Source organism: Rhizobium sp. 01L419 (assembly GCF_056400025.1).
On record NZ_JBFTSM010000012.1, the window covers coordinates 54254 to 163170 of the forward strand.

The 108917-nt window shown below is 61.3% G+C and carries 121 protein-coding genes, 5 pseudogenes, 1 riboswitch and 1 other annotated feature (2 of these 128 running past the window's edge); of the genes and pseudogenes, 59 read left to right on the forward strand and 67 right to left on the reverse strand.

The features are described 5' to 3' along the window. Nucleotides 1-1321: the 3' portion of an FAD-dependent oxidoreductase gene (locus AC1DUP_RS22645; RefSeq protein ID WP_113311051.1), read on the forward strand. Its footprint begins 374 nt before the window's first position; the window shows 1321 of its 1695 coding nt (coding positions 375-1695); its start codon lies off the left edge, out of view; it ends in the stop codon at nt 1319-1321. On the opposite strand, the gene AC1DUP_RS22650 is transcribed toward AC1DUP_RS22645, so the two are convergent. Beyond that, the gene (locus AC1DUP_RS22650; RefSeq protein WP_113311050.1) at nt 1311-2249 is read right to left on the reverse strand and encodes a LysR family transcriptional regulator; all 939 of its coding nucleotides are present in this window, start codon (nt 2247-2249) and stop codon (nt 1311-1313) included. The two genes, AC1DUP_RS22645 and AC1DUP_RS22650, sit on opposite strands and share 11 nt — an antisense overlap. A gap of 219 nt (nt 2250-2468) precedes the next feature. Here AC1DUP_RS22650 and AC1DUP_RS22655 point away from each other — a divergent pair, with 219 nt between their 5' ends. Next, nucleotides 2469-3632, forward strand: coding sequence for a mandelate racemase/muconate lactonizing enzyme family protein (locus tag AC1DUP_RS22655; RefSeq protein ID WP_477834590.1), 1164 nt, complete (start codon nt 2469-2471; stop codon nt 3630-3632). Nucleotides 3633-3734: 102 nt separating this feature from the next. On the opposite strand, the gene AC1DUP_RS22660 is transcribed toward AC1DUP_RS22655, so the two are convergent. Next, nucleotides 3735-4199: a hypothetical protein gene (locus tag AC1DUP_RS22660; RefSeq protein ID WP_477834592.1), complete on the reverse strand. Its 465-nt coding sequence runs from the start codon at nt 4197-4199 to the stop codon at nt 3735-3737. Between the two features lie 137 nt (nt 4200-4336). Continuing rightward, nucleotides 4337-4969: a TetR/AcrR family transcriptional regulator gene (locus AC1DUP_RS22665; RefSeq protein ID WP_477834594.1), complete on the reverse strand. Its 633-nt coding sequence runs from the start codon at nt 4967-4969 to the stop codon at nt 4337-4339. A gap of 136 nt (nt 4970-5105) precedes the next feature. Between AC1DUP_RS22665 and AC1DUP_RS22670 the strand changes: the two genes are divergently transcribed. Together AC1DUP_RS22670 and AC1DUP_RS22675 are read left to right on the forward strand one after the other, a co-directional pair. Continuing rightward, complete coding sequence (locus tag AC1DUP_RS22670; protein ID WP_477834596.1) at nt 5106-5840, forward strand: SDR family oxidoreductase; 735 nt, start codon at nt 5106-5108, stop codon at nt 5838-5840. A gap of 180 nt (nt 5841-6020) precedes the next feature. After that, nucleotides 6021-6566, forward strand: a complete 546-nt coding sequence (locus tag AC1DUP_RS22675) for an ATP-binding protein (RefSeq protein ID WP_113311046.1) — start codon at nt 6021-6023, stop codon at nt 6564-6566. A 51-nt stretch (nt 6567-6617) separates the two neighbouring features. Here AC1DUP_RS22675 and AC1DUP_RS22680 read toward each other — a convergent pair. Further along, nucleotides 6618-7417, reverse strand: a pseudogene (locus AC1DUP_RS22680) (alpha/beta fold hydrolase). A gap of 553 nt (nt 7418-7970) precedes the next feature. Here AC1DUP_RS22680 and AC1DUP_RS22685 point away from each other — a divergent pair. From AC1DUP_RS22685 to AC1DUP_RS22700, 4 genes are all read left to right on the forward strand, one after another. Then, nucleotides 7971-8231 (forward strand): hypothetical protein, encoded by a 261-nt coding sequence (locus AC1DUP_RS22685; protein WP_477834598.1) that lies wholly within the window; start codon nt 7971-7973, stop codon nt 8229-8231. A gap of 76 nt (nt 8232-8307) precedes the next feature. After that, entirely contained in the window at nt 8308-8898 is a 591-nt protein-coding gene (locus AC1DUP_RS22690) for a DUF1003 domain-containing protein (RefSeq protein ID WP_477834600.1), read from the forward strand. A 16-nt stretch (nt 8899-8914) separates the two neighbouring features. Beyond that, a complete protein-coding gene (locus AC1DUP_RS22695; protein WP_113311044.1) occupies nt 8915-9358 on the forward strand; it encodes a pyridoxamine 5'-phosphate oxidase family protein in 444 nt (147 codons plus the stop codon). Between the two features lie 322 nt (nt 9359-9680). After that, nucleotides 9681-11495, forward strand: a complete 1815-nt coding sequence (locus AC1DUP_RS22700; protein ID WP_477834603.1) for an acetolactate synthase 3 large subunit — start codon at nt 9681-9683, stop codon at nt 11493-11495. A 37-nt stretch (nt 11496-11532) separates the two neighbouring features. Here the strand turns inward: AC1DUP_RS22700 and AC1DUP_RS22705 are convergent, their stop codons facing one another. Both AC1DUP_RS22705 and AC1DUP_RS22710 read right to left on the reverse strand, forming a co-directional pair. Further along, complete coding sequence (locus AC1DUP_RS22705) at nt 11533-12189, reverse strand: glutathione S-transferase family protein (RefSeq protein ID WP_113311042.1); 657 nt, start codon at nt 12187-12189, stop codon at nt 11533-11535. A gap of 7 nt (nt 12190-12196) precedes the next feature. Next, on the reverse strand, nt 12197-12838 hold the full coding sequence (locus AC1DUP_RS22710; RefSeq protein WP_113311041.1) for a dihydrofolate reductase family protein: 642 nt from the start codon (nt 12836-12838) through the stop codon (nt 12197-12199). Nucleotides 12839-12928: 90 nt separating this feature from the next. On the opposite strand from AC1DUP_RS22710, the gene AC1DUP_RS22715 reads away from it, so the two are divergent. After that, a complete protein-coding gene (locus AC1DUP_RS22715) occupies nt 12929-13447 on the forward strand; it encodes a winged helix-turn-helix transcriptional regulator (RefSeq protein WP_113311169.1) in 519 nt (172 codons plus the stop codon). An 18-nt stretch (nt 13448-13465) separates the two neighbouring features. On the opposite strand, the gene AC1DUP_RS22720 is transcribed toward AC1DUP_RS22715, so the two are convergent. Next, complete coding sequence (locus tag AC1DUP_RS22720; protein WP_113299238.1) at nt 13466-14056, reverse strand: TetR/AcrR family transcriptional regulator; 591 nt, start codon at nt 14054-14056, stop codon at nt 13466-13468. 160 nt (nt 14057-14216) lie between these two features. On the opposite strand from AC1DUP_RS22720, the gene AC1DUP_RS22725 reads away from it, so the two are divergent. Continuing rightward, nucleotides 14217-14975, forward strand: a complete 759-nt coding sequence (locus AC1DUP_RS22725) for an SDR family oxidoreductase (protein ID WP_113311040.1) — start codon at nt 14217-14219, stop codon at nt 14973-14975. 50 nt (nt 14976-15025) lie between these two features. After that, nucleotides 15026-15994, forward strand: a complete 969-nt coding sequence (locus tag AC1DUP_RS22730) for an SDR family NAD(P)-dependent oxidoreductase (RefSeq protein WP_113311039.1) — start codon at nt 15026-15028, stop codon at nt 15992-15994. Nucleotides 15995-15997: 3 nt separating this feature from the next. On the opposite strand, the gene AC1DUP_RS22735 is transcribed toward AC1DUP_RS22730, so the two are convergent. Next, a complete protein-coding gene (locus tag AC1DUP_RS22735) occupies nt 15998-16897 on the reverse strand; it encodes an SDR family oxidoreductase (RefSeq protein WP_113311038.1) in 900 nt (299 codons plus the stop codon). Between the two features lie 180 nt (nt 16898-17077). Here AC1DUP_RS22735 and AC1DUP_RS22740 point away from each other — a divergent pair, with 180 nt between their 5' ends. Continuing rightward, entirely contained in the window at nt 17078-17896 is an 819-nt protein-coding gene (locus tag AC1DUP_RS22740) for a helix-turn-helix transcriptional regulator (protein WP_162748601.1), read from the forward strand. An 11-nt stretch (nt 17897-17907) separates the two neighbouring features. Here AC1DUP_RS22740 and AC1DUP_RS22745 read toward each other — a convergent pair whose 3' ends face one another. Together AC1DUP_RS22745 and gcvA are read right to left on the reverse strand one after the other, a co-directional pair. Further along, nucleotides 17908-19026 carry a metallophosphoesterase gene (locus AC1DUP_RS22745; RefSeq protein ID WP_113311036.1) on the reverse strand — a complete coding sequence of 373 codons (1119 nt, stop codon included), beginning with the start codon at nt 19024-19026 and terminating at the stop codon, nt 17908-17910. Between the two features lie 132 nt (nt 19027-19158). Beyond that, a complete protein-coding gene (gene gcvA / locus AC1DUP_RS22750) occupies nt 19159-20052 on the reverse strand; it encodes a transcriptional regulator GcvA (RefSeq protein WP_113299232.1) in 894 nt (297 codons plus the stop codon). A 117-nt stretch (nt 20053-20169) separates the two neighbouring features. Between gcvA and AC1DUP_RS22755 the strand changes: the two genes are divergently transcribed. Together AC1DUP_RS22755 and AC1DUP_RS22760 are read left to right on the forward strand one after the other, a co-directional pair. Further along, complete coding sequence (locus tag AC1DUP_RS22755) at nt 20170-20874, forward strand: SDR family oxidoreductase (protein WP_037099010.1); 705 nt, start codon at nt 20170-20172, stop codon at nt 20872-20874. Nucleotides 20875-21013: 139 nt separating this feature from the next. Then, nucleotides 21014-21229: a hypothetical protein gene (locus tag AC1DUP_RS22760; protein ID WP_113299231.1), complete on the forward strand. Its 216-nt coding sequence runs from the start codon at nt 21014-21016 to the stop codon at nt 21227-21229. A gap of 16 nt (nt 21230-21245) precedes the next feature. Here AC1DUP_RS22760 and AC1DUP_RS22765 read toward each other — a convergent pair whose 3' ends face one another. From AC1DUP_RS22765 to AC1DUP_RS22795, 7 genes are all read right to left on the reverse strand, one after another. Next, nucleotides 21246-22379: a transporter substrate-binding domain-containing protein gene (locus tag AC1DUP_RS22765; protein WP_477834609.1), complete on the reverse strand. Its 1134-nt coding sequence runs from the start codon at nt 22377-22379 to the stop codon at nt 21246-21248. Nucleotides 22380-22572: 193 nt separating this feature from the next. After that, nucleotides 22573-23346: a class I SAM-dependent methyltransferase gene (locus AC1DUP_RS22770; protein WP_477834611.1), complete on the reverse strand. Its 774-nt coding sequence runs from the start codon at nt 23344-23346 to the stop codon at nt 22573-22575. Between the two features lie 3 nt (nt 23347-23349). Then, on the reverse strand, nt 23350-24114 hold the full coding sequence (locus AC1DUP_RS22775; RefSeq protein ID WP_113311033.1) for an ABC transporter ATP-binding protein: 765 nt from the start codon (nt 24112-24114) through the stop codon (nt 23350-23352). Beyond that, nucleotides 24111-25151: a FecCD family ABC transporter permease gene (locus AC1DUP_RS22780; protein WP_477834614.1), complete on the reverse strand. Its 1041-nt coding sequence runs from the start codon at nt 25149-25151 to the stop codon at nt 24111-24113. Before AC1DUP_RS22780 ends, AC1DUP_RS22775 begins: the two co-directional genes overlap by 4 nt. After that, nucleotides 25148-26179 (reverse strand): ABC transporter substrate-binding protein, encoded by a 1032-nt coding sequence (locus AC1DUP_RS22785; protein WP_477834616.1) that lies wholly within the window; start codon nt 26177-26179, stop codon nt 25148-25150. The genes AC1DUP_RS22780 and AC1DUP_RS22785 overlap by 4 nt, the downstream gene beginning before the upstream one ends. A 180-nt stretch (nt 26180-26359) precedes the next feature. Continuing rightward, nucleotides 26360-26642, reverse strand: a riboswitch (cobalamin riboswitch). A gap of 55 nt (nt 26643-26697) precedes the next feature. Further along, complete coding sequence (locus tag AC1DUP_RS22790) at nt 26698-27930, reverse strand: hypothetical protein (RefSeq protein ID WP_477834618.1); 1233 nt, start codon at nt 27928-27930, stop codon at nt 26698-26700. A 241-nt stretch (nt 27931-28171) separates the two neighbouring features. Further along, nucleotides 28172-29788: an arylsulfatase gene (locus AC1DUP_RS22795; RefSeq protein ID WP_113311029.1), complete on the reverse strand. Its 1617-nt coding sequence runs from the start codon at nt 29786-29788 to the stop codon at nt 28172-28174. Between the two features lie 279 nt (nt 29789-30067). Between AC1DUP_RS22795 and AC1DUP_RS22800 the strand changes: the two genes are divergently transcribed. Then, a complete protein-coding gene (locus AC1DUP_RS22800; protein ID WP_477834620.1) occupies nt 30068-31126 on the forward strand; it encodes an NAD(P)-dependent alcohol dehydrogenase in 1059 nt (352 codons plus the stop codon). Here the strand turns inward: AC1DUP_RS22800 and AC1DUP_RS22805 are convergent. Beyond that, nucleotides 31114-32031, reverse strand: a complete 918-nt coding sequence (locus AC1DUP_RS22805; RefSeq protein WP_477834622.1) for a LysR family transcriptional regulator — start codon at nt 32029-32031, stop codon at nt 31114-31116. The genes AC1DUP_RS22800 and AC1DUP_RS22805 overlap by 13 nt on opposite strands. A gap of 181 nt (nt 32032-32212) precedes the next feature. Here AC1DUP_RS22805 and AC1DUP_RS22810 point away from each other — a divergent pair, with 181 nt between their 5' ends. Together AC1DUP_RS22810 and AC1DUP_RS22815 are read left to right on the forward strand one after the other, a co-directional pair. Then, complete coding sequence (locus AC1DUP_RS22810; protein WP_113299221.1) at nt 32213-32557, forward strand: YidB family protein; 345 nt, start codon at nt 32213-32215, stop codon at nt 32555-32557. A gap of 49 nt (nt 32558-32606) precedes the next feature. Further along, the gene (locus tag AC1DUP_RS22815) at nt 32607-33080 is read left to right on the forward strand and encodes a hypothetical protein (RefSeq protein ID WP_477834624.1); all 474 of its coding nucleotides are present in this window, start codon (nt 32607-32609) and stop codon (nt 33078-33080) included. A 30-nt stretch (nt 33081-33110) separates the two neighbouring features. On the opposite strand, the gene AC1DUP_RS22820 is transcribed toward AC1DUP_RS22815, so the two are convergent. The 4 genes from AC1DUP_RS22820 to AC1DUP_RS22835 are packed head-to-tail and all read right to left on the reverse strand — an operon-like array spanning nt 33111 to nt 35075. After that, nucleotides 33111-33731: an ATP-dependent Clp protease proteolytic subunit gene (locus AC1DUP_RS22820; RefSeq protein WP_113507836.1), complete on the reverse strand. Its 621-nt coding sequence runs from the start codon at nt 33729-33731 to the stop codon at nt 33111-33113. A gap of 46 nt (nt 33732-33777) precedes the next feature. Then, a complete protein-coding gene (locus AC1DUP_RS22825) occupies nt 33778-34149 on the reverse strand; it encodes an SRPBCC family protein (protein ID WP_477834627.1) in 372 nt (123 codons plus the stop codon). Further along, entirely contained in the window at nt 34146-34460 is a 315-nt protein-coding gene (locus AC1DUP_RS22830) for an ArsR/SmtB family transcription factor (protein ID WP_477834629.1), read from the reverse strand. The genes AC1DUP_RS22825 and AC1DUP_RS22830 overlap by 4 nt, the downstream gene beginning before the upstream one ends. 54 nt (nt 34461-34514) lie before the next feature. Beyond that, the gene (locus tag AC1DUP_RS22835) at nt 34515-35075 is read right to left on the reverse strand and encodes a TetR/AcrR family transcriptional regulator (protein ID WP_477834631.1); all 561 of its coding nucleotides are present in this window, start codon (nt 35073-35075) and stop codon (nt 34515-34517) included. Between the two features lie 155 nt (nt 35076-35230). On the opposite strand from AC1DUP_RS22835, the gene AC1DUP_RS22840 reads away from it, so the two are divergent. The 7 genes from AC1DUP_RS22840 (at nt 35231) to copD (ending at nt 41223) form a co-directional block, all read left to right on the forward strand. Continuing rightward, the gene (locus AC1DUP_RS22840; protein ID WP_477834633.1) at nt 35231-36112 is read left to right on the forward strand and encodes an NmrA family NAD(P)-binding protein; all 882 of its coding nucleotides are present in this window, start codon (nt 35231-35233) and stop codon (nt 36110-36112) included. A gap of 239 nt (nt 36113-36351) precedes the next feature. Then, the gene (locus tag AC1DUP_RS22845) at nt 36352-36759 is read left to right on the forward strand and encodes a hypothetical protein (RefSeq protein WP_113299214.1); all 408 of its coding nucleotides are present in this window, start codon (nt 36352-36354) and stop codon (nt 36757-36759) included. A gap of 88 nt (nt 36760-36847) precedes the next feature. After that, nucleotides 36848-38221: a PepSY-associated TM helix domain-containing protein gene (locus AC1DUP_RS22850; RefSeq protein ID WP_477834635.1), complete on the forward strand. Its 1374-nt coding sequence runs from the start codon at nt 36848-36850 to the stop codon at nt 38219-38221. A gap of 10 nt (nt 38222-38231) precedes the next feature. After that, the gene (locus AC1DUP_RS22855; protein ID WP_477834637.1) at nt 38232-39176 is read left to right on the forward strand and encodes a copper uptake system-associated protein; all 945 of its coding nucleotides are present in this window, start codon (nt 38232-38234) and stop codon (nt 39174-39176) included. Further along, nucleotides 39173-39772, forward strand: coding sequence for an SCO family protein (locus AC1DUP_RS22860; RefSeq protein WP_477834639.1), 600 nt, complete (start codon nt 39173-39175; stop codon nt 39770-39772). The genes AC1DUP_RS22855 and AC1DUP_RS22860 overlap by 4 nt, the downstream gene beginning before the upstream one ends. Nucleotides 39773-39970: 198 nt before the next feature. Next, nucleotides 39971-40336, forward strand: coding sequence for a copper homeostasis periplasmic binding protein CopC (copC, locus tag AC1DUP_RS22865; RefSeq protein ID WP_113507829.1), 366 nt, complete (start codon nt 39971-39973; stop codon nt 40334-40336). Continuing rightward, the gene (gene copD / locus AC1DUP_RS22870) at nt 40336-41223 is read left to right on the forward strand and encodes a copper homeostasis membrane protein CopD (RefSeq protein WP_477834641.1); all 888 of its coding nucleotides are present in this window, start codon (nt 40336-40338) and stop codon (nt 41221-41223) included. Before copC ends, copD begins: the two co-directional genes overlap by 1 nt. Before the next feature lie 94 nt (nt 41224-41317). On the opposite strand, the gene AC1DUP_RS22875 is transcribed toward copD, so the two are convergent. After that, complete coding sequence (locus tag AC1DUP_RS22875; protein ID WP_113311016.1) at nt 41318-42205, reverse strand: LysR family transcriptional regulator; 888 nt, start codon at nt 42203-42205, stop codon at nt 41318-41320. A gap of 140 nt (nt 42206-42345) precedes the next feature. Between AC1DUP_RS22875 and AC1DUP_RS22880 the strand changes: the two genes are divergently transcribed. From AC1DUP_RS22880 to AC1DUP_RS22890, 3 genes are read left to right on the forward strand one after another with little or no spacing between them, the layout of a single operon-like run. Then, the gene (locus tag AC1DUP_RS22880) at nt 42346-43545 is read left to right on the forward strand and encodes an MFS transporter (protein WP_477834841.1); all 1200 of its coding nucleotides are present in this window, start codon (nt 42346-42348) and stop codon (nt 43543-43545) included. A gap of 49 nt (nt 43546-43594) precedes the next feature. Continuing rightward, nucleotides 43595-44020, forward strand: coding sequence for a cyclophilin-like fold protein (locus tag AC1DUP_RS22885; RefSeq protein WP_477834843.1), 426 nt, complete (start codon nt 43595-43597; stop codon nt 44018-44020). A 53-nt stretch (nt 44021-44073) separates the two neighbouring features. Beyond that, nucleotides 44074-45189: an alpha/beta hydrolase gene (locus AC1DUP_RS22890; protein WP_477834644.1), complete on the forward strand. Its 1116-nt coding sequence runs from the start codon at nt 44074-44076 to the stop codon at nt 45187-45189. Nucleotides 45190-45298: 109 nt separating this feature from the next. Here the strand turns inward: AC1DUP_RS22890 and AC1DUP_RS22895 are convergent, their stop codons facing one another. Further along, the gene (locus AC1DUP_RS22895; RefSeq protein ID WP_477834646.1) at nt 45299-46525 is read right to left on the reverse strand and encodes a TCR/Tet family MFS transporter; all 1227 of its coding nucleotides are present in this window, start codon (nt 46523-46525) and stop codon (nt 45299-45301) included. 8 nt (nt 46526-46533) lie between these two features. Next, complete coding sequence (locus AC1DUP_RS22900) at nt 46534-47439, reverse strand: NADP-dependent oxidoreductase (protein WP_477834648.1); 906 nt, start codon at nt 47437-47439, stop codon at nt 46534-46536. A gap of 187 nt (nt 47440-47626) precedes the next feature. Between AC1DUP_RS22900 and AC1DUP_RS22905 the strand changes: the two genes are divergently transcribed. Beyond that, nucleotides 47627-48280, forward strand: coding sequence for a TetR/AcrR family transcriptional regulator (locus AC1DUP_RS22905; RefSeq protein WP_477834650.1), 654 nt, complete (start codon nt 47627-47629; stop codon nt 48278-48280). On the opposite strand, the gene AC1DUP_RS22910 is transcribed toward AC1DUP_RS22905, so the two are convergent. Together AC1DUP_RS22910 and AC1DUP_RS22915 are read right to left on the reverse strand one after the other, a co-directional pair. Then, complete coding sequence (locus AC1DUP_RS22910) at nt 48239-48586, reverse strand: pyridoxine 5'-phosphate oxidase C-terminal domain-containing protein (RefSeq protein WP_477834652.1); 348 nt, start codon at nt 48584-48586, stop codon at nt 48239-48241. The two genes, AC1DUP_RS22905 and AC1DUP_RS22910, sit on opposite strands and share 42 nt — an antisense overlap. A gap of 173 nt (nt 48587-48759) precedes the next feature. Continuing rightward, a complete protein-coding gene (locus AC1DUP_RS22915) occupies nt 48760-49278 on the reverse strand; it encodes a DUF6428 family protein (RefSeq protein WP_477834654.1) in 519 nt (172 codons plus the stop codon). Nucleotides 49279-49320: 42 nt separating this feature from the next. Between AC1DUP_RS22915 and AC1DUP_RS22920 the strand changes: the two genes are divergently transcribed. The 8 genes from AC1DUP_RS22920 to AC1DUP_RS22955 all read left to right on the forward strand — a co-directional run bounded on the left by AC1DUP_RS22920 (nt 49321) and on the right by AC1DUP_RS22955 (nt 55558). After that, a complete protein-coding gene (locus tag AC1DUP_RS22920) occupies nt 49321-49677 on the forward strand; it encodes an ArsR/SmtB family transcription factor (protein WP_477834656.1) in 357 nt (118 codons plus the stop codon). Further along, on the forward strand, nt 49674-50204 hold the full coding sequence (locus tag AC1DUP_RS22925) for an arsenate reductase ArsC (protein WP_477834658.1): 531 nt from the start codon (nt 49674-49676) through the stop codon (nt 50202-50204). The genes AC1DUP_RS22920 and AC1DUP_RS22925 overlap by 4 nt, the downstream gene beginning before the upstream one ends. Beyond that, on the forward strand, nt 50204-50647 hold the full coding sequence (arsN2, locus tag AC1DUP_RS22930) for an arsenic resistance N-acetyltransferase ArsN2 (protein WP_477834660.1): 444 nt from the start codon (nt 50204-50206) through the stop codon (nt 50645-50647). Before AC1DUP_RS22925 ends, arsN2 begins: the two co-directional genes overlap by 1 nt. Continuing rightward, nucleotides 50644-51348 (forward strand): aquaporin, encoded by a 705-nt coding sequence (locus tag AC1DUP_RS22935; RefSeq protein WP_477834662.1) that lies wholly within the window; start codon nt 50644-50646, stop codon nt 51346-51348. The genes arsN2 and AC1DUP_RS22935 overlap by 4 nt, the downstream gene beginning before the upstream one ends. Next, the gene (gene arsC, locus AC1DUP_RS22940; protein WP_477834664.1) at nt 51345-51773 is read left to right on the forward strand and encodes an arsenate reductase (glutaredoxin); all 429 of its coding nucleotides are present in this window, start codon (nt 51345-51347) and stop codon (nt 51771-51773) included. Before AC1DUP_RS22935 ends, arsC begins: the two co-directional genes overlap by 4 nt. Beyond that, entirely contained in the window at nt 51748-52473 is a 726-nt protein-coding gene (arsH, locus tag AC1DUP_RS22945) for an arsenical resistance protein ArsH (protein ID WP_477834666.1), read from the forward strand. The genes arsC and arsH overlap by 26 nt, the downstream gene beginning before the upstream one ends. Next, a complete protein-coding gene (arsK, locus tag AC1DUP_RS22950; protein WP_477834668.1) occupies nt 52470-53705 on the forward strand; it encodes an arsenite efflux MFS transporter ArsK in 1236 nt (411 codons plus the stop codon). Before arsH ends, arsK begins: the two co-directional genes overlap by 4 nt. A 308-nt stretch (nt 53706-54013) precedes the next feature. Next, a complete protein-coding gene (locus AC1DUP_RS22955) occupies nt 54014-55558 on the forward strand; it encodes a DHA2 family efflux MFS transporter permease subunit (RefSeq protein ID WP_477834670.1) in 1545 nt (514 codons plus the stop codon). Between the two features lie 23 nt (nt 55559-55581). Here AC1DUP_RS22955 and AC1DUP_RS22960 read toward each other — a convergent pair whose 3' ends face one another. Beyond that, nucleotides 55582-56043, reverse strand: a complete 462-nt coding sequence (locus tag AC1DUP_RS22960; protein WP_477834672.1) for a MarR family winged helix-turn-helix transcriptional regulator — start codon at nt 56041-56043, stop codon at nt 55582-55584. Between the two features lie 115 nt (nt 56044-56158). Between AC1DUP_RS22960 and AC1DUP_RS22965 the strand changes: the two genes are divergently transcribed. After that, on the forward strand, nt 56159-56536 hold the full coding sequence (locus AC1DUP_RS22965) for a nuclear transport factor 2 family protein (protein WP_477834674.1): 378 nt from the start codon (nt 56159-56161) through the stop codon (nt 56534-56536). Nucleotides 56537-56613: 77 nt separating this feature from the next. On the opposite strand, the gene AC1DUP_RS22970 is transcribed toward AC1DUP_RS22965, so the two are convergent. Beyond that, nucleotides 56614-57288 (reverse strand): TetR/AcrR family transcriptional regulator, encoded by a 675-nt coding sequence (locus AC1DUP_RS22970; RefSeq protein WP_477834676.1) that lies wholly within the window; start codon nt 57286-57288, stop codon nt 56614-56616. A 136-nt stretch (nt 57289-57424) separates the two neighbouring features. Here AC1DUP_RS22970 and AC1DUP_RS22975 point away from each other — a divergent pair, with 136 nt between their 5' ends. The 3 genes and pseudogenes from AC1DUP_RS22975 (at nt 57425) to AC1DUP_RS22985 (ending at nt 58971) form a co-directional block, all read left to right on the forward strand. Then, a complete protein-coding gene (locus AC1DUP_RS22975) occupies nt 57425-58165 on the forward strand; it encodes an SDR family oxidoreductase (RefSeq protein WP_113299194.1) in 741 nt (246 codons plus the stop codon). Nucleotides 58166-58325: 160 nt separating this feature from the next. Continuing rightward, a pseudogene (locus AC1DUP_RS22980) lies at nt 58326-58481 on the forward strand (nuclear transport factor 2 family protein); the annotation flags it as partial. Nucleotides 58482-58491: 10 nt separating this feature from the next. Then, nucleotides 58492-58971, forward strand: a complete 480-nt coding sequence (locus AC1DUP_RS22985; protein ID WP_477834678.1) for a hypothetical protein — start codon at nt 58492-58494, stop codon at nt 58969-58971. Nucleotides 58972-59063: 92 nt separating this feature from the next. Here the strand turns inward: AC1DUP_RS22985 and AC1DUP_RS22990 are convergent, their stop codons facing one another. The 5 genes and pseudogenes from AC1DUP_RS22990 to AC1DUP_RS23010 form a co-directional block, all read right to left on the reverse strand. Then, nucleotides 59064-59834, reverse strand: coding sequence for a glucose 1-dehydrogenase (locus AC1DUP_RS22990; protein ID WP_113507862.1), 771 nt, complete (start codon nt 59832-59834; stop codon nt 59064-59066). Nucleotides 59835-60029: 195 nt separating this feature from the next. Beyond that, a pseudogene (locus AC1DUP_RS22995) lies at nt 60030-60194 on the reverse strand (gamma carbonic anhydrase family protein); the annotation flags it as partial. Nucleotides 60195-60269: 75 nt separating this feature from the next. Further along, a complete protein-coding gene (locus AC1DUP_RS23000) occupies nt 60270-60539 on the reverse strand; it encodes a hypothetical protein (RefSeq protein WP_113507821.1) in 270 nt (89 codons plus the stop codon). A gap of 162 nt (nt 60540-60701) precedes the next feature. Then, nucleotides 60702-61478 (reverse strand): molybdopterin-binding protein, encoded by a 777-nt coding sequence (locus tag AC1DUP_RS23005; RefSeq protein ID WP_477834680.1) that lies wholly within the window; start codon nt 61476-61478, stop codon nt 60702-60704. Further along, complete coding sequence (locus AC1DUP_RS23010) at nt 61475-62335, reverse strand: cytochrome b/b6 domain-containing protein (RefSeq protein ID WP_477834682.1); 861 nt, start codon at nt 62333-62335, stop codon at nt 61475-61477. Before AC1DUP_RS23010 ends, AC1DUP_RS23005 begins: the two co-directional genes overlap by 4 nt. Nucleotides 62336-62569: 234 nt before the next feature. Between AC1DUP_RS23010 and AC1DUP_RS23015 the strand changes: the two genes are divergently transcribed. The 3 genes from AC1DUP_RS23015 (at nt 62570) to AC1DUP_RS23025 (ending at nt 65502) form a co-directional block, all read left to right on the forward strand. Continuing rightward, nucleotides 62570-63268: a DUF1223 domain-containing protein gene (locus AC1DUP_RS23015; RefSeq protein WP_477834684.1), complete on the forward strand. Its 699-nt coding sequence runs from the start codon at nt 62570-62572 to the stop codon at nt 63266-63268. A 454-nt stretch (nt 63269-63722) separates the two neighbouring features. Continuing rightward, entirely contained in the window at nt 63723-64574 is an 852-nt protein-coding gene (locus AC1DUP_RS23020; protein ID WP_477834686.1) for a hypothetical protein, read from the forward strand. A 1-nt stretch (nt 64575) separates the two neighbouring features. Further along, entirely contained in the window at nt 64576-65502 is a 927-nt protein-coding gene (locus tag AC1DUP_RS23025; RefSeq protein ID WP_477834688.1) for a pentapeptide repeat-containing protein, read from the forward strand. A gap of 106 nt (nt 65503-65608) precedes the next feature. Here AC1DUP_RS23025 and AC1DUP_RS23030 read toward each other — a convergent pair whose 3' ends face one another. From AC1DUP_RS23030 to AC1DUP_RS23045, 4 genes are all read right to left on the reverse strand, one after another. Further along, nucleotides 65609-66139, reverse strand: coding sequence for a gamma carbonic anhydrase family protein (locus AC1DUP_RS23030; RefSeq protein WP_477834690.1), 531 nt, complete (start codon nt 66137-66139; stop codon nt 65609-65611). Between the two features lie 10 nt (nt 66140-66149). Further along, a complete protein-coding gene (locus AC1DUP_RS23035) occupies nt 66150-66842 on the reverse strand; it encodes a fumarylacetoacetate hydrolase family protein (protein ID WP_115034591.1) in 693 nt (230 codons plus the stop codon). 164 nt (nt 66843-67006) lie between these two features. Beyond that, on the reverse strand, nt 67007-69031 hold the full coding sequence (locus AC1DUP_RS23040; RefSeq protein WP_477834692.1) for a CHASE2 domain-containing protein: 2025 nt from the start codon (nt 69029-69031) through the stop codon (nt 67007-67009). Continuing rightward, nucleotides 69031-72810 carry a FecR domain-containing protein gene (locus AC1DUP_RS23045; protein ID WP_477834694.1) on the reverse strand — a complete coding sequence of 1260 codons (3780 nt, stop codon included), beginning with the start codon at nt 72808-72810 and terminating at the stop codon, nt 69031-69033. Before AC1DUP_RS23045 ends, AC1DUP_RS23040 begins: the two co-directional genes overlap by 1 nt. A gap of 130 nt (nt 72811-72940) precedes the next feature. Between AC1DUP_RS23045 and AC1DUP_RS23050 the strand changes: the two genes are divergently transcribed. Then, nucleotides 72941-73480, forward strand: coding sequence for a Pycsar system effector family protein (locus AC1DUP_RS23050; RefSeq protein ID WP_477834846.1), 540 nt, complete (start codon nt 72941-72943; stop codon nt 73478-73480). A gap of 71 nt (nt 73481-73551) precedes the next feature. Here the strand turns inward: AC1DUP_RS23050 and AC1DUP_RS23055 are convergent, their stop codons facing one another. The 3 genes from AC1DUP_RS23055 to dusA all read right to left on the reverse strand — a co-directional run bounded on the left by AC1DUP_RS23055 (nt 73552) and on the right by dusA (nt 76409). Further along, nucleotides 73552-74391 (reverse strand): SDR family NAD(P)-dependent oxidoreductase, encoded by an 840-nt coding sequence (locus tag AC1DUP_RS23055; protein WP_477834696.1) that lies wholly within the window; start codon nt 74389-74391, stop codon nt 73552-73554. 312 nt (nt 74392-74703) lie between these two features. Next, nucleotides 74704-75222: a DUF992 domain-containing protein gene (locus AC1DUP_RS23060; RefSeq protein WP_477834698.1), complete on the reverse strand. Its 519-nt coding sequence runs from the start codon at nt 75220-75222 to the stop codon at nt 74704-74706. Between the two features lie 149 nt (nt 75223-75371). Then, nucleotides 75372-76409 (reverse strand): tRNA dihydrouridine(20/20a) synthase DusA, encoded by a 1038-nt coding sequence (gene dusA / locus AC1DUP_RS23065; protein ID WP_477834700.1) that lies wholly within the window; start codon nt 76407-76409, stop codon nt 75372-75374. 485 nt (nt 76410-76894) lie between these two features. Between dusA and AC1DUP_RS23070 the strand changes: the two genes are divergently transcribed. Beyond that, nucleotides 76895-77089 (forward strand): hypothetical protein, encoded by a 195-nt coding sequence (locus tag AC1DUP_RS23070; RefSeq protein WP_113507809.1) that lies wholly within the window; start codon nt 76895-76897, stop codon nt 77087-77089. A gap of 212 nt (nt 77090-77301) precedes the next feature. Next, entirely contained in the window at nt 77302-78642 is a 1341-nt protein-coding gene (locus tag AC1DUP_RS23075; protein WP_477834702.1) for a hypothetical protein, read from the forward strand. A gap of 196 nt (nt 78643-78838) precedes the next feature. On the opposite strand, the gene AC1DUP_RS23080 is transcribed toward AC1DUP_RS23075, so the two are convergent. Both AC1DUP_RS23080 and AC1DUP_RS23085 read right to left on the reverse strand, forming a co-directional pair. Then, on the reverse strand, nt 78839-79180 hold the full coding sequence (locus AC1DUP_RS23080; RefSeq protein WP_113297099.1) for a hypothetical protein: 342 nt from the start codon (nt 79178-79180) through the stop codon (nt 78839-78841). A gap of 245 nt (nt 79181-79425) precedes the next feature. Next, nucleotides 79426-80412, reverse strand: coding sequence for an MBL fold metallo-hydrolase (locus AC1DUP_RS23085; RefSeq protein ID WP_477834704.1), 987 nt, complete (start codon nt 80410-80412; stop codon nt 79426-79428). A gap of 182 nt (nt 80413-80594) precedes the next feature. On the opposite strand from AC1DUP_RS23085, the gene AC1DUP_RS23090 reads away from it, so the two are divergent. Beyond that, nucleotides 80595-81518, forward strand: a complete 924-nt coding sequence (locus AC1DUP_RS23090) for a LysR family transcriptional regulator (RefSeq protein WP_477834706.1) — start codon at nt 80595-80597, stop codon at nt 81516-81518. Nucleotides 81519-81561: 43 nt separating this feature from the next. Here the strand turns inward: AC1DUP_RS23090 and AC1DUP_RS23095 are convergent, their stop codons facing one another. From AC1DUP_RS23095 to AC1DUP_RS23130, 8 genes are all read right to left on the reverse strand, one after another. After that, entirely contained in the window at nt 81562-82359 is a 798-nt protein-coding gene (locus tag AC1DUP_RS23095; protein ID WP_477834708.1) for a glycosyl hydrolase 108 family protein, read from the reverse strand. A gap of 304 nt (nt 82360-82663) precedes the next feature. Next, entirely contained in the window at nt 82664-82834 is a 171-nt protein-coding gene (locus AC1DUP_RS23100; protein ID WP_477834710.1) for a hypothetical protein, read from the reverse strand. A gap of 287 nt (nt 82835-83121) precedes the next feature. Next, entirely contained in the window at nt 83122-83346 is a 225-nt protein-coding gene (locus AC1DUP_RS23105; protein WP_113310987.1) for a hypothetical protein, read from the reverse strand. 106 nt (nt 83347-83452) lie between these two features. Next, nucleotides 83453-83668, reverse strand: coding sequence for a hypothetical protein (locus tag AC1DUP_RS23110; protein WP_113297094.1), 216 nt, complete (start codon nt 83666-83668; stop codon nt 83453-83455). A gap of 99 nt (nt 83669-83767) precedes the next feature. After that, entirely contained in the window at nt 83768-86305 is a 2538-nt protein-coding gene (locus AC1DUP_RS23115) for a CHC2 zinc finger domain-containing protein (protein WP_477834713.1), read from the reverse strand. A gap of 91 nt (nt 86306-86396) precedes the next feature. Then, nucleotides 86397-86825, reverse strand: a complete 429-nt coding sequence (locus AC1DUP_RS23120) for a hypothetical protein (protein WP_477834715.1) — start codon at nt 86823-86825, stop codon at nt 86397-86399. Nucleotides 86826-86904: 79 nt separating this feature from the next. Next, nucleotides 86905-87117: a hypothetical protein gene (locus tag AC1DUP_RS23125; RefSeq protein ID WP_113310985.1), complete on the reverse strand. Its 213-nt coding sequence runs from the start codon at nt 87115-87117 to the stop codon at nt 86905-86907. Then, on the reverse strand, nt 87110-87232 hold the full coding sequence (locus AC1DUP_RS23130; RefSeq protein WP_477834717.1) for a hypothetical protein: 123 nt from the start codon (nt 87230-87232) through the stop codon (nt 87110-87112). The genes AC1DUP_RS23125 and AC1DUP_RS23130 overlap by 8 nt, the downstream gene beginning before the upstream one ends. A 268-nt stretch (nt 87233-87500) precedes the next feature. Between AC1DUP_RS23130 and AC1DUP_RS23135 the strand changes: the two genes are divergently transcribed. The 3 genes from AC1DUP_RS23135 to AC1DUP_RS23145 all read left to right on the forward strand — a co-directional run bounded on the left by AC1DUP_RS23135 (nt 87501) and on the right by AC1DUP_RS23145 (nt 90216). Then, nucleotides 87501-88115, forward strand: a complete 615-nt coding sequence (locus tag AC1DUP_RS23135; RefSeq protein WP_477834719.1) for a helix-turn-helix domain-containing protein — start codon at nt 87501-87503, stop codon at nt 88113-88115. A 6-nt stretch (nt 88116-88121) separates the two neighbouring features. Beyond that, nucleotides 88122-88253, forward strand: a complete 132-nt coding sequence (locus AC1DUP_RS23140) for a hypothetical protein (protein ID WP_477834721.1) — start codon at nt 88122-88124, stop codon at nt 88251-88253. A gap of 184 nt (nt 88254-88437) precedes the next feature. Further along, nucleotides 88438-90216 (forward strand): PAS domain-containing protein, encoded by a 1779-nt coding sequence (locus AC1DUP_RS23145; RefSeq protein WP_477834723.1) that lies wholly within the window; start codon nt 88438-88440, stop codon nt 90214-90216. A 51-nt stretch (nt 90217-90267) separates the two neighbouring features. Here AC1DUP_RS23145 and AC1DUP_RS23150 read toward each other — a convergent pair whose 3' ends face one another. After that, nucleotides 90268-90543, reverse strand: a complete 276-nt coding sequence (locus tag AC1DUP_RS23150; RefSeq protein WP_477834725.1) for a hypothetical protein — start codon at nt 90541-90543, stop codon at nt 90268-90270. Continuing rightward, nucleotides 90477-90532: a sequence feature (sul1 is cis-regulatory element that is thought to sense ions involved in sulfur or methionine metabolism; They are found in Alphaproteobacteria), on the forward strand. (Overlaps the previous gene by 56 nt.) 58 nt (nt 90544-90601) lie before the next feature. Here AC1DUP_RS23150 and AC1DUP_RS23155 point away from each other — a divergent pair. Further along, nucleotides 90602-92089 carry a SulP family inorganic anion transporter gene (locus AC1DUP_RS23155; RefSeq protein WP_477834727.1) on the forward strand — a complete coding sequence of 496 codons (1488 nt, stop codon included), beginning with the start codon at nt 90602-90604 and terminating at the stop codon, nt 92087-92089. Between the two features lie 156 nt (nt 92090-92245). On the opposite strand, the gene AC1DUP_RS23160 is transcribed toward AC1DUP_RS23155, so the two are convergent. After that, on the reverse strand, nt 92246-92776 hold the full coding sequence (locus tag AC1DUP_RS23160) for a DUF1269 domain-containing protein (RefSeq protein WP_113310981.1): 531 nt from the start codon (nt 92774-92776) through the stop codon (nt 92246-92248). Between the two features lie 233 nt (nt 92777-93009). On the opposite strand from AC1DUP_RS23160, the pseudogene AC1DUP_RS23165 reads away from it, so the two are divergent. After that, a pseudogene (locus AC1DUP_RS23165) lies at nt 93010-93793 on the forward strand (ATP-grasp domain-containing protein). Nucleotides 93794-93832: 39 nt separating this feature from the next. Here the strand turns inward: AC1DUP_RS23165 and AC1DUP_RS23170 are convergent. Further along, nucleotides 93833-94171 (reverse strand): YciI family protein, encoded by a 339-nt coding sequence (locus AC1DUP_RS23170; protein WP_477834729.1) that lies wholly within the window; start codon nt 94169-94171, stop codon nt 93833-93835. A gap of 167 nt (nt 94172-94338) precedes the next feature. Between AC1DUP_RS23170 and AC1DUP_RS23175 the strand changes: the two genes are divergently transcribed. The 5 genes from AC1DUP_RS23175 to AC1DUP_RS23195 all read left to right on the forward strand — a co-directional run bounded on the left by AC1DUP_RS23175 (nt 94339) and on the right by AC1DUP_RS23195 (nt 99434). Next, nucleotides 94339-94971: a CatB-related O-acetyltransferase gene (locus tag AC1DUP_RS23175; protein ID WP_113297083.1), complete on the forward strand. Its 633-nt coding sequence runs from the start codon at nt 94339-94341 to the stop codon at nt 94969-94971. 210 nt (nt 94972-95181) lie between these two features. Further along, nucleotides 95182-98079, forward strand: coding sequence for a PAS domain-containing protein (locus tag AC1DUP_RS23180; protein WP_477834731.1), 2898 nt, complete (start codon nt 95182-95184; stop codon nt 98077-98079). Between the two features lie 123 nt (nt 98080-98202). Next, complete coding sequence (locus AC1DUP_RS23185) at nt 98203-98445, forward strand: DUF1902 domain-containing protein (RefSeq protein WP_113507796.1); 243 nt, start codon at nt 98203-98205, stop codon at nt 98443-98445. A gap of 4 nt (nt 98446-98449) precedes the next feature. Further along, nucleotides 98450-98644: a type II toxin-antitoxin system HicA family toxin gene (locus tag AC1DUP_RS23190; protein ID WP_113507795.1), complete on the forward strand. Its 195-nt coding sequence runs from the start codon at nt 98450-98452 to the stop codon at nt 98642-98644. 139 nt (nt 98645-98783) lie between these two features. Further along, entirely contained in the window at nt 98784-99434 is a 651-nt protein-coding gene (locus AC1DUP_RS23195) for an HD domain-containing protein (RefSeq protein WP_477834734.1), read from the forward strand. 35 nt (nt 99435-99469) lie between these two features. On the opposite strand, the gene AC1DUP_RS23200 is transcribed toward AC1DUP_RS23195, so the two are convergent. The 7 genes from AC1DUP_RS23200 to AC1DUP_RS23230 form a co-directional block, all read right to left on the reverse strand. Continuing rightward, complete coding sequence (locus AC1DUP_RS23200; RefSeq protein ID WP_477834736.1) at nt 99470-100873, reverse strand: ATP-binding protein; 1404 nt, start codon at nt 100871-100873, stop codon at nt 99470-99472. Between the two features lie 175 nt (nt 100874-101048). Beyond that, nucleotides 101049-101858, reverse strand: a complete 810-nt coding sequence (locus AC1DUP_RS23205; RefSeq protein WP_113297079.1) for a transglutaminase-like domain-containing protein — start codon at nt 101856-101858, stop codon at nt 101049-101051. A 66-nt stretch (nt 101859-101924) separates the two neighbouring features. Next, nucleotides 101925-102824, reverse strand: a complete 900-nt coding sequence (locus AC1DUP_RS23210; RefSeq protein WP_113507793.1) for a transglutaminase-like domain-containing protein — start codon at nt 102822-102824, stop codon at nt 101925-101927. Between the two features lie 102 nt (nt 102825-102926). Next, nucleotides 102927-103172: a hypothetical protein gene (locus AC1DUP_RS23215; protein WP_113297077.1), complete on the reverse strand. Its 246-nt coding sequence runs from the start codon at nt 103170-103172 to the stop codon at nt 102927-102929. Between the two features lie 83 nt (nt 103173-103255). Continuing rightward, the gene (locus tag AC1DUP_RS23220; protein ID WP_162748596.1) at nt 103256-103432 is read right to left on the reverse strand and encodes a hypothetical protein; all 177 of its coding nucleotides are present in this window, start codon (nt 103430-103432) and stop codon (nt 103256-103258) included. Between the two features lie 62 nt (nt 103433-103494). Beyond that, entirely contained in the window at nt 103495-103638 is a 144-nt protein-coding gene (locus tag AC1DUP_RS23225) for a hypothetical protein (RefSeq protein WP_477834739.1), read from the reverse strand. A 79-nt stretch (nt 103639-103717) separates the two neighbouring features. Next, nucleotides 103718-104017 (reverse strand): hypothetical protein, encoded by a 300-nt coding sequence (locus AC1DUP_RS23230; RefSeq protein ID WP_113297076.1) that lies wholly within the window; start codon nt 104015-104017, stop codon nt 103718-103720. A gap of 220 nt (nt 104018-104237) precedes the next feature. Here AC1DUP_RS23230 and AC1DUP_RS23235 point away from each other — a divergent pair. After that, nucleotides 104238-104860, forward strand: a pseudogene (locus AC1DUP_RS23235) (LysE family translocator). A gap of 347 nt (nt 104861-105207) precedes the next feature. Here the strand turns inward: AC1DUP_RS23235 and AC1DUP_RS23240 are convergent. Further along, the gene (locus tag AC1DUP_RS23240; RefSeq protein ID WP_477834741.1) at nt 105208-105591 is read right to left on the reverse strand and encodes a limonene-1,2-epoxide hydrolase family protein; all 384 of its coding nucleotides are present in this window, start codon (nt 105589-105591) and stop codon (nt 105208-105210) included. 12 nt (nt 105592-105603) lie between these two features. Further along, entirely contained in the window at nt 105604-106203 is a 600-nt protein-coding gene (locus tag AC1DUP_RS23245) for an NAD(P)-binding domain-containing protein (protein ID WP_113297073.1), read from the reverse strand. 116 nt (nt 106204-106319) lie between these two features. Here AC1DUP_RS23245 and AC1DUP_RS23250 point away from each other — a divergent pair, with 116 nt between their 5' ends. Then, on the forward strand, nt 106320-107249 hold the full coding sequence (locus tag AC1DUP_RS23250) for a LysR family transcriptional regulator (protein WP_477834743.1): 930 nt from the start codon (nt 106320-106322) through the stop codon (nt 107247-107249). On the opposite strand, the gene AC1DUP_RS23255 is transcribed toward AC1DUP_RS23250, so the two are convergent. From AC1DUP_RS23255 to AC1DUP_RS23270, 4 genes are all read right to left on the reverse strand, one after another. Next, nucleotides 107210-107524: a hypothetical protein gene (locus AC1DUP_RS23255; protein WP_477834745.1), complete on the reverse strand. Its 315-nt coding sequence runs from the start codon at nt 107522-107524 to the stop codon at nt 107210-107212. The genes AC1DUP_RS23250 and AC1DUP_RS23255 overlap by 40 nt on opposite strands. A gap of 131 nt (nt 107525-107655) precedes the next feature. Beyond that, on the reverse strand, nt 107656-108384 hold the full coding sequence (locus tag AC1DUP_RS23260) for a nucleotidyl transferase AbiEii/AbiGii toxin family protein (RefSeq protein WP_477834747.1): 729 nt from the start codon (nt 108382-108384) through the stop codon (nt 107656-107658). 59 nt (nt 108385-108443) lie between these two features. Then, nucleotides 108444-108668: a hypothetical protein gene (locus tag AC1DUP_RS23265; RefSeq protein WP_477834749.1), complete on the reverse strand. Its 225-nt coding sequence runs from the start codon at nt 108666-108668 to the stop codon at nt 108444-108446. A 60-nt stretch (nt 108669-108728) separates the two neighbouring features. Beyond that, nucleotides 108729-108917, reverse strand: the end of a protein-coding gene (locus tag AC1DUP_RS23270) for an HlyD family secretion protein (protein WP_477834751.1). 1038 nt of this gene lie beyond the right edge of the window; only the last 189 of its 1227 coding nucleotides appear in the window; its start codon lies beyond the right edge, outside the window; it ends in the stop codon at nt 108729-108731.

Genomic DNA, 108917 nt, shown 5'->3' on the forward strand with positions numbered 1-108917 from the left:
CGGTGAGATCATCATGCGCGCCTACATCCTGCGGCGCGTGGAACTCATCAGCTTCGGGGGCTCCGGCTCTATCCTGATCGGTCATCCAGGAGCGCGCGATCTCGTTCGCCTTCAGGGCTTTCTGTCCCGCAGCGGCTATCCGCATATCGTTCTCGACGCGGCGTCGGATCACGAAGGCCAGGCCCTGGTGGAGAGGCTCGGAATTCTGCCTGACGATCTGCCGCTCATGGTCTGCCCCAATGGCACGGTGCTCAAACATCCGACGGATGCCGAGGCCGCCTGCTGCCTTGGCATCATGCCGGAACTCGATCCGGCCACCCTCTATGACGTGGCGATCGTCGGAGCGGGGCCTTCAGGGTTGGCTGCAGCCGTCTATGCCGCTTCCGAAGGGCTCAGCGTCATCGTGATCGATGCGCGGGAGATCGGCGGGCAGGCCGGGAGTTCTTCCCGCATCGAAAACTATCTCGGCTTCCCGACCGGAATTTCTGGTCAGGCGCTTGCGGGCCGCGCCTTCAATCAGGCGCTCAAGTTCGGCGCGGAGATCGCCCTGCCGCTTGATGTCAATGAACTGGTGCCGGCCCCGGCAGGCAAACGCGGAACCGACCCGATGGTGTTGCGGGTCGGGGGAGACAGGCAGGTCAAGGCGCGAACCGTCGTCATCGCCTCAGGCGCGCGATACCGCAGGCCCGACATTCCCGACATCTCACGCTTCGAGGGTGCCGGCATTTCCTATTGGGCGTCGGCGATTGAAGCGAAGCTCTGCGAAAACGACGATATCGCCCTGGTGGGCGGCGGCAACTCGGCTGGCCAGGCGGTCGCCTTCCTGGCGCCGCGGGTGCGGCGTCTGCATCTGGTGATACGCCGAAGCCTGCGGGAGACGATGTCCGCATATCTCATCGACCGCATAGCCGCGCTGTCGAACGTGGAGATGCATGTGGGATGCGAGTTGACGTCGCTGGCCGAAGATCCGCATGGCCGTCTGGCGGCGACGCTTACGAATTTCGAAAAACAGTCCCGCAAGAACTACGATCTTCGCCGCGTCTTCATGTTCATCGGCGCCGATCCGAATACCGACTGGATCAAGTGCCGCATCAAGACCGATGACAAGGGCTTCATCCGGACCGGCACGGCATTCGGTCCCGATGTCGAAGAGGAGCTGGGAAGGCGATCCCTGCAACTGGAAACCAGCCTGCCGAACGTCTTTGCGATCGGCGATGTCCGGGCCGGTTCGACGAAGCGCGTTGCCGCGGCGGTCGGCGAAGGAGCCGCTGTCGTCAGCGACATTCACGCCGCGCTGAGGCAGGCTTCGCTCATGAAATAACGCCGCCCTTCGCAGTCGGCATTGCAGCCGCGGCGCTTTGGACGAGGCTCCAGAAGCTCTCGGCAATCTCGGTCATGCGCGCTCGCGGTCTTATCAGGACGATCTTGACGTCGACGGCCCAATCGGACGATCCGGCTGATATGAGCCTTCCGGCCGGCCCCATCTCGTCCGCCGCCAGGCTCTCCGGTATCCAGGCGACGCCCTTTCCCTCGACGGCAAGCGCTTTCAGCGCCATTGCGAGATGTGAGGTGAAGACTGTCGAGAGATGCGGCTGACCTGTGCCGGCCGAGAGGGCCGATGACAGGATCCGGCCCATGCCTGATGTCTCTTCGAAGGCGAGATGCGGGAGCGGGCGATCCGTTGGCTGCGAAATGGCGTGGAGCGCGTGACCATGCCTGTCCCGGCCGCTGACGGGGATCAGGCGATCCGTTGCAAGCTCCACATGCCTGTAGGCGTTCCTGTCGAGACGGATCCTGCTGTTCTGGTGGTCGTGGCAGAGCAGGAACTGCGCGCGGCCTTCCGTCATGATCCGCTCGCACTCGTTCATATTGTCCGAGAGCAGGCGGATGGGCATCGTCGATGCTTCGTGGCCCAATCCTTGAATCCAGCCGGGGAAGAAGATGAAGGACAGGGCATGGGTCGCGGCGAAGGTCACCGTCGATGTCGCCGCACGCATCTGCTCGAGATCACGGCTGACGCGCTCCAGCCGCGCCACGATGTCGTTTGCCGCCTCGAGCACAGCCTCGCCGGCAGGGGTCAGCTTCAACCTGTGCGTCGAGCGATCGACAAGTTCGGAGCCACACCAGTCCTCGAGGGATTTGATGCGGCGCCCGAAAGCCGGCTGCGTGATGTGGCGCTTTTCTGCCGCTCTCGAAAAGTTCAGCGTTTCGGCGAGAGCCCGGAGGTCGGCGAGCCAGGCAGTTTCCACGATGCTTCATCCGTTTCTGCGATGCTTGCGGAGCATTGACAGAACGAGATAGCTGCGGGGATTTCAAGTCAATTCATAGTTATTTGCGCAGAACGGAAAATTTACGGTGCCGATCCGGCATTGAAAGAGCCCGGATCGGCACTGGACGCGGAGGGCGGATTCTTCATACGACATGAACATGTGAGGGCAATAACCCTTCGATCCGGAATGGAGATTGCAATGCGTATCATCGATGTCTGCGAAGTGACGAAGCCGATCGCTTCGCCGATCCGCAACGCCTATATCGACTTCAGCAAGATGACGGCGAGCCTGGTGGCCGTCGTTACCGATGTTGTCAGGGATGGTCGCCGCGTGGTCGGCTACGGTTTCAATTCCAATGGCCGATACGGGCAGGGCGGTCTCATCCGCGAGCGCTTCAAGGATCGTATTCTCGAGGCCGCGCCTGATAGCCTCGTGAATGATGCCGGCACCAATCTCGACCCGCACCGGATCTGGGCAGCGATGATGAAGAACGAGAAGCCCGGCGGTCATGGCGAGCGCTCGGTCGCGGTCGGCACGATCGACATGGCGGTCTGGGATGCCGTTGCCAAGATCGAGGGCAAGCCGCTTTTCCGGCTGCTGGCGGAGATGAAGGGCAGGGATGCCGATCCGAAAGTCTTCGTCTATGCCGCCGGCGGCTATTACTATCCCGGCAAGGACAACAGCGCCTTGCGCAGGGAGATGCGCGGTTATCTCGACCGCGGCTATACCGTGGTCAAGATGAAGATCGGCGGTGCTTCGATCGATGAAGATCGCGGCCGCATCGAATCCGTGCTGGAGGAGATCGGCTCGCAGGCACGGCTTGCCGTCGATGCGAACGGCCGCTTCGATCTGGAGACCGGTATCGCCTATGCCAAGATGCTGCGCGACTATCCACTCTTCTGGTATGAGGAAATCGGCGATCCCTTGGATTATGCGCTGCAGGCGGCGATCTCCGAATTCTACGATGCGCCGATGGCGACCGGCGAGAACCTGTTCTCGCATCAGGATGCCCGCAACCTGCTGCGTTATGGCGGCATGCGCGCCGACCGCGATTACCTGCAATTCGACTGCGCACTGTCCTACGGTCTTGTCGAATATCTTCGCACGCTCGAGGTGCTGCGCCAGTTCGGCTGGTCGCCATCGCGCTGTATTCCGCATGGCGGCCACCAGATGTCGCTCAACATCGCGGCCGGCCTCGGCCTTGGCGGCAATGAGAGCTATCCGGATCTCTTCCAGCCCTATGGCGGATTCCCTGATGGGGTAAGGGTTGTCGACGGGCACATCACCATGCCGGAACTGCCCGGCATCGGCTTCGAGGGCAAGTCGGATCTTATAAAAGTCATGCGGGAACTGGCGGAGTAAAAGGGCGAAGAGCTTGCGATCGCGTGATCGGCTCCATGCAATGGATCAATATCTCTTCACTACTATCATAGCCTAAGCAGCCTTCTGGAAGGCGGCCTCGCATCATACTTCAGTCGATTTCGGAACTGCGGATGGCAGGGGATTCATCGATCGAACTTTCTGGAGCGGATGAAAAGCGGTTTTTCCGCCCCATGAGATGAAGACGCCCGACGCCCCCCGATAAGCCAATGCGTTATCATAGTAGCAGTCGTCGGTCAGGATGTCGTAGCGGGACGAAGCGTACTGAAAGGCGAGCGCGGTACTTCCGTACCCGACACCCATCGCCAAAACTATGCCGAGCGGCAAAATGAGCAGCGGCAGCCGGCGCTTCTGGACATCAGCCAGCCATAAGCCTCCCGCCGCCACAAGACCCAGGGTAGCCGAAGCAGCAATAAATATCGGGTCCGTCGAACCCAAGGCTCCATAATAATAATCGACGTAAAATGACTGTCCAAACGTCATCACTGCAGTCAGAAAGATGGCAAATGCAACTGACAAAATCAGCACGCAGATGATGCGAACACGCACGGGCTTTCCTTCGTCAAAACTGACTTTTGATCGTTAGACCGATAATACGATCTACTGAACCGCGCTACCAATTACACGCTTTGCGTGATTTTGAGGTTAAAAATACATCACTGATGGTTGGAGCAAGAGCCGTAGGTTCAATCGCGCATGGGCTGATTTATGACCCTGCCTGTCGATGGCACCGAAGCTTCAGGCAGCGGAATCTTCGCGGCATCCAGATAGGTGCAGAACATCAGCGTCAGTTGCGTCCGCAATCCGCCGTCGATCAGCAGTTCCGACATGTCCCGCTCGAAGACGTTGCGGACGGTGCCGCAGAGCACGTTCAGCATCATCACGTTGACGGTGGAGAGATTGGCGAACTTCGCGTCCGAGGCGGTGGCGAACATGGCTTCACTTGATCTTTCGATGCGTTGCGACATGGCCTCGACGATCTCAGCGACATCCACCTCGGCGGCGGCGCGATAAAGGGCGATCGTCACGTCGCGGCGCTCGATCTTCACCTCGATATAGGTGCTGACGAGCGCAGCGGCCATCTGCGCATAGGGCGCGCCGCGATGGGCCTGGCAGGCCGCTTCCACGCGGTCGGCCAGCATCGTCAGATAGCGCTCGTTGACGGCGTGGAAGAGAGCCTGCTTGTTCGGAAAATACTGGTAGAGGGAGCCGACGGAGACACCGGCTCTTTCCGCGACACGGGTCGTCGTCAGCTCACCCGGCCCGTCCGACATCAAAACCTGAATCGTCGCTTCGAAAATTGCCTCGACGGTGTTCACCGACCGCGCCTGACGCGGTGATTTGCGGGCATTTGCAGCTGATGTCTGGGCGGAAACCATATGCGAATTCAAAACCTGAAGAATCCTTCTTATTTTCAATCTGCTCGCAACGAACGGGATTTTCAAGGATCTTTAGATGACAGACAGCTCCAGCCGCATCGCGCTCGTGACCGGCGCGAACAAGGGTATCGGATATGAAATCGCCAGACAGCTCGCCCAGGCCGGCGTGACTGTTCTGCTCGGCGCGCGTGACGCGGAGCGTGGGCGATCGGCGGCAGACGAACTGGCTTCGCAGGGACTTAATGTGTGGTTCATCCGGATCGATGTCTGCGACACCGGGAGCATCGCTGCCGCCGCTGCCGAGATCGATGCCGGGCATGGCCGCCTCGATATTCTCGTCAACAATGCCGGCATTGCCGACTACACCGACGGCGCTCCCGGCAAGGCTTCGCTGGAGGCTGTGCGCCGCGAGCTGGAGACCAATTTCATCGGCGCGCTCGCGGTGACGCAGGCGATGCTGCCGCTCTTGCGCAGGGCCGGGGCAGGGCGCATCGTCAACATGACCAGCAGCCTCGGCTCCCTGACGCTGAACGGCGATCCAAGCTGGCCGTTCTATGGCGTTCGCCTTATCGGCTACAATGCCTCGAAGGCGGCGCTGAACATGCTGACGGTCCAGCTCAATGCCGAGCTCAGCGATACCGGGATCACCGCCGTATCGGCTTGCCCCGGCCTCGTGGCTACTGACCTCAGCGGCCATCGCGGCGATCGCACGCCATCGGAGGCTGCGGCTTTTCCGGTGCGAATGGCGTTGCTTCAAGGGCACGACCTCAAAGGCATTTGCCAGAGCGAGCAGGGCGCTATCCCCTGGTGATGGCCTTCTCATTGGCAATTGACGGAAAACGTGTCCGCCACTGACGCATTGTGTGAGCAAGTTCAGAGGGATAGAAATGCGTACATAGGCGATGGCCGGCTCTCGTCAGTCGAGGCGTGAGGCACAAGATCAAACGCGGAGGTTCCGTCGCCGATCAGGATCGCAGGAGGCGAGTTTCGGATGGTGATGTCTTATCGGCAGGCAGTGGCTGCCGCCGAAGATCTGGTACGAACCGAGCCGCGGATCGTGTTCATGATGTGCGGGTTGGCAGGTTCCGGCAAGACGACCTTTGCACAGAGGCTGGAGGCGCTCGGATGTGAGCGTTTCTCGATCGACGAAGAGGTCTGGCGGCATGACGGGCGTTTTGGCGTCGATTATCCGGAGGCCGCCTATGCCGATCTGCAGGCCGCCGCGGAGACGCGGCTGAAGCTCCGACTTGAAGACCAGCTCATGCGCGGCACGAAGGCAGTGATCGATTTTGCCTTCTGGAATGCGGCGGCTCGCACCCGCTACCGTGGGCTTGTCGAAGCCCGTGATCACCGGTGCTGCATCATTTATCTTCTGGTGGAGGAAGCGATTTTGCGCGGCCGTTTGAGAGAACGCTCAGCACGACGTGATGCAAATGCCGCGTTTCCGATAACGGACGACCTGCTCGCGAAATATGTTCAAGGCTTCGATATTCCGAGCGAAGAAGAGGCATGGATCGTGCAGGCGACATTCGATTGAGAAAGTTTCCCTGCGAGGGCGCGACCAAAGTCGCGCCCTCGCAGGGAAATGTCAGGCGTCGATCGCGGCCGCGGCACTGGCGATAAAGTCTGCGACCGCTTCGGGCTGCGACAGCATGGGGACGTGGCCGCTTTGCAGGACAAGCGTCTCGCCCTTCATGTGCGCGGCGGAAACGCGTTCTACGGCCGGCGGGATGGTTTCGTCTTTGGCCGCAACGAGGTACCAGGAGGGCTTGGAAGCCATGCGGCCCGGCTGATCTTGGCGCCAAAGCAGGCGACGGCGAGCGGGCTCGGGGTGGCATAAACGATATCGGCTTCGGTTACCGGCAGGTCCTGAACGAAGTGCTTGCGCACGCCATCATGCGTCAGCGCCACATAGCCTTCGCCATAAGGTTTGATCTCGGCGGCGCCGGGTGCGGGTTCATAGTCCTTCCACCAGTCATTGAAGGACTGACCGGTATCGGGTGCGCCGGCTGCGATATAGACGAGACCCTTGACCTGCTGATGATTRCCCGCCTCGGTAATGACGGCGCCGCCCCAGGAGTGGCCGACGAGCAGAACGGGACCCTCCTGCATTTCAATTACGCGATGGGCTGCCTTCACGTCATCCGCAAGCGAGCTGAGCGGATTTTGAACTGCGATTGCCTTCAGCCCGCGCGCTGCAAGCAAAGGGATGACCTTCACCCAGCAAGAGCCGTCGGCGAAAGCACCATGCACGAGAACGACTGTCTTTATGGTCATGACATTCTTCCTTCCTGTGATTTTCTGGCCTGTGAGTTTCTGGGGGCAATGTTCCGGTTCAGTTTTCTGGTTCAGTCTGGGGAATGGATAGACGCGCCGTGCGATATGCATGAGACGAATGCAGGCAGCGGATGATCTTGTCGCCAACGTTTGCACGGCGTGCCGGTAGCGACAGCAACGGATATTGCTCAGCCGATGCCATAAGCAATAGGGATGCAGAGACGCGATTGGCGGCCTGCCTGTCTGCGATAGCTCTAGCGGCCATGAAAGTCCAACACACGTCAACCCAATTCCAGGTGGCGGGCTTCATTGTGTTTTTCGTCGAAGATAACAGGCGCTGTAACGTAGAATTGTTGCGCGGTCTCCGGAGCGTGCAGAGACAAAAGGAAGATTGTTCGTATAATGTGACGCGATTTTCTTCGCTATTTTATTTTCTGATTTTAGAAAAGTCTCTAATTTCGATATATAATATTTATTTTGTGAGAATAATCGAAAAACGTGCTATGATTTGTTTTTTCTATGTATGAATTTGACTTTCGGCCGGCACCCATCGAACAGGCGGGAAACCTGCTGCATAAGCGCGGATCATAACGTTCGTGCCGTCGAGCTCCCAGGGGGCAATGGCCGCAAAGAACAGCGTCTCGGCCAGGCGCGGATAACGAAAATGATTGGCGAGATAGATATGCAATCGGCAGGATATGGAAAAAAGGATCTGAGGTTCGCAAGGCTCCACGCCGTGAAGGCGGAGCAGCGCATCACCGGCCAGGAAATCGTCGTTAAAAGGCTGCGGCTGACGGGGAGGCCGCTGGATGTCGAAAATGCGCTGTTGGGCAGGCTCTACGATCGCAAGAGACGCGTTATCTACCACTTGAAGCGTATCGAAGATTTCCTCGATGTGACATCGCAATCCGAAGTGACACCGTAATCTGGGATCAATGCCGGCGGCTGACGGCCATATGTCGTGGTCCGGTGCCGGCCGGTGCATTTGACGGGAGAATATCATGTCGGCCGGCACTGTTGCTGAAATCTCCGACGAGGCAATCGGTTCCGGCGCGAACAGGTACCTCGGGAAGCCTTTCGAGCTCTTAACCGAGCGCGAACGGGCAGTCTTCCGGCGACTGATCTCCCGGCACGCGATTGCCCATGATTCCAATCAGTCCTTCGATGCAAAGCTGACACCGTCGCAGCGGCTGGCCGACAAGGTGGCGGAATTCGGCGGTTCGTGGACCTTCATCATCCTCTTCGGGATCGCCCTTGCAGTATGGGTCGCCGGTAACCTGCTGGCCGCAACGCGCTCTTTCGATCCCTATCCCTTCATATTCCTCAATCTCATCCTTTCCATGCTGGCAGCCGTGCAGGCGCCGGTCATCATGATGAGCCAGAATAGGCATGCCGCCAAAGACCGGGTCGATGCCGCGCACGACTACGAGGTCAATTTGAAGGCTGAGATCGAAATCATGGCGCTGCATGACAAGCTCGACGAGCTTAGAAATACCGATTTGAAATCGCTCGTCGCCCAGCAGCAGGAGCAGATCGCGCTTCTGGCGAAATTGATGCTCGGCCCGCCGGGTCAGCAACGGCAAGACCTTTAAAGTACCGGAGGCTAGCATGCAGCTGCGAGAAATGACCGATAATGCCTGCATCGAGTTTCTGGCGAGCCACATGTTTGGCCATCTCGGGTGCAGCGGTGAGCAATATCCCTATATCGTTCCCATTCACTACGCCTATGAAGGACGCCAGCTGTTCATGTTTTCCATGCCCGGCCTGAAGATCGACCGTCTCAGGGCAAACCCCCTGGCCAGTTTCCACGCCGAAGAGCTCGGCCAGGACAGAAAGTGGAAAAGCGTCCTCGTTCACGGTCGTTTCGAGGAGCTGACGGATACGCCCGCGCGCCGAGATGAACGCATCCATGCATGGTCGCTTCTGGAAAAGCATGCCTTCTGGTGGGAGCCCGGATCTTTCAATTTCGGCGCCGATAAGGATGAGCCGCTGGACGCGCCGATCTTCTTCAGCCTTTCGATCGAGGTGCTTTCGGGACGGGAGACGATCTGACGGTCCTGTGGGCATGTTTCGCCTGCGGGCCGGGACGCCCCGGCAGCCAAGCCGGATCGATAACTCATCAGCCATCAACATCTGATAGGACGAACAGCGGGTGGGGGCGAACGCACAGATGCGATTGACGGGCCGCAAAATTGCGGTTAGCTCTACCGCCCATGAAAATCGCAATGGTTCTCGTCGTGGTGATATCGCGCATGGGCAGGACGGTGTAACCGTCCGGCATTAGCCACCCATGCGCCGAACACAAGGTCCCTGACGGGGCCTTTTTTTATGCCCCGTCGCACCCTAATCACCTCATCAACGACGGAAAATTGCTATGACCGGCGATAAGGCTAGCTTTACCCAAAATTCTTCCAACACTTCTTCTGGCCGTCTCATGAACGGCGGCGAAATCGTTCTGCAGGCGCTGCGCGACAATGGTGTCGAGCACATCTTCGGCTATCCGGGCGCTGCCGTGCTGCCGATCTATGACGAGATCTTTCAGCAGGACAAGATCAGGCATCTGCTCGTGCGCCATGAGCAGGGGGCGGGTCATGCCGCCGAAGGCTATGCGCGCTCGACCGGCAAGGTCGGCGTCATGCTGGTCACATCGGGACCGGGTGTCACCAATGCGGTGACGGCGCTGCAGGATGCGCTGATGGATTCCATTCCGATCGTCTGCCTGACGGGGCAGGTGCCGACCAACCTGATCGGCACGGATGCCTTTCAGGAATGCGATACTGTTGGTATCACGCGGCCCTGCACCAAGCATAATTTCCTCGTCAGCCATATCGACGATCTGGCGAAGACTATCCATCTCGCCTTCAGGATCGCCACGTCAGGCAGGCCGGGGCCGGTTCTGGTCGATATGCCCAAGGATGTGCTCTTCGCAAGCGGGCTTTATGCCGGGCCGGAGGAGATTGCCGTGCCAGCGCGCTACCGGCCGCAGGTGGATGGCAATCGGGAGGCGATTGCGGCTGCGGTCGCACTGATGGCGCAAGCGCAGCGGCCGGTTCTCTATACGGGTGGCGGCGTCATCAATTCCGGGCCGGAGGCTTCGCGGCTGCTGCGCGAGCTGGTGGAGCTGACGGGCTTTCCCGTCACCTCGACCCTGATGGGGCTCGGCGCCTATCCCGCCTCAGGGCCGAACTGGCTGAAGATGCCGGGCATGCACGGCTCCTATGAGGCGAATATGGCGATGCATGATTGTGACCTGATGATTGCTGTCGGCGCCCGTTTCGACGACCGCGTCACCTCGCGCACCGACAAGTTCTCGCCGGGCTCGCGGAAGATCCATATCGATATCGATCCCTCCTCGATCAACAAGAATGTCCCGGTCGATATCGGCATATCAGGCGATGCTGCCGCGGTGCTTGCCGGGATGATCGAAGCGTGGCGGGCGCTTCCCGTTGCACCCGAGCGGAGGCGGCTCGATGCCTGGTGGGGCGAGATCGCGGGCTGGCGGGCGAAAAGCTCCTTTGCCTATGAGATGCGCCATGACGAGATCATGCCGCAATATGCGCTGGAGAGGCTGCATGCGCTGACCTCGGGCCTCGATCCCATCGTCACGACCGATGTCGGCCAGCATCAGATGTGGGCGGCACAGCTTTTCGGCGTCGAGGGGCCGAACCGCTGGCTCACTTCGGGCGGGCTTGGCACGATGGGATACGGATTGCCGGCAGCGATCGGGGCGCAGATCGCCCATCCCGGCCGGCTGGTTCTCGGCATTGTCGGCGATGGCTCGGTGCAGATGACGCTGAAGGAGCTTTCGGCGGCGATGCAGCATCAGGCACCGGTGAAGATCTTCATCCTCAACAATGCGCAGCTCGGCATGATCCGGCAATGGCAGCAGATCCTGCACGGCAACCGCCGGGACCGATCCTACTCCGCCTCGCTGCCGGATTTCGTCAAGCTGGCGGAAGCCTATGGTGCGGTTGGTCTCAGGTGCGAAAGACCGGATGAACTGGATGACAGGATCAGGGAGATGATCGCCGTTAACAGGCCTGTTCTCTTCGACTGCCGGGTCGCCGCACTTGAGAACGTCTATCCGATGGTGCGCAGCGGCCGGCCGCATAATGACATGCTGTTTGCCGAGGATGTGCACGAGGATGAGGCCGACGCGAGCTTCGGCTTCAGCCAGGGGCTTGTCTGATCATCGGGAGCGGCCGGTGCCATCAGGTGCCGGCCGATCAATCCCGCCCGACCGGTGCTCCCAACGGATAGAGATGGCGGTAGGGGCGGGCCTCATCGAGGGCGCGGGCATAGCTCGGGCGCTGGAGAAGGCGGGCGCGATAGTCGCGGACATTTTCGAAATGGTTCGGGATCGGGTGCGCCCAATCGGCATAGAGCATGGCGGGGGCGGCGGAGCAGTCTGCAAGGCTGAAGTCTTCGCTCGCCACCCATCGGCGGCCTTTCATATGTACGTCGAGAATCCCATAGGCGGTTTCGAGCGCCTGCCTCCAGCGGACAAAGCCGTCGTCGGGCTCCATCTCGCGCCCGAGCGAGGCGTTGACCATGCGCTGCTGCGGATACTGCATGTAATTGTCGAAGAAGCGGTCCCACATGCGTACCCTGTTTGCCGCCATGGCGTCTGCGGGCAGCAAGGGGTGGTCGGTCGGGTGCAGCAGGTCGATATATTCGATGATGCTTGTCGCTTCGAAGATGAAGTCGCCGCCTTGCTCAAGGATGGGGAAGCGCTTGATCGGCCATTTTTCGAAAAATTCCGATGTAACAGGCTCGCTTCCATCGAGAAGCCTGGTCTCGAAGTCCAGGTTCTTCTCGTAGAAGGCGGTCTTGGCCTTCTGGGAATAGGAGGAGAGCGGATGAAGGTAGATCACGAAAGGCATTACGGCCTCACTTCGAAAGGACGATATGGGCGGCCAGTTCCGTCATCTCGTGGGATTTGACGGAAAAGCCCAGCGCCGGCAGGTCGATGCCTTCGAACATGGCTTCACCCTTACCGAGAACGACCGGGGAGATGGCGAAATGTATGTCGTCGATCAGGCCGGCCTGCAGATACTGGCGCACCGTGCTGACGCCGCCGCCGATCTTGACGTCCTTGTCGCCGGCTGCGGCCTTGGCCTTTTCCAGCGCTTCCTCGATGCCMCCGGTGATGAAATGGAAGGTCGTGCCGCCTTCCATGACGATCGGCTCGCGGGCATGGTGGGTGAGGATGAAAGTCGGCGCGTGATAGGGTGGGTTCGGACCCCACCAGCCCTTCCACTCCTCGTCCGGCCATTCGCCTCTGACAGGGCCGAACATATTGCGGCCGAGGATGAAGGCGCCGAAGCCGGCCATGCCCAAGGCGCCGTATTTCTCATCGACGCCGGTCGAGCCATCGTCCTTGCCGATCATCGTGCGGAAGGTGCGGGTGCCGAGGAACCACCGGTGTACGCCCATTCCGTTCTTGCCCATGGGATCGTTGATGCTTTGGTCAGGACCTGCGCCGAAACCATCGACCGAAAGGGAAAATGCAGCTACGCGTACACGCGCCATGTCAGCCTCCATCTGATTGCATTTTGAAACTAGTTGAGTTCTTACATAACCGATCCTATAATGCAACTGGTTTTTCTCATGGAGTCGGATATGGATATCGAGATACGGTCGGGCTGCCCGATCAACCTGACGATGGAAGTGCTGGGCGATCGGTGGAGCCTTGTTATCATCAGGGATATCATGTTCGGCAATCGCCGTCATTTTCGCGAGCTGCTGACGCAATCGGATGAGGGGATCGCGTCAAACATCCTGGCGGCTCGGCTGAAGCGGCTTATGTCTTATGGGCTGATCACCAAGCTCGATGACCCCTCCCATAGCCAGAAGTCGATCTACAGTCTGACGGAAGCCTCGATCCAGCTGGTGCCGATGTTTGCGATGATCGGCGCCTGGGGGCGCAGGCATCTGCCCGTCAGCGAGGATCTCAGCATCCGCGCCGAGCTCTTGGAAGGGGGCAGGCAGCCGCTCTGGGACGAGTTCATGGAGGATCTGAGAAAGATCCACGTCGAGGACCCGATCGGCGGGGCGAATGGATCAGTCAAATCGCCGGTTCTGGCGCGGCTGACGGCGGCGTTTCTGGAAGTGCGGGCGAAGATGGATGCGGCGGGGTAGCTTGCCGGCCGCTGAAGTTCAGGATGTTTTTGCAGGCCAGGTGGACAGCGCCTGATCGGCAACGGCGTTCAGCATGTCGCGGCTGAAACCGGCCTTGGCCTGTACCGCCATGCCGTGGGTCATGGCCATGACGAATGCCGCCAGGGCTTGCGTATTGGCCGTCTCCGGCAGGTCGCCTTCCGCCTTTGCCCGCTCGAAGCGCTCCTGAAGCTCTGCCTGGCCGGCAGCGCGGAAGTCGATCAGCGCCTGTCGCACAGGCTCGGCCTCATCCGATCCCGCCACGGCGCCATTGATGCCGAGACAGCCCGTATGGTTGGGAAAACGCGTATTGAGGTCGACCGCATTATAGAGGATATGCGCGGCCACCTGGCGCGATGTGGGGAGTTTGAGCGCTTCCGGGATATAATCCAGATATCGCTCGGAATAGCGATCCAGTGCTTTCCGGAAGAGCGCTTCCTTGTTGCCGAAGGCGGAATAGAGCGCCGGCCTCTCGATGCCGGCAGCTTCCGTCAGGTCAGCATAGGACGCGCCCTCGTAGCCCTTGCGCCAGAAAACGCATAGCGCCGCATCGAGCACCTTTTCGACATCAAATTCGCGATGGCGTCCCATCAGATCAGCTCAGCCAATTTCATAATGGTCGTTATTAAACCACTTGACAGGCTTTGTCCACATTTCATACCAATCATTATGGTAACGGTCGTTACGAAAAAGTGGCGCTGCCGCTCGCTGAGGGCAGGCAGTGCCCTGATGGTGTGTAGAAAGGATTCCCATGTCGAATATTCTGAAGGGCAAGGTTGCGCTCGTGACCGGCGGCTCGCGCGGGCTTGGTGCTGCCGCGGCGGAGGCGCTTGCCGATCAAGGCGCAGACGTTGCGATCAGCTATGTCGCTTCCGCAGAAAAGGCGGAGGCTGTGGTCGAGAAGCTGCGGGCGAAGGGTGTGCGGGCTCTGGCGATCAAGAGCGACCAGGCCGATATGGCGGCGGCCAAGCCGCTGGTCGATAAGGCGATCGCCTATTTCGGCAAGCTCGACATTCTCGTCAACAATGCGGCGATCGCGGTGCAGGGCAAGACGGTCGACGATCCCGATCTGGACACGGTCAATCTCGATCGCCAATGGCAGATCAATGTGATGGGCGCAGTGGCGACCACGCGCGCGGCTGCACCCGTGCTGTCGGATGGCGGCCGGATCATCTTCATCGGCTCCCTCCTTGGCACCCATGTGCCGTTCGGCGGTGCTGCCGACTACGCGGGAACGAAGGCGGCCGTCGTCGGCTATGCGAAGGGCGTCGCCCGCGATCTCGGCGGACGCAACATCACCGTCAACGTCATCCAGCCCGGTGTGATGCCGACCGACATGTCTGCCGAAGTGCTGGGTGATGGCGTGCCCGACGCCCTCATGAACCTGCACACCATTCGCCGCATCGCGACGCTTGAGGAAGTCTCGGCGCTCATCTGCCATCTGGCCGGACCTCACGGAGGCTACATGACGGGCAGCGTGATCGACGTGGCCGGTGGTCTCGCGATCTGACTGCCGGGATCAGGACGGAATTCTCACTCACGCAATTGAAGGAAAAGAAGATGACCAAGAGCTTTGGTGCAAAATCGACCGCCGACGAAGTGCTTTCCGGTGTCGATCTCAAGGGAAAGCGATTTCTCGTCACGGGTGTATCGTCGGGTATCGGGCTCGAAACAGCCAGCTCACTCGTCTCTCACGGTGCCAGCGTCGTCGGAACGGTCAGGGATCTCGCCAAGGGCGAGCCGGCCACTGCGCCGGTTCGTGACGCCGCTTCGCAAGGCGGCGGCAGTCTGGAATTGATCGCGCTCGATCTGGCATCGCTGCAGAGCGTTCGGGCCGGCGCGGACAGGCTGCTGGCTGACATCAGGCGGTTCGATGCCGTCATCGCCAATGCCGGGGTGATGGCAACGCCGTTCGGGCGGACGGTCGACGGCTTCGAAATCCAGTTCGGGACCAACCATCTCGGGCATTTCGCTTTGATTGACCGGATCGCGCCGCTCATTGCCGACAATGGGCGGTTGGTGGTGCTGTCTTCGCAGGCGCATCGCGTCGCCGATGTCGATCTCGACGATCCGAATTTCGAGCATCAGGAGTATCAGCCGTTTGTCGCCTATGGCCGGTCGAAGACGGCGAACGCGCTCTTCGCAGTGGAATTCGACCGGCGGCATCGTGATCGCGGCATCCGGGCTGCTTCGGTAATGCCCGGCAACAGCATCACCGATCTTCCCCGGCATTTTTCGCCGGAGGAGTTGCAGGGTCTTTTGGAAACCGTCGGCAAGGCGCGCGCCGAAGCGGGTCTTGCGCCTGCGGAACTGAAGGAGATCCCGCAGGCGGCGGCAACCTCGGTCTGGGCCGCGGTCGTTGCCGACAAGGATGCGATCGGCGGCCGTTATCTCGAGGATTGTGCGGTCGCGCCGATCAACGATACGCCCAGTCCTTTTGCCGACGGGGTCAGGTCGTATGCGCTCGATGCCGGCAAGGCCAAACAACTCTGGACGAGAAGCGAGGAGTTGATAGGCGCTGCCTCTTAAGGATCAGGCCGCCACGCTGCCGTAATCCATCGCGTCGAGATCGGCGATCAGGCCGGGACCTGTCGGATTCCATCCAAGGACCCGGCGGGTCTTTTCGCTGGAGGCCGGGAAGTCCAGGCCGGCGAACATCGCCATCCAGCCGAAATGCTCGGCCGCCTTTTCCGGCGCGACCGAGACGACCGGCAGCTTCAGGCCGCGGCCGAGGGCTTCGGCAATCTCGCGGGTCGTGATGCCTTCCTCGGCAACGGCGTTGTAGCGGGCGCCAGGCTCAGCTTTTTCGATCGCGAGCCGGTAGAGCAGGGCGACATCGAGCAGGTGGCCGGCGGGGAAGCGGTTGCGGCCTTCGCCGACATAGGCGGAGACGCCCTTTTCGCGGGCGATCTCGATGAGCGGCGAGATCAGGCCCTGCTTGAATGTGTCGTGGACCTGGGGAAGGCGCATGACCGAGACGTTGACGCCCTGGTCGAGCAGGGCGTTGCCGGCAAGCTCGGAGGCGATGCGCGGGTTGGGATGCTCGATGTTGAAGACATCCTCGCTCGCGGGCTCGCCGAGATGGGCGTTGCCGATGCCGGTGCCTGACGTGATGAGGAGGGGGCGGTTGGAGCCCTTGAGTGCCTCGCCCATCGCGTGGATGATGCGGCTGTCCTTCTCACAATTCGCGACGAACCGGGAAAAGTCATGGTCGAAAGCGGTATGGATGACGGCGTCTGCCTTCTCGACGCCGCTCCGGACGCTTTCAGGCTCTTCCAGCACTCCCCGGTGGACTTCGGCGCCCGCCGCATCCAGCGCTTTGGCGCCGGCATCCGAGCGGGTCATGCCGATGACATGATGGCCGGCCTTCAGGAGTTCGGGCAGGATGGCCGAGCCGATGAAGCCGGTGGCGCCGGTGAGGAAAATGCGCATGGATATCTCCTTGTTTCAAAGCGTGCCGTTGCACGCTTTAAGTCATTGTTTTTTCGCATGTCGTTATCGCAAACCGCTTCACACTTTTGCGCGACATGCTTTACAGACCCCACTATTGCGCTATAGTTTATGCTGTTAAAGTAGTGATCTTATCCTATTATAATGGCTAACAGGAACAGCATGAGCACCGACAGCAACGCGCTTGGCATCTTCCTTCGCGACCGCCGCTCGCGCCTCGATCCGGCGGTGTTCGGTTTTTCCGGGCGCCGGCGCACGCCGGGGCTCAGGCGCGAAGAGGTGGCGCAGCGCGCCAATATCAGCCCGACCTGGTACACATGGCTGGAACAGGGGCGCGGCGGCGCACCATCAGCCGATGTGCTGAACCGGATCGCAGGCGGGCTGATGCTGACCGAGCCCGAGCGCGAGCATTTGTTCATTCTCGGTCTCGGCCGGCCGCCGGAAGTGCGCTACCGCGCCATCGAGGGCATTAGTCCGCGCCTGCAGCGTCTCATCGACACGCTCGAGGTGAGCCCCGCGCTGGTGCGCACCGCGGCCTGGGACATCGTTGCCTGGAACCGCGCGGCCACCGTCGTCATGACCGATTACGGCAAGCTTGCGCCGGAGGATCGGAACGTGCTGCGGCTGTTGTTTTCCAACCCTGGTGTCCGGAACGTTCAGCACGATTGGGAAGCCATGGCACGTTTCGTCGTCGGCGCCTTCCGGGCGGATGCGGCGCGAGCGGGTGCTACCTCGGAGATATCAGATCTGGTGGAGGAGCTCTGCCGTACAAGCCCGGAATTCAAAGGGATCTGGGAGGAGAATGAGGTGATCGCCCATGGCGAGGGAACCAAGCGGTTGAGACATCCTGTTCTCGGCGATATCGCACTGGAATATTCCGGCTTTGCGATCGACGGCAGGCCGGATCTCAACATGGTCGTCTATAATCCCGTCGATCCTGACGTCGCAGAGCGCATTCGCCTGATGGTCAGGGACAGCTGAGACGAGCGCGATCAAGACCTTCGCCGCAGCGTGAACACCGTCAGTTCCGAGGGCCTGCCCAGCCTCAGCGCAAAGCCCGGCCAGAGCGCTGTTCCGTTGTTGACATAGAGCTGCATGCGGCCGACGTGGTAGTGGCCGGAGACGAAACCGCCGTTTGCGCGGGCGACCAGACGATCGAGGCCGAGCACCATGCCGCCATGGGTGTGCCCTGACAGCTGCAGCGCGATCCCCGCCTTGGCCGTCTCGGCGGCCATTCTCGGCTGATGGTCGAGAAGAATGATCGGGGCATCGGCCGGAGCGTCTTTCAAGGCCGCGGCAAGATCGGGATCGGGCATCGCTCTGCCGAAAGCCGCCAGATCGGTCACGCCGGCAATGACGATGCGGCCGGCGCCGCGCTCGATGACGGCGTGCTCATTCATCAGCATGCGGATGCCAAGACTGGCGTCGTGCGCAATCCAATCGTCGTAGCCGAAATAATATTCGTGATTGCCGGGAATGGCGAAGACGCCGTCGCGCGCCGCAAGCTTCGCAAGCGGTGCGACATCGGCCCGGCGCTTCTCGAGGCGGCCGTCGATGAAATCGCCGGTGACGACGATCGCATCGGTCCCGAGGCCATTGGCCTTCTGCACAAGGGTTTCGGCCCAGGACGCCGGGAAGAGGCGGCTGAGATGGAGGTCGGTCAGCTGCAGCAGCCGATAGCCGTCGAAGGATTCGGGAAGATCCCGGATTGATATCTCGACGTTCTTCACGGGTGGAATGCGCACGGCTCCGGCAACGCCAAAAGCGGCCAGGCCGAAGGCTGCGAGCCCGATGATGTAGCGCATCTCCGGGGGCACGGCCGGAAACTCTCCCTCGACGAGAGCAAGGGCAAGCGAGACGGCATCGAGCGCGATCTGGAAGACCGCCAGCAGGAGCGTCGCGCCGAAGAGGAAATTCAGCACGATAATCAGCGGGCGCGGATATTCGGGCGCGAAGACGGACCCTGAAGAGATGCGGTTCAGCAGTACCTGCTGGGAGGCGACCAGGAGCACGCCGGCAAGCAGGGCCTTGGCAGGCCAGATCCACGGCAGGGGCAGGATGAAGCGGAGGAGGACGACCAGCCAGGGAATGCCGAGAATGAAATGGAACATCAAATAGGCCTGTGATTATCAATGCTTATCGGAGGGAATGAAGAGATTGAATCTGGTGTCTCCGGCGTCCTGCGCAAGAGGCTCATTGTTCTTTGGGTCCGTCAGGCTGACGCCGGTCCCATGCGCGAGTGCTCAGCCAGCCTTCTGCGCCTCAGTGAACAACCAGCCGATCACGGTTTCCAGCGCCTGGGATTTCCGGTAGCGGGGCCAGACGAGGTAGATGTCCGACGGGCCGCGCAACCTGCCTTCGAAGACACGCACCAGCCGCCCCCGGGCCAGATCCTCGGTGACGAAGCCGCCATTGGCGAGAACGATGCCCTGTCCGGCAATCGCTGCCTCGATGGCGTGAGAAGTCTGCGAAAAGCTGATGCCCTTGAAGGAGGGGCTGCGGCTGCTGGCGAGATGGCGCTCGACGAATTCCGGCCAGAGATTATGGGCATCGTGCAGCAGCGGATAGGCGGAGAGCTCCTCGGCCGTGCGCGGTGCATTCCGGCCGGCAAGCAGCAGCGGGCTGCAGACGGCGATGACCTCCTGTTCGAACAGCAGCTCGGCATTCAGGCCCGGCCCAAAGGGCGGGCGGCCATAGCGGACGGCGAGATCGACGCCATCGACGGCGAAATTCGAGATGCGCTCGGTCGCCAGAATATGCAGATCGAGATCGGGATGCAGAGCGGTGAAATCAGGCAGGCGAGGGATCAGCCACTTCGATGCAAATGTCGGCGTGGTGCTGATGGTGAGCTTGATCGCCTGCGGCTTCAGCTCGTCCGTTGCCCGCGCTATGATCTCGAAGGCGCGCCTGATGTCGGCGATGTAGCGTCTGCCCTCGGCCGTCAGCGCCAGCGTGCGCGGAAGCCGTTCGAAAAGGGTCATGCCGAGCTGCGCTTCGAGCCCGCGCACCTGCTGGGCGACGGCGCCCTGCGTAACGCCAAGCTCTTCGGCGGCGAGCCTGAAGTTCAGGTGGCGCGCCGCGACCTCGAAGGCTCTCAGGCCATTGAGAGAGGGAAGCTTTCCCGGGATATCGCTCATCGAGTAGTTTTTCTACTGCTATAAAAGAGGAGAACTGGTTCGCGCTCGCGCGACGGACATGGTATCGTGCGCGCACACATCGATCAATCGACGATATCACTTCAGGAGGGCATCGGCATGTCAGTAGAAAAAGTGGCTGTTATCACGGCAGGCGGCAGCGGCATGGGCGCTGAGAGCGCGAGACGCCTTGCTGCCGATGGCTACAAGGTCGCGATCCTGTCTTCCTCCGGCAAGGGTGAGGCGCTCGCCAAGGAGCTCGGCGGCGTCGGCGTGACCGGTTCCAACCAGTCGAATGACGATCTGAAGCGGCTTATCGATGCGGCGATGGCGGCTTGGGGGCGGATCGACGTTCTCGTCAACAGCGCCGGGCATGGGCCGCGTGCCGCGCTGAACGAGATCACCGACGAGCAGTGGCATACGGGCATGGACGTCTATCTGATGAACGTCATCCGCCCGGTGCGGCTGGTGACGCCGATCATGCAGGCGCAGAAGAAGGGCGCGATCGTCAATATCTCGACGGCCTGGGTCTTCGAGCCGTCGACGATGTTCCCGACGTCAGCCGTCTTCCGCGCCGGTCTTGCCGCCTATACCAAGCTCTTTGCGGACACCTATGCGGCCGAGAATATTCGCATGAACAACGTGCTGCCCGGCTGGATCGACAGCCTGCCGGCAACCGAGGCGCGGCGCGAGAGCGTGCCGATGCAGCGCTATGGCACGAGTGAGGAAGTGGCCGCGACCATCGCGTTTCTGGTGTCCGACGGGGCGGGGTATATTACCGGCCAGAGCCTGAAGGTGGATGGCGGGTTGATGCGCTCGGTTTGAGGGGTGCATATCTGGTGCTCGATGGCGGTGGACGGTTGATCGTCGAAGGCAGGGGCAGCTTGAACTATTCGGCTCTGCGCTTATTGTCAGGCGGTGGACATTGCGCCCATGCCCGCGACGATCGAGAAGGCCCGAATCCATGCAGAAGTTCACCGTAACCATCACGCGCGAGATCGAGGCCGATACTGCCGAGGAAGCAGCGCTTCTCCTGTATCAGGAGCTTGCCCGGGACGCGGCGCCGCTTCGCTATCTGGTCGCGGACGAGACCAAGAGGACAAGGACCGTGACGCTGGATCGGGCAAAGGCGGACGAATTCGCCGCCGTCGATCATACTGCGGATCCGGGGAACTGGTGAGCCGCCCGGCAATACCTCACTTCTTCTCGCCCAGATACCGAAACAGGGTGTCTTTCCAGGCGTCGTCGTGGATTGCTTCGAGAATGGCGACATCGATCGCCTTCCGGTAACGGCTGCCGGCGGGCATCGCCATGCCGTAGTTCTGCGGCTCGAAGACCGTGTCCAGCACCTGCACGCTGCCGGGAAACTGCTGTTCGGCGGTCCAGGAGAGCAGCGGCTTGTCGTAGACGAAGGCGTCGATAGTGCCTGATGTCAACGCCCGGAAGCCGTCCTGCACCTTGTCGAAATCGCGGTGCCGGATGTGCTCGCCATCGAGAAAACCTGTCGTGGCGGAGCCGGTGACCGCGCCGACGCGCACCCTCGGCAGGTCTTCGGCGCCGTTCACCAGCCCCCTGATCTGGCGCGTGGTGAGCGCGGAGGTGACGCTTGCGGTGAAGACCGCGATGGTGATGATCGACATGACCATCCAGAGGATCGCCAGGGTTCGACCGCCGAGCGTTTTAGGGCCGCGATGGCCGGTGCTTGCCTGCGTCATCGCTTCGGCCGACCACCAGATGCTGGCGCCGAGCCCTCTGGCCGCGCCGCCGCCGAAATCCTCGTTGTGGCGGTGCTCGAAGAGCCAGATCAGGGCGCCCACCGCCAGCGAAATACCGATAAGCGCGCCGACCGCCTGAAGAAAACCGAGGGAGGTCATCGTCTGCGTGATCTCGTACCAGACGGAGACGCTCTGGACGGAGACGGCGATGCCGAGGCCGGTATTGTAAAACGGCTGGGAGAAATCGACATTGCGTTCCCTGTCGGCGGTGATGGTGATGGCCGCGACCGAGAGGTCGTAGTCGCCGCGCTTCGTGGCATCGAGCAGACTCTGGACCGAGGGTTCCTCGACCAGCCGGTATTTGACGCCGAGCCTGTCGGCGATCTGCTGCCAGAGATCAATCGAAAGGCCGGTCCAGGTGCCGTCGGGCTCCTTCATGGCAAAAGGCGGGGCTTCCTTGGTGCCGACCACCAGTTCGCGGTTGGGAAATTCAGGCGGGGCGGCAAACGCGTGCCGTGGGAAGGATACGGCCAGACAAAGGAAAAACGCCAGAATGGCGAACGGCAGAGTCCGGCGCCTGCTTTTGCCGGATGAGGGCGCGGTGGTCTTTGCCATAACACCTTTCCCTTCCTGCATCAGGCGAACTGCCGCTTCGTTCGTGGATCATCCTGAACGGCTGACGGCGTCCGGCAAGTACGCAACGGTAAATGCAACGATCATTTACGGTGACGGGCATTTGGCACAGGCTGGTTTCAGATCTCGGCAAATCACCACGCATCCAGAAATGGGCGTGCGGCAAATGCAGGCATCAGGGCCGCCGGCAGGCGAGGATGAAGCGCCGGTAGACGAGGGTTCGGAGCCTGTTTCGGATATTGGCATTCTTGCGCTGCGCCCTCGCGATCGGGGTGTGGGAGTGAAGCGCGATGTCCGTAAAGCCTGCCGATCTCAAGAGCGGCAGGAGCATGTTGGGGCGGAGACCCTGGCCGAAGGGCAGGGCTGACATGATGCGGGCGTGGCGGGTGCTGAGCGCGCCGTCATAGTTCTTGTCGGCGCCGACGAGGCGGTCGATCCAGGAGATCAGCAGGCTGGCGATGCGGCCGGTCGGTTTCGGGCCTGCCCAGTCGCCATCGAAGAAGAGCAACAGGCCGCCGGGCTTGAGGATGCGGAACCATTCGCGAAAGGTTTCCTCCGGCCGGGTCAGCGTCCAGACGAGGTGGCGGCAGATGATGGCGTCATAGCTCGCGTCCGGTTCCAGGGTGTTTTCGGCGTCTGCAAGGATGAAGCGCAGGCGCTGCTTGCCGGCATGTTTGGCGCGGGCAACTTTCAGCATCGCTTCGGAGAAATCGAGTGCGGTGACGTCATGGCCGAGATCGTGGATCAGGCGCGTCACTTCGCCGGTGCCGCAGGCAAGTTCCAGCACGCGTTTCGGCTCGGGGCCGATGGCTTTGCGGATCGGCTTCTGCCAGGCGTCTGCCTCCGGGCCGGGGGCGATCCTGTGGCCGAAGGCGAGGTCAAAGGTTTCCGAGCGCTTCGACCAGTAGTCGCGGATCTCTTCCTTGAGATCGAAATTCACTCCATCCATGTCTTACCCCATCCGATACTGGATATGTGCGCGGCCATGCACGGGTGATTTTTCGATATGGGCGCGCACGCCGAAGACGCGGGCGATCAGCGCTTCGGTCAGCACCTCCTCGGGCGTGCCTGCGGCCACGACCTCGCCCTTCTGCAGCACGGCCAAGTGGTCGCAGAACATCGCTGCCAGATTGAGATCGTGCAGCGCGATGATGGAGGTGAGGCCGAGTTTGGCGACCAGGGCCAGGATATCGAGCTGGTGCTGGATATCGAGATGGTTGGTCGGCTCGTCGAGCAGCAGTTCGCTTGGCGTCTGGGCCAGCGCCCGGGCGATATGCACCCGTTGCCGCTCGCCGCCAGACAGTGTCTGCCAGAGCTGGCCGGCGCGTTCGCCCATGTCGACGCGGGCGAGTGCTTCTTCGACCGCGGCATCGTCATCGGGTGCCCAGGACGAGAGGAGGCCGCGATGCGGCGTGCGGCCGAGGCGGACGATATCGCGCACGGTGAGCTGCGTATCCGTCGTCGTCTGCTGCTCGACGAAAGCGATGCGGCGGGCAAGGGCGGCGCGCGAGAGGCCGGAGACATCATCGTCGCCGAGGCGGATGATGCCGGATCTGACCTGCCGCAGCCGGCAGATCAGGCGGAGCAGACTCGATTTTCCGGAGCCGTTCGGCCCGAGCAGGCCGAGCACCTTGCCCTTTTTGACCGATATGCTGACGCCATTGACGATGACGGTATTGCCGGCGGCATAGGTGACCTTGTCGACTGATATGCTCATGCGCTTCTCCGCACGCGATAAAGGATGATGGCGAAGGCCGGTGCGCCGAAGAGCGCGGTGACGACGCCGATCGGCAGGATCTGCTGCGGAATGATGATGCGCGAGACGATGTCGGCGCCGACCATGAAGATCGCCCCGCCAAGCGCTGTCGCCGGCAGCAGGCGGCCATGGGCTGGGCCGACCAGGAAGCGGGCGGCATGGGGAATGACGAGGCCGACGAAGCCGATGGAGCCGACCATGCTGACGACGCTTGCGGTCATCGCAGCCGTGACGGCGAGCAGGGTGAACTGCACCCGGCGCACGGCGATGCCGAGGGAAGCTGCGGCATCCGTGCCGAAGGCGAAGGCATCCAGCGCACGCACATGGGCAAGGCAGATGACGAAGCCTGTCAGTGCGACCGGCAGGGAGAGATAGACATCCGGCCAGCGCACGCCGCTCAGCGACCCCAACAGCCAGAAGAGCACGCCGCGGGCCTGTTCGGCATTGGCCGACGTGGTGACGATATAGGAGGTCAGCGCATTGAAGAGCTGCGAGCCCGCCACGCCGCAGAGAATGATGCGCTCGCTGGTGCCGCCCACACCGGCTGCCAGAATGCCGACCAGCAGGAAGGCAATGACGGCGCCGATGAAGGCGCCGGCGGAGAGGCTGAGCACGCCATAGCCGAAGCCAAGGATCATGACGCAGACGGCCCCGGTAGAGGCGCCGGCCGAAATGCCGAGCACGTAGGGTTCGGCGAGCGGATTGCGCAGCAGCGCCTGCAACACCGTGCCGCAGAGCGCCAGCGACGCACCGGCACTGGCCGCCACCAGCGCGCGGCTGAGGCGGTAATCCCAGACGATGCCCTGATGAATGCGGCTGAGCTCGAATGCCGTGCCGAACAGGCGATTGGACACCGCCTTTGCCGTGGTGGCGAGAGGAATGGCGATCTCGCCTATAGACACGGCAAGGCTCACCATCAGCCCGAGCAGGACGAAGGCGGCGATGGTGAGCGCGGCGAGCGCCCACCATTTCCTCTGTCGCAAGGCAGCCTGGCTCACTGCGTCAGACCGAAGGACTTGATGCCCTTTGCGAGCGTTTCGATACCGTCGATCGTGCGGATCGTCGGGTTCATCGACTGCGCGTCCATCATGATGAAGCGCTTGTTTTTCACCGTATCGAGTTCACTGGTGACCGGATCATTCTCCAGGAAACCCACCTTCACCTTGGGATCGTCGGCGGCATAGCGACGGCGGTCCATGGTGGCTATGACGATGACAGCGGGATTGGCCTGCGCAATGGTTTCCCAGCCGACGAGGGGCCATTCCTCTTCCGTCGTCACGACGTTCTTGGCGCCGAGCGTCTTCAGGATATAGGCCGGCGCGCTGTTCTTGCCGGCGATGAAGGCATCGCCTTTCACTTCCTTGCTGGAGAACCAGAAGACCACGGGCAGGTTCTTGCTTGAAGCGCCGGCAACGGAGGCAACGGCGGCGGCCTCGCGCGTCTTCAGGTCGGCGATCAGCGCATCGCCGCGGTCCTTGATGTCGAAGATCTCGGCGAGTTCGGCGATTTCCTGATAGATCAGGTCCATCGTGAACAGTTCCCTGCGCACGCCATCGCCGCCATCGGTGTTGATCTTGGCGACGCAATCGGCAGGCGCGACATAGGTGTTGATGCCGAGGTCTTTGAATTGCTCGCGCTTGCCGACGGAGCCTTGCGTGCCGACATGCCATTCGAATTCGGCGGCTACCAGATCGGGCTCGGCACCGACGACGGATTCGAAGCTCGGGTCGTTGTCGGCCAGCCGTTTGATCTTGCTGTTGGCCTCGGCATATTGCGGCAGGACCGGGCCGACCCAGACGGCCGTGCCGGCGATCTTGTCGGCAAGGCCGAGCGAGAAGAGCACTTCGGTCATGCCCTGGCCGATCGAAACGATCTTGGCCGGGGCCTTGTCGAACGTGACCGGCTGGCCGCAATTGGTAAGGGTGAGGGGGTATCGGGTGGCGGCGAAGGCGGGGGCTGCGAGGCCGGCCAGGCAAAAGCCGGCGAGCCCGAGCGCAAGGGAAAAGCCTGGAAGTAACTGGCGCATTGGAAACTCTCGATCGGAAGGAAAAGGGCTAGCGGACGCCGGCGCGCGCAGATGCGTGAGCCAAGCGTGGAGGGAGAGGGCTAGCGGCGGGTGGTCCAATCGGGACGGATCGCGTGCGGCAAGCGGCAGGGATTAAGGTCAATCATGTCTGCTCCTTGTCCGGGCATCCCCGCCCGGCTGATTGGATCGTGATTGACGGCAGGTCTCCTGGCTCACGGATGTCAGTCGGTCATCTGCCTTCCCGCGCTTTCGCACAGTGGCATGGCCCTGAGGCCTTGGAGTGACCGGCTCGCTTGTCATGTCCTGATATGAATGGCGCACCATACATTCCGGGATATAACCAGCAATCCGCTTACAGTTGCGGGGGCAGCCACGGTCTTGGTCCCTTTTGGGTCGTCCGCACCGTGTTCCCTATTAATCCCCTCGAAGCTCTCCTCGGGGAACCGTCGTCCTGATCTATGACGCCGCCGTGGGCGACGTCAAGCACCGGATTCGAAGTGTCCCGGGTCCGGAGTCGCTCAGTGGCTGGCGCCCGAGCCGCCGGCGGCGACGAGCGCGAAGGGCTGGCCCTCGACGGGGATCGTGCGCGTTTCCTTCAGCGTTTCGCTACTGACGAGGCGGATCAGGCTGTGGCGAGGATCGGTGATGGCGATATTATCGCCGGCCACGGCCAGCCGCGGCCGCGGATCGCGCCAATGCCCATCCTTGCTGTAGGGCTCCGTGACGGTTTCCGATCTGACGATCTCGCCCTTCACCGTATCGAGCAAGTGCAGCTTGCCGTCCTCGGTGAGGATATAGGCATTCTGGAACCGTGCCGGATCGAGCACGAAATCGACGCGGCGGGTCGGAAGGTCTATGACGCGGTAGGGTGTTTCGGTGCTGTCGGGATCGATCAGCACCACCTTGTCCTCCCCGTAATTGCCGAGGAAGAACTGCATGGAGCGCCCTCCAAGCAGGGTCGAGACCTTGCCTCGCGGCAGCGACGCGCCATAGCCGAGCATCTCCAGTTTGGGGCCTTTCGTGCCGCCGGGGCGGGCGACGAGCACGCCTTCCTCGCAACCGAAGGCGACGAGGCGGGCGGAGGTCGCCTCGCCATGCAGGCCGGTGCAGGGCGCGACATCGCCCGCCTGTTGTCCGTCATGGTCGAGCACGCGCAGGCCAAGGCGCGGCGGCAACTCGCCTTCCTTGACCGGCGCCTGCATGTTCGGCACTGAAACCAGCAGGTGATTGCCCATCGGCACCGCGACGCCGTGATGGGCGGCGATGGTGTTGAAAGCCTTCGGCTCCGGCTTTGCCTGCAGCAGGCTACTTTCCTTCAGGAGATCGAAGCGGTCGGTGCGGTCGTAGAAGATCGCCACGTCATCGCCATGCGTCACGACATGGCCCGGCTTCTCGCCCTTTATCGTCGCGCCGATCAGCTTCGGCGGCGTCACTGCGAGATCGCGATGCTCCCCATGATCGGAAAGGACAATGCCGGTATCGATGACATGAATGGTATTCTCATCGCCCTGGACGGCAAAGACCGTGCGCCCGGTGTCGCTCAGCGACAGGGCGGCATAAGCCTTGAGATCGAAGCGACCGATCTGTCTGCCGCTCGCAAGATCGATGGCGCGGACGACCGGCAGGCTGTGATCAGCCACGAAAAGCCGCCAGCTTTCTTGCTGTTCCTCCTCGGCGCGGGAAGCCGATGGCAGGGCGGCGGAGGTGAGCGCGGTGGCGACTGCGAAGACAGCGAAAAGGCGCCGGGGCATGAAATCTCCTTTAATGTAATAACATTACATCTTCGTTGTTATAAAGTTACATTTGCCTTGTCCAGTCCTGGTTGTCGGATTTTTGAGAAATTAGGGCGCTGGCCTCGTTTGATGTTTGGCCGGCTTTCATCGTGACCGGATCGCAACGTCAAGCACGAGCAGTGAGAACTGTTGCCGGTGGAGGGGAACGTCGGCTGCAGCAGGCGGCGCGGCGGCCGCCTGCTGCAGTGATGTTTTGCAATCAGTTCTTCGGCGCCGACAGTTTCTGCATGACTTCGTCGAGATTGAAGCTCGCGGGCTTCTGACGGACGGGGAATTCCGCGAAGCTTTGCAGCCATTTCCCGACGATCGCCTGCGAGGGAACGATGACGAAGGCGCGGTCGAAGAACCATTTTTCGTATTCGATGGATTCGTCGCCGCGTTCAAAGGGATCGGCCCTGAGGTTGAAGAGGAGCGGGGCCCTCAGTTCGGTGAATGGCTGGCGCCAGACGCCGATGCCCGTGTGATCCTGCGACTTGAAGACGACCTTCCAGTTCAGCACGCGCACGGCGACCAGTTCGCCATCGTCGTTCCAGTAGAGGAAATCGCGGCGCGGCGTCTCGTTTACGCTTCCAGACAGGAAGGGCATGAGATTGTAGCCGTCGAGATGCACCTTGAACGTCTTGGTGCCGGCGGTGTAGCCGGTCAGGCATTTCGCCACGATATCCGGTTCGCCTGCCGCCGCGCAGAATGTCGGGATCAGGTCGTAATGCGAGAAGGCCTCGTTGTGGATCGTTCCGGGCTTGATGACACCAGGCCAGCGAATGCATGTGGGCACGCGATAGCCGCCTTCCCAGTTCGTTGCCTTTTCTCCCCGGAAAGGCGTGGTGCCGCCATCCGGCCAGGTCATCACCTCGGCGCCGTTGTCGCTGGTATAGACGACGATCGTATTGTCGGCGACGCCGAGATCGTCCAGCTTCTTCAGGAGTTCGCCGATCATGGCGTCATGTTCGAGCATGCCGTCAGGATAGACGCCAAGGCCAGTCTTGCCGACGGAATCGGCCTTCAGATGCGTGTTGACGTGCATGCGGGTGGAGTTGAAATAGCAGAACCAGGGTGTGCCGGCATTCTGCTTGCGATCCATGAAATCGAGAGCGGCGGCCAGGAATTCCTGATCCACGGTCTCCATGCGCTTGACAGTCAGCGGTCCGGTATCCTCGATCCTGCCGTCGGCCGAAGCCTTGATGACGCCGCGCGGACCGAAGCGTTTGCGGAATTCCGGGTCCTTGGGATAATCAGGATTCTCAGGCTCTTCCTCGGCATTGAGGTGATAGAGATTGCCGAAGAATTCGTCGAAGCCGTGGTTGGTCGGCAGGAATTCATCCTTGTCGCCGAGATGGTTCTTGCCGAACTGGCCGGTGGCGTAACCGAGTGATTTCAGGAATTCGGCAACGGTCGGGTCTTCCGGCTGGATGCCGAGATCGGCGCCGGGCAGGCCGACCTTGGTGAGGCCCGTCCTGATCGGCGACTGGCCGGTGATGAAGGCGGCGCGGCCGGCCGTGCAGCTCTGCTCGCCGTACCAGTCGGTGAACATCGCGCCCTCATTGCCGATGCGGTCGATGTTCGGAGTGCGATATCCCATCATGCCGCGGTGGTAGATGCTCGGGTTGAACCAGCCGATATCGTCACCCATGATCATCAGGATGTTCGGTTTGCGTCCGGCAGTTCCTGAGGTCGTTGCCTGTTGCGCCTGTGCGGGCGCCGGTGCAGATAGCGATACGCCGGCTGCGGCCAGCGCCGTGCTCGCGACCAGCAGATCGCGGCGGCTGAGCCCTTGCCGGGTCACGGTCACGGATGGGTTCTTCGTCTCCTCTGCCATGCGGGTATCCTCCGTTGGACGACGGTTTGGACCGTCGGCCTGCACGCTAGAGACGAGTTTTAGGGCGCGGAAGTACGTTACGGTAAATGCCGGCGGGGTTTACCGTAACGTGCAGGAGAGGCAGTAGCGGGCACTTAATAAGACTGCCGCATCTAATTGCTGAGCCACGTTCACAAGCCTATCCCGCATTCTGCCGCTAATCCGGCTAATCTGCCGGCGCTATATCCCCATCGGCGCGGCTTTCCGCGTCAAGTTTCCAACAGCGCGAGGGATAAGCCATTGAGAACATCAGGATTTGCCGCAACCGATGCGAACACGCCGTTGCAACCTTTCTCCTTCGATCGCCGGGAACTGCGCCCCGAGGACGTGGCGATCGATATTCTCTACTGCGGGGTCTGCCACACCGATCTGCATATGGCCCGCAACGACTGGGGATTTTCGGCCTATCCCGTCGTGCCGGGACATGAGATCGTCGGGCGGGTATCGGCCATCGGCAGCAGCGTTTCGGGCTTCAAGGTGGGCGACAATGTCGCCGTCGGCACGATCATCGACAGCTGCATGGAATGCGCCCAGTGCCGACGCAATGAAGAGCAGATGTGCTACAAGGGCGTCACCGTTACCTATAACGGCCAGGACCGGGTGACGGGCGAGACGACCTATGGCGGCTATTCCGACCATATCGTCGTGCGCGAGGAATTCGTGCTGCGGGTGCCGGACGGGCTGGATCTGGCGCGGGTCGGGCCGCTGCTCTGCGCCGGGATCACCACCTATTCACCGCTGCGCACCTGGAATGTCGGCCCCGGCAGCCGGGTGGGCGTGATCGGGCTTGGCGGGCTCGGGCATCTGGCCGTGAAGTTTGCCTCCGCGCTCGGCGCGCATGTGACGGTCATGACGCGCTCGGAAGGCAAGATCGAGACGGCGCGCGCACTCGGCGCCGACAAGGTGCTGCTGTCGACCGATACCCAGGCGATGGAGGCTTCGGCCTTTGCCTTCGATGTCATCATCGACACTGTGCCCTACGAGCACGATCTCAGCCCCTACCTCAACCTGCTCGATGCCGATGGCACGCTTGTGATTGCCGGGTCGCTGGTCGATACGCCCAAGTTCAATAACCTCTTGATCCTCGGCGCACGCCGGCGCATTGCCGGCACGCCGAGCGGCGGCATCAGGCAAACACAGGAGATGCTGGATTTCTGCGGCCGCAAGAACATCCTGCCGGAATGCGAGATGATCGCCATGGCCGATATCGCTGGAGCCTTCGAGCGGCTGGAACGCGGCGATGTGCGTTACCGTTTCGTCATCGACATGGCGACGATGCCGGCGGCTCAGGCGGCTTGACCGGCTGACCGTTTGGGGATGGCACGCAACGCCTCGACGAAGACCGAAAGGGCCGGCGGCATCTGTCGCCGGCTCGGGTAATAGAGGGAATAGCCGGTGAAGGGCTTGCAGTAATCCTCGAGCACGCGGATCAGCCGGCCGCTCCTGACATGCTCGGCGGTGAAATCCTCGAAGACATAGACGAGGCCGGAACCTGAAAGGGCGGCCTCGATCATCATCTCGGAATCGTTGACCATAAAGCTGCCAGATACCTTCACCTCGATGTCGCGGCCATTTTCCTCGAATTCCCAGGCATAGGGGCCGGCCAACGAGGCCATGTAATAGGTCACGCAATCATGATCGGCGAGATCGTGCGGTGTTTTCGGCTGCGCAAAGCGGGCGAAATAATCGGGCGAGCCGACGACGGCGGCGCGTATGTCCGGGCCGATGCGCAAACCGATCATATCCTTGTCGATGCGCTCGCCGAAGCGGATGCCGGCATCGAAGCGCGAAGCGACGATATCCTCGAACCGGTCGCCGACGATCAGCTCCACGCGGATATCCGGATAGGTGCGATGAAACTCCGGCAGGATCGGCATGACGAGCGAGGTTGCGGCATGTTTGCCGGCGGTGATGCGCACGGTGCCGGAGGGTTTTTCCCTGAGATTGCCAAGTTCCTGCAGGCCGCGGCTGATCTCGGCAAAGGCGGGCTGGAGCGTGATCAGCAGGCGCTCGCCTGCCTCCGTGGTGGCGACGCTGCGGGTAGTGCGGGCGAGAAGCCGCATGCCGAGCCTCTCCTCCAGCTGGCGCATCATGTGGCTCAAGCCCGAGGAGGAAATGCCAAGGCGAGCGGCGGCGCGCGTAAAGCTGCGCTCTTCGGCGACGATGACAAAGGCGGCGAGATCATCGAAATCGTGGCGTTTCATTTCTGATCTGCCTTCAGGAGTGGGCGGGATTGCGGGATGCTGCTCATATATCTGGGCCGATAGGAGCAGCCCGGCAAGATGCCTGATGTCAATGACCCGACACTTGCGCATCCGTAAATCGGCAATGACATAAATATCACGTCATGCTAAAGTAGAATCTACTGATGGTGGAGGAGTTACCATGAGTATTTTCGATGGTTTAGGCGGTGTTCTCTCCGACGTTTTTGCCGGCAGGCAAGTCGATTACGTCGCGGTTGCAACCCGGATATTCGACAATGCCGGAGGGCTGCAGGGCATTGTCTCGCAGCTCAATACGGCAGGTCTTGGTGAGCAGGTCTCATCGTGGATTGGCACCGGCCACAATCTGCCCGTTTCGGCAGAGCAGATCCAGGCGGCCCTGTCCTCCGATCAGCTGCGTGATCTCGCCGCCAAGTTCGGCGTCGATACCAGCGAGGTGTCCAAGCTGCTCGCCGAGCATCTGCCGCAGGCGGTGGATGCGGCAACGCCCAACGGGACCGTCTCATAGCTTTCAAAGCCGTGCATGCCGTGAACCGCCCCAAACACGAGGATGTCTGATGATTGCGAGATTGCTTGTGCCCGCCTCCGCCGGAGCGTTGATTGCCGCCGCCTTCTTGGTTTCACCCTTCTCCGTCTCTCCGGCCTCGGCGCTGACCATGAAGGAATGCAGCGCCAAATATCAGACGGCCAAGGCCGACGGTTCGGCCAAGGACATGAAGTGGAACGACTTCCGGGCGAAGTTCTGCGGTGCGGATGCGGCCGCCGAAGATGCCGCCGATGACAAGGCAGTGGCCGCAACGACGGACAAGGAACCCGAGAAGCCGACGGTCAAGGCACCGAAGGGCGTGACCATGCCGAAGGCGATCGACAAGAAATATGCCAGCGAAACGCCGGGTAAGGGTCGGCTGCATACCTGTGTCGACAGCTACCATGCCAACAAGGATGCCGGCACGCTGAACAATCTGAAGTGGATCCAGAAGGGCGGCGGTTACTGGAGCCTTTGCAATACGGCGCTTAAGGCCGGTGGCTGAGACGCAGGCTGGCGGGGTGGCGGCCGAGGACTATTGCGGCGCCGCCTCCGCCATTTCTTCTCGCTCCTTCAGGATACGGTCGATCAGGCCCCATTCCAGGGCTTCTTGCGCCGTCATGAAGCGGTCGCGATCCATCGCCTGCTCGAACTCATCATAGGATCGGCCGCAATGCTCGGCGTAGAGGCTCGTCATGAGCAGCTTCGTCTTCCTGATTTCCTCGGCATGGATCAGCATATCGGAAGCCTGCCCCTGGAAGCCGCCGAGGGGCTGGTGGATGAGGATGCTGGCATTGGGCAGCGCATACCGCTCACCCGGTTGGCCGGCCATCAGCAGGAATGAGCCCATCGAACGGGCCGTTCCCATGCAGAGCGTGTGAACCGGCGCGCGGATGAAGCGCATCGTGTCGTACATGGCAAAGCCGCTGGTGACGACGCCACCCGGCGAGTTGATGTAGAGATTGATCGGCTTCTTGGGATTTTCGGCTTCGAGGAACAGAAGCTGGGCGCAGACGAGGGCGGAAACGGTATCGTTGATTTCGCCGTTCAGAAAGATGATCCGCTCGCGCAGGAGGCGGGAATAGATGTCGAAGGATCGCTCCCCTCTGGAGGATTGTTCGACGACCATAGGGACGAGTTGCATCGCTTCGCGCATCGGCGAACTCCAATCGTTTGGGACTATGACGGGAATGCTTGCCGCGTCAGGCGGCGAGCATGAGGGTCGGGCCGTTGCTGTTGGCGACCGATCTCGTGAGACGCTCTGATGTCGCGCCGGTCAGTTCGTGGATGATCCGCAGGCTGGTGCCGCCCGATGTATTGGGCGCGATCGCGAAGGTGACGATGCTTTCAAGGAAGGGCGGGCTGTCGTCGCGCAATCTGTAGCGAATCTCCTTGCCCGGCGTCTCGGAGAGCGATTGCGGATCGGCAAGCGCTTCCTTCGGCAGCCATCTCTCGCGAAATTCGGCGATGCTGATTGCCCGCCAGACCTTTTCCGGCGGCGCATCCAGCTCGTATCTCTGTTCGAAGCCGCTTTCCGGAGCCTCGGCCTGCACTTGGGCCTTCACCTCGTTCATTGGTCCATATCCTTCAGCAAGAGCTTGAGAGCATCGATGCGAGCCGGCCAGTAGGCGCGATATTTCGCCAGCCATTCTGCGATGAGGGCAAGCCCATCCGGATCGACCTCGTAATTCACGAAACGGCCCTCCCTCTGTTCGCGCACCAGCCGCGCCGACCGCAGCACGGCGAGATGCTGGGACATGGCCGGCTGGCTGATCTCCATGCCCTGGCGAAGCGCGCTGGCATTCAGGCTGCCGGTCGCCAGCTTTTCGAAGATCGTGCGGCGGGTCGGGTCGGCTAGTGCTCGAAAAATGTCGTGTTCCATCATAACGACACATAAGCAGATACTTATGCGATTCGCAAGTGTGTCGAATGGGCAGGGTCACTCGGCCCGATGCAATTTCTGTCGGGCCACATCCAGAATCTCATCCGCCATCTCTTCATCGGTCACAATACGCGCCAAAGTCAGCGCGCCGACCAGCATGGCGAAGGCGGCCATTCCCTTGCGGCGGCTGGCCTTGGTACCGGCGGGGCCGGAGCCGAAGACGGAGAACATGTCCTCGATCACTTTGGTGGCCGCTTCGCGCGCCTCTGGGCCGGAGCGGGCGAGCTCACTGCCGAGGGAGGAGATGGGGCAGGAGGGCACGGCTTTGCCGCCGGCCCGGGTGGCTTCGATATAGGCGTTGACGACATCGTCGAAGCTGGCCTCGTCGCGCACTTTGCGCATGCTTCCGGCGACCTGATCCCCAGCCTTTTCCAGCGCTTCGGCGACCAGATGATCCTTGCTTTCGAAGTGGCGGTAGAAGCCGCCCGGCGTCAGGCCGGCAGCGGCCATGATATCGGCGACGCTTGCTTCAGCAATGCCCGAACGCCTGATCTCGTCGGCTGCGGTGGCGACGATGGTCTGGCGCGTCCTTGCCGCTTCCTCGTTTGATTTTCGCATTTCCGGTCTCCAGAACCTTGACAATTTAGATTATATCCAACATCTAATTAGATGTCACTCGTAATCTAAATTTCAAGGGCGGGCGATTTGTAACGGACGAGCCTCGTGGTTCGCTCCGGCGGATTCCTGCGCCCTTTTCACAACTGGAGAAGACCATGTCCAAGACCTATCTCGTGACCGGAGCCACCGGCAAAACCGGCAAGCATACGACCCGTATCCTCCTGGAAAAGGGCCACACGGTGCGAGCGTTCGTGCATCGGGAAGATGCGCGTTCTCAAGCGCTCGCCGAGGCGGGGGCGGAGGTCGTAGTCGGGGATCTCACTGATCATGATGCCGTCATCAGCGCGGTCGGGGGCGTGAACGCCGCCTATCTCTGCTATCCGATCCGCCCTGATCTCATCGATGTGACGGCCTATTTTGCCGATGCCGCACGGCGGGCAAAGCTCGAGCTCATCGTCAACATGTCGCAGATTTCGGCGCGCGAGGTGGCGAAAAGCCATGCTGCCCGCAACCATTGGGTCGCCGAGCGCGTGCTGGACTGGTCGGGTGTGCCGACCGCCCATATCCGCCCGACCTTCTTCTCCGAATGGCTGACATTCCCCTGGGTGAGCAATGTCATCGCCAGTGAGGGCGTGATCGAGCTGCCCTATGGCGAGGGAAGGCATGCGCCTGTTACCGGCGAAGACCAGGCGCGGCTGATTGCGGCCATGCTGGAAAACCCGGCCGAGCACGCCGGCAAGATCTATCCGCTGTTCGGTCCGGTGGAGCTCAGCGAGGCGGAGATCGCCGCAAGGATGAGCGAGGTGCTCGGCCGCAAGATCGGCTACCGGCCTGCGACCGCCGAAGCCTATACGGCGCGCCTCAAGAGTTTCGGCCTTGACGATTTCATCATCCAGCACTTCCAGTGCATCGCCGAGGACTGCCGCAACGGCGTCTTTGCGGGCACCAACGACGTTATCGAGCAGTTCACGGGAACGCCGCCGATGACGGTGGAGGCTTTTGTCGAGCAAAACCGCGCCGCCTTCGATCGCGCTTGAGTCGGGTGACCGCGACTTCAAGGCGCAGTCGGAACTGGCGCATTCGGCCGACGTGGATGCGTGAGGCGGATTTCGACGGATGGGCGGGTTTGCTTCCGTCCCATCCGTCACCATTCAATCCGACTGCCTTGGGCCGCTATGATCCGTCGTCCGGTCATGAATGTTGCATTGAGCTTTGCCGCAGATGCCGCTATCACGGATTCGATGCTGAGGTAGGGGCCTCGAGGCGCAGGGGAACGATGCAATATCGTCTGGACAGGATCGAGCAATGGCTGGTGCGCATTCTGTGCACCATCGCGCTCGTCTTCGTCGGTCTTGCGCATCAGGTTCCGGCCGTCGCCGAAGATGCCCTGAGCCCTGCGGCACTTGCCCAGTATGTGCTGCCTGACGGCACGCTGCCGACGCTCTGCGTTACCGTTGTCGACGATCACGGCAAGGAGCATGGCAAGATTGCGCATCTCAACCCGTGCGAAGCTTGCCGCATCAGCGCTTCCGTCGTGCTGCCGCAGCCGGCCGATATCACCGGTGCGCGTATCGGCTTTACGTTCAAGGTGGAGCTGCCGCGCCGCGTCGAAGCTTTCCATCGCCAGCTTTTCCCGCCCAATACCGGGCCGCGCGCCCCGCCTGCCAATCCGATCCTTGCCTGAACCCGCGTCGTGGCTCTGGCCGTGATGCGTCTTGCAATCATGGCCGGGCCGCGCTGACGCCGCCGGCCGAGGATTCGGATCTACTTCCATGTCTACAATCACTGCCACTGAGTCGGCAGAGAACGCCACATCGGGCGTTTCGCTCTATCGCGCCATCTGGCGCTGGCATTTCTTCGCCGGCCTGCTCACCATTCCCTTCCTGTTGAACCTTGCCATTACCGGCTCGCTCTATCTCTTCAAGGACGAGATCAACGATACGGTCTTTGCCTATCGCTATACAGTTCAGCCCGCCGGCGAGGCGCTGCTGCCGCAGAAGATTGCCGATATCGCGGCAGCCGCGGTGCCCGGCTCGGTTGCGAGCTCCTACAAGGACCCGGCCGGGGCCGATCGTTCGGCGATCGTCACGGTGTCGTCAGATGCCGGCCAGACCCTGGTCTTCGTCAATCCCTATGACGGTAAGGTGCTCGATACGGTGGGCTCCACCGAGGAGTTCAACTATGTCGTCAAACGCATCCACAGCCTTGCGCTGTTCGGCGGCCTGCCCAACAAGCTGATCGAGATCACCGGCGGCTTTGCAATGGTACTCGTCGTGACCGGCATCTATCTCTGGTGGCCGCGGCGGCAAACGGGTGGGGTCGTGACCGTGCGCGGCACGCCTGAGCGGCGAGTCTTCTGGCGGGATCTGCATGCGGTGACCGGTGCATTCGCCGGTATCCTGATCTTCTTCATGGCGATGACCGGCATGCCCTGGTCCGGCTATTGGGGCGCCAACGTGAATGCGTGGCTCACGAGCCATGATCTCGGCTATCCCGTGCAGCTCTGGGATGCGGTGCCGAAGTCGCAGAAGGTGACGGAGGATATCCTGCCGAAGGCGGGCTGGATCGTCGAGAGGGCGCCGGTGCCGTTGTCGGACATCGCGGCGGCGCAATCGAAGAAGCCTGTTGGCCTCGACAAGGCGGTGGAAGTCGCACGCGGGCTCGGCATGGCGCCGGGCTTCGATCTCGCCATTCCCGGCAGCGAGACCAGCGTCTATACGGCGGCCGTCTATCCCGACGACCTCACCAACGAGCGCACACTCCATATCGACCAGTATTCCGGCAAGCCGCTCATCGATCTCTCCTTCGGCCAGTATCCTTTCCTCGGCCAAGCAATCGAATGGGGCATCAATGTGCATCAGGGGCAGGAGTTCGGGCTCTTCAATCAGCTGCTGATGCTGGCGACCTGCCTTGTCATCATCCTCTCCTGCGTCACCGGCGCCGTCATGTGGTGGAAGCGGCGACCGGCCGGGCGGGTCGGCGTGCCACCCATGCCGCCGCGGCGCTCCGTCTATCTTGGGCTCTGGACCATCGTGCTGGTCTTCGCCATCGCGTTTCCGATGAGTGGATTGCTGATCCTGCTGATGATCGCCTTCGACCAGATGGTGATCCGTTTCGTGCCGCCGCTGAAGCGCGCCTTTGCCTGAGGAGGGGATGATGAAGACGATTATTTTTTTCCTGATGGGCCTGCTGATCGCGCCAGTCGCCGTGGCACAACAACCCGCTGCCGGTACTATCCGGATCGACCATGCGGCCTCGCATTCGATGGTGCCGGGCGCCAAGGTGGGCGATGGTTACCTTGTCATCACCAATAGCGGCAGCGAGCCGGACAAGCTTGTTGCCGCGAGCTCCGATCGCGCCAGAACCGTGCAGCTGCACCAGATGACGATGGCGAACGGTATCATGACCATGCGCGAGCTGAAGGGCGGCCTTGCCATTCCCGCCGGGCAGACGGTGACGCTTGCGCCCAGTTACCATCTGATGTTCCAGGATGTGGCAAAGCCCTTCAAACAGGGCGAGACGATCAGGGCGTTGCTGAGTTTCGAGAAGGCGGGCACGATCACAGTCGACTTTGCCGTCGGCAAGATCGCCGGGCCGCTGGATGATGTCGGTGGTGCGGCCAAGACTATGGATCATGGCGGCGTGGACCATGGGGCGATGAGCATGCCCGGCATGGAAGGCATGGACATGGAGATGGATATGTCCGGCCCGCCGCCGGAAGAGGCCATCCCCGCGACGCTGAAGACCATGTTCGAGCGGCCGGACAAGCCGCTGACAATCCTGCCCGTGGTCGCGGAGAACGACTGGGCGATTGCCGGCTGGCAGCAGGACGGGCGGGGCGGGCGCGCACTGCTGAAGAAGGGCCATCACGGCTGGAGTGTTTTTCTCTGCAGCGGCGACGGCATAAAGGAGGCTGCGGCGCTGGAGAAGGCCGGGCTTTCCGTTGATGATGCCAAGGCGCTTGCGGCCGATCTGGCCGAGGCCGAGAGCAAGCTTGATTCGAAGGTTCTCGCGCTGTTTGCGAGCTTCGAGGGTACCGTCATGATGGCGGGCGAGGCCGGTGAAGGCGGCCAGGGCGGCCATGAGGGGCATGGCCAATGAGCGCGCGCACCCTTGCCGTTTCAGGCTTTGCCGCAAGCGCGGTCTTCGTCGGCGCGCTGATTGCGCTGATGATGTCGCTCTATCTTTCGGAACCTCGCACCGGGCCTTTCGATACGCGATTTTCGCTGGTCGACGACCGTGGCAACGAAGTCGACCAGTCAATTTTCCGGGGGCATCCGGCGCTCGTCTATTTCGGCTATACCCATTGCCCCGAGGCCTGCCCGACGACGCTCTACGAGGTGGCCGATTGGCTGACCACGCTCGGCGATCAGGGCAGGGCGCTGAAGGCTTATTTCTTCTCGATCGATCCGGAGCGTGACACGCAGGACGTGATGCATGATTACGTCACCGCCTTCAGCAGCCGAATCACCGGCATTACCGGCGCGCCGGAGGAGATGATGAAGGTTTCGAACGGCTGGTTCGTCCATGCGGAGAAACTGCCTGCCGAAGACGGCAATTATCACATGAGCCATACGGTTTCGCTGCTGCTGATCGGCGCCGACGGGCGGCTGAAGGGGTTGATCCCGTATGGCACGGATCGCGACGCGGCGCTGGCGAAGATCCGCAATGTGTTGCTGGGCGGAGGAGGGGCGTGAGATGGCGAGCGCTCCCTTTCTCGTATCGAGCTCTGCGGGCGATATCTGCAATGGAGAGGAATGGATGACGTCCATTCAAGAGCAAAATCCAGCAACAAACTTCGACACAGCCAGGAATAAATCCGCTCCCCGACTGTCTAATCTCGCGAGGGCCATGCGCGCCATCGCCTGTCCCGACCAAACGAAAGGCATAGTCTCATGTCCCTGATGATCCGCATTCTCTCTGTCACCGCCCTCGCAAGCTTCGCTCTTGCCGGCCAGGCTTTCGCGCATGCGCATCTGAAAAACTCGGCTCCGGGCGACAAGGCTGCCGTTGCGTCTCCGAGTGAACTCGATCTCACCTTCACCGAGGAACTGAACCTCAAGTTCAGCGGTCTCACCGTGACCGGCCCGGACAAGGGGCAGGTCAAGCTCGGCGAGGGCATGCTGGAGGATGGCGGCAAGGTGCTGATGGTGCCGGTGTCCGACAAGCTCGCGCCCGGCAGCTATACGGTCGACTGGCATGTGCTTTCCACCGACGGGCACAAGACAGAGGGCAACTTCACCTTTACCGTAAAGCCCTGATGACAGCTGATACGGCCAACATCGCCTGCCGTTTCGTCTTCGACGGCGCCGTTCTGTTTCTCTGGGGCAGTGCCGCCTATCTGTGGCTGCTCGTGCCCGAAGGGTTGAGCGGCCACATCTGGGCGAAGCTCCGGGCAGTGCGGGTCGCCGCGGTCATGCTTGCCCTGATTGCCACGGTGGTGGTGCTGCCGGTGCGTTGCGCCATGCTCGGCAATGGCTGGGCGGATGGGCTGGACAGGGATGTGATGATATCGGTGCTGACGGAGACATCCGTCGGCACCGCATGGGCGTGGCAAGCGGTGTTTGCCGCTCTTCTCCTTATGGTGACATGGATGCCGTTACGGCAGAAGGTTGCCGGTACGGCTGTCGTCTCCGCGCTTCTTCTCTGCGGCCTGTCGCTGACCGGCCATGCGGCCATGAATGACGGGTGGCTGCGGGTGCTGCACCGGGCGAACGATATGGTGCATGTGCTTTCGGGCGGCGCCTGGGTCGGGGCGCTGATCCCCGTGGCGCTCGTGCTTTCCCGGCTTGGCGACGACGCGACGGGGCGGGATGCCCTGACAGCGCTGATCCGCTTCTCGACGGCAGGACATGTCGCCGTGGCGCTGGTCATTTTATCCGGGGTTGCCAACAGCCTGCTGATCATCGGCGGATTGCCGCTCGACTGGAGCGTTGCCTATCAGCGGCTGCTTTCCCTGAAGATCGGGTTGGCCCTGCTCATGATGCTGATCGCCGTCTTCAACCGCTATGGGCTGGTGCCGCGCATGGGGCGGTCGCATGCGACCGGGAAAGCGCTGGCAGCGGGGACCAGCGTGGAGATCGTGCTCGCTGTTGGTGTTGTCGCGCTCGTCGCCTGGTTCGGGACGCTGGAGCCGTTTCCGGGGTAGGGGCACCACAGGGAATCTCGAGGCGTCATAGGGCCACAATGCGCCAGAAGGAGCCGATCGGATTCAAGCCCGATTTCCAGTGCCGCTCGCCATCTCAGAAACGCAATGCGTCGACGATGACCTTGAACGCGGGGGAGTTCTGCCGCCTGCTCGGGTAGTAGAGAAAATAGCCCGGAAACATCGGCGACCAGTCGTCAAGCACCTGAACCAGTCGCCCCGAAGCAATGTCGCTCTGCACCAGGTTCTCAGGCAGGTAGGCAATGCCATAGCCATTGGCAGCAGCATCGATCATTGCGTAGGAGGTGCTGAACGTGAACTGTCCATCGACGCGGACACGAAGCTCCTTCTCTTCCTTTTCAAATTCCCAGGCGTAGAGGCCGCCCGACCGGGACTGGCGATGATTGATGCAGTCATGCGCCACAAGCTCCTGAGGTGAGCGCGGAACGGACCGCTTGGCAAAATACTCTGGAGACCCTACCGCCACGAGACGCCAGTCCGGCCCGATCCGAACGGCGATCATGTCCTTGTCCACGCTCTCGCCCAGTCTCACCCCCGCATCGAACCGGTCTTCGACGATGTTGCGGAAGCCGTTGTCGCTGTTGAGTTCCACCTTGATGTCCGGATAGTCCTTCAGGATCGGACACAATTTCGGCCACACCACGGTTTCGAGCGCGTGATCGGACAAGGTGATCCTGATCGTGCCGGATGGCGTGTCCCGGATTTCCATCAGTTCGTCGATTTCGGTCTCGATCTCTTCGATACGTGGTGCGAGCGAGCGAATGAGCCTCTCGCCCGCTTCCGTCGGCGAAACGCTGCGTGTCGTGCGGGTGAGAAGACGCAGGCCCATGCGGGCTTCGAGCTGCTTGATCGTGTGACTGAGCGTCGACTGCGACGTGCCGAGACGCGCCGCGGCCTTCGTGAAGCTGCGCTCTTCGGCGACGGCCAGAAACCAGAGCATGTCGTTCAGGTCTTCTCTTTTCACGCGCACCTCCGGAGAATTTATATCAAGGTCCGATAAGTCCATCCTAATTGCAACGGCTAATAAGTGAAGTGGGCTCGCTATACATTGCCCTCATGACACAGCAAACGCTCGCACTTGATACCGATAGCGCCTCCGCCCTGATGGGCGAGAACTCCTCCGGCCCTGACGCCGAAGGCGGAAATGCTCCCGCAACGGCAGCCTGGGGAGCGGTATTGTCCATGGCGCTTTGCGTTGCCGTCCTGATCGCATCCGAGTTCATGCCGGTCAGCCTGCTGCCGCCGATCGCGGCAGACCTCGGCGTGACCGAAGGTCATATGGGCCAGGCGATTTCGATCTCCGGTATTTTCGCTGTTGTCACCAGCCTGTTCGTCTCGTCGGTCACCCGCCGATTGGACCGCAGTCTGGTGGTGACGTCACTGACGTTTCTTCTGGTCATCTCCGGAACGATCGTCACCTTCGCTCCTGACTACCTGGTGCTGATGACCGGACGCGCCCTGCTCGGGGTTGCAATCGGTGGCTTCTGGTCGATGTCGACAGCCATCGTCATGCGCCTCGTGCCCGAAGATGCGGTCCCAAAAGGTCTGGCCATGCTGAATGCGGGCAATGCCATTGCGGCCACGATTTCCGCACCGCTGGGCAGCCTTCTGGGTGCATATATCGGCTGGCGCGGGGCCTTCTTTGCCGTGGTGCCGCTCGCCCTGCTGGCACTCCTCTGGCAGTGGATCAGACTGCCGTCCCTTCCTCCGCGTCGGAAGGAAGGCTCTCCGAATGTCCTCCGGTTGCTTGCACGTCCCGAGGTGGCAATTGGCATGGCCTCCATCACGCTGCTTTTCATGGGGCAGTTTGCGCTGTTCACCTATCTCCGCCCGTTCCTGGAAACGGTGACGCAGGTCTCGATATCGACCCTTTCCCTGCTGCTGCTCCTGATGGGTCTGGCGGGGATCGTCGGAACCTACTGCGTCAGCGCTTTGCTCCAGACGCGATTGTTCAGCATCCTCGGATCGATCCCGCTCGTGATGGCGGCGATCGCCGCGTTGTTAATCGCATTCGGTACATCGTCCGTCATGACGGCGGTTCTCCTGATTGCCTGGGGCTTTTTCGGCACCGCCGCTCCGGTCGGCTGGGGGACATGGCTGAGCCGGACCATGCCCGACGACGCGGAAGCCGGGGGCGGCCTGCAGGTTGCCACCATCCAGCTTGCGATCACGATGGGCGCTTCTCTGGGCGGCGTCCTGTTCGACGCAACGGGCTGGTGGACGACATTCGCCTTTGCCGCCGTGCTTCTGACCGGCTCGTCCGTCCTTGCCGCCGTGGCGTGGCGGTACGTCAGGAGCATGTGACGTGGTTGCGGATCTGGAAGCCCCCAGCCGCCGCACCGTTCTCGGATCGATGATTGCGACAGCGGTTTTCCCGCCATTGGCCCGAGGACAGCAAGGCAACGATCCAGCAAGCCAGGAGCCGACAAAGGTGAAGATCAGGATGATGTTCAACGGTCAGGCGATGACCGCGACCCTCTACGACAATGCGTCAGCCCGCGACTTCGCGTCCATGCTGCCGCTTGACCTCGATATTGAAGACTACTCGACCAACGAAAAGATCACCTACCTGCCACGCAAACTGACGGAGGCTGGAAGCGGTGCCTTCGGAAATGAGCGTCCAGGCGATCTCTGCTACTTCGCCCCATGGGGCAACCTGGCTCTGTTCCACAGCTTCTATCGATATTCGTCCGGCCTGATCTGTCTTGGCCGGTTCGACGACGGCATCGAACCTTTGCTTATGCGCGGCGAATTTCCGCTTCGCATCGAGAGCATCTGACGACGCCGTTGCGTGTCTGCATTCCCCTTGTCCTTCCCCACGGAGATACGACGATGAACGAGAAGAACGAATCCAAAGCGGCGCTCGACATATCCGACACAGGCGTCGACCGCCGTCACCTCTTGAAAATGACCGGTGCCGGCATCGCGGCATTCGGTGCGATGTCCGTTCTCAACCTCACATTTGCAAAGGCTCAAGACATGTCCAATGGCGCAAACAACTTCTACACCAGCGATCGGGTGACGCTTCAGAAGGTCACCTTCAAGACGCAGTACCAGATGAACGTCGCAGGTAATCTCTACCTTCCGAAAGATCTCGACCGAAATGCAAAGACGCCGGCAATCATCGTCGGTCATCCGATGGGTGCCGTGAAGGAGCAGAGCGCCAACCTCTATGCCACGAAGATGGCCGAACAGGGCTTCGTCGCAATGTCGATCGACCTGCCGTTCTGGGGCGAAAGCGATGGCCAGTCGCGGAACCTGGTCTCCCCGGATGTATATTCCGAAGGTTTCAGCGCGGGCGTCGACTTCCTCGGCACCCAGTCCTTCGTCGACAGGGCGCGCATCGGCGCGATCGGGATTTGCGGCAGCGGCAGCTTCGTCATCAGCGCGGCCAAGATCGATCCGCGCATGAAAGCCATCGCGACAGTCAGCATGTATGACATGGGTTCCGCCAGCCGGGATGCGCTCAACCACTCGCTCACAGTCGAGCAACGGAAGGAAATCATCGCCGCAGCAGCAGAACAAAGATATGTGGAGTTTGGGGGCGGCGAAGCCGAGCTGACCGGCGGCACGGTTCACGAATTGACCGCCGACACGCATCCCATCCAGCGGGAATTCTATGATTTCTACCGCACGCCGAGAGGCGAATTCACCCCGGCCGGTGCGACACGGCTCACGACCACGCATCCGACACTCACCAGCAATGTCAAGTTTATGAACTTCTATCCGTTCAACGACATCGAGACGATCTCACCCCGTCCGATGATGTTTATCACGGGCGATCAGGCTCACTCCAAGGAATTCAGCGAAGACGCGTACAAGCGTGCGGACGAGCCAAAAGAGCTCGTCTGGGTCAAGGGTGCCGGTCACGTCGATCTCTACGACCGCGTAGACCTCATCCCGTTCGAGAAGCTGTCCAGCTTTTTCGATCAGCACCTCGCGGCGTGACCCAGCAGGTCTTTATCGACGAGATGAGAGGGCCCGGACCTGATGTCCGGGCCCCGATCTCGCTTGAGGCCTTGTCTGTCTTTCGTCCATCCGCGCCACTCGATTTGGCCTACGCGCTTGCAGTTTGCACACCTCGGGTGCTCCTTGTGCTCAGAAGAACGAGCGGCACCGCGATCGCATAAAGCACGATCACCGACAGCCAGATGCCGCCCGGCCAATTCTCTCGTACGACGAAATAGAAGGACGAGAAGGCGAGGGGTGCCACGATGGAGGCGAGGCTGACGACCGAGGCCAGAACGCCCTGCAGCTCTCCCTGGCGGGCAGGATCGACCTGGCGGGTGGCCAGCGCCTGAAAGGCTGGCGCGCCGATGCCGGAGAGGGCGAAGACCGGCATAATGGCGAAGATGATCCAGCCCTTTTCCGCAAAGGCCATGACTGTCAGCGCGACACAGGCGCATGCGAGGCCTGTGACGGTGGACCAGCGTTCGCCGAGCAGGCGGGTTGCCGGGCCGGGCAGGAAGGCCTGCATCAGCGTCTGCCAGATGCCGAAGGCGCCGAGCGACAGGCCGATCCAGAAGCCGTTCCACCTGAAGGCATCGAAGCCCCAGAGCGCCCAGCAGGTGCCGTAGGATTCGCCGGCGGCACTCAGGAAGAAGAACACCAGCACGATGGGGAGAAGGCCCTTCATCGAGACGATGCGCAGCAACGGGCGAAACGGGTTGAGGGCGGTGAGGTCGAGTTTGCGGCCGGCCGGTGGGCGGGAGCCTGGTTTTCGGGACTCGGGCGTGCGGGATTCGGGGAGGATGAAAAGGGCGAGCAGCAGATTGCAGGCGTTGAGCGCGGCGGCGGCGATGAAGGGCAGGCGTAGCCAATAGTCGCCCAACAGACCGCCGAGAACCGGGCCGATGATAAAGCCGGCGCCGAACATGGCGCTGGTGAGGCCGAAGCGGCGGGCGCGCTGATCCTCGGGCGAGATATCGGTGATATAGGCCATCGCAACAGACATATTGGCGCTGGTGAGGCCGGCGATGGCGCGGCCGACGAGCAGCAGTGAGAGCGAAGGCGCAAAGGCCATGACGACATAATTGATTGCAGCACCCACCAGCGAAATCAACAGAACGGGGCGCCGGCCGATCGCATCGCTGAGTGCGCCGAGCATGGGGGCGAACACGAACTGCATGAGCGCGTAGAGCGCGGTCATGATGCCGATCGTGGGGGCGACATTGTTGCTCTGGGTCACCTCCTCGATCAGGCGCGGGAGAATGGGGAAGATCAACCCTATGCCCACGGCATCGAGGCCGATGGCGGCGAAAATGACGATAAGAGGTTTGTTCATGGTGGAACTCATGGAATGGAAATGATGAGCTTGCCGGTGACCCGCCCGGCGGCGCTGACGGTCTGTGCTTGCGCCGTTCGCTCAAGCGGAAAGCTTTCGTCGATGTGCAGGCGGAACAGTCCCTTTGAATGGAGGCGGGCCACATCGGCCAGTACCCGTTCGGGATCTTTCGGCGGGCCGCGTGAGAATTTCGCGCCATATTCCTCGGCCGAGAAATCGGCGACGGAGAGGACGTGCGCGGCATCGCCCACGATGGAGATCAGTTCGGGGATGATGCCGGAACCGACGATATCCAATGCTGCGTCGATCCCTTCAGGCGCAAGCTGCCGGACGCGGTCTGCGAGATCAGGTCCGTAGGTCGTCGGGATTGCGCCCAGTTCACGCAGGTAATCATGTTTCTGCGGGCTTGCCGTGCCGATCACGGTGATGCCCCTGATGCGCGCAAGCTGGAGGACGGCCGAGCCGATGCCGCCGGCGGCACCGCTGACGAGCAGCGTCTGGCCGGCTTTGACGCCAACTTCGTCGAGGCTGCGCCATGCCGTCTCCGCGATGACGGGCAGGCCGCCGGCGATCTCGAAGGGCAGATCGTCGGGCTTGTGAACCCAATGGGTAAGGACGGCATGTTCTGCCATCGTGCCCCGGCCATAACCGAAGACGGCGTCGCCGACGAAGGTGCTGGAGACGCCGGGGCCGACCTCGTCGACAATGCCGGAGGCCTCGACGCCGACGCCTGTGGGAAAACTCACCTCCTCAAAAGCGCGATATCGGCCTTCGCGGCGCTTCCAGTCCGAGGGGTTGACGCCGGCGGCGCGCACCGCGATGCGCACCTCGCCGGGGCCGGGATGTGGCGGGTTGATCTCGACGATTTCGAGGACCTCGGGGCCGCCGTAGCGGCTGAACTGAACGGCTTTCATGGATTCTCCGTGGCGGATGCAGGCAAAGTCCGGCCGATCGCGGTGTCGGGCGCGGCGGCCCGGTCTCGCGTCAAAATGGCGCTATCTGTACTGCATATTAAAATGTACTGAGTACAGTAATAGAATGCCGGGCAGTGCCTGTCAACGACGATGTACTCAGTACATAAATCCTGCTAAAGAGTGCGCCATGACGATGCCAGCAGACGAAACACCTTCCGACCGGCGCTCCCGCAAGCGCCTCGCTACGCGCCGCGCCATCTCGCTTGCCGCCGACCGGCTGTTTTTCGAACGCGGTTTCGAGAATGTGACGGTCGATGAGATTGCCGCGGCTGCCGATGTCGGGCGTATGACTGTCTTCAACCATTTCCCGCGCAAGGAAGACATGTTCTTCGATCGCGACGAAGAGGCGCGCGATACCCTGCGTGAAGCCTTGCGGCAGCGCGATGCCGGCGTTTCGCCGATTGAGACGTTGCGGCTGCTGGCGCATCGGCTCGTCCGGCAGCAGACGCCTTACCTGCTGTTTTCAACGGCGAGCCAGGGTTTCATCGAGACGGTGGAGAACAGCGAAACGCTGAAGGCGAGGGCACGGGCGATCCGGGACGAGATCGCCCGGGAGCTGGCGGTGGCGCTTGCCGAAGCCGCCGGCCAGGACCCCGCAGACCCCTCGGCCAAACTAGCGGCCGCCATGCTTCTCGCGAGTTGGAGCGTCGCCTTCATCGAGGCGCACCGGACTTTTCGGCAGGGGCGGGATACGGCCAAGGCGAAGGCCGTCTTTCTCGCGCTCGTCGATCAGGGAAGTCTAGGGGTGAAGGCTGCCATGGCGGGCACGGCTTACGCCTGAATCTGCTGGGCCACCGCCGGAATCAAAAGGGCGCTCAACCCTTGCGGGGAGCGCCCTTTGCCTGTGGAGCTCGAACGCGGCTCGACCAACGTCGATACCAAAGCGCAAGTCCGTTTTCAGGTGAAGCCGGGATATGATGTTTGGCGGGGCGGATTGCAAGGGGCGAGATCGGGAATCTTCGATGATTTGCGTCTGATCGCACCCGCGCGGGTTTCGGGCTCGTGGCCACAGGCTTTCACGCGGCCAGCCGGGCTTTTCCCGCCGATATAAGAGCCGGTGATGCAGCCGGTTCTCGGCGCCCTGCAAGACTCGGCTTCATGCGGCATGACGATGAAGAGCTGCCAGCTCGGAGCGACGATCTCAGGATCGGCGTGGACGCGCCGACCTGTTCGTCGATTCGCGGCGTCGAGTTCCCGGCGCGAGGACAGCGCTGGCTCTGGCGGCCGCGGAAATCGGCGGATCGTTCACATCGGGGCCATTCAGCCGCAGCACTTGGCGGCGCTGGTCGGAGCGCAGCAGGCGGCAGTCTGGGCTTGTTCCGCCAGCCACCGGTCGCGCGGCTTGCAACTTGCCGGCCGGGGTGCAAGCTCGACATGGACGGCGCCGGCGCGAAGGGTCGGCATTGCCGCGCAATAGAGCTGCATTGGCTGCACTCCGTCGCTGACTTCGAATGTCAGTTTGGCCGAATCATCCAGCTTCACATGCTCGGTGACCTTGCGAATGATCGCGTGGAATTTGCCCGATGGCATATGGGTGCGGTCGTCCTCTTCGATATCCCAAAGCTGGATGAAGATCTCGCTCCAGGCTTCCGGATTTGCCCCGCAGTCCAGCGCCGAGAACTGTCCGGCCTTGACTTCGGTGACATGATAGCCGGGCTTCACCGGACGGCCGCTATAATAGAAAATCAGCGGTGAATCCTTGGCGCCTGAGAGGATGCTCATCAGCTCGCCGAGGGCGATATCGTCCTTCTGCATTTTGCTGTTGTCGATCGCGTTCATTTGCGTTACTCCTCGTTTCAATCATTCAAGGATTGTTGAAATATGGATCAACGTCAAGCCCTCATCGCATTCGGCGCATTGTCCCAGGAAACCCGTCTGGGCATCATCCGCATGCTTGTCGTCGCCGGCCCTGACGGCATGGCGGCTGGCGTGATTGCGGAGAAGCTCGAAGTGTCGCCGTCGAACGTTTCCTTCCATCTGAAGGAACTGGAACGCTCCGGCCTGATCGCGCAGCAGCGGGAATCCCGTTCGATCATCTACACGGCGAATTATGAGGCGCTCGGCGGCCTCGTCCGCTTCCTGATGGAAGATTGCTGCTCCGGTCACCCGGAAATCTGTGCGCCTGCCGCGGAGGTTGCGGCCTGCTGTAACCCTAAAATGGAGGAGAAACTGCAATGACGACTGACCGCGTTTACAATGTGCTCTTTCTCTGCACGGGCAATTCGGCCCGTTCTATCCTGGCCGAATCCATCCTGAATACGGAAGGCAAAGGCCGCTTCAAGGCTTATTCGGCCGGCAGCCAGCCGAAGGGCGAGGTCAATCCGCATGCCTTGAAGGAGCTTGAAGCGCTCGGCTATCCGGCAACGGGCTTCCGCTCGAAAAGCTGGGACGAGTTTGCCGAAGCGGGTGCGCCGGAGATGGATTTCATTTTCACGGTTTGCGACAGCGCCGCCGGCGAGGCCTGCCCGGTGTGGATCGGCCATCCGATGACCGCCCATTGGGGCGTCGAGGATCCCGCGGCGATAGAAGGCAGCGAAGTGGAAATAGGCCGCGCCTTCGCCCAGGCTGCCCGTTTCCTCAAGAACCGCATCATGTCCTTCATCAGCCTGCCGCTCGCCTCGATCGACAAGCTCGCGCTGGAAACGCACCTGCGTCAGATCGGCACGATGGAAGGCGCCAGCATCAGGCAGCCCAAGGCGAGCTGATGGGTTTCGATCTTAATCAGCAGCCCTTGGAAGGCCATGACGAAAGCCTGCGCGCCGCACTTGCCGGCGCCGGGCTTCCGGTCGATGACCTCACGGATGCCGGCCGAAGCTTCTACCGGTTTTCGCGCGACGGCGAGACGGTCGGCTTCGGCGGGCTGGAACTCTATGGCGAGGCGGCACTTCTGCGATCCATCGTCGTGCTGTCCGATCGGCAAGGTTTCGGTTTCGGCCATGCGATCACGCTCGGCCTGCTCGATGAGGCTCATAGGAAAGGTGCCGGTGCCGCCTATCTGCTGACGGAATCCGCCGCTCCTTTCTTTCAATCGCTCGGCTTTCGTCCGATCGCCCGCGATGAAGCGCCGGCCGCCATCCTGACGACGCGGCAGGCCGCAAGCCTGTGCCCGGCATCCGCCGCCCTGATGGTTCGGAGCCTGCCGGCATGAGTGCGGTATTTCCTCTGTCGCGGAGGTTGGTCGCCGAAGCGCTCGGCACCATGTTGCTCGTGGCAACCGTCGTCGGTTCCGGCATCATGGCCGATAACCTGACGGACGATACGGCACTTGCGCTGCTAGGCAATACGCTGGCAACGGGGGCAATGCTGGTCGTGCTGATCACCATCCTCGGCCCGATCTCCGGCGCGCATTTTAACCCAGTTGTTTCGATGGTCTTCGCGCTCCGGCGTGAACTGCCAGCCTCGTCGCTTCCGGCCTACATCATCGCGCAAATCGTCGGCGGCATTGCCGGCACGATGCTTGCGCATGGCATGTTCGCACTGCCCTTGCTGCAGGCTTCGGAAACCGTACGATCAGGCGGAGCGCAATGGCTTTCCGAAGTGACGGCGACCTTCGGGCTCGTTTTCGTCATCCTGGCCGGTATCAGGTTTCGCGTCGATGCGGTGGCGTGGCTGGTCGGCCTCTATATCACCGCCGCCTACTGGTTTACCGCTTCCACCTCGTTTGCAAATCCTGCGGTCGCGATTGCCCGGTCGCTAACGCACACATTCTCCGGYATTCGCCCGATCGATCTGCCGGGCTTCATCGTCGCCGAAATCCTCGGCGCATTGCTGGCGCTGATGCTCGCCGGATGGCTGCTGATGGAAGCCCGCAATCCCAAAACCCTCACTGAAACGGAATCCGCCTCATGACTATTGACGTTACGATCTATCACAACCCGGAGTGCGGCACCTCGCGCAACACGCTGGCGATGATCCAGAACGCCGGTATCGAGCCCAACGTTATCGAATATCTGAAAAACCCGCCGTCGCGCGACGTGCTGCTGAAGATGATTGCCGATGCCGGTTTGAGCGTTCGTGGTGCGATCCGTGAAAAGGGCACGCCCTATGCCGAGCTTGGCCTCGACAACCCCGATCTGACGGACGAGCAACTGCTCGATGCGATGCTGAAAGATCCGATCCTGATCAATCGCCCCTTCGTGATTACGCCTGTAGGCACGCGCCTTGCCCGTCCCTCGGAAGTCGTGCTCGATATCCTGCCGGAGACGCATAGGGGTGCCTTCACCAAGGAAGACGGCGAGAAGGTGCTCGATGCCGAGGGCAAGCGCATTGTCTGATCTGCCAGCCGCTTCGCAGGAGCATCTGCGCCAGCCTGATCTGGCGCTGCTGCGCCCGCCATTCTCGACACATAAGCCGCGTATCCTCATTCTCTATGGCTCGCTGCGCGCAGTCTCCTACAGCCGTTTCCTCGCCCATGAGGCGGGGAGGCTGCTGGAGCATTTCGGCTGCGAAGTGCGTATATTCAATCCCGAGGGCCTGCCGCTGCCGGACGACGCACCGGTGACACATCCCAAGGTGCAGGAACTGCGGGAACTGTCGCAATGGTCCGAAGGCCAGGTCTGGGTGAGCCCGGAGCGTCACGGCGCGATGACCGGGATCATGAAGGCGCAGATCGACTGGATTCCGTTATCGGTGGGATCGGTTCGGCCGACGCAGGGCAAGACGCTTGCTGTCATGCAGGTCTCAGGCGGTTCGCAATCCTTCAACGCGATCGGCCAATTGCGCATCCTCGGCCGCTGGATGCGCATGATTACTATCCCCAATCAGTCGTCGGTGGCGAAGGCCTTTCAGGAATTCGATGCCGAAGGCCGCATGAAACCCTCATCCTATTACGACCGCGTCGTTGATGTTTGCGAAGAGCTTGTGAAATTCACGATCCTGACGCGCGACGCCTCTCATTACCTCACCGACCGCTACAGCGAGCGGAAGGAAGAGGCTGAAAAACTAGAAATGCGCGTGAGCCTCAAATCCATATGACCACGACCATTGCCGAAAGACCGCCCGTCGCCGCCATCCTCGCCCTCGGTCTGACACAGATCATCGGTTACGGGTCGCTCTATTATAGCTTCAGTATTCTCGCGCCGAGCATGGCGCGGGATTTGAACTGGTCTTCGGAATGGATATTTGGCGCGCTGTCGGCCGCGCTCCTTATCGGCGGCCTCGCCGCACCAACAATGGGAAAATGGATCGATCGCTTCGGCGCCGGCCGCGTGATGACGGGTGGCTCGGCGATCGCCGCCGCGGCACTGGCGGCCTGTGCCCTCTCGTCCGGCAAAATCGCTTTCGTCGCCACACTGATCGCCATCGAGACGGCATCCAATCTGGTGCAATATGGTGCGGCCTTCGCACTGCTGGTGCAGATCAGGCCGAAGGTTGCCCAGCGCAGCATCACCTATCTGACGCTGATCGCCGGCTTTGCCTCGACTATCTTCTGGCCGATCACGACCGCGCTCCACGCGCATATGTCATGGCAGGCGGTTTATCTCTGCTTTGCCGCGCTTAACATCGCGGTCTGCCTGCCCATTCACGCCTGGCTGGCCTTCGGCGCCAGCAAGAGCCGCAAAGACACTGCCGGCGGGCCGACAAGGCATGTGGAACCCAGCCTTGCGCCATCGATCCGGACGCCGGCCTTTGTGTTGATGGTGACAGGCTTTGCGTTGGAAAGCTTCGTCAACGCCGCGCTTCTCGTCCACATGGTTCCCGTGCTGTCAGGTCTTGGCCTTGGCGCCATGGCGGTGATGGTCGGCACGCTGTTTGGTCCCTCGCAGGTGTTGAGCCGCTTCACGAACATGGTCTTTGGGGGCGGCCTCTCGCAGTTGACGCTGGCGCTCATCTCCGCGGTGCTGCTGCCGGCGGCGCTGGTCATCCTGATCATCACGGCCCCATCCGTACCTGGCGCACTGGTGTTCGCGGTGGTCTTTGGTCTCGGCTCCGGCCTGAGCAGCATCGTGCAGGGAACGCTTCCGCTGGCGCTCTTCGGCAGTGAGGGTTACGGCAGGCGACAGGGACAGGTGTTGGCGATCCGGTTGGTCATCTCGTCGACTGCACCGTTTATCCTGGCATTCCTGATGGAGACCATCGGGGTGTCGTGGTCGCTCACGGTTGCAGCCATCGTCGGTGCCGTTGCCGTCCTTGCGTTCATCGCGATTGGCCGGCTGGCGCAGTTGCTTGACCGATCGCATCACACCCTCGGTCGTGCAGAGACCTAGCCCCGGATCCGAACGCAGTTTGAGAAACGCCTTCGGCGCGTCAGCAACTTTCCGCACTCGCTCCCTTCGTTCTCGCCTTCGGCATCGCGCATATCCGCATTGCCACATCGCTCGGCGTCAGGGCCACTCTCGGCGGGCTTTCGATCATCGTTTTTCATTGCGGCAATCCGGTAGTGGCATCAGCCGGGCACCACCTCTTTGTGATAGGCACTTTCGTACTTTTCCCATTATGTTTTGGCATGCCGTTCTGCGCACTGCTATTGTCCGCCGCCGCACGCATTTGCCGGAACTGCTTCCAGGACCACTCCATGCCCGAACGGTCTGAACTCGTTTTGTCCGCCGCTCCACCACTTCGCAGGTGGATCGGATTTCTGGCGATGTGTCTCGGCATGTTCATGGCGATCCTCGACGTTCAGGTCGTCGCAACCTCGCTTCCGACCATCCAGTCCGCACTCGATATCCATCCGGATCAGATGAGCTGGGTGCAGACCGCCTATCTCATCGCCGAGGTGGTGGCGATCCCGCTGACGGGGTTTCTCACCCGCCTGCTGACGATGCGCTGGCTCTTCGTGGTGTCGTTGTCGCTGTTCGTGATTGCCTCGGCGGGCTGCGCGGCGAGCGACAGTTTCGGCGAACTTATCGCCTGGCGCGTCATCCAGGGCTTTTCCGGCGGTACGCTCATTCCCTCGGTGTTTTCGGCGGTCTTCATCCTGTTTCCGGATGAGCGGCAGGCGCTTGCGACGACGATCGCCGGTGTTCTTGCGGTTCTTGCGCCGACCGTCGGGCCGATCGTGGGCGGCTGGCTGACGGAGACCTATTCGTGGCACTGGCTGTTCCTGATCAATATCATTCCCGGCATTGTCGCAGCGCTCGTCGCCATGCGCTCGCTTCCGCGCGAGGACGTCAACCTCGCTGAGCTCCGGCATCTCGATGCCCTGTCACTGCTGTTGATGGCGGTGAGCCTGGCAGCACTGGAACTCGGCCTGAAGGAGGCGCCGACGAGTGGCTGGACCTCGCTTTATGTCGCCGGCCTCATCTGCCTGTCGGTGGTCTCGGGCTGCGTCTTCGCGTGGCGGTCGCTCAGGAGAGCCATACCCGTGGTCGAGCTCAGGAATTTCGGCGACCGGAATTTTCTGGCGGGCTCGGCAATGAGCTTCATTCTCGGCATCGGCCTCTTCGGCTCCGTCTATCTCATGCCTGTGTTCCTGGCCTTCGTGCGCGGGCACAATGCTCTCGAAATCGGCATGACGATGCTGGTGACGGGCATTGCCCAGCTCGTTACCGCGCCGATCGCCGTGGCTCTCGAAAAGCGGACGGATCCTCGGTTGCTGTCGGCTGCGGGCTTCACGCTCTTTGCCATCGGCATCGGCATGAGCGCCTTTCAGGATCCGCAGACCGATTATGAGGCGATGTTCTGGCCGCAGATCATCCGCGGCGTCGCCATCATGTTCTGCCTGCTGCCGCCAACGCGCCTGGCACTCGGCACCTTGCCACCGGAGCGCATTCCCGATGCCAGCGGCTTGTTCAACCTGATGCGCAACCTCGGCGGCGCGATCGGCATCGCGCTGATCGACACGATCATCTACACGCGCTCGGACCCGCTCGGCCAAGGTCTGTGGGATCGGCTGAAGGCAGGAGACGTGGACGCAGCAGCTTTCGTCGGCGCGCCGCTGCAGGCGATTGCGGGGCACCAGGGCGAGTTCGATGCCGATACGACATCCATCCTCGATCCGCTGGTGCAGACGGCGGCAACCGTTCAGGCGTTGAACGAGGCATGGCTGGTGGTGGCGGTGCTGACGGCCTGTGCGCTGTTGTGGGTGCCGTTTGCGAGGAAGGTGGAGTCGGCCGCATGATGGTCAGCGCAGAGGGTCAGAAACTACAGGTCGCGTGAGTTCGGATCGGCACCGGCGATTTTATCCAGATTGGCGATCAACCGCGTCAGCAGGCCGACGAGCTGTTCCGATTCCTGACGTGTGAAGCCATTCAGCGCCTCGCGGTTGCCTTGAAACAGGGTCGCTATCGCCTCGGGCATGCTTTCCCGCGCGACCTCAGTCAACATGATGCGGCTGCTTCGGCCGTCAGCCGGGTCGGGCGTGCGTTCGATCAGGCCATCCCGCTCCATGCGGGCGAGCATCTGCGCCATCGGCGGTTGTTCCACCTTGGCAAAGCGGGCGAGATCGCGCTGCGTGCTTGCCTTGCCGTTTTCCAGCGCGACCAGAACCGGCAATTGCCCGACACCGAAGCCCAGCGGTTTGAGACGGGATTCACTGAGGCGGGTGAAGCCGCGCGCCGCGAGGCTGATGAGATGCCCCGGTGTGGAAAGCACGTCTTCACTCATTGCATTTCGCTCCCTGTCCGCCGTTGACTGCAAACTATATATGTACGTATGTAAATGCACTGGTGGTGTTGGTCAATGTCGACAGAACCCCGCTCAGTTATAAAGAGGAAACAGCATGTCGGAAAAACAGACGCAACTGATCAAGCGCATCTATGAGCGTTTCAATGCGCGGGATATCGACGGGGTGCTTGCCGTCCTGGCCGATGATGTCGCCTGGGCGAACGGCATGGAGGGCGGCCATGTTCATGGGCGTGAGGCGGTTCGGGATTACTGGACACGCCAATGGGCGATCGTCAGCCCGCATGTCGAGCCCGTCGCGTTTCAGGAGGTGGACGATGGTACCATCGAGGTCGAGGTGATCCAGAGAGTATTCGATCTCGATGGCCGGCCGCTGGAAAGGCAAGATCATGGCCTGAAGGACAAGACCGTGACGCATATCTTCCGCATGGAGGACGACAGGATCATCCGCTTCGACATCGGCGAGGTGGATTAGGCCGGGAAGGGCATCCGGCGCCGGCTCACGCCATGTCTGCCGCCTCATGACCACTTCAGCTCATGCCCGTCGTCGCGCTATGATCGTCCTACCGTGCGGGCGTCCCATCCGAGCATCGAGACCTCGGCCACGGATTCCAGTTCGCTGCTGCTTGCTCCATCGCGGGCGAGGATCGACATGCCGTTCTGGACGGTCTGCACGAAACGGGCGAGGCCGTGAATGTCGGTCGAGGCTGGAATTTCGCCTGCCGATACCGCTTGAGCTAGGCGCAGCTTCAGAAGGTCGAGCGTGACGGCGCGGGCGGTTCGCACCAGTTCGCCGAGTTCGGCATGGCCTTCGCTGCCGACCGAGGAGAGGGCCACCATGCAGCCAAGGGGAATATCGACAACGGAGCCGGTCAGGACCGCCGCCGAGTCCATGAGAAGCGCCTTGACGGCTTCGCGCGCCGTGGGGGCGGCGCGAAAGCCTGCCCAGACAAGCGCCTCGTTGGTCTCCTGGTAGTAGTTCAATGCCTCGGCATAGAGCGCCTCTTTCGAGCCGAAGGCCGCGTAGAGGCTTGGCGATCCGATGCCCATCGCCTCGGTAAGGTCGGTCATCGACGTCGCCTCGAAACCCTTTTCCCAGAACAGGCGGGTCGCCTTCGCGAGCGCAGCTTCCCGGTCGAAGGCACGCGGTCGCCCACGGGTGCGGGTGGCTGTCGTCTCGTTGGCCGTCATATCCAGGGCTTGCGGTGTCTGGTCTGATTTCTGCATCGGTCACTATATAAACCCGCCGGTGCGTCTCGACAACGGTTCGAGATATTTTGTGTCGATCGATACAATACTCTTGACGGGCGTGTTCAGCGTCCTTAGCTAATTCTGTGTCGATCAATACAGAAAGGTACGATTGATGACTGAACTCGCTGGAAAACGTGCTCTCGTGACGGGCGCATCGCGTGGGATCGGCGCTGCCATTGCGGTGGCGCTCGCCGAAAAGGGCGCCGATGTCGCCATCACCTATGAGCGCTCGGCCGATCGCGCCGCCGAGGTCGTTCGCGCTATCGAGGGCAAGGGCAGGCGGGGATTTGCAATCCAGGCCGACAGCGCCGATCCGGCGGCCGTGAAGCGCTCGGTGGAGGAGGCGGCTCGTGCGCTTGGCGGTCTCGACATTCTCGTCAACAATGCGGCAATCGCGCTTTACGATACGATTGCGGGCTTCAGCGTCGCGCAGATCGATGCGCTGCTTGATGTCAACGTGCGCTCGCCGGTGCTCGCCGCGCAGGCCGCCATTCCCCATCTGCAAGCCGGAGGCCGCGTCATCAATATCGGCTCGGCCGGCGCCGAACGCATCGTTGGCGACACCGGCACGGTGTATTACATGACGAAATCCGCGTTGCAGTCCTTCACGCGCGGTCTCGCCCGCGAACTCGGCCCTCGGGATGTTACCGTCAACCTGATCCAGCCGGGATCGACCAATACGGACATGAACCCGGCCGACGGGGAATATGCCGACTTCCAGCGCGCCCTGATACCGCTCGGCCGCTACGGCGAGCCCCACGATGTGGCGGCTGCCGTCGCCTTCCTCGCAAGCCCCGCCGCAAGGAACATCACAGGCGCCATCCTCAATGTCGATGGCGGCTTGAACACCTGAGGGCTTCTGGCTTCGGGAAGATCAGCACCAGGAAAAGGCCGGCCGGTGCCGGCCTTTTTCGCATCCCTCGAAAGCGCTGGCAGAGGAGATGCATGCATAGTTCGCCGCTCGCCTTATCGGGAATGGTCGATCCACCCCCATCGGCGCAAGCTGATCCGGTGGTCGGCAGTCAGTCGAGGTGATCCAGAGGGTATTCGATCTGAATGGCCGGCCGCTGGAGGGGCAGGATCATGGCCTGAAGGACAAGACTGTTATGCACATCTTCCGTACGGAGGGTGACAGGATCGTTCGCTTTGATATCGGAGATGCAAGCTAGGCCCTGAATGGTGGCAGCCGCGTCAGTTGCGGAGGAAAGTGCTGCTAGAGACACCGGCGGCAACGGAACGCTGAAATATCGTTCTGCCGGCCCGGTGCTGGAGGTGTGGAACGAGGACGGCAACGGGGTTTACTTCGGCAAGGTGCGCGCCGTCTTTGCCTTCGTGGGCGACCCGCCGCTGACGCCGCCTGGCGCATCGCCGACGGTGGAGGACTGGGCTCGGCGCGGCTACGACCAGACCGACGACCTCAGCGTCATGGCGGTCGAGCTGGTCATGGATGCCGCCTATGAGGCTGATATCAAGCAGTGCAAACGGATCGTGGGGGAAATCGACCGAAAGCACATCGCGGTCAATTTCGGCAAGCTGTTCGTCAATCCAGGCGATCCCCCGCCTTTCCGCCAGGACTTTCTCGATCGGGTGACCGCGCAAGCGAGCGTGACGAATGCGGCCGGCGTGGAAATCACCGTGCGCCCAAAGCTGCAGCGATAGGCCGCCAAACCCCAGAGGGGAGGCGGGAGGGGAGGCAGCACGAGTAGTTGCTCTCGTTTGCATAAGATTTTGCTGCAGGGGCCGCCCCGGCCTCAGGCGACGGACCATCCACCGTCCACCAGCAGGTTCGCGCCGGTGATCAGGCTCGCAGCCGGTGATGCAAGGAAGACTACCGCACCCACCACATCATCGGTTTCACCGATCCGACCGAGTGGAATGTGACCGAGCGTTGCTTTGCGATTGTCGGCATCGGATAGGAAAGGTGCTGTACCATCGGTGTGAATGAACGTCGGCGATACGGTATTTACGGTGATATCGTAGCGTGCCCATTCGGCTGCAAGGCAGCGCGTGAGGTGATTAATTGCCGCCTTGCTCATGCAATAGATTGCCTCGCCACGCAGCGCCACGGTACCGGCCTGTGAGCTGATATTGATGATCCGGCCCCCATTGCGCTTGATCATGTGACGGCCAACGGCCTGCGTCATCAGAAAGGTGCCCTTGACGTTGACATCGAGTATCTCGTCAAGGTCCTTCTCCTCAACGAGTTCCGCAAGATTGCCCGGAGCCACGCCGACATTGTTGACGAGGACGTCGATCCGACCGAACGTAGCAAGCGCCGCGTCGACGGCTTGTGCGATATGGGCCTTGTTGGGAAGGTCCAGTTCAACCGGGAGAACTTTTCGTCCCGTGCCCTCGAGTTCGGCAACGAGGCCCGCCGAGGCTGCGACATCACGGACCCCCACAACAATATCGGAGCCTGCTGCGGCACAGGCAAGTGCGCAAGCTCGACCGATGCCACGGCTCGCTCCCGTCACCAAAGTCACCTTGCCCGCAAGGCTGAAGTCCGGCGCGTTCTTCTGCATCATGATGCCTCCCTCGATGAAGCTCATTTATGCCAGCGTCGGCGTGCGGACGCCAGATGTTCCACGCATACCAATGGGCTTCCCCAGCGTCTCGGGCAGCCCGAGCGTCGCTCGCCCGACGGATTGCGCCGACGCATCAGGGCTGCTTTGCCCATATCCGGCATAAGCTAATCGATCCGCTCCAGATCCCGTGCAAAAGCGCTGCCAGTTGCCGACATATTTCTTCGCGGATCGGGTGATCTTCGCGACTGCCTCATCGTCCAGCGTGCGCATGGCCTTGGCCGGTGTGCCGACGATCAGGGAATTGTCGGGGAATTCCTTGCCTTCGGTGATGAGCGCATTGGCGCCGACGAGGCAGTTGCCGATCGTGCAGCGGCGTTCATGCCGATGCCGGCACGGGCAGCCCAAGGGCCGCCCGCATCGCTGTGACACGCTTCACATGTTGCTCATGCTTTTCATGGCTTTTTCCATGTGCATCTTGCATTCTTCCATCTTGTTGGCCTTCATGGAATCCTTGGCCATCATCATTTCCTTGGACGCCATTTCCTTCTTTGTCTTCATGGCAGGATCCTTCATGGCATCCATGTTGGCCTCCATTTTCATCATGGAAGCCTTGTCGCATTTCGCCGACATCATCGCGTCCTGTGCAAAGACGGGCAGCGCGGAAGCTGCCAGGACGATTGCTGCTACTGTGTATTTCAACATGACCTTCTCCTCCTTGTGGGCGCCATTGCCCTTTGCAAGACTGTCCGCAGGCGCAAGTGCCTAGAGTGTTTCCGTTTTTCTTCGAATCACGGAAACACTCTATCTCTTTGTTTTCACGCAATTCCGCACGCAAAACCGCTACGCACTTTTGCTGGAATTGCTCTAGATTCCCGCGTACCACTCGTAGCCCCGGTCTTCCCAGAAGCCGCCCTTGCCGCCCCACAGGCCGGCGAAGCTGTCCTTGATCTCGATCCGCATCAGGTATTTGGCATGCTTGTAGCCAAGGTGGCGCTCGACGCGCAGGCGAAGCGGGGCGCCGTGGGCGACCTCCAGATCCTTCCCGTTCATCTGGTAGGCGAGGATGGTCTGCGGGTGGAAGGCGTCGATGAGATCGATGCTCTCGTAGTAGGTTCCGCTGCCGTCCAGCGTCTGTTCAAGCTGGTCTGCGCAGTAGAAGACGGCATAGCGGGCCTCAGGCTTCAGCCCCACGCTCTGCAGGAGCGGTCCGAGGGGCGCGCCCGTCCACTTGCCGATGGCGCTCCAGCCTTCGACGCAGTCGTGCCGGGTGATCTGGGTGCGTGAGGGCAGCTTCTTCAGATCTGCGAGCGAAAGCTCGACGGGACGCTCTACCAGTCCGTCGATCTTCAGTCGCCAGTCGGCGAAGCCGGTTTCCATCATCTGCGCATAGGCTTCGCTGTCGGGCTGGCTCGTGCCGTTCGGCCGGAATGTCGGCGAGATATCGGCTTCGGAAAATTCGCGCGCCAGCTTGTCCTTGGGAACGAGCAGCCGCTGGCTTTTCATCGTCAGCGTCTCGGCCATTTCGAGAACGGACTGGACATTGGCGTTCTGGACGACATCGTCGCAGCCGGTCAGGCCGAATGCACCGAGGCCGGCAGCCGATCCGATCAACAGGCGGCGGCGTGTGATGGAGAAGGTCATCGATCGCCCCTTTCGGTTTCGATCACGTAACGGCCCGTTATCATCGAGCGCATGTTGTTCCAGAGGCCGGACAGGATCACCATTGCGACATGCACGAAAACGAAGAGGACGATCGACCAGGCGCAGATGAAGTGGATCGACCGGGCCGATTGCCTGCCGCCGAAGAGGTCGAGCAGGAAGGGATAGCCGGCATCCATGCCGGGTGACATGGTCAAGCCCGTTGCAAACATCAGCGGCAGCAGGATGAAGATGACGATCAGGTAGGCGAGCTTCTGCAGCACATTGTAACGCCTTGCCTTTTCACCTTTGGGGAAGCGAAGTCGCGCGTGGTCGGCGATCTCCTGCCCCAGATGGTGCGGCGAGATCTCTTCGCTGCTCGGCGCCAGATCGCGGCGGAAATGGCCTGACAGAAAGCCGATGAGCGCATAGATCGATCCGTTGATGACGAAGAGCCAGGCAAAGAACAGATGCCAGCGGCGGCCGGTTGCGAGGTCCTGATAGCTCGGAATGGTGATCCAGGAAGGGAAGCCACGCTCGGTCGCGTCATCGCCCGTTCCCGAAACGCCGAGAATGCCTGTTGTCGTGATCTGCAGATTGCCGATGCGAAGCACGCCGCGCGTGCCGCCATCCTCTTCGACGGCACTGATCGACAGCCATGACGGATCTGCATCCGCACCGTACTGGCCCCAGTAAAGCGCCGGATGGGCATTGAAAATCTGCAGCCCGCTCATCAAAAGCAGGCTGAGACAGAGAACGTTGACCCAGTGTGTAAGGCGGGTCGCCACCGAGTGCCGGCGAATGACTGTCGTCATCGGGCCTGTCGGTGTGGCCTGGCTGTGATCGTCGAGTGTCGCCATGATCGTTTTCGATGTCCGGTACCGTCGCGTTCCTACAGCCTGTACGTAGGCGACGCGGGATTTGTTACAGGTGTCCCGAAGTTTTTTCTTTGCAGCCGGGAACCTGCCGCCGGGAAAGGCCGACGGCGCGGCCTTTCGGCATCCGGCCGATGCCGTCACAAATGCGTGAGGCTGTAACAAATGGCGTTGCACCTGCGAAGGAGAGCGAGATGCAGATCATCAGGGAGCACCGCCATGAAACATTCAGCCGCGTTCAATCTTGCTGTTATCGCAGCAGTCTTCGCTCTTGGTTCCGCCGCTCAGGCCTCCGCTGGCCAGTCGCCAGCGGTCGTCGAACTGTTCACCAGCCAGGGCTGTTCCTCATGCCCTCCGGCCAATGCCAATCTCGTCAGGCTCAGCAACGATCCGAACGTGCTCGCCTTGAGTTTCTCGGTGACTTATTGGGACTATCTCGGATGGAAGGATATTTTCGGGAAGAAGGAATTCACCGACCGGCAGGTGACCTATGAGCCTGCACTCGGCCAATCCGGCCCTTTCACGCCGCAGATGGTGGTCAACGGCCATCAGTCGACCGTCGGCTATGATCTGAACGAGATCCGGCGCGTGATCGCGTCCGAGCCCGCACTGTCCGGCCCCGGGATCGCGCTAGCCCGGAACGTGGCTGTCATCGACGCTGCGAAGGGCCGTACCACTGCCGCCGACGTGTGGCTCGTCCGCTATGCTCCGGGCACCGTGCAGGTTCCGGTCGCCAGAGGCGAGAATGCCGGCGAGACATTGCCGCACGCTCATGTCGTGCACGAGCTGACGCGTCTCGGCACCTGGGACGGCAAGATGCTGAAGCTGCCGATCCCGGCTGCAACCGGCGACCTCAAGAGCGCTATTATAGTCCAGGAGCCTGAAGGCGGCAGGGTTCTCGCCGCAACGACAGACTGAAAACCGGCTCGCTGCCTGATCCTCCCGCGGTCGCCTGCGATCCGCGCGGTCGATTTCGGTCGATCCGCTCCAGATCCCGCGCAAAGCGCTGCCAGTTGCCGACATATTTCCTCGCCGACCGGGTGACCTTGGCGATAACCTAATCATCCAGCGCGCGGATGGCCCGCTAGACATAAAACCTTTGCTGATTACAGAGTGTTTTGAGAGTAAACGTAAAGAGTTTCTATGTCTGATCCGATCTCTCCAAGTGCAATGACGAAATTCTATTTTTATCGATGCGTGAGTAATAGTATGGAGTTTTATACCGAAATCGAAATGTAGTTTTCTATGTAAAGAAAACAGGGTGGAGTGGCAACTTAACTATAGAGCCAAGCAATATTTAATACAACGTATCTCGCGAGGCCCGAGAAAAAATAGTAAAGTACAGACGGCTGCGGAAGCGCGAGGGCGGGCGATGTTCTGGAAGAAGACGGGACGTGGAGAGATCAGCAGAGAAGCCCTGGCAGAGACCGACGTTGTATTTCCTGACTTTTCGGCTGCTCAGCGTACTGCAGAGGGGTTTATCCTTGTCGGGACTGTGCACTTCAATGCAGGAGCAATCGATTTTGATGAAGGTCGTGCTGAGTTCGCTCTCACTCGTGGGCGCATTAGCGCGCACGGGCTGGGTTGCGCGTGTGAACCCGAGAGTATTGCATATGTCGTCCACTCGGAGGAAACACAGGATTTGAAGGTGAAGGTAACGAAAACACGCGATAGCGAGAAGGGTGGAGAGGCGCAAGTCGAGGCGCAGGCTGAAGTAGGTTTATGGAAGGGTGTTTCGGCTGAGGGCAAGGCGGATGGTAAGCTGCGGCATGCATTCGGCAAACACGAGGTGCATGAGTTGACCGAAGAAACGGAAGGCAAGAGAAGCCTTATCACAGCATTCTTAAAGAAGCGCATGAACGGTAAGGTCGGGCAGATTGATTGGCTCATCGAGCCAGATCCTCTCATTCCTTTTGAGACCTCGAGCGGCAATGTTTCTGTGCTTATCGGCGAGCGAATGCGGTCAGCAAGCGAAGATGCAGGTTTGGCTAGAGTTTTGATGATTGAGCCCGATGGCTGTATCGAGATGCGGTTGGAGGTGCGTGCGCGCGATTTTCACTGGACTGAAATCGAGTTCAATGAATATAGCCCCATACATCAGTATGGAAAGCGATTGGTCGATGGGCGAGAAAAGCGCGACATCGTCGGGCGCTTGGCGCTCGGCAAGATCCTCGCGGGCACGGTGATGTTGCAAAGGCTTCCGTTGAAATCGGGAGAAAACTGACATGCAAAGATTAGAGGCGGCGGTAGAGAGACTCTATGAGGCTTGTTCGGACACGGACAGCCTTGCGCGGCTGGCTGAGTTGGCAGGGCTTGTGCCCGACGTAGATTTCGAAGGCGCCGACTTGCGAGAGCTGAAAGTCGCTGGAGAGGATTTGACAGCGTTCAGCTTCCGGGACGCGGATCTTCGCGGCAGTGATATGAGGGGCGCGCGGTTGAGCCGGACCGCGCTCGAAGGCGCATTGTTGGAAGGTGCTCGACTAGACGAAATCGTCTGGGTGGGGGGGGCCGAGTTAGACCGCCGACTGTTGGGCGGGAGTGGTAAAAACTGGTCCGAGATATCAGCGAAAACTTTGGAGGATTGGATCGCGCGAGTTGCGCCAGTGGATGGCAAATACCGTATGAGCCCAGAGACGACCCGAGGCTTTCAGCGAGGACTGCCGTTTTACGAAAATACGAAGATGTTCGCATTTACCGACGAGAGCTGGGGAAATAGGGATCTTGTAATCTATTATCTTCACGATGAAGGCGAGATATTTCGTCTCAATGGGACGAGCCCGCCAATTCATGAGGTGAACGCTAAGGCGCCGATTCACCTCAGTGAAGATAACATATTGGACTATGTTCGTTTTTTCTGCTCGATGGTGCATGGGGAAGAGGGGCCGTTTTGCGTTTTAGAAACGGTCGACGACCCATTTTTGCCAGAGGAGATGGACGACAAAACGCGTCATGTAATTGCGCGTTCAGCGCGTTCCGCAACTTATGACGGGATGACCGAGAGCGGAAATTATCTGGTGGCTGCGACTCTCTTTTATTCAAATGCTCTCTTTGTCGCTAATTTCGTGGTGGAGCCCACAGGCATGATTAGGATGAACGATGACGAGCCGGTGGCGACTGACTTGCCTGTGCGCATTAAAATGCCTCTTGCGTGACTCCAGTGATTGACCATCGGCCTGCTCCCATGATCGTCCTTCTTAAGGAAGGGCGTTCAAAGAACTTCAAGAGTTGCAATAAATAAGCTGATCCAGTCTCCGGCGCTCAGTCGATCCGCTCGAGATCCCGCGCAAAGCGCTGCCAGTTGCTCACATATTTTCTCGCGGACTCGGCGATCTTTGCGGCCGCCTCGTCATCGAGCGTGCGGATTGCCTTGGCGGGCGAGCCGACGATCAGGGAATTGTCGGGGAATTCCTTGCCTTCGGTGACGAGCGCATTGGCGCCGACGAGGCAGTTGTTGCCGATTCTGGCGCCGTTCAGGATGGTGGCGCCCATGCCGATGAGCGAATTGTTGCCGATCGTGCAGCCGTGGATGATGGCGTGGTGGCCGATGGTGCACATTTCGCCGATCGTGGTGGGGAAGCCGGGGTCGGTGTGGACCATGACGCCTTCCTGAAGATTGGTGGCCTTGCCGATTGATATGGGCTCGTTGTCGCCGCGCAGCACCGCGCCGAACCACACGCCGACCTGTTCGGCAAGTTCCACATGGCCGATCACATGCGCATCGGGGGCGATCCAGAAGGTGCCGTGGGGTGGTAGTTTCGGTCTTACACCTGCGAGCGCATAGATCGCCATTTTCGTCTCCTCAAACCACTTTCAGCGACAGCGTCGCGATGCCGTCGACGCCGCAGGAGATGCTGTCGCCCTTGTTGATGGCGGCGACGCCGGCGGGGGTGCCGGTCATGATGACATCGCCAGGGGCAAGAACGAAGAGTTTCGAAAGCTCCGCAATGATTTCCGGGACTTTCCAGATCATCTGGTTCAAGTCGCCATCCTGCTTTTTGACGCCGTTCACCTCCAGCCAGACGCGGCCATCAGTGGGATGGCCGAGGCTGCTTGCCGGCACGATGGGCGAGACCGGGGCGGAATGTTCGAAGGCCTTGGCGAGCTCCCACGGGCGACCAAGCTTCTTGGCTTCGGCCTGCAGGTCGCGGCGGGTGAAATCGATGCCGACGGCGTAGCCATAGATGCAGTCGAGCGCCTTTTCTGCCGGAATATCGGCGCCGCCGGCCTTCAGGGCCAGCACGCATTCGACCTCGAAATGCACATCCGATGACAGCGGCGGATAGGGGAAATCCTTGCCGGAAAACAGGTTATCGGCGTTCTTCTGGAAGAAGAAGGGCGGCTCGCGGCTCGGGTCATGGCCCATTTCGATGGCGTGGTCGGCGTAATTGCGGCCGACGCAATAGACGCGGCGAACCGGGAAGGCCTCGGCACTGCCTTCGACGGGCAGGAGAACGGGTTGCGGCAGGGGGATGACGGTGGCAGGCAGGGACATGATGGGACTTCTCGGCTGTTACGGGATAGCGATCGGACGAGTGGTCTGTCCAAAGAGTCTGGCGGCATCCTAGACTCAAAAGGCGACCAGGGGAAAGTGCACCATCTTTTTGTTCTCACGCAATTCCCGACGCAATACCGCTGCGCAGTTCTGCTGGAATTGCTCTATGGAGCCGCGTCGTCCTGCGCGAGGTTGCTGCGCACCAGCGCGTAATAGGCCGAAAGCTCCGGAATGGCTTTCGGCAGTGTTTCGAAGGCAGGGTCGGAGATGGTGAGCCGGTCCGCATATTTCGCATTCAGAAAGGCATCGTGTTCGCGCAGGGCCGTGCGGTGACCGCCATGCAGCACGGTGAAGATCGGCGAGGGCACCGTACGGCCCTTGACGATGATGCGGTCGAGCTCGACCACGGCGTAGTGATCGCCGATGAGGCGGGCGGTTTCTTCGCCAAGCAGCAGGGCGACGCCGTAATTCTTCGAAGCGCCTTCCAGGCGAGAAGCGAGATTGACGCTGTCGCCGAGGCAGGAATAGTCGAACCGGCGGGTGGAACCCATATTGCCGACGATGCATTCGCCGGTATTGATGCCGACGCCCATTTTGAGGATATGCAGCGGCCGCCCTGACGCGACGGCCTCGCGCTCCAGTTCGCGGTTCAGCGTGCCGATCGCATCCTGCATGGCAATCGACGCTTTCACCGCGTGCAGCGCGTGATCGGGGTCGTCGAGCGGCGCATTCCAGAAGGCCATGATGCAATCGCCCATATATTTGTCGATCGTGCCGCCGTGATCCATGACGACATCGGACAGCGGCGTCAGCAGGCGGTTGATCAGCGTCGTCAGCTGCTCGGGATCGTCCTTCATCGTCTCGGCGATGGTGGTGAAGCCGCGCACGTCGGAAAACAGGACAGTCAGCGTACGTCGCTCGCCGCCGAGTTTCAGCTGCGAAGGATCGTTCGACAGGCGCTTGACGAGATCGGGTGAGATATATTGGGCAAAGGCGAGCGTAATCTGGCGTTTCTGGCGGCGCTCCTCGGTATAATCGAAGGCCGCCTGGCCGAAGGCGACGGCGACGAAGGCAACGGTCGGCCCAAGCGGCGAGACGAAGACATGGCCGAAGCGGATGCCGGCATAGCTGACTGCCGCAAAGGCGAGCACGGCGGCGGCGGTGGCGACCAGCGTTCGCCAGCTCGTGGCTTTCCAGACCGTGGCGGCAGCCAGAATGACCGATATGAGAATGCAGGTTGCGACCGGCAGCAGTCCGGCTTCGGATATGGCGAGGCCATGAACGATATTGTCGTAGATGGTGGCCTGCACCTCGACGCCGGAGATCAGCTTGCCGGTGTGGACGGTATAGGGCGTGGCATAGGCATCGGCGCCGCCCTGGTCGATCTCGGGGGCGTTCTGCAGGCTGAGGCCGACCAGCACGACGCGATCCCTGAAGATATCGGGCGGCAGGAAATTCTTCGGGTCCAGCGCCTGATAGTAGGAGACGGTGGGGTAGCTGCGGGCCGGGCCGAGCGATTGAATGAGGGAGCCTGCCGGCAGATGCGTCGCATTGATGCCCGCAGCCTTTGCAAGCTCCATGGCAAAGCCATCCGAATAGGATGGAATATTGCGGAAGACGCCGTCGCCATTCAGGGTGATCGAGGCGATGCCGGTGCGCGCACCGGCTTCCGTCATCTGCGGCAGCGGCGTGGTGCGCAGCAGCTGGTCGGCCTGGGGCGTCTTGATCAGGCTTTCATCGCCGGCAAGCACGACATCGGGGCCGACGGCAGCGGTGATGGCCTGATCGTTTTCGGCCGTCGAAGGCTCGGCCATGATGATATCGAGCGCGATGGCTTTGGCGCCGGCGGCGCGCAGCTGCTTGACGAGCTCCGCATGCAGGCTGCGCGGCCAGGGCCATTGGGCGTTGATATCGGCCAGCGCCGGCTCGTCGATCGCCACGATGATCGGCCCGCCATCGGGTGGCAAGGGATCGTCGACGGTGGAGAGATAGTCGAAGGTGCGCAGCTCCGTCAGAGTCCAGGCGGGCAGGCGGGAGATCAGCGAGATCGTGATCAGAGTGACCAGCGCCAGCACGAGAAGGCGGATGCTGCGGCTCGAGAAGGGCCAGCCGGGCGGCCGGGCCGACGGGCGGTCCTGCCTTGTGGGGCGCTCTGCGTGAGGGCGTGGCTGGACGGCGCGCGCCGACATCAGAAGCGGATCTTCAGCGTGCCCTTGAAGGCGCGGCCCCAACCGGGAGTGCCGGGCGTTATTTCGAAGTCCTCACCAAGCAGGTTATAGGCGGCGGCTTCGAGCGCGATGCGCTTGTCGAAAGGCTCCCAGATCAGGTGGGCGTCGAGGCTCCAGTAATCGTCAAGCGTGGTGCCGAGATCGTCGCCATCGCGCTCACCGATATAGTTGGCTGCAATGGTCGCCTTGACCTTGGCTTCGTTGACCCAGGTCAGCGCCACCTGACCGGAGTTTCGCGGGATATAGGGCAGGTTGCCGCCGAAGTTCGGCTCCAACGGATCTTTGTTCTCGGAATCCATATAGGCGTAAGTGGCGGAAAGGCCGAAGCCGGCTCCGAGCGCGACGTTGGCGGTGACGGCCGCGCGGTCAATTGTGCCGCGCGACAACGGCAGGCTCTCGATGGCGGGAAGGGCTATCAGCGGCAGATCGATCGAGAAGTCATGCAATTCCTGATGCTGATATTCGACCGAGGTGAAGAAGTTGTCGGTCCATTCGGCATCCCATTGGAAGGCTGCCGTATCAGCATAACCTTCGGCACTGACTGAGAACTGATTTGCCTGCAGGCCAAGGATGCCTATTGGGGCCAGCGTCGGCACGCCTGAATCGAGGCTCTGGCGCATGAAGGCCGCGCGCAGCCAATGATTCTGAACCGGCGCCCAGGCAAGGCCGAAGCGCGGTTCCAACCGGCTCACATCGACACCATCACCCTCCAGCCGCGTGCCGAAGAGCGCATATTCGCCCTTCAGGTTGGGTGTAATGTCGTGCAGTACGTCGACATAGGCGCGGCCGATATTGGTGCGGGTGTCGGTCTCGTTCGGTCCATCCGTGACGCCGTCGATAAAGCCTGGAATGATGTCCTCAAGGTGGAAATATGTCTTGCGAGACGAGTCGATCCACCCGCCCTCGACGCCGTAGCGCCAGGTGAGCGGTCCGTCGCCGATACTATGGCTAAGCGCAGCGATATAAGCCTTCGATTCCGTCTCTTCGCTGCTTTGCCCAAAGGGTCTGATGTCCGTGCCGGGGCCGCCCAGGAACGGCACGTCCGCCCAGTCGACTTGCAGGTCAGTCGTGGTTTTGGCTCCGGTTTCCATATACATCAATGCGCCATTCAGCACATTCTCGTAGGAAAACGTATGGCTCCAGCCGACACCGGCGCTGGTGAGGTTGGTGCTGCTGATCCGCGTCGTATAGAGCGGCAGTTCGTCCGGTACGAGCGGGCCGGCAGCGCCGAATATAGGGAAGAACAGCCCCTCGTTCAGAATGGTCGAGAGCGTGGGGTCCGTCGACAGCGCATTCAGCGTTCCGTCATTCTTGGCGTGATTGAAATAAGCCACAACGCGGTCATCCGGCGTCACCGTTGCCGTCAGATAGCCGTTGCCGCCGAGCAGATTATTCTCAGTCGCATATCCACCGAAATCACGGTAGTCGCCATCCAGCGCCAGTTCTTCCCAGGTCAGGTTGCCGTAGAAGCTGATCGGGATCGTTGCGTTCGAATAGCCCTGGATTTCCGCTTCGCCGATGCGGCGCGTATGGCCGTCGACGCTGTTGATGCCGCCGCCGAGCGAGCCTTCGATGAAGGGTACATCGAACAGCGATGCCGAGCGCGAACGGCCGGACAGCATGTGGGGAGAGAGCAGCAGGCCCTGGATGAAGGACGAGTAGCTCGACGCATTGTTCCGGTTCTGGATGACATTGTCATCGCTGAAGCTCGTCGCGTTGACGAAAGGAAAGATGCTGCCCTTGATCGACTGGTCGATATAACCGCTGCCTTTGAAAGGATCGAAGACGGCATCGCCATAATAGCGGCCCCAGGCATCCAGGCCCTGAAGGCGGAAAGCGTTGTTCAGCGTCGAGCCGGCGCTCGCATTGGCGCCGAGCCCGGTGAAATCGCCGCCGCGGGCGCGCGAGCGGCGCAGGAATTCCTGCGCGTTGGCAATCGCGCCATCTGAATTGTAGTCGTCGATATCGACAGCGGTGCGGAAGGCGGAGATGACCGGATCGTTATCATCCAGGCGGTTGGCATTGTCGAGGGCTTGCTCGGAGGGGAGGCGATCGCCCTTTTCATAGTGTGCGGCCGCAAGCATCAGCTGCGATTGCGAATGAGCCGGATTGGCGGTGCTGGCCGCCAGTAGATCCTCCAGCGCCTTGTCGCGCTCGCCGGACTGCAGGTAGTAACGGCCGCGGGCGAGCAGGGCGATATCGAAGGACGGGTCGAGGGCGATCGCCGTATCGATCTCGCGCTTGGCCTCCTTCATGCGCCCCTGATCGAGATAGAGGATCGAGAGGTTGGCATGCAGCAGCGGATCCTGCGGATCGAGCTCGATCGCCTTCTTGAAGGCCTTTTCCGCTTCGCCATTGGCATCGCGCGAACTCTGCAGCAGGCCGAGCGAATTCAGCGTGCCCGACGCGCCGGGGGCAAGCTCGATTGCGCGGTTCAGGTCCGCAAGCGCGCCGTTGATGTCGCTCTCATAGGCAGCCTTGTAACCGGCGCGGGCGGAGAGCGCCATCGGGTGATCGGGGTCGAGCGCCAGCGAGCGTTCTATCGCTTCCTTCATCTGCTCACGGTCATCGACGAGCTGCGCCAGCTGGGCGCGGACTGCCGGCAGGGTCGGGTCATCGGGATAGCGCTGTTCCGCTTTCTTGATGATCTCGAGGGCTGCGCGCGGGTTTTCCAGGAAGCCGGCCGTATAGGCCTGCATGATCGCGCCATAGGGGCCGGTGGTGTTGGCCGGAGGCGGTTCGGCATGCGCGGGGTCGGCGAGCGACCGGGCGAAATAGCCGCCATATCGGGCCATGGTTCGGCGTGTCGGGTCGAGATGCGGCAGCGCCTTCTGGAAGAGCCTGGCGGCATCGCCATAGCGCTTTTCGGAGCCGGCAATGGTGGCGTCGAGCAGGTCGACGCGGGCCTGCTGTGCGACCGTCAGCTTGCGGCTGCGGATATTTTGCAACGTTGCAGCTGCGGCCTGGCGCCCGTCGAAGGCGCTTTGTACTTCGGCAAGTTCCAGCCAGTCTTCTATGCTGCGGCGCTCGGGCGGCAGCGCCAGAAGGCGGCGGCGCTCGGTGGCCATACGGTCGGCCCGCAATGGTGAGGTCGGCATCAGGCCGAAGCCGTCGCGCAGGTCCAGATAGAAGAGCATCTGCTCGCGATCATCCGGATTGACGCTGATGAGCTTGTGCGGCGCCTGGCCGATGGTGGCGACGGCGCCTTCGCCCTCGTTCACCTCGACGCTGCCCTGCGGGTTGCTGAGCGCCACGCGGCCTTCGAGCACGATCATCGAGGTTCGAGCGCCGTCGACGGTCATCGTCCAGTCCGTGCCGCGGATGGCGGCTGCGGCGGCTGGTGTCTCGACCGTCAGGCCCTGGCCGCCGCGCTGGGCGCGGGCCCAGATGGTGCCGGACTGCAGATTGAGGATCGTGTCGCCGGTCGCAGACATTTTCTTGACCTGCAGCGCGGAATTGCGGCCGAGGCGGATCTGGGTGTGATCGGAAAAGAGGATCGCGAGCTGACCGGTAGCATTGGTGCGCAGCACGTCACCATCCAGAAGGTCCTGGTTGAGATCGACGACGCGCCAGTTGGTGACATCGACAAAGCGCACTTCCTCGCCGGTCTTGCGGGCGATGACGGAGCCTGCAGCCGGCGTGGGGCGCTGCAGCGGCTCGGCTGCAACCGGACACGCAAGTAACGCTGACATGAGCGCAAGAGTGGATCCTGCGCACAGAAAAGACTTCGACCCCGACATCCCAGATACCCCCGCATCTTTTTCCCGTTTGGCCAAGACCGATGTAAAAGTCAAGTCGGATGCACACGTGTTCTTGCTTTCGCAACCAAGTGTATTATTAGGGAAACACTATTTCTGGGTGGGGTTTCCTTTGAGCGAGTTTGAAAATTATGCGGAGCTGCCCTCCAGTTCTCCGTCAACGGCCGATATCGGCTCGGGATATTTCGACCATATCAAGAAAATCAACGACATATTCTATGATCAGATCAAGATATCGGATCAGAAAGCGGCTTATATCTTTACGTTCATGCTCGCCTTTCTTGTGAGTTCCGTCGAAGTGAGGGCGGTCTTCACCTGGGTGCGCTATGCGCAGGGCACGCCGCAGGCCATTCTCTTCTCCGGCCTCCTGGCCACAGCCTCGGTCTTTTCGATTCTGTCGGCCATCCTCGTGGTGCTGCCGCGGCGGCTCGATAAATCCACATCGATGTTCTGGGGCGCATGGCCGCGGCATCGCGACGTCTTCTTCGATGCGGCGATCCGGCGCGACGAGCGCTATCTCTTCGACCAGTATGTGGAAAATGCCGACATTCTCTCGCATATCGCGCGCAGCAAATACCGGTTCGTGACGATCGCGTTTCGGGGACTGATGGTGACGGTCGTGGCTTATGTGCTGCTGCTGGTGGCGGCTTAATTCACAGTCTGGTTTGCCGCTCCCATGATCACTGGCGGATGCCGCTCGAGGCCGCAATGCCAAACGCGAATTCAGCTTTTCGCAAAGTCCGCCGCTGTGAGGGGAACAGGTCTGTAGCCGTTGACGTCAGCAATGTCGTATTCCCGACCCAGCTCCGCCGCGACCAGGACCTGCCCGGACTTCGACATCAGCGCAGGGTCCCGCCAGAGTCCTGATATGACGTGGCCGATGAACCTGGGGGATTCGGAGTTGGACAGGTCGAAATATTCGGCGTTCTGCATGACGGCTTCGGTGCGGACCAGGCCGGGATAGAGTGCGACGGCGGCGACATCGTGCGGACGCAGATCATGGGCGAAGTCTGCGGCCATCTTGTCGGCAGCGGCCTTGGCCATGCCATAGATCGCGTTGCCGTCGTAAAATTGCGCTGCCCAGAATGAAATATTGACGATCAGGCCGCGCTGCGCCGAGATCATGACAGGCGCCACTGCACGAGACATCATGAAAGCCGCCCTCAGGGCCGTGCCGATCATTGCGTCCCACCGCCAGACGGGCTGCTCCCAGAAGGCTCGCGGCCAGGTAAAATCGCCATCCTCGACCATGTTTTCATAGCCGGGCCATGCATTGTTGACCAGAATGTCCAGCCTGTTGCCGGCTCTGATCTCTTCGGCCACGCGCTCGGTCTCGGTGTCGTTGCTGTGGTCGCACTGATGAACGACGACGCGTCCGGGCAGGTCCGCGGCCTCGAGCTCGAGCCCTTCCAGCGATCCCGCGTGTTTGCCCCCGGTTGCTTCTGCCTCGGAGCGCGTCCTGCCGGTGACATGCACCGTGGCGCCCTCGGCGAGCAATGCAAGCGCAATCCCGCGGCCGACGCCGCGGCTTGCGCCGGTTACCAGCGCGACGACATCTTTCATGTCGGCGATCCTCCCATACGATGGTTGTTTGCGGGCCGCGGTCCGTAAGTGCGCATCCGGGCTGCGGCATATCCGCTGGACAGCGCAAAATACGGCGCCACCGCGCCATTGTGAAGATCAGGGAGAGCAGCTGTTTGCCTGTGATCGACTGGACAGGCTGCGATCGGCGTTATTCGGTCCGCTTTGTCAAAACGCCAGCACCATGCCTGCACGGCCAGCCGGTAGCGGGAAAACGCCAATCGTTTCTCACGGATGGCGCGCGTGACTCCGTGGTGAAAGCGGCGGCGACCTGTTGGTCGCCGCCTGCAAGGGTTAGCGCGTTGCCTTCAGCTGGAGGCGGGAGACGCCTGCGGCCACATTCACACCGGTTCCGGTTTCACCGCTGAGCGGCTGCAATGCGAAATTCTTCGAATTTCCGCCGATCAGCGCATTTGCCCCGAGGCCGACACCGACGGAAGCACCGGCAGAAGCGCCGACATAGGTGCCGGCAAGAGCGCCATCACCGACGCGCGTGGGCGCGGTGTTGACGACGATCCAGCTGAGATAGGATTTGCCCGTGACGCCAACATCGAGACCGAGCTTGCCGATCGTGCCTCTATAGTGTTCGACCCTGCCGGTGTTCTGCTTGAAGCGGCAGTCGATCGCCTTGCTGGAGCCGATGATCATGCCGACGCCGCCGGCGACTTCGCAGGAAAGCGTGCCGAGACGCTGCCTCGGCTCATTTGCGACCTGCTGGGCGGCGTGTTTCGGTTGCTTGTGCTGGCTCGCGGCCTGGGCCACGGGTACGAAACCGAGGGAAGCGGCAGCTGCAAGGATGATGAGGTTCTTCATGAGTGTTTCCTTCCTAGTCTTCTGGGGGGACCGTTATAAACGTGTTCAACCCGACTTCGTTCAAACGTCGAAAGGAAACGGACCGGGCTGCAAGCCCGATCTGTCGGTAAATATCTGCTTTGATGGTCCGGATCGATGCCTGATGCCGTTCAGGCGCTGACGGCTTCGGCGCTACCCGCAAAATCGACGGCAGCGAAGGCGGCGGTGATCACTTCCGGGCCGGCATTCGGCTTTGCGGCATCGGTCGACAGGATCTGGCGGTAGCGGCGGGCACCCGGCAGGCCGGTGAAGAGGCCGACCATATGGCGGGCGATATGCTGCAGGCGACCGCCATTGGCGATATGGCGCTCCGCATAGGCCATCATGCGGTCGCGCAGATCGTTCCAATCCGGCTCGGCGGCGGGTGCGCCATAGAAGCGCCGGTCGATCTCGGAAAGGATCGCGGCGTTCTGATAGGCCGCGCGGCCGAGCATGACGCCATCCACATGGGCGAGGTGGCCTTCTGCCTCATCCAGCGTCTGGATGCCGCCATTGATGCCGATGAAAACATCGGGAAAGCGGGCCTTCATGCGGTAGACGATCTCGTAATCGAGCGGCGGGATTTCGCGGTTTTCCTTCGGGGAGAGGCCTTTCAGCCAGGCCTTGCGGGCATGGACCCAGATCGCGTCGGCGCCGGCATCGATCACCCTGGTCATCAGGGTGGGCAGGGCCTCTTCCGGCTCCTGCTCATCGACGCCGATGCGGCATTTGACCGTGACCGGGACGTTTGCGACCTTCTTCATGGCGGCGACGCATTCGGCAACCGTCTCAGGCGTGAGCATCAGGCAGGCGCCGAAGGTGCCCGACTGCACGCGATCCGACGGGCAGCCGACATTGAGGTTGATCTCGTCGTAACCGTAGGGCTCGGCAATACGCACGGCCTCGGTGAGCTTTGCCGGATCCGAACCGCCGAGCTGCAGGGCGAGGGGATGTTCGGCGGCGTCGAACGAAAGCAGGCGCTCGCGCGGGCCATGGATGATCGCGTCGGCGACGACCATTTCCGTATAGAGCAGGGCGTTGCGGCTGATCTGGCGGTGGAAATAACGGCAGTGGCGATCCGTCCAGTCGATCATAGGCGCGACGGCAAAAACCGGCGCCTTGAAGTAGCGCTGGTTGTTTTCGGATGCAGCCGTCTTTGCCGTGGTCATGATCTCAAGTCTTCTTTCGTCTGGTCTTATCTCGCGGCTCTGCCATCACGGACGAGCCTGATGTCGCGCGGCACTCGATGGATCGCCAGAGCGGGCGCGGTCATGGAGCGGGCTCCCGAGACGAGGGGCTTATACAGGAGAGATGGGGATAAAGCGAGATCGACACCAGGGGCGAACCGACCCACGAAATACAGGGACAATTGAACCAAATTTCTTCTGCCGCGTTTTTGCCACATATAGGAGGATTTCGATGGACAACCTGCTTCTGATCGCCACCCTTTGCGGCCTCATGTCTTTCGCCATGATCTGGCTCCAGACAAGAGAATAGTTTTCTGCGTCAAAGACTTGGCGCTTTCTCTACGCGCATGTCGGCAGCCTGCTTGCGCCGATGCTTAATCTTTTCTTAACCAACGAAAAAGGCGCGCTTGACTTCTCCGGAAATGAGAACAAAATGAGAACAAATAAACGTTCTCATGGAGAGTTCGATGGCAGCCAGCCCGAGTTATTCAGGAGCAGCAGACAAGGCCATGGCCTTTGTGGCGCAGCTGCGCGCCGACCGCGAGCGCCACGAAGCGCGCAGGCGGGAAGAACAGCGCCGTATCGAGGCGATGCGGCCGATCAATAAACATGTGCTGAAGGTTTTTGGCGGGCAGCAGCTGGCGCTGAAGCTGGACAGCTGAGCTCTCGGGTCTGTCCGTGTGAATGGCCGAACGGGCGGGCTAACGTCTGCCGCTCCATATCAGCGGGGCGGCTGACGCTGCGGGATGTCCAAGGCACTGCTGTCGAAAGTATGGCGCGCATTCCCCTGATATTTTTACCATTTTTCTAGCCGGTCGTGGACGGTCCGGAATTTCAGACATAGACGTATTGCAACTATTCGGGGTGGGGTTTCGTGAAAAGATTACTGTTGCTGTTGGTGGCGATCACGGTCTCCGCATCAGGCGCATTTGCGCAAGATGCGGAGAAGGAGCCGTTGGAGGGGGTGGTTCGATTCATGGGGAGGATCAATCCTCTCCTACAGGCTATCTATCAGGACCACATGGACGCGGCACGGAAAGTCTATGGGGAAGGCTGGGCGAATGTGTATGAGGAGCGGAAGATCCTTGCTGGGGTGATCGCGACATATGGTACTCCTGCCCTTGCGCGCGCAGGCGACAGTGCAGTGATTTCAGTCATGAACAAGACCGCCGCGCTTGCCGAGATTGTGGCCGAAAAATATCCCGACGGCTGTGAGTATTTCTTCACCGGCAATATGTGGGATTGGTATTCCATTGCCGAAGTCAGAAACGGCCGCATGGCTGATCTGAGAGCGAAAGCCTATGCCTATCAGGACGGCAAGTTCCGCGCTCCTGTGCCGTTGATGTCCGGCAAGGAGCGAGACCACATCATGAAGTGGTACCTGGGAATGACTGGGGGCGAGATATACAAGGCAAGGAAGGCCCCCAGCGGTGTGAGCGACGAAGACATGTGCTCGATCGCAAAGAAGCTCTATAACGTAGGCGCTGTGCCGAAAGAGCGACAGGGCGACTGGGGCAGGGCGTTGCTCTCGCTCGGTCCATCCCAGCAGAAGCAAAAGCCTGCCGCAGGTTCGAAGACCATACCGGGTGTGGTTGCGCAAAAACCGAAGGCTGGCTCCTTCGAAAAGGAGATGCAGGTTCTCGCCGGTATCAATCCTTTCGTTCACGCCGTCTTCATGGATCACGAGGATGAAACGCGGCAGTTGGTTGCCAAGACCGAAGCCTCTGGAGGCAAGCTCGATCCGCGAGCACAAGCGGCAGCGATGGTGGCCAAATACGGCAATCCTGCGCTGTCGCGGGCAAGCGATGCAATTGCGATCGATGTCTTGAAGAAGACTGGTGAGCTCAATGAGGCTCTTGCCCGCTACTATCCGCGGGGCTGCAAGGAATTGGTGAACTCGAGGATGTCGCAGAGCGCCCAGGCCATTCCGCAGGTGAAAGAACGCTACTTCCAATATCTGGAAGCCAAACGCCTGGCTTATGAGGACGGGAAGACGCGTCCGCCCACGGCGGTGAAGATGACCGCGCAGGACATCTTGCAAATGATTACACAGCACCTGGGGGTGACCGCAGAGGAGGCGCGCAAGCTGACGAAACTCTCCGAACTCAGCGACGAAGAGGCTTGCTCGATAACGATGAGGCTCAACGCAATAGATCCCGTGCCAGAGGCGCAGCGCGGCGACTGGGCGAGGACTGCCATGTCATGGAGTGGCTGAGCGCTGCCGCTGGGAGCGTTTTACCGCCCGATATCGACCTCGCGACGGAAGGTAGCTGCCGCAGGAGCGGATCTTGCAGGGCGCGGCTTTCCCGCAACGAGAAGCATTGCCCTGCTGTTTCCGGGGTCTTGCTGTCTGTGCCCGCCCTGCCATCGGCAAGGGCGGGCACGAAAAGACGCTGGATGCGTCGCGCGCCTCAGCGGCCCTGGAAGATCTTGACGAGTTTCGGAGTGTAGCGCTTATTTTGAATGTCGAGCAGATCCTGATAGTTGGCGCGGCCGGAGACGAGCGCTTTCGTGTATCGGCTGCAGGCAACCTTCGGAGCGTCCTTGTCCGCCACGTTCATCACGACCGCAGCGTTGTGATGCGTCTTCTTGTCGGAAAAGCTCAGGCGCCTGATGCAATCGTCAAGAAGGTCGTTTCTCGCTCGCTCGCTGCCCTGAAGCACAGTGATGGCGGCATCAAACTGCTTCTCGGTCGGCGCACAGCCGGCCAGAAGTGCGGTGGCAATCAATGTCATTGCAATATGGGCGCGCATGATTATCCCTCAAATAAGCTGATGACAGCGTCTTGTGCTGTAATAGGCACCGCATCTTTATTTTGATTCTCGCTCTGCGGGAATTCTATTCTTTGCGCTCCTTGATTTCTTCTATAGGCGGTTGAAAACCGTATCGCCCGCATGACGCGCGTGTGGCAGCGGGCGAGACGTTCCAGTCACCGATATCGTGGAAATCGGCTTTCGGCGGGCGTTCGTAACGTAGCTCCGTTCTCGAAGCTGAAGCGTCAGAACTGCCAGTTGGCGGGAACCCAGGCGTATCCACCATCGGTCTTCAGCATGCGACCAAGACCAGGGAAGGGGTAATGGAAGCCAAGGACCGGGATCCTGTCGACGGCAGCCATATCGAAAATCCGTCGACGGGAGGCAAGCGCTGCGTTTTTGTCCCTATCCGGGCCGGGTCGCCACGGATTGTCGACATTGACAACGGGATGGTAGGCGAGGTCTGCCGTCAGCAGAAGCTGATCATTGCCTGAATGAACGATGAAGTTTGCCATTCCTGGTGTGTGGCCAAACGCTGCGATCGTGCTGAGCCCCGGCACGATTTCGGCGCCAGCCTCGTAGAGTTCAACGTCTTTGGCATAAGGCTCGAGACTATGCTTGATGGCCGCACCAAAGCGAACGCGGAAATCCTCGGGTACCGGCATATATGACAGATCGGGATCGTTGCGGACGAAGAATTCCCAGTCAGCGCGTGGCACGAAAACAGTTGCTCTGGGGAAAGCCATGGTGCCGTCGGCAGTTCGAAGGTTACCCACATGGTCGGGATGTGTGTGCGAGACGACCACGACGTCGATATCTGCCGGATCGAGACCGATTGCTGCCAGATTGGCAAAAATGCGACCTGCGTTCGGTCCCATCGTGCCGCCTGCTCCTGCTTCGATGAGGATGCGGCGGCCGGCATTTTCGATGAGCAGCGTATTCAGGTTGAGCGTCAGATGGTCGGTGGGAAGAAAGGCGCGACGCAACACCTCCTGAAGCTCTGCTTCCGGTGCATCACTGGCATAGATCCTCGGAGGGCCACCGATGACGCCATCACTCAAAACCGTTGCCGTGATTTCGCCGACGCGAAACCGGTAGTGGCCTATGTTGCCAGAGCCTGGCGTTTTCGTTTGGGCCTGAACCACACCGGCGGCGCCACCAAGAAATGTACTCGTGGCGCCAATCACCGCACTCAGCATTACGGCGCGCCTGTTCAGCGTGAAAGCGTTCATGTGTGCATCCTTCGCAGTCATTGCTGAAGCAGCTCGCAGAACAGCCGCGAGTTCCAACAGCGGTTGGTTGCCGATCATCGTCCATCCGGTCGAGTGCCGGTGGATGTCCTTCTGAGATGACACACAGACATCGCGCTGATAAGGGATGTAAACCTACGTGACTTGATAAGGACTGCTTCGCAATGAGCCAATTGCGGCTGGACAGTTTCGATGTATTCGCCTCAATCGTGCGATGCGGCGGCTTCCGTGCCGCGGCGGCTGAACGTGGCGTCTCTTCTTCGGCTTTAAGCCAGACGATCAACTCACTAGAAGAGGTCCTGGGGATACGGCTGCTCAATCGGACGACAAGAAGCGTGTACCCTACCGAAGCAGGCCAGCGCCTGCTCGAGCGCCTCGCTCCGGCATTGAGTGATATCAAGCTCGCGATCAGAGAAGTGGACGATCTTCGAGCAAGCCCGTCCGGCACATTGAAAATCAATGCGCCGGCTCCGGCCGTCGACCATGTCCTATGTCCGTTACTGTTTGATTTCATGCAAAAATATCCAGCGGTGAAGATCGAGGTGATCAGCGATGCTGCGATCGTCGACATTGTGGAACTTGGTTTCGACGCAGGCGTCCGGTTCGGTAAGCAGCTGGCACAGGATATGATCGCAATCCCCCTGGGGCCGTCGCTTCGTTACACGATCGTGGCTTCGCCTGATTATGTCGAACGGTTCGGAAGGCCGCTGACACCGCACGATCTTGTCGGCCACGACTGTATCCAGCGCCGGTTTCCAGGCGGCACCCTGGTATCGTGGAGATTTTCCCGTGCAGACGATCTGATGGAGATAACACCTGCGGGGCGTCTGACACTGAGTTCGGCCGCTAACGAGCTTCAGGCCGCCCTGGCCGGCATGGGAATAGCGCACGTATTTGACGACTACGCGAGACCGTATATCCAGGAAGGAAAGCTGATGGAGCTCCTTCCCGATTGGAGTCCGGTTTTGCCAAGCTGGTTTCTCTATTATCCCAACCGGCGGCTCCCGAGCGCGGCTACGCGTGCATTTCTGGACCATGTCAGACATTTCAATTGGCGCACCGATCCGGCAAGCGGGCCAGAGGACTGACACGAGGGCGGCTTCTTCACAGAGGCAAGCTCGCCTCCGCCCGCTAGCCCCCGGCCATCACCTCCCGATATGCCCGCGCGCGCTCTTTCTCCCGCACAGCCTTCACCACCAGCACACCCGCAACCGCGAGCCCGGCCACCATTACCCCACCAAGCACCCACAGATTCGGCTCCGCCGGCAGCGCCGCACCCGTTCCGGCCCCACCCGATGCCGACACCGCAATTGCCGCACCTGCCTTCCGCAGCGTGCCGGCAGCCTTCTCGGCCTTGCTTGCCTCATCCGCCAGGGCGGCCTTGGCGTTCACGCCCGGCTGGCTATGCAAGAACATCGCCACGGCCTTCGCCTCGATCCTTGCCACGCGGGCCGACCAGCCTTTGCCGTAGGTTTTCCAGATCGCCAGGCTTTGCATGAAGCTCAGCCGCCTTGCGCAGAGGGCTTTGATTTCCCTTGTGCCGGCAGTTGCGGCTTTGGTGCGGGTGATGGGGCCGAATTTGCCGTCTGCCGGGGCGCCGATCACGGTCTGGGCGTCGCGAAGGGCGCGGGCGGAGCCGGAGTTGACGGCGTAGTCGAAGGTGGCGAGGTCGAAACCATCAGGCAGCGTGTCGCCACTGATTTCGTCCCAGTATCTGGCCTTGTAGATCGGCTGGACGTCGTCGAGCGTCAGGTTGCGGATGTCGAGATTGGGGAAGGCGGCGGCCGAGATGCCGTATTTGGTGCCTTTCAGCGTGCCCTTGCCGATCTTGCCGCCGGTCCAGTTGCCGGGGTCGGTGCGCTCCAGGGAGAGGCCGCCTTCGGATGCAAGCGTGATGGAGAGGCATTTGGGGAAATTCGCGCTGGTCATGCCGCGGGTCCTTTTTCGATGGATCGCGACAAGATCTGACGGCAACAGTTGTGCCTGTTGCATGAGGACGGGAGGAGTGACCGCCGCCTCCGTTACAGGAGAACAGAGAGGGGCGCGGCGGCCGGCTTTTGACGGCCTGTAAAAGAACCACCCGCGAGAGACATCGTTCCGAATGAAGCCTAATCAAATAGGGCTAAGGGACGGTTCGCAGGTGTGGAATCGCATCGGAAATGGCTGTGCAAGGCGGGGCAATTCGCTCGACCGGCCTGGCAGTTGATGGCGATCGGCGCATTGCCTGAAGACATCAATGTCTGGTGCTACTGACCTCGGGATTGGCCATCTTGAATCTTGCCAGCATGTCGAGGGCCTCTTTGACGATTGCGTCTGATGTCGCAAACGAAGAGGAGGCGATTTTTTCGCGATCGCGGAAGAGGCGGCCGGCAAGCTCTTCCATGACGGTTGGACAGGCGATCACCGTTGCCTTTTGCCACGAGGGCGGAAAAGTGCAGGGTTTCGCTCAACAACAGCAGAGCCGCCAAGCGTTGATCTCTTGTCAGTTCGTTTGCGGGCTTGATCTGGCGCACGTGTTTTCCGATCTGATCTCTGATTGTGATCGGGCGCTGCAGCCGCGCCCTAAAGCGTGTCGCGATCCAGATCCGCTTGTCACGCTTTAAGTCTTTGTTTTGCGCATGTGGTCATCGCAAATCAGGCTTTTTGAAAATCGATCCCAATTTTCGGACGATACTTCAGAAGGCGCCGGTTTTAAGGCTCCTGCAGTTCACCTCTCTCACGAAGCTTCAGAATGCCGAGCTGGATGACCTTTATGAGATCTGCCTGCAAGGAGCCGCGACTGTCCTGATATTCTTCCAGGGTGGGCTTGGTGACGGTCGCATAGGCGAGTGTCGATAGGCGATCATCCTTCACAGCCTGGGCTCCGAGATGCCAGATGCGGTCAAACAATATGCGGTCGAGATTCTGGCGTGACATGCTATTTCTTTTCAATTCACTTCTTCTTGTCGGCTTGAGGCTGAAACGCCGTTGATCGAAAGGCCGCCGCATCATGCTGATGGCGTGCCGGAACGACTTGCGTGCTTCAGACGGGTGCCGCCAGCCAGCGTTTCTCGGATAATTCCGCATCTTCATGCGCCCAGTGCGCGAATGCGTCGAGAGATTGCGAACGGTAAATCGGGATTCCGAATATGAACTGCCGATAGGCAACCTGGCCATCCTCCACCTGCCGCACATAGCGGCGGCGCCTGTCATATCGCGATACGTAGGCGTGGCCGGGCTCGATGAGGGAAAGCTGCATTGGAAGAACTCCATTTCTTCGATAATGGCCGGCAGCCGGGCGAGTTCCGACGCGGTTCAAAAAAAGTACTGCATCCCTGCCGCCTCCCATGCCCGCGTTTCAGAACACATCGGCATAGCCGGCCGTGGCGTTCATCGCGCTTTCCTTCAGCGTCACGCCCTGGGCGATCATGCCGGTCGCAAGCCGCGCAAGGCGCACATCCGGCATGGATTTGAGGCGCTGGGAGAAGGTGTTGACGGGCGGCAGGAAGTTTTCGCGGTAGCCCTGGTCGATCGCCCATTTGCGGAAATCCTCAAACAGCCTTGCGGTGCGCAGCCAGCCGCCGGCGGGCTCCATCGCGGCGGGTTCGACGCGGATGTCGAACCATTCGTTCAGCGGATCGAGCAGCAGCCAGGAATTCAGCGCGTCCCTGGAGCTTTCGGGCATGGTGTAGCCGCCATTCTGCTTCAGCCGCTGGGCGCCGGACACGGCAAGGCCGAGCAGCAGTTCCAACTCTTCCTTGGCGATGCGCTCGGCAATATCGGGGATGACCTCATGGTCGGGAATGCTGCGGTTGAACTGGATGACGACGAGGCGGCGGCGCAGGCCCCGGTCGATGCCGCCGTTGAAGCGCGGGAGCGTGTTGGTGGTGAAGCAATGCAGGGCGCGGGGGGTGAAGCTTTCGACATCCTTGTAGAGGCTACGGCCTTCGATCGTGTTGCCGGTGACGGCGGCCTTGAATTCCTCCCCTGATATGGCCGCCGCACTCAGCTCGTCGGCGACGTTCGCGGCCTTGCCGGCGAGATTGATGATGCGCTTTTCATCATTGAAGAAGGCGGGCGAGATGGAGGAGACGGAACCTTCCGGCAGCAGAGCGCGGAATAGCGAGGCGATGGTGGATTTGCCGTTGCTCGCGGTCTCGCCGAGCAGGATGAAGGCCTTCGGCTGACGGATGCGGGTGGCAAGGCCGAAGGCGGCGGCACCCAGCATTTCTGCAACGAGGTCGATCTTGGCGGCGGCGTCGGGGTCGCCGAGGAAGGCGCCGTGCAGCAGCCGGTGCAGCAGCGAGCCCTCAGGCAGGTGGCCTTCGGTGGGCAAGGTGTAGTCTGCTGATATGGTGAAGCGGAAACGGTCGTCCGGGTCATGCGGGCGGCAGAGCACCTTGCCGGCCTCGTCGAGGGTGACGGTGCAGTTCAGCGCGTTGACGCCGATGACGGGATTGCCGAAGAAACCGGCATCGGCCGTGCGCGTGCCGAACTCGTTGACGATGCCGTCGATCATGTGCCGGCCGAGCTTCAGCGGCTTTTCCTTCTGGCCGATGCCGATTGCGTCGAAAGCATGGATGGCGAGGCGGAGCTTCTGCTCGGGGATCGGGCGCCAGGCCGAGGGACCATAGGCCCAGAATTTGCCATCGGCACGGACGATCCGCCCGCCGCAGGCTTGCGCCAGATGCTCGTTGAAAATGCGCGCCAGCCAGACCTCGGAGCCGAAGGGCTGGCTTGGAAACCATTCCGGCATGCGGTCCATGCCATCAATACCAGGCGGCGGCTCTCTCGGGCTGGTTTTGACCTGTTCCTGCGCTGGCGGCGGCTGCTCGACCGGTGCGGGCGTATAGCGGCGGATGGTGGCGCGCATGAAGGCATCGAGATCCAGGCGCGTCCAGCCGGCATCGACGGCGTCGGCACTATCCCAGCCGCGAGCGGGAAGGCTGCCTTCCTGCCAGTCGCCGAAGGTGAAATGCTCGATCTTCGAGGCAGCCGCGGCATCGGCAAAGCCCGCGAGGCGCACGCGCGCCCCGAGGGCGGAGAGGATGGCGGCGATCTCGTCTGCCGCCGAAAGGCCGGGCACGTCGAAATCCGGCCAGATCACCACATCGCGGCCTGACAGCGGCGACCAGTCCGTGTGTTTGACCCCCTGCGTGCCGCCGGCCCAGGAAAGCACGGTGCGGCCGGACTTTCCCGCCAGCCGGTCGCGGCATTTCTCGCCCTCGACGACGATCACCTGTTTCGTCTCGCAAAGGCTTTCGAGGCCATAGAGCGGGCGCGGCTTGGGGAAGGGGTAGCGGCACCAGGTCTCCTTGCCGTCGGGCAGACGGACAAACATGACCATCGGCGTTTCCTTGGCCCCATCGGCGAGGTCGCGGCGCAGCACATAGCCGATCAGCGCGCCATCGGCCTGGCGATAGGGAAACACCATCGACGGAGCAAAGGAGCCCCATTCGAAGCGATCGCCCTGGCGCTTGGGATTATAGAGGCGGATGCGGGCGCCCGACTTGAGCGGCTTTGATGGAGGTGTGAGGGGGGTGATGCCTTCATAGGCATCGCGCACTTGCCGGGCGCGCGGGGCGTTGTTCGGCCTGATATGGCCGACGCCATCGGGACGGCTGACGCCATCGAGAATGCGGATCGCTTCGGCGAGATCGACGCCCTTGATCTGCCGCACGAAATCCAGGACATCGCCGCCGGCCTCGCAGCCGAAGCAATGAAAGCGCTCGATGCCATCCTGCCCTCTGAAGATGGTGAAGGAGGGCGTTTCGTCGGCATGGAAGGGGCAGCAGGCTATGTGTTCATGCCCGTTCCTTTGCAGCCTGCAGCCATAATGCGCCGCCGTCTCAGACAGCGACACATCGCGGCGAAGCCGTTCGACATCTGAAGGCATGTTGCGGCTCTTGCAAGGAATGTTGTTGTTATCGCAACATGGCCGGCTCAGTGCGGGCGGCGGCCATGGTCATTTCACGTCTCGGGGGATTTTAACGGGAAGTGGTGCTCGGAAACCTGCCTTCGAGCACCAGCCGGTAGCCGCGGCGATAGCCGACATTGGCAATGCCGATGCCGGAGCCTTCCAGCTTCTGGCGCAGGTGGCAAAGCGCGACCTTGAAGGCGAGGTACATCCTGTCCGGCGACGGGCCGCCATCGGGATCGTCGATATACATGGCGGTGAAGATGCGCTCGGTGATGACGGGCAGGCCCTTGCCCTTCCATACCGCCGCGAAGATGCGGCCTTCCATCGGCGTGATGCCATAATGATCGATGACGATCTCCGGCGCGGGAATGGTGACCGGCTGCTTGCAGCAGGGGCAGAGCAGGGGCTTCGTGATGGAGAGCGGGCCAGTGGTTTGCGGGCCAGTGCTTTGCGAGATGGGGGCTTTTGCGGCTGAACGTGTCGTGATGGTCTGCATATCGGTCCTCACTGTATTTCCAGGCTTCACTTACGGGCTTCTGTGACGTTGCGAATTGGTGTTCGGCGCTTCTGACGGCCTAAGACTGGGCCATCACCATCGCGCGGATGCGGTCTTCGAAGAGGGCAAGCCGGCGCAGCCGGTTTGCGAGATGCACGAGGTCGTCGACATCATCGCCATCGATCTTGAGCAGCGTTTCACCCGCCGCTTCGCCGCCGCGCATGACACAGCGCCCGACCAGCGCATCGATCAGCTCCGATTGCGCCAGCATGGACAGAGGCTCCTTACGCATCGTCCTCCTCCGCCATCATGTCCGAGGGGGCGAGGTTGAGCGCGGCTGCGAGCTCAGCCGGCATCAGCGCGAATTGGGCGGCGGCTTTCTGCCGGGGCGTTCGGGCCTCTGCCATTCTGATCCACCTGTCCCATGCGTCTCTTGTTGTCTAAGTTGAGATTATGTTGTCGAAATCACAACGTCAATCGAAATAGGAAAAAATACCTATCTTTTGTATTTCGGTCCTGGCGGAGAGGTATTCGGCGCAAAAGGCAAGCGGTGATGCAACTGGAGCAGATCAACCATGTCAAAGGTTGACGGTAAAAAGCCCGGTGCGGTTGCTTGCGTGCCGTTGCGTTTTTTGCAACAAATCAGCAACGATGCATATGTGCATGGGGACGCGGATGGCCGAGATCGATGGCGCCTGGTTTCACAACCAGCTGGAGGATAGGGGGCAGTCGCTGCGCGCGCTCGCCCGCCATCTCGGCAAGGATGCCTCCGCTGTTTCCCGCACCTTCTCCGGCAAGCGCAAGATGACCATGGAGGAGGCGGCCGAGATCGGGTCCTTTCTCGGCGTAACCGTGACCGAGGTCATGCGCCATGCGGGAATTGCGCAGGACAGCGAAGGGCCGAAGATCCTGCTCTCTGCCACCATCGGCGAGGATGGCGAGCTGCGCCCGCTTTCCGAGCCGCAGCCCTTGCCGCAGGCGGTGTTCGACAAGGCCCAGCTCGCGATCGGCGCCGGCCGCAACCGCCGGATCATCGCCGCCCAGGTGCGGGCCTCCTCCGGCGCGCTGTCGATCTGGGACGATGCCGTGCTGTTCTTCGCACCGACCGATGGCATCGAGCCCGGCGCGATCGGCGCGCTTTCGATCTGTGGCCTTGTCGGCGGCAAGCAGATCCTCGCCAAGCTCGACCGCGCCCGCAAGACCGGCGAGGCCAGGGTGGTTTCGCCGGCGGGAAAGGTGGAGGAGGCGGTGCTGGTCTCGGCGACGCCGGTGCTGGCGCTGATACCGTAGGGCGATATGGCGGGCATAGACTGGACAGACGAAGAGAACGCTTTGATCATTGCGGACTATTTCGCGATGCTTGCCGATGACCTTGCCGGCCGGGCCTATGACAAGGCGGCCCACCGCTGGAGGCGCATGTTTCGCTGACGGCGACGTCCTTTCAGGCGAGCTTTCTCTAGAGCGGACCCCGCTTCCCCTCTCTTGAAATGATCTGCCGAGCGCTAATTTCTGTCGCGGAAGGGATGGTTATCGTGCTTGCGCCCATCTTGCGGACGGGTTTACGCAAGGGGGCGCGCGGGAAGATGCGCCTTGCGAGCGGGAAGTGGATTGGATGGACATTGAAGCAGACGGCGCCGGACGGGCGGGGAAAGACGATATCGACAGCGAACAGCACTACAGGATCCTCTTCGATGCCATCGATGACGGTTTCTGCACGATCGAGGTGCTTTTCGATCACGAGGGCCGGCCCCATGACTATCGTTTCCTGCTGACCAACCCGGCCTTCGAGCGGCAGACGGGGCTGGCCAATGCCACCGGCCAAACGATGCGCGCGCTTGCACCCGGGCATGAGCAGCGCTGGTTCGATATCTACGGCAGGATCGCGCTGACCGGGGAGTCCGCCCGGTTCGAGCATCAGGCCGAGGCGCTCGGCCGCTGGTACGAGGTCCACGCCTTCCGCATCGGCGAACCGGAGAAGCGGCAGGTCGCCGTCATCTTCCGCGATATCAAGGACAGGAAGCAGGTTGCGGAGGCGCTGCATGACAGCGAGGCGCAATACCGGACGCTGTTCAACTCCATCGACGAAGGCGCCTGCATCATCGAGCGCCTGCCTGTCGGCGCCGACGGGCGGCGCGACTATCGCTATATCGCCATGAACAAGGCGATGCAGGCGATGTTCGGCGTGGCCGATCTCAGCGGCCGCACCATCCGCGAATTTTTCCCCGACGAGGTGGAGGACTGGTACGACGATTACGACCGGGTTCTTGCAACGGGCGAGCCCCTCCGCTTCGAGCGGGAATCGCAACCGCAGGGCATGGTGCTGGAAATGTTCGTCTCGCGGCTCGGCGGAAAGGCGGGCCAGCTGCTTGCCGTCATGCAGAACATCACCACGCGCAGGCGGGCGGAAGAGGCGCTGCGGCACAGCGAGGAGCGCACGCGGGCGCTGATCAATGCCAGCTCCGACGTCGTCTACCGCATGAGCGCCGACTGGCAGGAAATGCACCAGCTCGACGGGCGCGGCTTCCTCTCGGATGTCGAGGGGCCGACCCTGCGCTGGATAGAAGATTATGTCTTTCCCGAGGATCAGGCGCATCTGCGCATGGCAATAGCCAGCGCCATCCGCGAGCGACGCCCCTTCGAGCTCGAACATCGCGTGAAGCAGGCGAATGGCGAGGTGGGCTGGACCTTCTCGCGCGCCATTCCGGTGTTCGACCGCTATGGCGATATCATCGAATGGTTCGGCATGGCGACCGATATCAGCGGACGGGTGAAGGCTCGCGAGCAGCAGCAGTTGTTGAATCACGAGCTCGGCCACCGGCTGAAGAATGTGCTGAGCCTGGTGCAATCGATCGCCAACCAGACCTTCCGCCAGGCCGACAACCTGGCAGAGGCCGCCGAAACCTATAGCGCCCGGCTGATCTCGCTGGGGCGGGCAACCGATATCCTGACGGAAACCGCCTGGGCCGATGCCAGGCTGCACAGCCTGGGGCAGGCAGCGCTGATCTCGGTCGGCGATTTCAGCGAGCGCATCCGCATATCGGGCCCCGATCTCGACCTCGCGCCGCAGCAGGCGCTGATGCTGACGCTGACGCTGCACGAGCTTGCGACCAACAGCCTGAAATATGGCTCGCTGAGCAATGAGACCGGCAGGGTGGACCTCAGCTGGGATGTGACGACGGCGGCTGACGGCGAGCGGCAATTCACCCTGGAATGGCGAGAGAGCGGCGGACCGGAAATCAGCGCGCCGGCGCGCGAGGGGTTCGGGACGCGGATGATTGGACGGCTGCTGCCGGCGTCGTTTCAGGGGACGGCGGTGCTGGGGTATGAGGCGGCGGGGTTTGAGTTCAGGCTGGAGGCGCCGGTGGGGGAGGTGATTAAGGTGCGGGGGTAACTCTTTGAGGAAATGGAGATGATCCATCTACTGCCGCCGAAGTCTGAGTAGTCATTTTGTAAGCCCGGACAAATACTTTTGCTGCCATTTCTCGAGATGTTTTAGAAATCTTTGTTTGACGAAAAGCGCCTCGGCAAGATCTGTGTCAATTGCATTGCAAACGATGACAGTGCCGTAGCCAAGATGCACGGCCAGCTCTTCTATGGAGACGCGGAGACCATTGCATCCCCCTACAATCTCCGCTACCAACGCCCCATCCACAAGGACCCGGTGAAACCCCGGGTGGCTCTTCTGGCCGCCGATCCGCCAGACAACACGTGAACGCAACCTTACCTCCCAGGACCGGTCCCTCCGGTTGTTGCCTTCGACTGTGAAAAATTCTCAAATGCGATCTCTTTCAAACTACCGTCTGGAGTGGTTCTCCAACATTCGTGCCGATATTCTCTCTGGTATCGTCGTGGCCCTTGCGCTGATACCGGAGGCCGTCGGTTTTTCTGTCATTGCGGGGGTCGATCCCAAGGTCGGGCTTTTTGCCTCTGTCGCCATTGCCTGTGTGACGGCGCTTTGCGGCGGACGGCCGGCGATGATTTCGGCGGCGACGGCGTCTACGGCCGTGCTGATGGGGCCGCTGGTGCGGGATCACGGCATCCAGTATCTGTTTGCGGCGACCATTCTGATGGGCGTGCTGCAGATCATCGCCGGCGCCCTGAAGCTCGGGCGGCTGATGCGGTTCGTGTCGCGCTCGGTCATGACCGGCTTCGTCAATTCGCTGGCGATCCTGATCTTCGTGGCGCAGCTGCCGCAGCTGATCGGCGTGCCCGAGGTGACCTATCTGCTGATCGCCATCGCGCTTGGCGTGATCTATCTCTTTCCCTACGTGACCAAAGCCATTCCTTCGCCGCTGGTGGCCATCGTCGTCGTGACCTGCATCGCGCTCGGCTTCGGCATTCATGTACATACGGTGGCCGATCTCGGCGAGATGCCGACGGCGCTGCCGCCGTTTGCCTTGCCCGCCGTGCCGCTGACATGGGAAACACTGCGGATCATCTTTCCCTATTCGGTGGCGCTTGCCGCCGTTGGCCTGCTGGAATCGCTTCTGACGGCGCAGATCGTCGACGATCTCACGGATACGCCGAGCAACAAGAGCCAGGAATGCATGGGGCAGGGTGCCGGCAATATCGTCTCGGCGCTGTTCGGCGGCATGGGCGGCTGCGCCATGATCGGCCAGTCGGTCATCAACGTGACTTCGGGCGGGCGCGGGCGTCTCTCGACCTTCGTGGCCGGCGCCTTCCTGCTGGTGCTGCTTCTGGTGCTCGACGATATCCTGCGCATCGTGCCGGTGGCGGCGCTTGTTGCCGTGATGATCATGGTGTCGATCGGCACGTTCTCGTGGAAATCGATCGTCGATCTGAAGCGCCATCCCGGCACATCCTCCATCGTCATGCTGGCGACGGTTGCGACGGTGCTTGCGACGCAGGATCTTTCCAAGGGCGTGGTGGTGGGCGTGCTTTTGTCCGGCATCTTCTTTGCCAGCAAGGTGGCGCGGCTCTTCAGCGTTGCGAGGCGGGAGGACAGTCAGACCGGCATCGTGACCTATAGCGTCGAAGGGCAGGTCTTCTTCGCCTCGGCGGAAAGCTTCATCGGCGCTTTCGACTTTGCCGATGCGGGCAGCAAGGTCATCATCGATGTCAGCGGCGCGCATCTCTGGGACATCACTGCCGTCGGTGCGCTCGACAAGGTGGTCCTCAAGCTCCGCAAGGCGGGTAGCGATGTGCAGGTGCTCGGCTTCAACAAGGCGAGCGCCGACATGGTCGACCGTTTCGCGCTGCATGACAAGGATGAGCGGGCGGCGGCCGGCGCCTCGCTGCATTGATGCGGATTGCTAGCTGAAAACAGATGTGATGGGTGTCCGGTTTGCGCCGGACACCCATCACATCCGGGATATTATCGAGCTTGGAGCGAAGCTGTGGTTTCTCCGGATATGCCGGGCGTGGAGTTTACGCCCGGCACTGTTCCTTTAGCCGATCGATCAGGCCGCCGGCGTCGCCACTGGCTCAGTCGCGAGCGCCTTGCGCAGCTGCTCTTCCTGCTCCGGCGAGAGCGAGGAGCGCAGGATGGTGGCGTGTTCGCCCTTGAATTCGGCCAGTACCTTTTCCGGCTGGACCTTGCGCAGCAGCAGGAAGAGGGCGGAGCTGTTGACGGGGATCGTGTCGGCGAGCTTCTTGATGAGGTCGTCGTCGATGCCGTAATCGGTCATCGATCCCGCGAGCGCGCCGGAGCCTGCGCCGAAGGCGCCGCCGAGAACCATGCCGGCCAGCGGATTGAGGAAGAGCAGGCCGACGAGCGAGCCCCAGATCGCGCCCGACAGGCCGCCGCTCGTTGCGCCCGCAGCCGTCAGGTTGACGCTCTGCTTCAGGCGCACCTTGCCTCCGGCGTCGCGCACGGCGATGACGGCATCTTCGAGATCGACGAGATATTCCTTCTCAAGCTGGACGAGCCGGTTGAGCACGGCATCCGCCTTGTCGGCGGTATCGAAACCAAGCACCACAAGTTCTGACATGGCTTTCCCTCCTGTTGGATTACAGATGCGGCAGATAGGCGCGCGCGCGGTTCCGTCCATGGCCCGGGCCGCCCTTTTCTAGGGCTAGCACCGGGATGTGAGAGGGCGATGAAGGGGGATGCTCCGAAACGGCGATGCCTGCCCGCGCGCGAATAAGTGCCTGACCTTGACGAAGACACAGTTGCGATGCCTCGGCTACTCCGGCACAAAGCGACGACAATGGGTTGAAACGGATGCAGTGGCTTCTCCAGGATTTCGACGATACCAGAAAGCTGGCCGAAGCGCTCGACCGGCTCGGCATCTCCTACACGTGGCACAAGGTCGTTCCCTTCGTCGGCGCTGATCCCCGAGCCTGTCGTTGCCGATCCCGGCGCCGTGGTCATGTTCGGCGCCTATTCGCTGTGGCGGTACGCGGAGGCCAAGGCTTACTGGCCAGGCATGTTGAAGCTGCGGCCTTTTGTGCAGGAAGAGGCGTGGCACCCTTACCTGCTCAATGGAGCCGACGCCCTGTTCATGACCCTCCGCGATGTGCCCGCGCGTCTTGCCGATGACGGGACGGAATGGTTCCTGCGGCCCGTCGACGACAGCAAGGAGGAGCCCGGCAATGTGAAAACCGCGGGTGAGATCATCCGTATGGCGGAACGGGTGCTGGTGCTTGATGAAGATGAGATTCCAAGCGGATCGTTGCGCCACGATACGCTGCTGATGCTGACAAAACCTGTTCGTATCCTGCGCGAATGGCGGCTCTGGGTCGTGCAAGGGCGGGTCGTCACCTATTCGCTCTATAAGGATGGATCGCGTGTCATCCACCGTCACGAGATCGATGAGGACGCGCTGGCGTTCGCGCAGCGTATGGTGGATATCAATCCCGGCTACGCGCCGGCCTATGTGGTCGATATCTGCCGCACGGAGGAGGGCCTGAAGCTCCTCGAGACGAACTGTATCAACGCTGCCGGCTTCTACGCAGCGGATCTTAGGAAGCTTGCGGCTGATATCGACGGTCTCGCGCGAGACTGATGCCTTGCTGCTTTTGAGGCGGCGCTATCGCGTTCGGCCTCAATGAAACGGGCGCACCTCCACCTGTGCCCGGCAGGCGATGGCGGCCTTGCGGCCCCAGGCGAGCGCCTCTTCCATATCCGCTGCCTCCAGCACCCAGAAGCCGCCGATATGCTCCTTGGTTTCGATATACGGTCCGTCGGTGACGAGCAGCTTGCCGTCAGGCTTCCGCCGCACCGACATCGCCGTGCTGACCGGCTGCAGGCCGCCGACGAAAGTCCGGATGCCGGCGGCGACCATTTCTTCGTTCAGCACATCGATATCGTGGCGCAGCGCCTCGTCTTCCTTGCAGGGATCGTAATCGTCGGGGAGGTGGATGGCGACCAGATATTGCGGCATTTGCTTCTCCTGTCTGGGGTAGGGTGAGGCCGCCTTGGCCTTCCTTCATTTTCTGGTCGAACGGCGAGGGCGGAATTCGACCGACGGCTTGCTAAATTTTGGATCCTGCCGATGGATCGGTTATAGGGAATTCTGCTCCCGGATCCCGTCTGCGCAAAGGTCTTGTCATGCCGCTTCTCGATGCAAATCTAGCCTTCCCCGTCACCCATCCCGATGGCAGGGTTTCGAAGACGACGATGTACCTGAAGAATGTCATCGATCATCCGCGCATGGAGATCGGCGATTACAGCTATTTCACGCATTACGGAAAGCTGGAGGAGACGGCCGAGATCCTCGCGCCCTATCTCGGGCGGGGTTGCCGGGAGCGGCTTGTCATCGGCAAGTTCGTGCAGATTGCCCGCGGCAGCTATTTCATCACCAGTTCGGCCAACCACCCGATGGGCGGCATCACCACCTATCCGTTCCGCATCTTCAAGCCGGAAACCTTCGGCTACAAGGATCTGCCGGTGAAGGATACGGTGGTCGAGAATGACGTCTGGATCGGCCATGACGCCGTTATCATGCCGGGTGTCAGGATCGGCGCCGGCGCGATTGTCGCTGCCTCATCGGTCGTCACCCGCGATGTGCCGCCCTATGCCGTCGTCGGCGGAAATCCGGCCAGCATCATCCGGATGCGCTATCCTGTCGAGATCATCACCGAGATCCTGGAACTTGCCTGGTGGGACTGGCCGATCGACAAGATCGAAGCCAATCTGCCGGCGCTGGAGAGCGGCGATCTCGCGGCCCTCAAGCGGGCCTGAACCGGTCCTCGACATGGGCGCGATGCCTGCGACTGCCGGCGCTCTTCCAATTGTTGCCAGTGGCGCTATCCTCGACAGGGACTGGGTGTAACAATCTTCTGACATGATGGGATCAGGTCGAACCATGCCTCCATGCGACCGGACGCCGATGGCCGCCAGCGGCCGGCCCGCCAATCGTTTTCAGCCCATGCCTGATGGCGGGATGGACGCATGCTGATGCTGGATGATTCCTACCGACGCCTGGGGCTTGCTGTCATCGCCTGCCTTATCGGGATTGCCGTCTCGTGGCTGACATTGTCGCCGTTCGGGCTGCTCGGTCCCGTCGTCGCTGCTTTTCTCTATGGGCGCGGCATTGCTGTCCGGCTGCTCTACTCGGCGTTGGCGGTCGCCCTCGTCGGCGCGCTTCTGGCAGCTGCGCTTTATCCCGATATGCGCGAAGCCGCGCTGTCATGGGTGGCTTTCCTGGCGCTTTCTCTGTGTCTCGGCCCGGTCGTTTCAGCCAACGTGCCGGAGAAGCCCGACGCCGATCCGGTGCGGGCAGCCAAATCGGTGGAACGGCTGACGGGTATTGCCTGGGCTACGGATGCCGCCGGCGCTTTTCTCTACGTGACGCCCAGCGTGCTTGCCTTTCTCGGGCTCGGCCTTGATGACTTCAATGCACCGCTCGTCAATAAGGAATTCGGATGGAAGCGGGCGATCCATCCCGACGATTACGAGGTTGCGGCAGCCCTGTGGCGACGCTGCCTGCAGACGGGCGAGCATTACAGCATGGACAGCCGCATGCTGCGCCCGAGGGGCGGCTACGGCTGGACACGCAGCACGGGACAGCCGCTGCGCGACGGCAACGGCGTCATCACCGGGTGGTACGGCACGGTCATCGATGTCGAGATCGCGCCTCCGCACAACGAACCTGCGGCTGATGAGCTCGGCGGTTCTGCCGCCGGTGTGACGGCATCCGATACGCTGCCGTCGATGGCAGAGGTTCATCCGCATGACAGGGCGACGGTGGAGCAGGCGCGGGCGCGGGCTTTCTTCCACGGCATTCCCCAGGTCAGCAGCTACCGGAAGCTTCAGGCCGATGGCAGCTATCGCTGGGTCGAATTCCGGGTGGAGCCCACATATGGCACCAGCGTCGAGGTCGATCCGGCTGTCGCGCGGCAGGACGAGCGATGGACGACGGCGAGCGAACTCGGCGAGACCGGCGAGGCGGTGCGCGCCGCACTCGCCATCGAAAACCTCTATGGCGGCGCCTGGGCGTTGGACGCGTCAGGGCAATTCACCTATGCAACGCCGACGGCGCAGACCTCGATCGCCATGGTGCTCGAAGACCTGAACCTGCTTCTCGACGACAAGCCCTTCATCGAGGGCGGACGGCAGGGCTGGCAGCGCGGCGTGCATCCCGACGACAGCGAGGCGGCCGGCGAGACCTTGCGCCACGCGTTGAGGACGGGCGAGCACTGGAATTTCGAATACCGGGTGCTGCGCGCCAACGGCGCCTATGTGTGGCACCGCGCGGCAGCGCGCCCGACACGCGACACCGAGGGGCGCATTACCGGTTGGTATGGCGTGACTGTCGATATCGACGCCTACAAGCGCACGGAGGCTGCACTTCGCGAACGCGAGCGGCAGCTGCAATTGCTTGTCGATACCGTGCCGGCGCTGATCTGGACCACAACGGCCGAGGGACGGCCGACCTATGTCAACAAGCCCTTTACCGAGGTGACGGGCGCCACTCTTGAAGACATCACTGCGCAGGATGGCTCGCCGTCACTCAGCGTCATCCATCCTGATGACCGGGAGACGGCGCGCCAGGCGGTGCGCCACTCCTTCGCCACCGGTGAACCCTATGTCCAGCGATACCGACAGGCCCGCGCCGACGGCAGCTACCGCTGGACCGAGACGCGTGCGGAACCGCTGCGCGACGCCTCAGGCGCCATCCTGCAATGGTATGGCGTCAGCACCGATATCCACGACCTGGTCACCACCCAGGAGGCCCTGCGCGAGAGCGAACGCTTCCTGCGGCAGCTGGTGGAAACCCTGCCGGCGATGATCGATTGCGCCGCGCCGGATGGCGAGCCGATCTTCCGCAGCCAGAGACTGCGCAACTTCCTCGGCTACGATCTCGACGAACTCGACGGGACGGGAAAATCCCGGCTTTCCGGCACGCTGGATGCCGGCGTGCATCCCGACGAACTGGCCCAGGTGAAAGAGAAATATACCCATGCGCTCGCAACAGGCGAACCTTATGCCCGCCGGCATCGCCTGCGCAGGTTCGACGGCGAATATCGCTGGGTGGAGACGCGCGCGGCACCGATGCACGATGCCGAGGGCGCCATCGTGCAATGGAACGTCGTCTGCCTCGATATAGACGGCGAGGTGCGGGCGCAGGAGAAGCTGCTTGCAGCACAAGAAAGCCTGGCGCGCGCCAGCCAGGCGGCCAGCCTTGCGGAACTCTCTGCCTCCATCGCCCATGAGGTGAACCAGCCGCTCTCGGCCGTTTTGAGTTCTTCGGACGCCTGCCGGCGCTGGCTGATGGCGGAGCCGCCGAATATCGAGCGGGCGCAGAAAACGCTGGAGCGCATCATCGCCAGCGCGCATTCGGCAAGCGATGTCGTCACGCGCGTGCGGGCCCTGTTCAAGCGCGCCGAAGACAAGCGGGATTGCGTCACACTCGGCCGGGTGATCACGGAAGCGGGCGACCTGCTGGCCGAGGAGGCCGTGCGGCGCGGCGTTCGCATCGATATCGACGGCAAGGATATTGTTCTGCCCGTTCCCTTTGACCGGGTGCAGATCCAGCAGGTCGTCATCAATCTCATGCGCAACGGCATGGACGCGATGGAGGCCGTTCCCGACAGCAGGGTCCTTCAGGTCCGCGTTCGCAGGGAGGGTGGCATGATACGGGTTGCAGTCAGCGACTGCGGTGCCGGCATCGAATTTCCCGACAAGATCTTCGAGCCGTTCTTCACGACGAAGGAGCAGGGCATGGGCATGGGGCTTGCGATCTGCCGCTCGATCGTCGAGGCGCATGGCGGGCAACTCTGGGCGGAAGGGAACGAGCCGCGCGGGACGAGGTTCATCTTCGCTCTGCCGGACGAGGCGCGGCCGTAAAAATGGCTCTACTAAAAATTCACTTTTTTTCCGCTACATATGTGCACTATGACACGTGAGCAAACTACAACGGTGGTGTGTGAACGTTTAGGACAATCGTGTCCCCTTTGGAGAACTCATCGTATGAAGCACGTATCGATCATTGTGCGCGCGGATTGGGATGAAGAGGCCGCCGTCTGGGTGGCCAGCAGCAATGACATTGACGGGCTGGCCGTCGAGGCCAGCACCTTGGAAGCTCTCGAGCCCAAGGTTATCGCTGCAATAACGGATCTTTTCGAGCTGAACGGATTTACGTCGGACCTGCCGGAAATCCCTGTTCATATCATGGCCGAGCAGCTCGTTCGTATCCCCAATCCCACCTACTAACCGGATGGCCGGCTATCTCAAGGAACTTAAAGAGTTGCTGTTGAAAGCCGGCTGCAAATATATTCGGCCGGGAAAGGGTGACCATGAAATTTGGTTCAGTCCGATTTCAAATCGCCATTTCACGGTCGATCATGGCGTCAAATCCCGCCATACTGCCAATGAGACACTGAAGCAGGCGGGCCTTCCAAAGGCGTTTTGAACACTGCGATTTCGAGATGTGCGTCGACCGAAGGGGTGGGCCGCCTGATGCCATGGGCAAACCTTCGTTCGATGGCGAGGCATTTCGATCAGGCCTATTCCTCTGATTGCTTCCAGCATCAGAAGAAGGCTTTGGCATCATGAGCACGACAGAGACACGGATCGTTGCCGGCATTTCCGTCTCCGATACACCCGTCATCGATCGGGCGGTGGACTATGCGCGGTCGGCCTGCGAGCCCTATCTTTTCAATCACGTGATGCGATCCTGGCTGTTTGCGGTGCGGACGGCGCAGTTGCAGGGGATCGAGCATGACGGCGAAGTCGTGGCACTCGGCACGCTGCTGCATGACATCACCCTCAACGAGCGGTTTGCGGGGCCCCGCCGGTTCGAGGTGGAGGCCGCCGATCTCGCCCGCGGCTTTGCCGTGGATGCCGGGCTTGACCGGCGCCGCGCCCAGATGATCTGGGATGCGGTTGCGCTCAACTCGACGCCATCGATCGGTCTCTACAAGGAGGCGGAGATCGCGCTTTGCACGACCGGCATCTGCCTCGATGTCGTCGGCTTCCAGTACAGCCTCATTCCGGCGGCCGAGATGGGGGCGATCGTCGCGGAATTTCCCCGGCTCGGCATGAAGAAGAAGATGACCGGCTGTTTCTGCCACATCGCCAGGACGCGGCCTGAAACGACCTATGACAATTTCGTCCGCGATTTCGGCGAACGTCTCGTGCCCGGTTATGCGGTTCCTATGTCGTCGGTCGATCTCGTTGCGCAGGCACCTTTTGACGAGTGAGGACTATTGCAAGACGCTGCGGGGCGAACCTGGAGCTACCCGCGCGGTCTCACCAGGGTTTCGGGGGTGAGTAGATGAAGTTGCTTTTCGTCTTTTTCCAACTCGGTGAGATCGCTCGGAAAACCCGTTCTGCTGAAGAACAGGAAATGCTTGTCGGCGGCACCTTTTCCGTAAGATGTCTTTTCGGATCGCTCGCGTAACAGCCTTACATGGCCAAGGTCGATCGCGCTCGACCTCCATTTGCACTCCCCATAGAAGAATGCACCGTCCAGCAATCTGCCGGCGACATCGATGTCAAAATCGGAATGGCCCCAGATCTGACCGACTTCCTGGGCAGGGACTCCGAGTATTTCCTGAATGTGGAGCCTGGCATATTCCAGCGCGATCGCTTCGAATTCGATGCCCATGTATTCTGAAAACCGAGGCTCCACGACACGGTCATAAACGTCTGCGCCAAAACCGCTGCTGATCGCAGTCAGGTTCGGGCGCACGAAGCGATGCCAGAAGGAAATCAGGCTGTCTGCAACGCGATAGCGCCGGTTTCGGACTTTCTCATCGGCATCCAACGACTTGGCATTGCTGATGAGATCAAGGACCAGCAATTTTGCCATATAGGGTCCGATGCTGTCTGCTTTGGCGCCCAGTCGATTTGCAATCTCCGATTTGCTGTTACAGCCATCGGCAACGGCCGCCAGGATGCTGGAGTAAAAGCTCGGTTCCCTAAGCTCGGTTTGTAACAGCGTGTTCGGTTCGTCAATCAGCGTGCCCGTCTCGGTCAGCAGCAAATTGACGACGTTGCTCCTAAGGGGCGCGTTCGGGTTGCAGAGCTGGAGATAGTAGGGAATGCCGCCGAAAATCGCATAAGCCTTGATGATGTCTTCAGCCCCGTATTCCGGGAAAAATCTGGCAACGTCACTCAAAGGCAGCGGCTTCATGTCCAGCGACAAGGTCTTGCGCCCGTAAAGAGGATTCCGCTCGGCCAACAATTCTTCCATTTGAGAGATGGCGGAACCGCAGAGGATCAGCTTCATGGCTCCTTGGCTGAGCGCATCAGAGTCCCAGAATTTTTGAAGAATGGAAGGTAGCGCGGGCTCGTCATCGAGAAGGTATGGAAACTCATCGATCGTGACGATCAGGCCCGGGTGTTCTGCTGCACGCTCCGCCACATAGTGGAGGACGCCCTCCCAACCGGACAGCGCGTTGAGTTGTGGCTTGAAACCAATCGTTTTTCCGACTTCGGCTTTGAATTGCTCCAGGTTAAGAAGCGATGAGACGCGTGTCGCCTGAAAGTAGATTTCGTGACGGCCTTTGGCGATTTCACGCAGGAATCTCGACTTCCCGATGCGGCGTCGACCAAACAAGATGACGAGGGATGGTCTTGAGGAATCCAGCTCGCTTCTCACCAACTGAAGTTCGCGCTCGCGACCTAGAAACTCCATTCAATCCACCTACTGTAATTACGATTACCTTAATCACGATTACCTTAATTTTGATTACCTTATCGTGGGTAATGGAAATTGCAAGGGGACGCCATTAAAGCGACGCAAGGCCTGATCGTTGCGTCTTATGGCGGGGGAGGGTCCGCACGGTGGAATTTCCCCGCTTTCCCAGGTCTCAAACCGGCATCTCGTCCGTGATCACTTCGAAGCGCTTCAGAACAGCGGGGCCGAAAGCCGTCGACATGGCGACGTCGGTGGCGTCGCGGCCGGTGGCGATCAGGATGCGGCCGATGCGCGGGGTATTGTGGCGGGCGTCGACCGTGTACCAGCGGCCGCTGAGATAAACCTCGAACCAGGCGCTGAAATCCATCGGGTTCGGATCCTTGGGCACGCCGATATCGCCGAGATAGCCGGTGCAGTAGCGCGCCGGAATGTTCATGCAGCGGCAGAGCGTGATGGCGAGATGGGCGAAGTCGCGGCACACGCCCGTGCGGTCGGTAAAGCCGCCGAAGGCGGTGCGCAGCGGGTCGGCCTTCAGATAGTCGAAGGCGATGCGCTTGTGGGTAAAATCGAGGATCGCCTGGACGCGCGGCCAGCCGAGCGGTGTTTTGAAGAACGTCTTCCAGGCGAAATCGGCCAGACGATCGGTATCGCAATAGCGGCTGCCGAGCAGGTAGACGAGCACGTCATCGGGAAGATCGTTGATATCGTGCTGCATGGCGCCATCGGGCACAGGATCGGGCAGGCCGCTGTCATAGATTTCGAATTCGGTGGAAATGGTCGTGAGGCCCGGCGGCGCTGTAATGCGGCTGCAGGCATTGCCGAAGCCGTCCGTATAGGACCAGGCTTCGATCGGCTGATCGAAAGTGAGCGCCTGTTCTGTCAGCAGATCCACGCGTCGGGACGGGTGGAGGTTGAGGACCAGCAGCATGGGCGTTTCGTGTTCGCATTCATAGCCGATGTGAAAGCCTGCGCGTATCTTCATGGGGCGGTGGTCCTTTGAAACAGCGGTGGTCCTGCAGGCGAATGCGTGAGCGGGCCAGGCGTTCCGTCACCCGCCGCCTGCGGCATCGAATTCCCGTTCCGTGGTGACGTTGACCTGCACCTTCATGCTGTCGAAATCGCGCGATCCGCCGTCGTAACTTCCCGAGAGCGGCACGGCCTGGCGCGGGTCGCGTGCGACACCGACGCGGATCAGGTCGCGGCTTCCGACGATGCCATTGGTGGGATCGAACTCCACCCAGCCGGCACCCGGCAGGTAGACCTGGCACCAGGCATGGGTCGCGCCGCCGCCTCTTGTCACGGAGCCGTCGCGATCCGGCACATAGACGTAGCCGGTGACGAAGCGGGCGGCAAAGCCGAGCGAGCGGGTCGCCTCCATCATCAAGAGCGCGAAATCGCGGCAGGTGCCGCTGCGCAGCCGCAGCGTATCGCGGGGCGGCTGCGTGCCGTGTTCGGAGCGCCTGTTATAGTTGAAGCTCTCATGGATGGCGTAGCAGAGCGTCATCAGGATATGGCCGGTGCGGGCCCGATGGCTCAAGGGCACGAATTGTCGTGCCCATTTGCCCACCTCGTCATCGGCGTCGGGATAGTGCCTGACGATGGTCCGTTCGAGATCGATCGCCTCGTCGTCATCATAGGCAAAGGGAAAGCGCAACGCCTGCGTATCGATCTCCAGATCGAGGGGAACCTGCACCGTATGGTCGAGGCGGATGACCGTTTCGAAGCGCAGTTCGGCGGAGGCCGCCGATATCTCGACCAGCGCGATGCAGTTGCCGAAGACATCGTGGATCCAGCGGACGGAATCCGGCTTGGGAAAGACATCGAGGCTGCAGTTCAGAAGCGTCTGGTCGAAACTGTCGCGGGGGCGGAACATCAGCCGGTGCTGGCCGAAATGCACCGGCCTTTTGTAATGATAGGATGTGATGTGGCGGACGGAGAAAATCGTCATCCTGCCTCCCTGTTTTCATGGCGCGGCGCTGGAATAACCGTGGGGACATGACCGCAGGGAGAAATGACCGCGGGAAATGACCGCGGCGCCGTCACGTCTCCGTCACTTCTCTCTGCGCGAGAGCGGATAGGCAGGCGCATCGTAGAGCATGCGGATCTGCCTTTCGTCGAAGCGGGCTTCATTCACTTCCAGCACGCAGCCGCGCAATTGCGAGCCGGGCATATCTTCCATGGCAAAACGCACCGCTTCCGCGGCGGTTTCAAACCGCTTGTAGCGGGGGCCACGGGTGCTGCGCAATGTCTTGCCGGTGTAAAGCCCGGCTTCTGTCTGATAATTGAATTCTGCCACTTTATGGTCCTTGCTCGCTCCTGATATGCCGAGCCATCCCGATTTCGGAGTCTTCCAGCTCTTCGGGGCCGGCGGGTTCAGGATCAAACGACGGGAAGCGTCGCCCGCGTTATCTGGCGCTGGCGGCGTTCATCCTGCCTGGTTTCGCGTTGTTTCAAGAGCAGCCGTTTGCGAACATCCTGAAGCTTTTCGGCATCGGAGGCTTTTTCGGGCTGCGGCGCGCGAAAGAGATTTTCCGCTGCGCGCTTGTCGGTGGTCATATTGTTATCCTCTGGAACTTGGGCGGGACGGCCGCAGGGCCGTCACACCGGAGGGCTCGGCGTTATTTCTTCTTGTCGCTGCCCGTGTTGCTGCTTGCCATCTTGACCTGCGTGCCGGGCGCCGGGGCAGGTGTAGCCGCCGAAGCGCTACGGTCCTTCTTCGGCTTGCGGGTTTCGCGGTTGCTGCGGACTTGGCCTTTGGCCATGGTTTCCTCCTGGTGTGGTGATGCGGGGTATATCAGGTATTGCGGCTGCCGCCGGCTGGCCGGCGTGGCCGTTGCGGCATCAAAGGGGCAGGGGTCCGATGCCGGAGCGCTTGTCCAGAGAGGCTGCCAATGTGGAAACATGCAACTGCCCCAGAGAATGGATGCGGCGCGCGTTTGTTCCGCGGCCGGCCTGCGGCCCACGGCTGAAATCGGGAAAAGCCACGAAATTTCCGATGGCTTCGAAACGCTGGTCCCGCTGCCTGGCGGCGGCATCTTCGGCACGATTGAGAATGCCGAGCGCCACATTCTCGCGGTAGCCGAAGGCACCGGTTCGGATGAGATTGCGCGACAGGCTTGACGGATAAAAGTCGGAAGACATCACGTCCTCCTTTCGTTGGGGCCAGGCTAACGCCCGAACCGGCAGCGCCCTTGAAGTGGCTGCCAGCGATTGGAATCCTGCGCTTATTCGGTGTCCGGCGCAAGGCGTTTCTCGCGGAAAGCAGGAGCTCGGCAGCAGTCGCGGTGTAAACTTTTCGAATATTGCGCCGACGGCCGAAGCCGTTAATTTAAGGGCGGATATTTCAAGCGCGGAATCGAAGATGAGTATCGCTGTTTTGACGACCTACATTCTTGTCGTGCTCGGGCTGATGGTGATTCCCGGCCGGCGACACTGTTGGTTCTCGCCCGATCGGTCAGCGGCGGCCGGCGGGCAGGCATCGCAACGGGGCTTGGCATTGGGGCGGGCGATCTCATCCATTCGACCATGGCGACCTTCGGCCTTTCGGCTTTGCTTGCGACTTCGGCACTCGCCTTTGAAGTGGTCAAATATATCGGCGTGGCCTATCTCATCTATCTCGGATACCGGGCCTTCATCGAAAAGTCCTTCAATCTCGATATGGCGGCGGCCCCGGAGATCAGCCCCGGCAAGGCTTTCCGGCAGGGGATATTCACCGAAACCCTGAACCCCAAGACGGCGCTGTTCTTCCTCGCCTTTCTGCCGCAGTTCATCCATCCCGAGAGCGGATCGGTGATCGGGCAATTCGCGCTGCTCGGCATCATCTTCGTGGCGCTCAGCATCAGCGTGACATCTGCCTTGGCCTTCGGCGCCGGCTCGGTGCGCGGCTGGCTCAGCAGGAACCGGAGTATTGGCCGCTGGCAGGGGAAGGTGATCGGCTCGATCTATATGGCGCTTGGCGTGCGGCTGGCATTCCAGCAGCAGTGAGCGGCGCCCCGGCCACTGATATGTCCGGGGTTTGAGTTGCTATCGCTTTCGCTGCTAGCTGCCACTCGAAGCTCGCGAGGTCGAAATAGTCGCGCCAGAGGTTAATCCGCAAGCGAGTGCTATGGTTTCCATGCGCCAGCTGCGTTCATTCACGTGTATTGCCGGAACGGTGGCACTTATTACAGGGTTGCGACTGAACACGAGCCCGGTCTAGCCGGCCTGAGGGTCATCTACTAAATCTGTCCGTATCCCGCTTCGTGGTTACCTTTGTCTAAGGGCTATACGGCTGTTGACAAAGGCGGCGCCGATATTGCCGGCGCCGCGTAAGGTGCAGGTGGTTGCAGCCGCTATGGCTTGATCGTCACCAGTTGCCGTTCGAAGCTTGCGAGATCGAAATAGTCGCGCCAGACGGTGATCCTGCCGTTTTCCACCGTCAGCGTGCCCATGACCGGCAGGGTGATCGTGCCGCCACTTTCATGAGTGAAGATATCGATGCGCTCATTCAACACGACATCGCCCGAGACAGCGATCTCGATAATTTTCCAATCCACCTTGAAGCCGGTGCCGATGCCGAAATCGGCCTGGAACTTCCGGACGTTTTCGCGACCGACGATATCAGGCAGGGGCACGTTGTCGTAGAGCACATCATCGCTCAGCATGGCGAGGGCTTCGTCGATGCGGTTGGCGCTCCAGTGGGCGAAGAAGGTCTGCGCCGTTTCGAGAGGTGACATGGTGCTCCACCCTCAACCGAACTTGACGAAGTTGATCGCCGGCAGCGGGCCGCCGGGGAACTGGGTGAGGCTGCCGCCTGTCGCGAGCGGGCCGAGATCGATGCCCGCAAAGCCGAGGCGGGTGATGAGCGCGCCAACTTCCGCCTTCGCTTGCTGATCATCGCCCGAGTAGAACAGCACGCGGTTGCCGCCTTCGGCCTTGGGGTCGGCCGAGACGAGGTTGGCCAGCAGATGATTGAAGGCCTTGACGAGACGGGCGCCGGGCACGAGGCCGGCGACGATTTCGCTCGACAGGCGGCCGCCGAGTTCGGCCGGCTTGAAGAGGGGTGCCTCGATTGCGTTGTTGGCATCGATGACGATGCGGCCGGCCCAATCCGGCAGGCCGGACAGTGCCGCCGGCAGCTTCGACCAGGGCACGGCGATGAGGACGATATCGGCGCCGGCAGCCTCTTCGATCGTTCCGGCCATGATGTGCGGGGCGAGTTCTGCGGTGAGCTCGGCAAGCGTTTCCGGGCCGCGGCTGTTGGCGATGGTGGCGGAGATACCGTTACGGGCGAGAGCGCGGGCGAAGGCGGAGCCGATATTGCCGGCGCCGATGATACCGATGGACATGGCAAGTTTCCTTTCTGAATGTCGTTTCGATAGAGCCAATATCGCGCTGCCATTCCTCTTTGATTAGGCCGAAATGGATGGTATCAGTTTCAAGTGTCTCTTGAAGGTCGTGGTTGATGGAAAGCCTGGCTAACCTGGAATCCTTCGTGCGCAGCGCTGAACTCGGCGGCTTTTCGGCGGCGGCGCGGCGTCTCGGCCTGACGCCGGCGGCGGTCAGCCGCAATGTCGCGGCACTCGAAGCCAATCTGAAGCTCCGGCTCTTTCATCGCAGTACGCGCAGCCTGACGCTGACGGAGGCAGGCGAGCGCTTTCTCATCGCCATGCGCGACCATCTCGAGGGGCTCCAGGGGGCGATAGCCGAAATCTCCAACGAGCAGGCAGAGCCGGCCGGCATCCTGAAAGTCAGCCTCAGCCCGGCCTTCGGCATAGAATATGTGCTGCCCATGCTGCCCGACTTCATGAAGCGTTACCCGCTGGTGCGGCCGGAATGGATGTTCGAGAACCGGCAGGTGGATTTGGTCGGCGAAGGTTATGACGCGGCTGTTGGAGGCGGCTTCGAGCTTGCTTCGGGCGTGGTGGCGCGGGTGCTGGCGCCGGCCCATCTCGTGGCGGTGGCGTCACCTGCGTATATCAATGGCCGCGTGCTGCCGTCCGATCCGGCCGGGCTTGCGGGGCTCGACGGCATCGTCATGAAATCGATCAATACCGGGCGCATTCCGCAACGGCAAATGCGTAACGCAGCGGGAGAGGTGCAGCCTGTCGATCTCACGCCGGGGATCGTCGTCAACGATCCCGGCGCCATGCGGAAGGCCGCCCTTCTCGGGCTGGGCGTCACGCTGCTCTCCAAGCCCGATGCGCTTGCCCATCTCGACAGCGGCGAGCTGATCCGCCTGGTGCCCTCCTGGTATGTCGATATCGGCCCGATCTCCATCTATTACGCCAACAGGACGCTGCTGCCGCTCAAAACGCGGGTGTTCGTCGATTTTGTCATCGAGGGCTTTCAGCGTCAGCGGCTGGCGGAGCGTTTCGCGGGCAGCCTGGGGTGACCCTGCTTGTCCGGCCGGTAGCCGAGAACGAAGGCGACCACCTTGGCGGACGACATCTCGCAGGGTTTCAGGGTGCTGCCGCTTGCCTCCAGCAGGTAGAGGTTGAAGCTGACGATATCGCTGCCGCCGAGATCTTCGGCATAGAGCCAGATGCGCTTGCCATCCGGCGAGCGCTTGACGGTGGCGCCCCAGCGGCCGGCTTCGAAGCTACCTTCGCTGTATCCCTCTGGGATAAGGGCAAGGGCGCGCGTGAAGTTGTCGGCTGCGGGGTGCATCGGAAGCCTGTGGAGTGAGGCAAGTTCTGCTGCATAGGTGGCGGGTTGGAGAGCGCTTCGCAAGGCTAATAGCGGTCACAGTCCGGTGACACCGCGCACTTGGCCTGCAGTGCTGTTGGCCGGCCTATCAATTATGGATCAGGCCCATCTTCCTCGATGCCCTTGTCGGGCCAGATGTGGAGCGCCGCGCGTCGAAGAGCGGTCACCGCGCCGGCAGCGCCGTCGAAATCCATATCAAGAGCTTCGGCCGCATATCGGATTTCGTTTCTATCGCGGAGTCGGTTCAGTGCCCACGCCATGAATCTCGCGATATCCTTACCGTAAGCTCCTTCGGCTGCTTTCACCGCAGCTTCGGGAATGGCTTCGTAGGTCTCAACGAGGCGCCCGAGATCGATGGCGTCACGATAGGCCACAACTCTGTCCCGGCAACGATCGGCATTGGCAAGGAGCTTTTCAGCAAACATCGACTCAGGCAGCAGCGTCGGCACTTTCAGAACTGGGTCATATGCGCCGGCCAGTTCGATGCGCGGCTCGTTGACGATCTCGACCCTGATGGGCTGTTCGTGAAGTCCCACAATCATTCTGATGCCGTATGCATCTGCCCGCACGTCGCGCAGCATCTGGACAGGCTCGGGAAACACGGCGCGGATGCCACGGTCGAAGAAGCCTTCCCTGAGCTTTCTGTATCCCTCGCGGCTCGCGCAGAGGAAGTCCAGATCGAGCGATTTCCTGTATTCGCCGAGTTTGAGGACAATCGCGGTTTCGCCGCCGAACCAGCATTCGCAGTCAAGCAGGAAGCCGCTGTCCATGCTTGCAAGCATTTCGGCGATTATCTCATGTTCAGGTCGGATGAAATGCACTCAAGTCTCCCGATGCGCCGATCGTCACGATAAAAGGCCAGGGAGCATCGGTAAATCTGTTAAACCAGCATGAGGCCCTGACCATACTCTTCGGTGAGTTCCCTGATCAGAAGCCTTTCATGAGCCGTCAAGTTCTCACGATCGACGAAACGCCAATTCCGCTCATACAGGGCAAAGGCTTCGTCGGCGGCAATGGGGCGCGCAGGATTCCGGTTCCACGCGAGCATGTTCAGCTCGGGGAATTCGGCAGGAACGATCTGGTTTCCAAAATGCATCATGCGCATGAGATAGAACGGCAGCGCCTCGTTATCAATCTGTGACGCACGGCCGGCCCGTTGCCTCTCTCAGTGCCCCGTCAGCACCAGCGTCTGGACCGGCAGCAACATGGCCTGCATGCGCAGGATCATGGCGTGCACCACGCCGACCGTATCGATGACATGCAGGCCGATCGATTTGAAGGTGCCGATATTGGGGTCGGCGAGCGCTTCGTGGTTGTTGGTATAGGCGTTGGCGATGCAGCTGCCGCCGGGCGG

Bases quoted from the DNA above. Each gene is read 5' to 3' on its own strand.
- AC1DUP_RS22900 (WP_477834648.1), bottom strand. From the start codon at position 47,439: ATGAAAGCCGTTCAGTTCAGCCGCTACGGCGGCCCCGAGGTCCTCGAA.
- AC1DUP_RS22705 (WP_113311042.1), bottom strand. From the start codon at position 12,189: ATGCCTTTCGTGATCTACCTTCATCCGCTCTCCTCCTATTCCCAGAAG.
- AC1DUP_RS23035 (WP_115034591.1), bottom strand. From the start codon at position 66,842: ATGTCCCTGCCTGCCACCGTCATCCCCCTGCCGCAACCCGTTCTCCTG.
- AC1DUP_RS22955 (WP_477834670.1), top strand. From the start codon at position 54,014: ATGCCCGAACGGTCTGAACTCGTTTTGTCCGCCGCTCCACCACTTCGC.
- AC1DUP_RS23220 (WP_162748596.1), bottom strand. From the start codon at position 103,432: ATGACCACCGACAAGCGCGCAGCGGAAAATCTCTTTCGCGCGCCGCAG.
- AC1DUP_RS23265 (WP_477834749.1), bottom strand. From the start codon at position 108,668: ATGCGCATGATGCATTTTGGAAACCAGATCGTTCCTGCCGAATTCCCC.
- AC1DUP_RS23055 (WP_477834696.1), bottom strand. From the start codon at position 74,391: ATGAAAGATGTCGTCGCGCTGGTAACCGGCGCAAGCCGCGGCGTCGGC.
- AC1DUP_RS22830 (WP_477834629.1), bottom strand. From the start codon at position 34,460: ATGATGGAACACGACATTTTTCGAGCACTAGCCGACCCGACCCGCCGC.
- AC1DUP_RS22975 (WP_113299194.1), top strand. From the start codon at position 57,425: ATGACTGAACTCGCTGGAAAACGTGCTCTCGTGACGGGCGCATCGCGT.
- AC1DUP_RS23145 (WP_477834723.1), top strand. From the start codon at position 88,438: ATGGACATTGAAGCAGACGGCGCCGGACGGGCGGGGAAAGACGATATC.
- AC1DUP_RS23040 (WP_477834692.1), bottom strand. From the start codon at position 69,031: ATGTCGGCGCGCGCCGTCCAGCCACGCCCTCACGCAGAGCGCCCCACA.
- AC1DUP_RS22735 (WP_113311038.1), bottom strand. From the start codon at position 16,897: ATGCGCATTTTCCTCACCGGCGCCACCGGCTTCATCGGCTCGGCCATC.
- gcvA (WP_113299232.1), bottom strand. From the start codon at position 20,052: ATGAGCGATATCCCGGGAAAGCTTCCCTCTCTCAATGGCCTGAGAGCC.
- copD (WP_477834641.1), top strand. From the start codon at position 40,336: ATGACAGCTGATACGGCCAACATCGCCTGCCGTTTCGTCTTCGACGGC.
- AC1DUP_RS23225 (WP_477834739.1), bottom strand. From the start codon at position 103,638: ATGGCCAAAGGCCAAGTCCGCAGCAACCGCGAAACCCGCAAGCCGAAG.
- AC1DUP_RS22855 (WP_477834637.1), top strand. From the start codon at position 38,232: ATGAAGACGATTATTTTTTTCCTGATGGGCCTGCTGATCGCGCCAGTC.
- AC1DUP_RS22890 (WP_477834644.1), top strand. From the start codon at position 44,074: ATGAACGAGAAGAACGAATCCAAAGCGGCGCTCGACATATCCGACACA.
- AC1DUP_RS22775 (WP_113311033.1), bottom strand. From the start codon at position 24,114: ATGAGCATATCAGTCGACAAGGTCACCTATGCCGCCGGCAATACCGTC.
- AC1DUP_RS23010 (WP_477834682.1), bottom strand. From the start codon at position 62,335: ATGGCGACACTCGACGATCACAGCCAGGCCACACCGACAGGCCCGATG.
- AC1DUP_RS23195 (WP_477834734.1), top strand. From the start codon at position 98,784: ATGAGCACGACAGAGACACGGATCGTTGCCGGCATTTCCGTCTCCGAT.
- AC1DUP_RS23060 (WP_477834698.1), bottom strand. From the start codon at position 75,222: ATGAAGAACCTCATCATCCTTGCAGCTGCCGCTTCCCTCGGTTTCGTA.
- AC1DUP_RS22765 (WP_477834609.1), bottom strand. From the start codon at position 22,379: ATGGCAAAGACCACCGCGCCCTCATCCGGCAAAAGCAGGCGCCGGACT.
- AC1DUP_RS23140 (WP_477834721.1), top strand. From the start codon at position 88,122: ATGGCGGGCATAGACTGGACAGACGAAGAGAACGCTTTGATCATTGCG.
- AC1DUP_RS22720 (WP_113299238.1), bottom strand. From the start codon at position 14,056: ATGGGACGCCATCGCGAATTTGATGTCGAAAAGGTGCTCGATGCGGCG.
- AC1DUP_RS22760 (WP_113299231.1), top strand. From the start codon at position 21,014: ATGCAGAAGTTCACCGTAACCATCACGCGCGAGATCGAGGCCGATACT.
- AC1DUP_RS23180 (WP_477834731.1), top strand. From the start codon at position 95,182: ATGCTGATGCTGGATGATTCCTACCGACGCCTGGGGCTTGCTGTCATC.
- AC1DUP_RS23160 (WP_113310981.1), bottom strand. From the start codon at position 92,776: ATGTCAGAACTTGTGGTGCTTGGTTTCGATACCGCCGACAAGGCGGAT.
- AC1DUP_RS22670 (WP_477834596.1), top strand. From the start codon at position 5,106: ATGACAGACAGCTCCAGCCGCATCGCGCTCGTGACCGGCGCGAACAAG.
- AC1DUP_RS22730 (WP_113311039.1), top strand. From the start codon at position 15,026: ATGACCAAGAGCTTTGGTGCAAAATCGACCGCCGACGAAGTGCTTTCC.
- AC1DUP_RS22885 (WP_477834843.1), top strand. From the start codon at position 43,595: ATGATTGCGACAGCGGTTTTCCCGCCATTGGCCCGAGGACAGCAAGGC.
- AC1DUP_RS22755 (WP_037099010.1), top strand. From the start codon at position 20,170: ATGTCAGTAGAAAAAGTGGCTGTTATCACGGCAGGCGGCAGCGGCATG.
- dusA (WP_477834700.1), bottom strand. From the start codon at position 76,409: ATGACCACGGCAAAGACGGCTGCATCCGAAAACAACCAGCGCTACTTC.
- AC1DUP_RS22990 (WP_113507862.1), bottom strand. From the start codon at position 59,834: ATGCAGAAGAACGCGCCGGACTTCAGCCTTGCGGGCAAGGTGACTTTG.
- AC1DUP_RS22925 (WP_477834658.1), top strand. From the start codon at position 49,674: ATGACGACTGACCGCGTTTACAATGTGCTCTTTCTCTGCACGGGCAAT.
- AC1DUP_RS23200 (WP_477834736.1), bottom strand. From the start codon at position 100,873: ATGGAGTTTCTAGGTCGCGAGCGCGAACTTCAGTTGGTGAGAAGCGAG.
- AC1DUP_RS22815 (WP_477834624.1), top strand. From the start codon at position 32,607: ATGATTGCGAGATTGCTTGTGCCCGCCTCCGCCGGAGCGTTGATTGCC.
- AC1DUP_RS22745 (WP_113311036.1), bottom strand. From the start codon at position 19,026: ATGTTCCATTTCATTCTCGGCATTCCCTGGCTGGTCGTCCTCCTCCGC.
- AC1DUP_RS23185 (WP_113507796.1), top strand. From the start codon at position 98,203: ATGAAGCACGTATCGATCATTGTGCGCGCGGATTGGGATGAAGAGGCC.
- AC1DUP_RS23170 (WP_477834729.1), bottom strand. From the start codon at position 94,171: ATGCCGCAATATCTGGTCGCCATCCACCTCCCCGACGATTACGATCCC.
- AC1DUP_RS22915 (WP_477834654.1), bottom strand. From the start codon at position 49,278: ATGAACGCGATCGACAACAGCAAAATGCAGAAGGACGATATCGCCCTC.
- AC1DUP_RS22740 (WP_162748601.1), top strand. From the start codon at position 17,078: ATGAGCACCGACAGCAACGCGCTTGGCATCTTCCTTCGCGACCGCCGC.
- AC1DUP_RS22895 (WP_477834646.1), bottom strand. From the start codon at position 46,525: ATGAACAAACCTCTTATCGTCATTTTCGCCGCCATCGGCCTCGATGCC.
- AC1DUP_RS22880 (WP_477834841.1), top strand. From the start codon at position 42,346: ATGGGCGAGAACTCCTCCGGCCCTGACGCCGAAGGCGGAAATGCTCCC.
- AC1DUP_RS23090 (WP_477834706.1), top strand. From the start codon at position 80,595: ATGAGCCAATTGCGGCTGGACAGTTTCGATGTATTCGCCTCAATCGTG.
- AC1DUP_RS22860 (WP_477834639.1), top strand. From the start codon at position 39,173: ATGAGCGCGCGCACCCTTGCCGTTTCAGGCTTTGCCGCAAGCGCGGTC.
- AC1DUP_RS22820 (WP_113507836.1), bottom strand. From the start codon at position 33,731: ATGCGCGAAGCGATGCAACTCGTCCCTATGGTCGTCGAACAATCCTCC.
- AC1DUP_RS22785 (WP_477834616.1), bottom strand. From the start codon at position 26,179: ATGCGCCAGTTACTTCCAGGCTTTTCCCTTGCGCTCGGGCTCGCCGGC.
- AC1DUP_RS22970 (WP_477834676.1), bottom strand. From the start codon at position 57,288: ATGCAGAAATCAGACCAGACACCGCAAGCCCTGGATATGACGGCCAAC.
- AC1DUP_RS23080 (WP_113297099.1), bottom strand. From the start codon at position 79,180: ATGCGCGCCCATATTGCAATGACATTGATTGCCACCGCACTTCTGGCC.
- AC1DUP_RS23205 (WP_113297079.1), bottom strand. From the start codon at position 101,858: ATGAAGATACGCGCAGGCTTTCACATCGGCTATGAATGCGAACACGAA.
- AC1DUP_RS23030 (WP_477834690.1), bottom strand. From the start codon at position 66,139: ATGGCGATCTATGCGCTCGCAGGTGTAAGACCGAAACTACCACCCCAC.
- AC1DUP_RS22795 (WP_113311029.1), bottom strand. From the start codon at position 29,788: ATGGCAGAGGAGACGAAGAACCCATCCGTGACCGTGACCCGGCAAGGG.
- AC1DUP_RS22845 (WP_113299214.1), top strand. From the start codon at position 36,352: ATGCAATATCGTCTGGACAGGATCGAGCAATGGCTGGTGCGCATTCTG.
- AC1DUP_RS22700 (WP_477834603.1), top strand. From the start codon at position 9,681: ATGACCGGCGATAAGGCTAGCTTTACCCAAAATTCTTCCAACACTTCT.
- AC1DUP_RS22725 (WP_113311040.1), top strand. From the start codon at position 14,217: ATGTCGAATATTCTGAAGGGCAAGGTTGCGCTCGTGACCGGCGGCTCG.
- AC1DUP_RS23110 (WP_113297094.1), bottom strand. From the start codon at position 83,668: ATGCAGCTTTCCCTCATCGAGCCCGGCCACGCCTACGTATCGCGATAT.
- AC1DUP_RS22790 (WP_477834618.1), bottom strand. From the start codon at position 27,930: ATGCCCCGGCGCCTTTTCGCTGTCTTCGCAGTCGCCACCGCGCTCACC.
- AC1DUP_RS22965 (WP_477834674.1), top strand. From the start codon at position 56,159: ATGTCGGAAAAACAGACGCAACTGATCAAGCGCATCTATGAGCGTTTC.
- arsN2 (WP_477834660.1), top strand. From the start codon at position 50,204: ATGGGTTTCGATCTTAATCAGCAGCCCTTGGAAGGCCATGACGAAAGC.
- AC1DUP_RS23155 (WP_477834727.1), top strand. From the start codon at position 90,602: ATGCGATCTCTTTCAAACTACCGTCTGGAGTGGTTCTCCAACATTCGT.
- AC1DUP_RS23130 (WP_477834717.1), bottom strand. From the start codon at position 87,232: ATGGCAGAGGCCCGAACGCCCCGGCAGAAAGCCGCCGCCCAATTCGCG.
- AC1DUP_RS22905 (WP_477834650.1), top strand. From the start codon at position 47,627: ATGACGATGCCAGCAGACGAAACACCTTCCGACCGGCGCTCCCGCAAG.
- AC1DUP_RS22835 (WP_477834631.1), bottom strand. From the start codon at position 35,075: ATGCGAAAATCAAACGAGGAAGCGGCAAGGACGCGCCAGACCATCGTC.
- AC1DUP_RS23250 (WP_477834743.1), top strand. From the start codon at position 106,320: ATGGAAAGCCTGGCTAACCTGGAATCCTTCGTGCGCAGCGCTGAACTC.
- AC1DUP_RS22850 (WP_477834635.1), top strand. From the start codon at position 36,848: ATGTCTACAATCACTGCCACTGAGTCGGCAGAGAACGCCACATCGGGC.
- AC1DUP_RS23000 (WP_113507821.1), bottom strand. From the start codon at position 60,539: ATGTTGAAATACACAGTAGCAGCAATCGTCCTGGCAGCTTCCGCGCTG.
- AC1DUP_RS23125 (WP_113310985.1), bottom strand. From the start codon at position 87,117: ATGCGTAAGGAGCCTCTGTCCATGCTGGCGCAATCGGAGCTGATCGAT.
- AC1DUP_RS23015 (WP_477834684.1), top strand. From the start codon at position 62,570: ATGAAACATTCAGCCGCGTTCAATCTTGCTGTTATCGCAGCAGTCTTC.
- AC1DUP_RS23105 (WP_113310987.1), bottom strand. From the start codon at position 83,346: ATGTCACGCCAGAATCTCGACCGCATATTGTTTGACCGCATCTGGCAT.
- AC1DUP_RS22715 (WP_113311169.1), top strand. From the start codon at position 12,929: ATGGATATCGAGATACGGTCGGGCTGCCCGATCAACCTGACGATGGAA.
- AC1DUP_RS22920 (WP_477834656.1), top strand. From the start codon at position 49,321: ATGGATCAACGTCAAGCCCTCATCGCATTCGGCGCATTGTCCCAGGAA.
- AC1DUP_RS23175 (WP_113297083.1), top strand. From the start codon at position 94,339: ATGCCGCTTCTCGATGCAAATCTAGCCTTCCCCGTCACCCATCCCGAT.
- AC1DUP_RS23210 (WP_113507793.1), bottom strand. From the start codon at position 102,824: ATGACGATTTTCTCCGTCCGCCACATCACATCCTATCATTACAAAAGG.
- AC1DUP_RS22840 (WP_477834633.1), top strand. From the start codon at position 35,231: ATGTCCAAGACCTATCTCGTGACCGGAGCCACCGGCAAAACCGGCAAG.
- AC1DUP_RS23190 (WP_113507795.1), top strand. From the start codon at position 98,450: ATGGCCGGCTATCTCAAGGAACTTAAAGAGTTGCTGTTGAAAGCCGGC.
- AC1DUP_RS23005 (WP_477834680.1), bottom strand. From the start codon at position 61,478: ATGACCTTCTCCATCACACGCCGCCGCCTGTTGATCGGATCGGCTGCC.
- AC1DUP_RS22695 (WP_113311044.1), top strand. From the start codon at position 8,915: ATGCAGCTGCGAGAAATGACCGATAATGCCTGCATCGAGTTTCTGGCG.
- AC1DUP_RS22655 (WP_477834590.1), top strand. From the start codon at position 2,469: ATGCGTATCATCGATGTCTGCGAAGTGACGAAGCCGATCGCTTCGCCG.
- AC1DUP_RS22690 (WP_477834600.1), top strand. From the start codon at position 8,308: ATGTCGGCCGGCACTGTTGCTGAAATCTCCGACGAGGCAATCGGTTCC.
- AC1DUP_RS23135 (WP_477834719.1), top strand. From the start codon at position 87,501: ATGGCCGAGATCGATGGCGCCTGGTTTCACAACCAGCTGGAGGATAGG.
- AC1DUP_RS23045 (WP_477834694.1), bottom strand. From the start codon at position 72,810: ATGTCGGGGTCGAAGTCTTTTCTGTGCGCAGGATCCACTCTTGCGCTC.
- AC1DUP_RS22805 (WP_477834622.1), bottom strand. From the start codon at position 32,031: ATGAAACGCCACGATTTCGATGATCTCGCCGCCTTTGTCATCGTCGCC.
- AC1DUP_RS22770 (WP_477834611.1), bottom strand. From the start codon at position 23,346: ATGGATGGAGTGAATTTCGATCTCAAGGAAGAGATCCGCGACTACTGG.
- AC1DUP_RS23230 (WP_113297076.1), bottom strand. From the start codon at position 104,017: ATGTCTTCCGACTTTTATCCGTCAAGCCTGTCGCGCAATCTCATCCGA.
- AC1DUP_RS22810 (WP_113299221.1), top strand. From the start codon at position 32,213: ATGAGTATTTTCGATGGTTTAGGCGGTGTTCTCTCCGACGTTTTTGCC.
- AC1DUP_RS23245 (WP_113297073.1), bottom strand. From the start codon at position 106,203: ATGTCCATCGGTATCATCGGCGCCGGCAATATCGGCTCCGCCTTCGCC.
- AC1DUP_RS23085 (WP_477834704.1), bottom strand. From the start codon at position 80,412: ATGAACGCTTTCACGCTGAACAGGCGCGCCGTAATGCTGAGTGCGGTG.
- arsC (WP_477834664.1), top strand. From the start codon at position 51,345: ATGACTATTGACGTTACGATCTATCACAACCCGGAGTGCGGCACCTCG.
- AC1DUP_RS22960 (WP_477834672.1), bottom strand. From the start codon at position 56,043: ATGAGTGAAGACGTGCTTTCCACACCGGGGCATCTCATCAGCCTCGCG.
- arsK (WP_477834668.1), top strand. From the start codon at position 52,470: ATGACCACGACCATTGCCGAAAGACCGCCCGTCGCCGCCATCCTCGCC.
- AC1DUP_RS22685 (WP_477834598.1), top strand. From the start codon at position 7,971: ATGATTGGCGAGATAGATATGCAATCGGCAGGATATGGAAAAAAGGAT.
- AC1DUP_RS23120 (WP_477834715.1), bottom strand. From the start codon at position 86,825: ATGCAGACCATCACGACACGTTCAGCCGCAAAAGCCCCCATCTCGCAA.
- AC1DUP_RS23070 (WP_113507809.1), top strand. From the start codon at position 76,895: ATGGCAGCCAGCCCGAGTTATTCAGGAGCAGCAGACAAGGCCATGGCC.
- AC1DUP_RS23025 (WP_477834688.1), top strand. From the start codon at position 64,576: ATGCAAAGATTAGAGGCGGCGGTAGAGAGACTCTATGAGGCTTGTTCG.
- AC1DUP_RS23255 (WP_477834745.1), bottom strand. From the start codon at position 107,524: ATGCACCCCGCAGCCGACAACTTCACGCGCGCCCTTGCCCTTATCCCA.
- AC1DUP_RS23115 (WP_477834713.1), bottom strand. From the start codon at position 86,305: ATGCCTTCAGATGTCGAACGGCTTCGCCGCGATGTGTCGCTGTCTGAG.
- arsH (WP_477834666.1), top strand. From the start codon at position 51,748: ATGCCGAGGGCAAGCGCATTGTCTGATCTGCCAGCCGCTTCGCAGGAG.
- copC (WP_113507829.1), top strand. From the start codon at position 39,971: ATGTCCCTGATGATCCGCATTCTCTCTGTCACCGCCCTCGCAAGCTTC.
- AC1DUP_RS23240 (WP_477834741.1), bottom strand. From the start codon at position 105,591: ATGTCACCTCTCGAAACGGCGCAGACCTTCTTCGCCCACTGGAGCGCC.
- AC1DUP_RS22825 (WP_477834627.1), bottom strand. From the start codon at position 34,149: ATGAACGAGGTGAAGGCCCAAGTGCAGGCCGAGGCTCCGGAAAGCGGC.
- AC1DUP_RS23020 (WP_477834686.1), top strand. From the start codon at position 63,723: ATGTTCTGGAAGAAGACGGGACGTGGAGAGATCAGCAGAGAAGCCCTG.
- AC1DUP_RS23095 (WP_477834708.1), bottom strand. From the start codon at position 82,359: ATGACCAGCGCGAATTTCCCCAAATGCCTCTCCATCACGCTTGCATCC.
- AC1DUP_RS22675 (WP_113311046.1), top strand. From the start codon at position 6,021: ATGGTGATGTCTTATCGGCAGGCAGTGGCTGCCGCCGAAGATCTGGTA.